We start from the raw sequence: 114,869 nt of genomic DNA on the forward strand, positions 1-114,869 counted from the left end.
CTTTAAGCTGTGTGCCTCCAAGAAAATCCTCGAGCGTGCCGTCCCCTGTCACGAATCGTTCGGCGACAAAAAATATGCAGCCTTGGTAATCTACCAGTTCGCGTTCACCTTGCAGCGTCACCCGTGCATTGGCGCCTTCGTGGCAGAGCACTTCTACCTTCTCGATACATGGTGTTAGTGAGGCGCACTCAACGCAGGCGCCACCCATAACGGGGTCCTGCCGACTATCGCCATTTCCTTCAGCATGATGGGGAGCAGATCCCGCAGCGTACGCTTCGGGTATATCGGCAGGATCCATCATCATCCGATAAACATCATCTTCTGCCAGCACGGTTCCTGGAGGAAGAGGGCTTTCAGTGAGCGGTTCAGCACCCGCGTCGAGATACGCCTGATACACGCGCTCAGTGACGTCCGATTCATCTACCGGTTCACCGTTATGCCGTTTTCGCGCAATGGAGACGATTTCATCGAAGGCATAATCTCTATCAAAGACTCTCCACTCGTTTTTCATCAAGTACATGGCGTCTTCATAGGTTGGCTGATAGCTCATGACTGCCCCTCGTTCACGATGGGTCGAAAATTGTCCTGCTGCATCGCTTCCTCGTCTGATGAATAGGGCGGTCTTAGCGCATGATAAACACGCCCACGTGGCAGCCAGGCCTCCAGACGGTCGCGCTTACGCCAGGCGGCCAGCTTCGGATTTTCGAGTATTTGCCGCGCTTCATCCTGTTGGGCGGGGAAATGGTTACCGAACTCGAGCACGCACGTTGTCAGGGTGCGGGTCTGTTTTTTAGAGGCGAGGCTATAACGCTGTCCCAATTGAACCGCAGTGTGAACGGCGGATAGCAACTGCTGGGCCGTTTTCTGGGGATACTGTGGGGTCATCGAGAGCGCCAGGGCCGCCTGTGCCCGCTGCTGCATCAACGCTCCAAAGCGAGCGAACTCGTCCTGGCCAACCGCAAATTGCCGCCTATGACGGCAAGCCTCACGGGCCTGCTCGCTCAAGCTGACCTGAGTCAGGCGCCCCTGTATCTCGCTTGCCGGGGTATCGAGTTCAACGGGTGGGGCCAGCGTAAGGTCTGATGGAAACACCATCAGCGGGGAAGCAGGCACGATGATGGATCTCAACGGCGCCATAAAGGCCGCCAGTTTCCAGGGTTCGAGCGCTTGGCTCATGTCGAGCGCCACGCGTGGGTCGTAGAAGCGGAAGTAGACCGGGGCCTGCGCGTTGGCGGGTGTCCAGAGCATGGTGAACTTGCGTAGATGTAGACGTAGCTGTTTCAGGGTCGCGGTGGACTGCAGCAAGATGCCCCAGTGCTGATCATGGGGCAGGTTTTCTAGCCATGCGCGAATGTCGCTGTCGGCTTCGATGCGCACGAGCCAAGGGGCGTTGGTCTGCGTGGCGGCGTCGGTGGCGGCATAGAGGCAGGCGTGTTGGGCATCGCTGGCGAGCAACCTCTGCCGGGCCTCACGGCAGTTGATGCCGTCCACTACCGCCCAAAGGGGCGGCTGGTGAGGGCCGAAGAGGGCGTCCCAGGTGGTTTCTGCATAGCTTACGGGCGGAATGATGGGCTCGACGATCTCGGGTTCGGGATCTGGCAGCAGAGGAACGAGTTCCCCATAGACGACCGGTTCGCGCTCGGTCGTGGCGTGGGCCATCTCCACCAGGGTTTGGGCCATGCCCTGGTGGCGAAAGCGTTGCAGCAGGGTCTCGACGGCGTCCAGGCGTAACAGGGCCAGGCCATCGTCGTGGAGTCGGCGTTGCAAGTGCTGGCGAACGTCTTCTTCATCGTGAGCCAGCACGGCCACCGACATGACCGCCTCATCGGCGGTCTCTTCCCAGCGGCGTGCCTGGGGCGAGAGGGCGGCAACGTGGCAGCGGGCGACCCAGTAATCGGGAGGCGACATGTGTTATGCATCCTCCAGCGGGCAGTGGGAAACGAAGGGGCTGCCTTCACCCGCTGCCGTTTCGAGCACGGCGGGAATGGGGGGCAGGGCAGCCGCACCCGGTGAAGCCGAGCCAACGTTGAGCTGTGGAGTGACATCCACGCTGCCGCCCGATACCACTAACGCAGCGCCGCCAGCGACGAGAGTGATCTTACTGGCATCCAGAACGATTTCACCGTCAGCCTTCAACGTAATATCGCCGCCTGCCTGAGTTTGGTAGCTGCCACCAACGCGCAGGCCCCGCTCGCCATCGATCTTTTCTGAATGGTTGGTGAGGACGCTGACGTCTCGACTGCCCTCAATGGTTTCAACGCGATCTTTGGCAACGGCCAAGTAGGAGTTATTGCCTATCGTGGCCGTGTCATCGAATTCGACGCGTTTCTGACGTGAGTTTTCGACGTGCAGCTCTAGATTTTTCTGCGCATGCAGGTAAATGAATTCCTCGCCTGCCTTGTCTTCGAAGCAGAGTTCGTTGAACCCTTCGCCTTGATGTGTCTGTGTTTTGATGCCGGTACGCGTTTTGTGTTCTGGGAGTAGATAAGGCGCAGTATTGGCGGCGTGGTAGGTGCGCCCAGTAATCAGGGGTTGGTCGGGATCGCCTTCGAGAAACGAGACGATGACCTCATGACCAATACGCGGTAGGGCAATGCTGCCATAGCCAGGCCCTGCCCAACCTTGTGAAACGCGAATCCAGCAGCTTGCCGACTCATCTGGCTGGGCATCGCGGTCCCAGGGAAATTGCACTTTGACACGACCGTGTTCGTCGCAGTGAATCTCTTCGCCCTGAGGGCCGACAACGAATGCCACCTGTGGGCCATCGACGCGTGGCTTGGGGTTGGGCGTCGCGCGCCAGGGAACATCGCCGGGCGTTAAGATGACGCGGTTGTGGTAGCGGGTCATGCCGCCTCGATCATCTTGGTCGGACGATGACTGAACCGTACCATCCTCTTCCAGCGCTTGCGGCTGTTCGCCATGATGAACGACATCGACGAGTTGCCAGTTACGGTTGAGCGTATCGCTGTCGTGATCGGTGAGAGTGAAGCGAAACCCGGGCGCGAGTTCGGGAAGATCGCTTTCCGCTTGGGCGCTTACGGCTTCACGGCGCAACTGTTCCAACCGAATGCGGGTAAAAGGTTTCCCTGAGGCATCGCGTTTGTAGCGGCCTGGGTAGTCATAGTGTTCGTAGTCGAGCTGCTGTCCATGCTGCTCTATATCGCGCCCAAGGTGTTCGTGGCGCTGGCCGTAGGCGGGATTCTTGAAGCTGTAATCCTTCAGCATGCTCGACGCGGGAGCCACGCGAGCGGTTTGGCGAAGCTTACGTACATGGCGAGTTGGCGCTGTACCACCCGCGCGACTGTGATAAGTACGCTCGCCAAGGTTGCCAAGCGCCATAGGGTCATCGGAAAACACCAAACGATGGGTGCTCTCTTCGAAGACGTGGTGATAGATGAGCCCCTCTTCGGCAGCCAAGCGCTCGATGAAGGCTAAGTCCGTTTCACGATACTGCACACAGTACTCGCGCTCGGCGAGCGTTCTTGCCACATCGAAGGTAACCTCATTGATACCCCGTTCATTACACAGCGTGGTAATGATGCTGACGGGATCGGCCTTCTGAAAGATGCGGGAATTATGCCGAAGAGAAAGGCGCCAAAGCGCTGGGCGTAAAACGAGATAATAAAACGTACGCCGGTGGCCGCGATCTCCCTGCGAGAACTCGCTAATCACACCGTGTATATGCCGAAGTGCCTCTCCATTGTGCCATATCGTCAAGCTCGCCTCACGATCGAGAAGCTCTGCGGCATCTATGCTTGCATTACGGCTGGCTAGCTGCACCTCTAACGCAAAGGGCGAGGAGTAGGCTTCACGGTGCGTGAATTCGATGACAGCCGTGTCATCGATATTAGGAAGAGAGAGGGTGAAGTGCCAACCGTTGCGCGCTGCCATGCTCGTTCCTTGAATCGTTACCCATCGAAAGCAATAGGATAATCAGCAAGATCACAAGAGCAACCCATTTATGCCAGAAATGAGCGACGTTTTAAGCGGTGTAAGATATTTCTTACAAAGCGGTGAGGTAAACGCTTACAAGTGTAACAAAATGAAATCATAAGTGAGCTTTATGGTAAGCAAGCTTGTGATTAAGTTACGGCGTAATGCCAAAATGATTACGTCTGTCTTAAACATAAAGGGCGTTTTAAATGACAACGTCCTTATACCCTTCAATGCTGGCGTTTCAAAACACTTCTTCGTTACGCAACCCTTCCGCTGCACCTAATAGCCCCGTCCAGGGGTGAGTCATCAGCCATAGCGGGGTGTTGGCGTTGTAGCTGCTCAAGCGGCCCTTGGCGCTGAAGGCTTGGGCGAGCTCGCTTTGGGGGAGCCAGTCGCGTAGGCGGGGGAGGATGCCGCCGCAGAAGTAGACGCCGCCGCGGGCGCCGAGGGTGAGGGCGGCGTCGCCGCTGACGTCGCCGAGAATCTTGAGAAAACGCAGCAGCGTGCGTTGCGCCGTCGCGTCGTCTGCGCTGGCGGCGGTAGTGACGTCGGCGGGCGTGGTGCAGCGCGAAGGGACACCTTCGATGCCGCAGTGCGCGTGGTAGAGATCGAGCAGGCCCTGGCCGCAAAGGATGCGCTCGACGCTGACACGGGCATGGTGCTTGTGTAGCTCGGCGAGCAGGGCGCGTTCGGTGTCATCGGTGGGGGCGAAAGTCACGTGGCCGCCTTCGGTGGGCAGCGGAATCCAGGCGTGACGACCGGGGAAGACGCCCGCCACCCCAAGCCCCGTGCCGGGGCCGATGACGAGGTAAGCGGCGTGCGGGTCGCCCGTTCCTGGCTTGATCGTGTGGCGGTGTTCGCCATCTACGTGCAGCGCGCCAAGGGCTTGGGCGGTGAAGTCGTTCAGCGTTTTGAACTGGCTGAGCCCCAAGGCAGCGCGAACGTCCTCTTTGAGAAATTCCCAGTGGTTGTTGGTGAGCTTGACGCGCTCTTCATGCACCGGGCAGGCGAAGGCAAGGCAGGCATCAGTAGGGGCTTCTTGGCCCACCGCGCCGACGCGCTGAAGGTAGTCTTTGGCGGCCTCGATAAGGCCGGGATAGTCGGCGCAGGCGAGGTTTTCGATGGCGTAGGGCTCGACGCTGCCCGGCGACACCAGCGCAAAGCGCGCGTTGGTGCCGCCGATATCACCGATCAACGCTGGGCGCATCAGGCGTCCTCTTGAGCGATCTGATTGACCTGAAGGGCCAGGTCGTCGGCCTCGAAGCCGCCGAACACGCCGGCGCCTTCTTCACCGCCTGCAGCCAGGTGACGAAAGCCGCCGAAGAGCTCGCGGCCCATGCCTACGTGGTAGTGATCGAGATCGGCATTGGCGAGGGGGCGCCGCTCCCAGGTAGCGGGGTCGACCTTGGCTTCCAGCGTGCCTGCGTTGGCATCCAGGCGCACGATGTCGCCGTCTTGCAACTTGGCCAACGGGCCGCCATCGAGCGCTTCCGGTGCCATGTGAATGGATGCAGGTACCTTGCCCGAGGCCCCCGACATGCGCCCGTCGGTCACCAGCGCGACCTTGAAGCCGCGATCCTGCAGCACGCCGAGGAAGGGGGTGAGCTTGTGAAGCTCCGGCATACCGTTGGCCTTGGGGCCCTGAAAGCGCACCACCACGATCACGTCGCGGTCGAGCTCGCCGGATTCAAATGCTCCTTTCATCTGGTTCTGGTCGTCGAAGATGCGCACCGGCGCTTCGACCACGCGGTGCTCCTCGGCTACTGCCGAGACCTTGATCACCCCGCGCCCGAGGTTACCTTTCATCACGGTCAGGCCGCCGGTCGGGGCGAAGGGGGTGGCGACCGGGCGCAGCACCTCTTTATCGAGGCTTTCCTCGGGGCCTTCGCGCCAGACGAGCTTGCCGTCTTCCAGAAATGGCTCTTGGGTGTAGGCGGTGAGGTCGGTGCCGAACACGGTGGGAATGTCGCCGTGCAAAAGCCCCGCGCCCAAAAGTTCGCGGAACAGGTAGCTCATGCCGCCTGCCGCCTGGAAGTGGTTGATGTCCGCTTGGCCGTTGGGATAGACCTTCATCAGGCTCGGCGTAACGGCCGAAAGCGCGGTGAAGTCGTCCCAAGTGAGCGTAATACCCGCCGCCGCCGCCATGGCGATCAAATGCATGGTGTGGTTGGTCGAACCACCAGAAGCCAATAGGCCCACCACCGCATTGACGATGGCGCGCTCATCGATCTGCTTATAGAAGGGCCGGTATTCACCGCCCGCATCGGTATTGCGAATCGCCTGCTCGGTGGCAAAGCGCGTTAGCGCCTCGCGCATCTCGGTACCTGGGTTGACGAAAGAGGTGCCGGGCAGGTGCAGCCCCATCACCTCCATCATCAGCTGGTTAGAGTTGGCGGTGCCGTAGAAGGTGCAGGTGCCGGGGCTGTGATACGACTCGGACTCGGCTTCCAGAAGCTCTTTACGGCCCACCTTGCCTTCGGCATAAAGCTGGCGAATGCGCGCCTTCTCTTTATTGGGCAGCCCCGAGGGCATGGGCCCGGCGGGCACGAACATGGCGGGCAGGTGGCCAAAGCGGGCCGCGCCAATGAAGAGCCCCGGTACGATCTTGTCACACACGCCCAGGTAAAGCGCAGCGTCGAACATATTGTGAGAAAGCCCCACGGCGGTGGCCATGGCGATCACATCGCGAGAGAAGAGCGAAAGCTCCATGCCTGGCTGGCCCTGGGTCACACCATCGCACATGGCGGGAACGCCCCCGGCGAACTGCGCGGTGGAGCCCATGGCGCTTGCGGCTGCCTTGATCGTTGCGGGGAACGTCTCGAAGGGCTGGTGCGCCGAAAGCATGTCGTTGTAGGAGGAGATGATGCCCAGGTTGGCACTGTTCATCAGTTTGAGCGTGTCTTTCTCCTGCGGGCTGCAGGCAGCAAAGCCATGAGCGAGGTTCCCGCAGGCGAGCTCGGCACGGTGTACGCCGCGGCGGTGCTGGTCGGCCATACGCTTTTCATACAGCGCCCGGCGCTCTTTGGAGCGTTCGGCGATGCGCTGTGTCACCTCGGCCACGGTAGCGTTCATCTGTGTGGAAGCATTCGACATGGGAACCTCGGCTAGCTGGTCGGTACAAATATGTGGTTATTTTACATTCTTTTTGCCATTTTATGCGGCTATTGACCCGCTTGAAAGCGTACTGCGTAGTTTGTTTAGCAATTAGTGTAGGCCTCGAAAGGTTCGAGGCCTGGTGGTTCGCTTGAAAAGTATGGCGTACCTGCTAGGCGCTTGCTCGTTTCTCATCGACCTCATCGCATTTGATGCCAAAGAAGAGCGAGTAGAGTACCGGCACGGCAATCAGCGTGAGAATCGAAGCAAACGCCAGTCCGCCCATGATGGTAATCGCCATGCTGTTGAAGAAGGCGTCCCAAAGAAGCGGGATCATTCCGAGAATCGTCGTGCCCGCAGCGAGAAATACCGGGCGCAGGCGGCTGATACTGGCATCAACCAGCGCGGTGAAGCGCGGGGTGCCTTCGCCGATTTGCGCATCGATTTCATCGACCAGGACGATGGCGTTTTTCATCAGCATGCCGGAAAGACTCAGCATGCCCAAGAGCGCAGTGAACGAGAAGGGCAGGCCGGTAATCAGTAGCCCCATGACTACCCCGCACACCGACATGGGCACTACCAGCCAGACGATCAAGGGCTGTCTGAGCTTGCCGAAGAGCAGAATCGAGGTGAGTACCATGATCAGAAAGCTCACCGGCAACTGCTGGTTGAGGGATTCCTGCGCATCACCAGAATCCTCGTGCTCGCCGCCCCACTCGAGCCGGTAGCCGGGTGGTAGCTCGATCGCCTCGATTTCGGCGCGCACGGCGTCGAAAGCTTGAGCCGCCGTATGGCCCTCACGCGGTTCGGCGCCCACGGTGAGGGTGCGTACCCGGTTGCGCCGCTGGATCAACGCCTCTTCGCTGCGGGTCTCGAAACCATCTACGACTTGGCTCAGGGGGATGAACTGCTGCTGTGATTGGCTGTAGACCTGTCGGTCGTTCAATAGCGCTACATCATTGCGCTCTTCGCTAGGCGCCCGAGCGGTAATGGGGATCAAGTGCTCGCCCTCGCGGTAGGTGCCTGCTTGCACGCCGGAGGAGGCAAACTGCAGCGCTTGGGCGATATCCTCTCGGGTGACGCCAGCGATACGCGCACGCTGTTCGTTGATCACTGGAGCGACGATCAGTTCGCGCTGGCGCCAATCGATGCGTGCGTCGATGACCAGCGGGTTCGCGGCCATGCGTCGTTGCGCCTCGGCGCCGAGTTCGCGCAGCACGGAAGGCGAGGGCCCTTGAAAGCGAGCCTCTATATCGGCGCCATCACCGGGGCCGAACTGTAGCCGCTGGGTGCGTACCTGGGCATTGGGGTAGCGCTCGCTGAGCTCTTTATAGAAGGTGCGGTCAAGTTCAGGAATGGCGTCTAGCTCGTTGGTACGCACGATGAACTGCGCGTAAGCGCTGTTGGGCTGCTCCGGCGAGTAGGTGAGCATGAAGCGCGTCGCCCCCTGGCCGATGAAGCTTGCCACGGATACCACGCCGTCATGCTCGCGAATATAGGCGTCGATTTCCTCGGCGTCGCGCACGGTGGCGCGAATATCGGTGCCTTGAGGAAGCTCGTAGTTGATGAAGAAGATAGGCGTACTGGAGTCGGGGAAGAACGATTGCGGCACCAGGGTAAACGCCCACATGCATACGCCGGTAATGACCACGAGCCCCGCCACGGTGATGACGCGCACCCTGAGCGCGGCGAGCAGAATGTTCCGGTAGAGGCGATAGATGACGCTGCCGATGCCGCGCTTCGAGTCCTTTTCTTCTTCTCTCTCTCCCTCTTCGGCCTCGCCTTGCTCCTCTTCGCTCTCGTCTTGTTCACCCTTCTTGCGCAGCAGGTAATAACCGAACAGCGGGGTGACGGTGAGCGCTAGCAGCCAGCTCAGCATTAGCGATACCAGGATCACCACGAACAGCGAGAACATGAACTCGCCGGTCACGTCATTGGAAAGACCAATGCCAGCAAAGGCCATGATGCCGATCAGGGTCGCGCCGAAAAGCGGCATTTGGGCGCGCTTGGCGGCGGCACTGGCTGCTCGCTTGGCCTTCATGCCGTTCTTGATATTGGTGACCATGCCCTCGGCGACCACGATGGCGTTGTCCACCAGCATGCCCATGGCGATGATCAAGGCGCCAAGAGAAATACGCTCCATCTCGATGTTGAAAATACCCATGACGAACAGCGTGCCCAGCACCGTAAGGAGCAGTGTGCTGCCTACGACCGTGCCAATTTTCCAGCCCATCACCAGGCATAGCACGCCAATGACGATGGCCACCGACATCGCCAGATTGAGCAGGAAGTCGTTGATGGCGTCATTGACCACGTTGTGTTGCTCATAAAGCGGATGCAGCTCCACACCCAAGGGAATACGGCTTTGCAGCTCTTCCATCCGCGCTTCCACCGCCTCGCCGATCTCGATGATGTTCTCGGTGGCAGTGCCCGAAATAGCCAAAGTGAAGGCGGGCTCGCCGTTGTAGCGAATTACCTGATTGGGCAGCGAGGTGGGCTGTCTATAGATGGTGGCGATATCCGCCAGGGCTACCTGTTCGGTAGAGCCTGCCCGGCCGATGCGGATCGACTCCAGCAGCGTCGTGCTGTCGATGTGCGAACGCGCGACCAAGCGCACTTGGCGGTCGCCTACCCGTAGCGTGCCAGCATCCGTGACGGCGTTTTCCGTCTGGATGGTATCGATCACTTGGTCGATAGGAATACCGAGCGTGGTCAGGCGCTCGTTGGAGATGTCGATGTAGATGGTCTCTTCGCGCTCGCCCGCGGAGGTGACTCTGGCCACGCCCGGCACGGCAAGAAGTTCGCGCTGAAGGAAGGTCGAGATGTCACGGATCTCACGGGTGGTGAAGCCTTCGGCGGTTACCGCGTAGAACAGCCCATACACCTCGCCGAAGTCGTCGTTCACTTGGGAGCCAACCACTCCCTGAGGAAGATCTCCCTGGGCATCGTTGACCTTGCGGCGCAGTTCGTCCCAGATTTGCGGCAGCTCATTGCTGCCGTAGGTATCTTGAATCTCCACCTGGATTTCGGAGCGCCCGGGCAAGGATTTTGAGTCGAGCACATCGATTTGGGGCATCTCCTGAATTGCCCGCTCCAGACGCTCGGTGACCTCCTCCTCGACCTCTTCGGCGGTGGCGCCGGGGTAGGGAGTATTGATGATGGCGTAAGGAATGGTGAAGGACGGGTCTTCGAGTTTCCCAACGGCGTTGAATCCCCATATTCCGCCGAGCAGGCAGATCACCACGATCAGCCAGGTAATGATCGGCTTTTCGATCGAGCGTTTTGCGATATCCATATGGCCCCCTACAGCGCGGCGTCGAGTGGTTTGACCCGCATGCCGTCGCGCAGCCGATGCGCGCCAGCGGCCACCACCGAGACATCGGCCTCAAGGCCACTGGTGATCAGCACGCTATCGTCCAGGGTCTCGCCTACGGTGACCTTATGCGGCGATACCACCCCTTCATCGGGGTCATACACCCAAACGCGAAAATCGCCGTTCTCGTCGCTGTCCAGAGCGCTTGCTGGAAGTGTGATCAAGGGGTTATCGATGCGCTGCTCGAGCGCTAAATAGACCGTTGCCGTGGTGCCGGGCAGGGCGATCAGCGGCGTGCCGCTTTGCGGCGCGAACTCCACCTCGAAGGTCTGAGCAACTTCGTCGGGCTCGGTGGCGTGTTCTCGATACTCGAGCGGAATGCGCTCTCCTGGAAGCGTGGCGATCTCGGCCTCGGCGGTGAAGCGCTCGCCGCTATTTAAGTGCTGCATCAGCGCTTGGGGTACGTTGAAGCGAACGCGCAGCTCCGAAATGTCCTGAATGCGCACTACTTCCGTATTGGGCGGTACGGTGGTGTAGTTCTCGACCAGGCGCCGGGCAACGAGCGCATCGAAGGGGGCGAGAAGGGTCGTGTATTCGAGCTCCTGGCGGGCGCTATCGAGTTGGGTATCGGCACGGTTGAACTCCGCCACGGCGCTGTCGAGGTTGGCTTGGGAGGCGGCACCTTGCGCGCGCAGCGTGCGTTGGCGCTCCAGGTTGCGTCGGGCCTGCTCGAAATCCGCCTCGGCGGCACGTACCTGAAGCGCAAAATCGGTCTGATCGAGGCGAGCGATCAGTTCGCCCTGTGGGATGGTTTGGCCCTGTATGGCGGGAAACTCGACAATCCGCCCGCCGACCTGAAAGGCGTAGTCAACGGTACTTCGAGCCTCTACACGGCCAACGAAGCGCCGTTCAGGAAAAACGTCGGGCTGGCGTGCTTCTACCAGTTTGACCACCTGAGCGGGTGGGTCCTGAGGTTCTTCGTCATCTCCACAGCCGGTAATGGCCAAGGGCATCAACAAACAAAGTATCCATGGTAAAACCGGCCTCATCAAAGCCTCCCTGCTCATGAGTCGAAGATAACGAGAAAAGGTGTCGTCTCGAAAGCTAACCACTATAGTAGGTAGCCGGTGCCGTGACGAACAGTCGTTTAAAAATGATGGAGAAAGCCGCACGCCAGCGGCGCAAGAAGGAGTGTCGATGTATCAGGGACGTAATGTCCGCCGTCTAGTGGCGGCGTTGGCCGTAGCCGTACTTAGCGGCTGTACCGTGGGCCCGGACTACCAGCGCCCGGCGCTGGAGCTGCCTGACGAGTTGCCCGCCCAGGTGACCCTGAGCCAGACCGATCGCCAAGCGTGGCGTCACTGGTGGCACCAGTTCGAGGACCCCAACCTCAACGCACTGGTGGAGCGTGCCACCGACGATAGCCTGGAGCTCGCCGTGCAGCTTGCACGCATCCAACAGGCCCGCGCTGAGCTTGGTCTGGCCGACGCCGAGTTCTTCCCGACCGTGGGCTATCAGCTGGAGGCCAACCGCGAGCGTACACCCGGCGCTTCGATTCCCATCGACATCGAGCCCGTGCAAGATCTGCTCACGTCCACCAATGACCAGTTCTCGATAGCCGGTAGCCTCGAATACGAGCTGGATCTCTGGGGGCGGCTTGCCCGCCAGCGAGAGGCCGCCTTGGCGACCTTCAGCGAGAGCATTTTTGCCCGCGATGCCGCAGAAATCGGCGTCATCGCCGATGTAGTCACTACCTATTTCGATCTCAAGAACGCCCAGGCCCAGCAGCGGATTCTGGAGGAGACCGAAGCGACATACGCCGAAACCTTCCGGCTACAAAAACTGCGTTTCGATGTGGGCGACATCAGCGAGCTCGAGTTCCGCCAAGCCGAAGCCGAGTGGCGCGGCGTGCGCAGCGAACTGCCCCAGGTCACCCAGCAGGTGGAAACCCTAAAAGGGGCGCTGGCCATTCTGGTTGGGCTCACCCCACGGGAATTAATGAATGAGCTCGACTACGGCGACACCACGCTTGAGGCCATCGTCGAACCCCAGCGCTTACCCCAGCTTCTTCCCTCGGAGCTTTTACAGCGCCGCCCGGATATTCGCTCTGCCGAAGCCACGCTCATGGCGGCCAATGCGCAAGTCGGCGTAGCCGAAGCCGCTCGGCTGCCTTCGATCAACCTCAACGCGTCACTGGCAAGTGTGGCCGCGAATTCGAGCGACTTGTTCACCGACAACGCCCGCTCTTGGGGGCTAGGGGCGTCAATCGTCGGCCCGTTGCTGGATTTTGGCCGTACCCGCGCCAACGTCGAAAGTGCCGAGGCCCAGGTGGAGCAAGCAGAGGCCCAGTATCGCCTTACCGTGCTGACCGCCTTCAACGAGGTGCGCGACGCGCTCAACAACTATGCGCTAACGGGCGAACGTGTCGACGCCGTAGAACAGCAGCTCGCCGCTATCGAGCGCGCTCGCGATCTCGCGGTGCTCACCTATGATCAGGGCCAAACCAGCATGCTCGAACGCCTCGACGCCGAACGCTCGCTGCTCTCCGCCAAGCTCGACCGCGCCGACGTACAAAGCGAACGCCTAGCCGCCTTGGCTACCTTGTTCAAGGCATTGGGTGGCGGCTGGGAAAGTGGTTCGTCCGTGCCTTCTTCATAACCTTTACATAAGGGTAGTCTCGCCCCGATTCAGCTCATGACGCTTTCGTAATCACGCTCGACCTTGGCGATACGGGTCTTGAAGTGGCGATACCATTGAACGTGACCTAGGCGCTGGGCTTGCTGATGTTCAGCGTGAGCTTTCCACGCCTTAATGGAGGCCAAGTCCGCCCAGTAGGAGACTGTAACGCCTGTCTCATTGCGGGCGGACTCTACGCCGAGAAATCCCGGCTGTTCGGCAGCGAGAGTGGCCATGCGCTCGGCGGTTTCGTCGTAGCCATTTTCAATGTCGGTACGTAGCGAGGTAAAGATGACGGCGTAATAAGGCGGCTCGGGAGTCTTGGCAATCATGCAGGTTCGCTCATTGAAGAAGAGTGGGTAAGCCGCCATACGCTGGGCGGTACTTTTTCGTCTCGAGCCCAATGGCGGCGCAGCTGGCGTTCATCGCCGAAGCCGGTGGCTTCGGCGATGTGGGCTAGCGTCCAGGTCGTTTCCGTCATTAGCGACTTGGCGCGCTGGAGCCGCAGGCCTTTGATGTAGTGGCCGACCGCCATGCCCGTTAGCGCGGTAAAGCGCCGACGAAAGTGACGTTCGCTCATCGCGGCGTGTTCGGCAAGTTGGTCTATTCGCCAGGGATTTGCTGGGGCAGCGCACATCGCGTCCTGTACGCGGTGAATACGTTCGTCCACATGGTTGCGCCCCGCAAGCCAGGCGCCCAACTGCGGCTCTTGCCCACTGCGACGCAGGTAGAGCACCATCTCGCGGGCGACGGCGAGCGCCAATGAGTGCCCGCAGGTGTGGGTGAGCCAGTGAAGCATAGTATCGATCCCCGTCGAGATACCGGCGCTGGTCAGAAAGCGCCCATCCTCGGCGAAGATACAATCTTTTTGCACTTTGGCGCGGGGAGCCTGCTGACGAAGCTGGTCGAGTAGCGTGTGGTGGGTCGTACAGCGGCGCTGATCGAGCAAGCCCGCCTGGGCTAGCAACAGTGTTCCCGAACACACCGTCATCAAAGTGCGAGCGGCGTGGGCATTGGCCATAAGCCAAGCAATACACTCGTGTTGAATAAGAGGGTCGATGGCGCTTCGGTATTGTCCAGGAATCAAAAGAAGATCCTGGGGCGTCAGGGATTCTGGCAGTGGGTCGATACCGCTCAGCGTCAAAGGCCCCAGCCAGGGCATTACCGCGCTGGGGCCGATGTAGCTAAGCGCTATATCGAGCGATAGACGCCGAGCGCATTCGAGCACCTGCAAGGGGCCAATCAGATCCAATGGAACTTGGCCTGGCATCATTAAGACGGCGACCCGCAGGGTGGTAGTTTTGCTCGGGTGCTTTGGCGTTTCACTTAGGGGCATTACGCCACTCATCGATCAGGGTGTGGGTATCGATGATACGGGCAAATCGCGTCTCCAGCACCAGCTCCGTACGTGCCTTGATATCTTCCGCGGACCAAGTCACTCCGTTTCGAGTCATTGCAAAAGTGAGCGTAGCATCACTAACGAAATCGACGCTGAAGCCTAGATCGGATGCCACTCGCGCGGTAGTTTCACAGCACTGCTCGGTACGAATACCGCTAATGACGAGGTGCGTAATATCGCGTTCGCGCAACCACCGTTCGAGCGTCGTGCCGGTGAAGGCGTTGTGCACACGCTTATGAAACGTCGCTGTCGCCGCATCCGCAAAGCCTTCGAGCGGACGAATCAGGCCATGAGCAGGATCAAAAGGGCCGTTACTATCGGTCTCTTCGTGCAGAATACGGAGTATTGGCACCGCGTGCGTTTGGGCAGCGTCTAGCAGCGCGCGCTGCTTTGGGCGCCACGCTTCTGCCGGTATATCGTCCCAATACTCTTTTGCGGGAAATGAGGCTTGCACATCGATGAGCAGTAGGGCGCTTTGATGTTCTAACATGTTGATTCGTCCTCTAGCATTGAAGTGAACATCAAGCGTAAAAGGATATGAGCCGCTCAGCGATGCGGCTAACGGCCAGGAAGCGGACAATTTCGGCCATGATGTCGTGCGACGGCTATGTTGTGCAGCCGCTTCCTTCGATCTAAAGGAGACACTCATGCAACTCAACGCTATCCAGGCCGATATCACCACCTTGGAGGTCGACGTGATCGTCAATGCGGCGAATCAGTCTCTTCTGGGCGGTGGCGGGGTCGATGGGGCCATTCACCGCGCCGCCGGGCGCGAGCTGTTAGCGGCGTGCCGTCAGCTGGGCGGCTGTGCTACGGGAGAGGCCAAACTTACCCAAGGCTTTGCGCTTCCCGCCCGCTATGTGGTTCACGCGGTAGGGCCGGTTTGGCACGGCGGTAATCGCGGCGAGGCGGAAAACCTGGCCAACTGCTACCGGCGCGCCATTGCGCTCGCTGAGTCAGTCGAGGCACACTCCATTGCCTTTCCCAGCATAAGCACTGGCGTTTATCGTTTTCCCATCGAGCAGGCCGCCGAGATCGCGGTCAGTACCGTCAAAGCGTCGCTTGAAGCGGGCTCATCCATTAAGGAAGTCACGTTCTGCTGCTTTTCTGCCGATGACCTTGCGGTCTATCAGGCGCTGTTGTGACGACCTGGGCGGGTGATCAAGTGAGTAAACTAACACTGCGCAAGATTCGGGTCGGCAGAGGTGGCGTATTCGCTTAACCTTGGCGAAGCCAACCAAGGAGCGAGCGATGGACGACTACGGGCGTATCGAAAAGGCGATGGCCTATATGGTGGATAACGCCGTGCACCAGCCGGATTTAGCCAGCATCGCGGCGCAGGTTCATCTGAGCATGTTCCATTTTCAGCGCCTCTTTCGCGACTATGTTGGCGTCTCGCCAAAGCGTTTTTTGCAGGCGCTGACGCTCGAACGGGCCAAGCGCTTGATTGCCTCCAACGTATCGCTGCAAGAAGCATCTGATGCGGTGGGGCTGAGCGGTGGCTCGCGGCTTTACGACCACTTCGTCACGCTCGAGGCGGTCTCGCCCGGAGAGTACAAGAAAAAGGGTGAGGGCATCGAGATTGCCTACGGCATTCACCCAACGCCTTTCGGTGCTATGCTGGTGGCCACTACGCATCGCGGTATTTGCCGTATGGGTTTCATAGATGCTGCCGGAGTCGATGAGCAGCTCGCGCTGCTTTCGAGCCAGTGGCCGAAAAGCCAGCTGGTGCTCGACCCCGCCGCTACGCGAGCGCCCATTGAGGCGCTGTTTGGCGTTAACTCAGGCTGTTCCGGTGCGCTCTCCCTCTACGTGACCGGCACCAATTTTCAAATCGCGGTATGGCGGGCGCTGCTGAGTGTTCCCGATGGGCAGTTGGCAAGCTATGGGCAAATCGCCCAGGTGGTGGGTAAGCCTCGGGCTTCCCGTGCGGTAGGTAGTGCCATCGGCGCCAACCCGGTGGCGCTATGGATACCCTGCCACAGGGTCATTCAACAAAGCGGCGCGCTGGGCGGCTACCGCTGGGGCTTGGCTCGCAAGCAGATGGTGCAAGCCTGGGAAGAGAGCCGCGAGCCCTGCTGAGAGCCTACTGAAAAGCGTTTCGCGCCTAGTGACCAAACACCGACCACTGCGTGCGCTGAGCGAACATCTCCAACGCCTTCACGCCCAGTAGGCTATTGCCTTGCTCATCGAGCCCCGGCGACCAAACGGCGATGGCACCGTGCCCTGGCGCGATGGCGAGAATACCGCCGCCCACGCCACTCTTGCCCGGCAGACCCACGCGAAAGGCGAACTCACCCGAAGCGTCGTAGTGACCGCACATCATCATCAAAGAGTTGATCCGCCGTGCCCGTTGGGGCGAAACCACGCGCAGCCCGCTGGGCTTGTTGACGCCATCGGAGGCCAAAAAGAGCCCCGCGTGGGCCAGCTGTTCGCAGCTCATGGCGATGGCGCACTGGTGAAAGTACGTGCCCAGCACCTTATCGACATCGTGGCGCAGGCGGCCGAATGCCTTCATGAAATGGGCAAGCGAAGCGTTACGATCGCGGTGGGCCATCTCCGAGGCGGCGACTTTGGCATCGAAGCAGATGCGCTCGTCATCGGCGATGTAGCGCACGAAGCTCAAGATTTCGGCCAGCGTCTCCTTCGGCGCGTGGCCCATCATGATGGCGTCTACCACGGCAATGGCCCCCGCGTTGATGAAGGGATTACGCGGCTTGCCGCCTTCGTGCTCCAACTGCACGATGGAGTTGAAAGGGTCACCGGATGGCTCGCGGCCCACGTTGGCCCAAAGCCCATCGCCAAGCTTGCCCAGCGCAATGGTGAGGGTGAACACCTTGGAGATACTTTGAATCGAGAACGGCGTAGTGGCACTGCCCGCTGAGTAGTGTTGGCCGTCTACGGTCGCGAGCGCGATACCGAACTGCTGAGGGTCGACGTGGGCAAGTTCGGGAATGTAATCCGCCACCTTGCCACGCTCGGTTTCCTTGGCCATGGCCGCCGTAATGTCGTCGAGTAGCGTCTGCATGGGCACCTTGCGCGCGTTGAAAAACCGCCACCTTAGCGAAAAAGCGCGGCCTTGTCTGCGAAGGGGAGGGAGGAGGACAGCCGGGGCACCTTAAAGAGGCCGACATTCATCGCCTCATATCTGCCATCGGTGTCACTATGGAAGGTTTTTCCATAGAATATCTCCATGTTCTTTTGCCACGCCCATACACGCAATCGCTTGGCAGCCCATCGTTCACCGTTCATCCAAGGAGAGCTTAATGAGCTTTTACGTCTACCTATCCGGCGAGATCCACACCGACTGGCGCGAAGAGATCCAACGCGGCGCCGAGGCAGCAGGCCTGGATATCGTCTTCACCGCCCCGGTCACCGACCACGACGCCAGTGACGCCGCCGGCGACCACCTTGGCAAACAAGAAAACGCCTTCTGGCGCGACCATCAGTCATCGAAAGTCAACGCCATCCGCACCCGCACGCTAATTGAGCAGGCGGACTTGGTCGTCGTACGCTTTGGCGACAAGTACAAGCAGTGGAACGCCGCCTTTGACGCTGGCTACTGCTCGGCGCTGGCCAAGCCGTATATCACGCTGCACAGCGAGGATATCGTTCACCCGCTCAAGGAAGTCGACGCTGGTGCGCAGGCCTGGTGTACCACCACTGGGCAGGTAGTGGAAACGCTGAAGTACGTGCTGAAAGATTAATCCCTTCCCGCAGGCCCCAGCGGCCTGCACTTCAATTCTTGTTAAAACTACTTCCTTCACACTTCACACCCCATACGTAGCGTGGCGTAACGCTTGACGAGGAACGAGTCAAAAGGCACCCGCGAAGGCAGCGCTAGCTGCCCTGATACTGGCACAGCGCTTATGCAACTCATCTGTTGCAACAATCTCTTCGGAAGTAAGTCTCCTGCCTAACATTTCACTCAGGCCTACGACCTATTGCTGACCGCTGCCACTGAATTACCACGTGACCGAAGGTAAATTCGTGGATAGAGTATGATTGGAATGAGCAAAACGAGCGGGCACGCGAATAATGGATATGCTGCGTGATAATTGATGAGTTGTATTAGAATCAGTACGTTATGGTTTTTGCCCAGGCTATATAACACCAATAAACGCGCCGACGCTCTTATTGATGTTATGCAGCTGGGTATATAATCACTGTTAGGCGAGAAAAACTATTATGGAAATTTCAGGCTCTACAGCAGCAGGAGTAATTAGGGTTGGCTTGCAGGTGGTTTCAAGCCATAAGAAACCCATGCTGGAATTTTATTACGAGGTTCGGAATAGATTTGGTCCTGAGCACGAATATGAAATGCCAGTGGGAGTGAGTGGGAAAGAAACTAAAACGCAAAAAACTCGGTTTCAAGATATTTTCATTCAGTTCTACGTGGTAAACATTGGGGGAAACAGGGCAGAAAATATAGAATTTGAGGTGTCGGGGAAATTGCAGAGAAACAGACCAAGGGAATCACTGGGTGAGATAATGGAAACCGAAATTCCTCAGATGGCACCGGGTCAGATAGTTCATTTATTTAGATTTGATGATCACGACCTAAATATTTATCCAGGGGGCGGAGGAAAACCGCTTGGAATAAAAGCGGAAGAATTGAGAATAGTCGCAAAATATAGCGCATCTCCATCGCTTCTGAATTGGATCTTTTCTATACACCGAAAAATACTTAGAAAGAAGCAGTATAAGTCGGTTTTTGTTTTCAAGCCGCAAATGGTATGCGGTGACTTACCTCCAGCTGAGTATGCGTAATTCGCCTAACAAAGCAAGGCAGTCGGACGGATTTTCCGTTCCTTGTTTTGCGGTTTGGCGCTACGCTACTGCAAACAATCCACTACAAAGCCGCAGCTGCTTGCGGCGTTATGCAAGATTAAAACAGGCAATGGAGTAAGAATGTCTATCTCAACAATTTCAAGTTTGATTGCTAGGTTGCAAAAAGAAATATCAGATCTCCATCACAAAATGAGTTTGGAGACAAAAAAGGAGTCTGACTGTGGGAGCCGGATCGGGCAAATTGAAAGGAGTATCACCAAAAGCACTAGTATTAGCACTCTGAAAAGCAAAAGCGCTGAAGTCCAAAGAAAGCAGTCTGAAATAGCTAAGATACAAGTAAACAAATCGGGTCTTTATAAAAAGCTATCCGACAAAGAAGGGCAGTTGCTAAAGGCTAAGCAAGATCTTCTTAAGGAAGAGGAAAAGGAACGTAAAAAGCAAGCTGTTGCCGACGAGAGAGAAAGGAAAAAACTAGCAGATATAGAAAAGAGGCATCAGAGAGAGCAGCTTGAATATCAGCGACGGTTGCGAGCAGAGATCAATCAAACTGCGAATATGGCTGCTTCTGTGAAAGAGTTGGCGAGCACCCAAAACGTTTCGCATACAAATATTGTGAAATATGACTTGTTTATATCCCATGCCTCAGAAGATAAGGAAGAATTTGTTCGTCCGCTCGCTGAAACGCTAGAGAATATTGGGGTCAAAGTATGGTATGACGAATTCACTTTGAAAGTTGGTGACAGCTTGCGAAAAAGCATAGATCAAGGGTTGGTAAACTCGAGATTTGGAACAGTGATTCTATCATCTGCTTTTTGTTCGAAGAATTGGACACAGTACGAGCTTGACTCTATGGTTGCGCGGGAAATGAATGGACATAAAATGATATTGCCGATATGGCACAAAATAACAAAGAATGAAGTTATTAATTTTAGTCCAGCACTTGCGGATAAAGTGGCGCTAAACACTTCTTTGCAGAGCATTGAGGAAATCGCCGGAGAGCTTGCAGAGGTAATTTTGGGAGCAAAGGCATAACAATGCGCTGCTACGGAAAATTTACTCGCTGGCGCTCCTAAACTTCCGCAGAGCGCGGCGTTATACAGCAACGAGGCTCCAATTGAGTAAAAGTGATGGCAACCGAAGCTGATTCGCCAGACAAGGCATCCGCCCAGTCGATGCTTGACGAGCTAAGCATAGTTATCGATCAGTTGACTCGCGCTACGATCAATGACAAGGGAATATTTGGTTGTGCCCTGCGCGCATGCGTTGCAAAGAGCTTCGAGTTCACCTCGCTAGCACATCAGAAACCGCCTCCTCCGCACGGATTCTTTATTACGGCAACGCTGCGAGGAATCTGCGAAGATCTAATTACTTTCTCGTTCTTAAATGATCTCTCAGAGGTTGATCGCGTAGAGGCCCTGCACCTTCTCATGAGCACCAACATTGCTGAGGGAATAAATGCCCAGAGCGCATTCTTCAAGGCGATGCGCCCATGGCAGCCGGTAGTTCAGCCTCCAAAAATTGAGAAAGACACGGAGCAAAGGCTACGCGTCTTGTCGGCAAAGTTAGGTTGGTCAGGTCGTCAGGCTTGGCCAACTGTTTGGTATATGGCAAAAGCCACAAATCTTCACGATCTCTACAGCTACTTGTACTCCACAACATCGAAATGGGTGCACTTTAGTCCGCAGATATTGCTGAGAATGGGTTGGGGGGGCACCCTAGAGGACGTCGGGGATCATACTGAATGGGTGTTCTCAACGAAGAATTTCACTCAGTACTACGTAGAATTCAATCGCACCTACTCTCTTTTTCTACTTTTAAGGCTTTTTCGTGGACCTGCGGCTTCTCTTTTGCCAGATGGCGCTGCGAAGATAATTGACGCTCTTGAAAGCTTCCTTAACGAACCTCTGCGCTGGCCTGAGGCTGTTACCTACGAAGAGTTGAACATTGATGGGCCAAAGTCATTCATGAGGATTCTTCTACGAGCAGCTCATGAATCCCCAAAGGAGAATGGTAATGATCCTGAGCCAGCTGCATAACAATTCATTCAAGCCGACCCCGCTTCGCGGATCGGCTTAACTCAGGAGTTAGGGCTCAAGGATATATATGAAAATTCCCACGGATCTAGAAATATTAAATACGATATACCGCATGTATTATTCTGACTTTTCTGCTTTTGAAAGAGGCGATGGGTCTCGGGCTTCGAAAATCTATGTTCCGATTGACTGCAAGGAAATTGCTGGCAGACTTAAAGTTGATCCTGATATTGTTTTTGGCCGCTTGTACTACCACTTGGAGAAGCGGTACGGTTACAAAAAAGATGATGGGAGTAATGTACATTTCTTTGCTTTCAAAGTTGGAAGTGACTCGAAGTGTGTAAATTTTCCACTTATGACCTCCGTTTTGGCTGGCTTGCGTCAAGAGAAAAGGAAATTTTGGATCGGAACAGCAATAGCTGTTCTTGCGCTAATTGTTTCAACAGTCTCATTGACCGTTTCAGTTACGCAGTCGGCAGGCTCTAACAAGCCAATGCATCCGACCGCTGAAGCGGCGGCTGATTAAGGCGTTATACACTTCCATGAGTCGGAGAAATCAGTGACCCCAACCTACGACACTAATAATATTTTCGCAAAAATCATCGCCGGAAAGGCCCCCTGTATAAAGGTCTATGAAAATGATTTAACGCTCGCATTCATGGATGCAATGCCGCAGAAGGATGGTCACGTATTAGTAGTACCCAAGGAGCAAGCGGTCACCATTTACGATCTATCTCCAGAAGCTGCTCAAGCATGCATGCTAACCGTTCAGAAAGTTGGTAAAGCTATCGAGCGGGCTATGGGGGTGACTGGGTCAACCATATTTCAGCATAATGGCTCATCTGCCGGTCAGACTGTGGGGCATTTTCATTTTCATATTTTTCCAGGTCCTTTGTCGGTGATAAAAGACCATGGCGTACAGTTTGAAGAGGTTGATAAGCTTAACGAGATAGCTGCATTGATCATTGCACAATTAGAAAGCCCACATGCATAACAAGTGCAGGCATGGCGCCAATCGCTACATTACGTCTCCTGCTCTATTTTGTTCGTGGGCGTGCGTGCTGCAAGCGTAATACATAGCGAGTTAAAAAAATGGCCCTATCAGGCAGCTGCCTCTGCGGCGGCGTTCAATACGAAATAACCGGCCCTCTTACTGACATCTACCACTGCCACTGTTCAATGTGCCGCAAGCTTCACGCGGCCGTGTTTCGAACCTGTGCCAAGGTGCAGGCCAGTGACTGGCAAACCGTCAGTGGGGAAGGGCTGCCCAAGAGTTACGAGTCGTCGCCGAGAGAGTTCAAGGTGTCGTAGGCAATAAGGCGCCGTGGATCGATATTACCGACGCCTTACCCCAATTCACCGAGAATGGCTAAGATAGAACTGCTTGCGCTCGATACCATTTTTGAAGCCCAGCTCAAACCTCAACGCTTGCCTTTTTTGACGTGGTTCAATTTCGACACGGGAACTTCCTTACGCACCGGAAAGCCTTCGATCTCCCGCCGTTCGATGACGCTGTTCAAGCGCTTTTCGATGGCGCACAGGTTCTTGAAGTCGCTGATGTCCACCAGCGAGATGGCCTCGCCCGAGGCACTCGCGCGGCCGGTTCGGCCGATGCGATGGATGTACTCTTCCGGCGGGAAGGGGAGATCGTAGTTCACCACGCGACTGAGTTCGTCGATATCCAGGCCCCGGGCGGCGACGCCGGTGGCGACCAGGTACTTGAGCTCGCCGGATTTGAATTGACCCAGCACGGTTTCGCGCATGGCCTGGCTTCGGCCGCCGTGAATGGAGTCCGCTTTTATGCCACGTTTTTCCAGCTGCGCCACCAGCTTCGCCGCGCTGTGCTTCTTCTCGACGAAAATCAGCGCCTGATCCCACTGCCGTTCGTTGATCAGGTGGCTCAGAAGGGCGGATTTCGTGTCCTTATCTACGGTGATCAGCCACTGCTCGATAGTGGCGGCAGCGCGAACGCTGGGCGTAATGGAGATCTCCACCGCCGTCTCGCTCTTCTTGCTGGCAGAAAAGCCGTGAGCCAGCGCGCGAACCTCATGGCTCATGGTGGCGGAGAACAGCAGGTTTTGGCGGTTTCCCGGCAGGCGCACCATGATCTTATGAATGTCGTCGACGAAGCCCATGTCGACCATTCGGTCCGCTTCGTCCAACACCAGCGCTTTCAGCTCGTCGAAGTGCAGCGCCCGCTGATGCGCCAAATCCAGCAGCCGCCCCGGTGTGGCGACCAGGATATCGACGCCTTCGATCAGCCGCTCTTTCTGGGGCTGAGTATCCACGCCGCCGTACACGGCCAGAGAGGTCAGGGGCAGGTGCTTGGCGTACTCGGCCACACTAGCCTCGACCTGAATCGCGAGCTCCCGGGTCGGCACCAGAATCAGCGCGCGGATGCGTTTGGCGCGAAGTGTTTCCGCTTGGCTGAACCGCTCCAGCAGCGGCAGCACGAAAGCGGCAGTTTTGCCGGTGCCGGTTTGCGCGGTGGCGATCACGTCCTTACCCGCGAGAACGGCGGGAATCGCCTGTTCCTGGATGGGCGTCGGCGCCTTGTAATCCGACTCGGCCAGGGCTTGAACGAGAGGCGTGGATAAACCGAGTTGTGCAAATGGCATAGGGCGCTCTGACGGATCGTCTTGGATGGGGTCGAAAATCAACAGGGCGGGCAGTATAGCGCAAATGCCGCCGTTCGAGGCTCGGCGTGTTGGGTGTCTGAGATATGACGATGCATGAAAACGTGGCGTGAAGCTAGAGTCGGCACTCGTTTGGCACTGAGAGATCCAGCGCGTTGGCGAAAATTGCCTTCACCGCTTCAGTCACCGACTACTGCGACAGTGACGCCGACTACGCTTCAATTCCTCTATTAAGCTTCCAATTCACACGTAGCGTGGCGTAACGCTTGACGAGGAACGAGTCAAAAGGCACCCGCGAAGGCAGCGCTAGCTGCCTAGGCCCTGTCCTTTTCAGCGTGACCTAATCTGGATTTAGGAATAAAGTGGGGTGATCATTGGTTAAGTAAGCGAGCAAGCGAGATTTTGTAATGCTGCCAGGTTTTTTTTAAGGGCTATAAGTCAGTGTTTTTTAATTTTGCTCGATAACATCAGTAAACGTGCTGACTTGTTTATCAATATTATGTGGCGCCTATATAACCACTGTTATAACCCTACGAGGAGATTGACATGCAAGGTTCTTTTACAAAGCGAATAGCTTCCTATGTCAAGTCAGAGCTGGAGAGCTCGACGAGGGCAAGATCAGCCGCTAATACTCAGAAAGAATTTTACCATCTGGAACGGGCACATGTGCTTGGGCAAGAATCAACGTACTGGCACGTTAAGGTCCATTTTTTAATGCTGATGTGGGCTGCTCGTAACTATTCAGTTAGAGAAATGTTAGGTCAGATTTTTCGTATTGTTGGTGCTGCAACTAAAACCGCATTCGGGTTGGTCCCTCAAGGCAATACGGGTGGCGCAAACGTCAGTCCGTTCAAGAAAATGCCAATAGCACCAGATTTGGCCGCGTTGGTTCATAAGGCTAAGTCTGGTGTATGACCATACGCGTCACGCGGACGGTTTTTTTATTTGCTTCACTCTGAAAAGTCAGCTAGTGAACTCTGCGTTAAATATCTATGATCGATTACGGTAAATTCCGAGGGTAGAGCGAGTTCAAAACTCTGCGCCAATCAGTCTTCAATCTACTGACATGGCTATCTAGCGTTTACCCCTTTCGCGGGTGCCTCGCTGGCGCTCGTTACGCCACGCTACAATTTTTTTCTATTTTGCGGTTCTGTGGAACATTTACGAATGTGCTTTTGCGGGATGAAGGTTCATTAATTGTCGAGAAAAGTCAGTAAACACTTCGAAAGAAAACTTATTGGAAAGCACCATGCCGATTCCCATCTACATTCTCGATGACCGCTACGAAGTGACTACCCACCCTCATGAAATGCGCATGTCGCTGTGGGTCTATGCGCCGGTCATTGTCGAGCGCGCAACGCAACGCGTCATACTGGATCTCTCGGGTAGCCTTTGGGATCTGCGCCGGGTCGCGGAAGGCGAGGGGCGCATCATTCTGACCCTTGCGCGCTATCCCGAAGGCGTCCGGGAGTACGTTATCGAGGTAGACCCGATCAAATCTACTGTTATTGTTCAAGGTAGCACTTATGCGCTTGCCCATATCGACACTGCACTAAGCGCTATTGGTTAGCACTTGGGTTGCCTTCTACCAGCTGCATTTCCCAAAAGCCCAAGGTGTGACCATTGTCGATCGCTTACATCGAATAGGTTTTGGGCGCGCCCTCATCCAACTGTGCCGTAACGGAGTCGTACTCGTAGGTGCCGGTTTCGTCTTGGCCTATGAGCGTTCGCTAACGTTTATCCATGGCGCGTAACGCGTTAATGAAGGAGGCTGCTATGAGCAAGGTCGTGATTATTACCGGGGGAGGCCGGGGCATTGGGGCGGCAACCGCGCAGCTGTTGGCCGGGCAAGGCTACGCCGTTGGCGTCAACTATTTGAAAAACCAAGAGGCGGCGCAGAGCGTGGTCAGCGCCATTCGTGCAGCGGGTGGCCGCGCCGTGGCCGTGCAGGCGGATGTCTCTAACGAGGCGGAAGTTGACGCACTGTTTGAAAAAACGCAGCAGGCGTTGGGCCAAGTGACGCATCTGGTCAACAATGCGGGCATTCTTTTCACCCAGTCCACCCTTGCCGAGATCAGCACCGAGCGGTTTCAGAAGGTGCTCACTACCAATGTGATGAGTGCCTTTTTGTGCGCCAAGGCGTTCATCCATCAGTGCCAGGGGCCGGGGGCGATCGTCAACGTTTCGTCCGGGGCGGCAAAAAGCGGCTCACCCTTTGAGTATGTCGACTATGCCGCCTCCAAAGGGGCGATGGATACCATGACCAAGGGGCTTTCACTAGAGCTCGCCGGGCAAGGGATTCGTGTTAACGGGGTGCGCCCAGGCTTCATTCATACCGATATGCACGCCGATGGCGGCGAGCCGGGGCGGGTCGAGCGGTTGGCGCCGCAGATTCCGCTCAAGCGCGGCGGCACCCCTAAAGAGGTGGCTCAGGCCATTGTCTGGCTTCTTTCCGATGAAGCGTCTTATGTCACGGGCTCTTTCATCGATCTGGCAGGTGGGCGCTAGCAGGTTAGCAGCTACTATCTGCACTAACTTGCACTACGTACTTGCACTGCGCACTTGGGTCATGCCAACACCCACTTGGCCAACTGCTGCATTCCCAACACTACCGCCACGATGGCGATGCCACCAACGATACTGGTAGCCAGTGCGTGGCGTTTCCACAGCTGCTCGACGCGGTGGCCCAAGGAGTAAACCAGCAGCGCGATGCCGAAGTAGCGTATGCCACGAGCAATGAGCGTGGCGAGCACGAAGAGTAGCAAGGGGTAACCCGAGAGCCCCGCCGTGATCATGGCGATCTGAAAAGGAATGGGCAGAGTGCCGAGCGCTAGGATGGCGGCAAAGCCGTAGGTGTCAAAAAAGCTTTGGAAAGAAGCGAAACTCGATTCGATCCCCATGAAGCCAATGAACCAACGCCCAATCGATTCGAACAGCAGCATTCCCACCCCGTAGCCCACGATCGAGGCCAAGAGGCAGCCGACCGTGGTCACCGTTGCCAGCATCCAGAGTCGCGAGCGGTTGGCGGCCATCAACGGAATCAAAATCAGCTCCAAGGGAATGGGGAGGATGATGGTTTCCAAAAACGAGAGCGTACCCAATAGCCAATACATGTGGTTCGAGCCATTGAGGCGCTCGAACCACGCACGCGTGCGCTTTGCGATGATCGACATGGCGCGTTACTCCGCCATGGGAAAGCAGTGGGGAGCGGTGCGAAAAGAGCCTGTGGCCACGGTGTCCTCCTGACGATTGATTAGCGGGCTCGCGTTTCCTTGCGAGCGCATACTCATACTGGGTCGCGCTGAGGGCTTTGTCTAGCCGAACGCGTCAACATGCGTGCTGAAAAAGCGCGCAATATTTATTTTAATAATAGAATTTCAAAAATTTTTATATTTAAACTTAAAATAGTTAATAAATGTAGTCTCGATAGTGGTTTATGGAAGTTTAGCATGATTGATAAACAACATAATGCGCTATTTTTTTTGTTACGTATTAAATTATTATCCATTCAGACGTAAATAAATCATATTGCGCGATTGATATATTAAGTCGGCTATAGTCTAATGCGCTCGCATTTTCCCCGTGCATCCCCCCTGCCAAATTAGCGAGCGTTAATAAAAGTGAACCAAGATATAAAGCCCGGCTTTAATAGCGTTGGGCAGCGCCGTCCCTTGTGCCTAGCCATAGCCGTGGCGATTGGCTCCCTCACCTTAACCGCCTGTAGTTCCGGTGGTGGCGGCGTCTCCAATAACGACGCCCTCAACGAGTACACACCCTCTTCTGCCACGCCGTCGCTCGCTGCCCCTAGCGTTTCGGTGTCAGTATTGAACCCCAATGAAGTGCGAGTAGCGGTGGTCGATAGCGCCTTCAATCAGGCGGAGCTGATCAACAGTGAGCGTGTCATCGACAGCTTGAACATTCATACTGGTGGCCGTGACGTTAGCGGCGGTAACGAATGGCACGGCAATGTCGTAGCCTCGACGATTACCGGCGGCACGCTGGGTAATGCGCGCCTTGATTTGATCAAGGTGGAGAGCGACGGCGTCAATCGCAGCAGCGCCATCGATTACGCCATTGGTGAGGCGGCCTCGCGTGGCGCACGTGTTATCAACGCCAGTTTTTCCCAGCGCTATTCGGCAAGCGACCCACGCCTTTCGTTCAATGGTGTCAGCTCGCCTGCGTCCTACGCGCGCGTGGTCAATGCCAACGACGGCAAGGGTGCGGTGTACGTGGTGAGTGCGGGTAACGACGGTAAAGCCATCGATACCCAAGGGCGGCCGATCTACGCAAGCCACCCCGATCTTTACGACATGATGCTGATTGCCGTCGGTACCACCAAAGAGGGCGATATTCACCCATCGAGCGCGTACCCAGGCGACGACGAACGCCTCCAGGCGCGCGCCATTGCCACCGATTACGTCAACCGCCAGGTAGGCGCCCAGGGCACCTCGATTTCGGCAGCGCGGATCTCTGAGTACGCGGCCGGTATTTTGGCGCGCTGGCCGCACATGAGCGCGCAGCAAGCGAGCCAGCGACTGCTCGATACCGCAAGCCACGATAGCGCTCTGTTTGCCCGTAACGACTGCGGTAGCGCAGGTAACATGAACTGTGGTGCCTTCTATCTGGGGCAGGGGATCGCCGATATCGACGCGGCATTGGCGCCGGAAGGCGAGCTGGTCGTCGCTCAGAGCGAGCGCCTTTCAGAAGGCGGCGCGGCGGCTGAAAGCGCCTACCTTCAGCTCTCTGGCGCCTTTGGCGATTCGCTGGCCGCCTCCGGTGCGCTGAATGACGTAGCGGTGTTCGATAGCTTGGGCCGTGACTATCAGGCCGACTTTGCGGCCAATCTTCAGCCGCGTACCTCGCGGGCCACGAGCATGCGTCGGCAGATGGAAAAGCTCTCGCGCATCACGCCTGCGGCGCTTTCACGGGAAACGGTAGCTACCAATGGCTTCCGCGTCGACTCACAGTTTAGCGGCGCGGGTGAACTCGTGAGCAGTCGCTTCGATGGCACCTTTGGTAATGCCGAACTCAGCGCCTTCAGCTTTGCCGGTGACCAAGCAAGCCCGATGAGTGCCTACGCCGAATCCAACATGATGCCCATGCTCTCCTTCCAAGAGGGCACGGCCATGACGCAAGGGCTCGATAGCGTCAACGGCGTGCAGAGCCGCTATGCCCTGGGCGAGACGTTGAGCCTGGTGGCATCGCACTGGGTGGGCAGCGAGCTTACCTCGGGAAGCGATAGCGATTACCGCGCCCAGCGCTCGGATATCGGCGTCGAGTGGGAGATTTCGCCAGCGCTGAACCTCACCACCCAACTGGGGCGTTCGGAAGAGCGCAATGGGCTACTGGGCACCACCGGTGGTAGCGCCCTTGGCGTAGGCGAGCGCAACGAGCTCTACTTTGCCAGCCTCAACCTGCAGGCCACGCTGAGCGAAGGCGTCAGCGCGTTCGCCGAGTTCGAGCAGGGCCGGGGAAGCGTACAGGGTAAGGGGCTTTTGACCCACCTCGACGATATTCATGCCCGCGCCATGTCGCTCGGGCTGCAGTGGCAAAAAGAGAACGAGCAGTGGGCCTTGGCCCTGCGTCAGCCGCTGCGTATCGATAGTGGCGTTGCCTCCTTCGACGTGCCGGTTGGCCGTACGCTGGCGGGTGACGTGATTCGCGAGCAGCGCTCGGCCGATCTTGCAGCCTCTGGCCGCCAGGTCGATCTCGAACTCGGCTATACGCTCTTCCCCAGCGAGCGCAGCCAGTGGCAGTTCAACCTGCTGCACACCCGCGAGCCCGGCCACGACGCCGACGCACCATCAGACACCGCCGCCATGGTGAGCTACGCGGTTGCCTGGTAACGTCACTCGGCAGCGCCGCGTTTGGCAACGCTAATCTGCGATAAACCAAGAAAAAGAGCCACGCACGGATAGCCGCGCGTGGCTCTGCTGTTTTAAATGAGTGTCATTGACGCTTTGGCGATACGTGTTTGCCTCATCCTTCAGGATAAAGTTGGCCACACCTTCCTCGAAAGAATTCTGAGGGACGCCACCTTCGGACACTTGCTATGGCGTTGGCGTGATGATGGGTTGTATGGGGTGCCCTACGGAAGCGCCCTATTTACTGGTATTCGTCGGTTGATTGCCCCAATGCTCAAGCAGTAGCGCGATGAATAGCTGGGCTGTACTCGACAAGCTGTGAGTGTTACTGCGTATTAATCCAATCGACCTTTGAATGTGAGGCGGGGGTAACTCTCGCGAGCATAGCGTATCGTGATCGGGGCCCGGCATGGTCATTTGCGGGAGGATGGCGACGCCAAGTCCTGACTCTACCAATCCTAGTGATGTCGAAAGGTGCTGTACTTCGTAAAAACTGTTGAGATGTATACCTTCCGCAGAAAGAGCATTGTCGAGAATTGTACGGTTGCCACTATCTCGACTGACGGTAATCAGTCGTACATCTTCCAGATCGGACCATTCGATTGCTTTCTTACTTGCCAAGGGGTGATCGGCCCGAAGCGCAAGTACGAAAGGGTCGCGAAGTAATGGTGTGAAGGATACGTCAGGGCTTTGCGCGCTGATCATATTGATGCCGAAATCCGCCTCTCCATTGATGACTTTCTCCAATCCTTCGTTGGCGCTTACATCCAGTATACGGATGCGGATACCGGGCCATGCTTCGCTAAATACACGTATGACACTAGGCAAAAAATAAAACGCTGCGGTGGGTAGGCAAGCAATCGTCACGGTTCCCTTCTGATGCGTTACCAACTCCCGAATACCTAGAATAGACGATTCGAATTCCTCGAGCATTCTTCTAGCCCTAGGCATGAAGTCCAGCCCTATGGGGGACAAACGAGTGCGTCGCGTCGTACGCTCCAAAAGCTCGACTTCGAGCAGTTCCTCGAGTTTTTGGATACGTCGCGTCAGGGCTGGTTGAGATAGGTGCAGGCGTTGTGCAGCTTCATGGAAGGAGCCCAGTTCCGCTACGAAAATAAATGCTTGCAGGTCTAAAAATTCCAGTCGATGAAGCATGGATTGTTCCATAAATGTGTCAATCCAATAAGGAAAGCACATTAATGTGAATCATGCATTTATACTTATTTATATTTGCATTTGAAGCATTAAATGATGACTGACATGCTCCCACTACCTTGAAAGACAATAATGCGGAGTTGTCATGAAAAGTATTCCTTGCATGATCATGCGCGGTGGAACATCGCGTGGCCCCTTCATCCGCATGAGTGATTTGCCTCCGCAGCAAGATGAGCAGAGCAAAATACTCTTGAGCCTGATGGGATCGGGACATGCGTTGCAAGTCGATGGGGTCGGAGGTGGCGATCCACTGACGAGCAAGGTAGCTATCGTTGAGCGTTCTTCCCATCCGGATGCAGACGTTGACTATTTGTTTGCTCAGGTCGATGTGCTGAACAAGCGTGTCGACTTTACGCCCAATTGCGGCAATATGTTGTCGGCAGTAGGGCCTTACGCGCTTGAGACCGGTTTGGTCGACCCGCAGGAAGGAACTACGGTCGTTCGAGTGCGTAACCTCAATACCCAGCGTTTGATCGAGTGCTTGGTACCTACACCAGGTCGTCATGTTCAGTACGAGGGGGATACGCGTATTAGTGGTGTTCCTGGAACTGCTGCCGGAATTCAATTGAGCTTTCTCGATATTATGGGTAGCAAAACGGGGAAGTTGTTACCCACCGGGCAGGTCAGTGAAGTTATCGATGATATAGCTGTGAGTTGCCTGGATGCTGCAACTCCTATCGTACTTCTACGCGCCTCGTCTATGGGTGTGAGCGGAAATGAAACGCCTGCCGAGCTTGATGCCCATCCCACACTGCTTACTCGATTAGAGTCGCTTAGGGTCGAGGCAGGCAAGCGTATGGGGCTGGGTGACGTTCGGGGGAAAGTGCTGCCCAAGGTGGTGCTGATTTCAGACTCGAAAACGCCTGAGAGTGCATTGAACGTCCGTTATTTCGTACCCAACCGATGCCACAAAGCGATAGCAGTCACTGGAGCAATTGCGGTGACGGCTGCTATCAACGTGCCAGGAACCATTGCCAATGAGCTTTTTGTTGAAGCAAAACAAATAACTACAACTGAGCTCCTTTCAAGCGTTACCCTTGAGCACCCTTCGGGCACGATAAATCTCACGGCAGAATACCGCCAGCAAAATCCTTTGGATCTAGCGCGGGTTTCTTTGCTGAGAACTGCTCGAAAAATAATGAGTGGTGACGTTTTCTATCAACTTTCTGCTTCTACGGAAATGACTGTTGCTAGCCCGTAAAACGTGATGACTCACGGTAACAACCACAATGCCACAATAAATGAAGACAGGAGTAGCGCCATGACATGCCCAAACACGCCCTCTGCGTATCCTTTTTCCTTCCACTGCAAGCGTGCTCTACTAACTATCGCTTGCTCAACGCTAGGATTTGTAAGCATTTGCGCATCTGCGGATGAAGTAACAGTGCCTAATACAATCCATTGGACGATACCTTTCGGGGTCGGCGGCGGAACGGATGTATGGGCACGTTTTTTCGCGCCGTGGATGAGCGAGAACATCGCCGGTAATCCCACTCTAGTGATCGATAACGTGCCAGGAGGCGGGTCAATAAATGGTAGCAACCTATTTGCCATGCGAGCTCAGCACGATGGCAGCCAATGGATAGGAACTTCTGCCTCTACTCAATACCCCGCCATGCTTGAAGACCGCCGTGTACGCTATGATTACACTGACTGGGCGCCTATTCTGGCAACGCCAACCGGGGGCGTAGTCTATGCTCAACCGAACTTGGGGAGTGACGCTGACGCTATTCTGAAGGCCATGTCCGAGGGGAGGGTGAAATTCGCAGTACAAAGTCATACGGGATTGGAGCTCCCCGTACTTATCGCGCTAGATCTACTTGGCGCTGATGTTCAGGCTGTCTCGGGGATGCGCAGTCGTGGAGAAGGGCGGCTGGCCTTCGAGCGAGGTGAAGCCGATATCGATTTCCAAACCACCTCTGCTTACTTCAGTAGTGTGGAGCCGCTGGTAGAAAGTGGGCGTGCTATTCCTCTTTTCTCTCTAGGTGTTTTAAACGACGAAGGCGAGATTGTACGTGACCCAGCCTTTGCGGAACTGCCCACCTTTCTTGAAGTTTATGAGCGTCTGAACGGGGATGCGCCTGAAGGTCCTGCCTATGACGCTTTTCGAAAGTTCTTCGCGTCTGGCTTCACACTTCAAAAGATGATTTTGGTTCCGAGTGATACACCGACAGCGTTGATCGAAGAGTATCGCGAGGCCGCGAGGCGTTTTGTCGATACCGAAGCATTCGAGTCTGCAGCGGAAGCACAGCTCGGTCCATATACACCGGTAGTCGGTGATGTCGTAGAGCAGCACTTACAAGAGGCCATGTCGCTGAGTGATGAAACGCGTCAATGGCTGACGGAGTGGCTACGCGAACAGCATGGCGCACGTATCTAACTAGGAGTCGAGCGACAGAGAGATGAGCACCGCAGTCGCGGTGCTTATGTGTTTTTACACCTACGATACGAGAGTCAAACCATGTTAGAGGTTATTTTTTCGAGTCTGGGCCAGCTATTCACCGCCTCACACCTATTTTATATGATGGTCGGGGTACTAATCGGTCTAGTGGTCGGTATCATTCCTGGATTGGGTGGTATTGCGGGCATGTCGTTACTACTGCCGTTTTTATACGGCATGGAGCCTTCTGTTGCTCTAGGCATGCTGATGGGGCTTGTTGCTGTAATTCCCACAGGTGATACTTTTGCTTCTGTATTGCTGGGCATACCCGGCTCCAGCGCTTCGCAGGCAACGGTGGTAGACGGTTTTTCGCTAGCTAAGAAAGGGCAGGCTGCTAGGGCTTTGTCGAGCGCATTCTTGTCGTCGTTGATTGGCGGATTGATGGGCGCTTTAGTACTAACGGCGTTCATTCTTGTGGCCCGCCCTATTGTGCTGTCGTTTTCCTCATCCGAACTTTTTATGCTCACACTACTTGGCCTTTCTATGGTGGCTGTGCTTTCTGGAAAGGATCTGTTCAAGGGTTTAGTCGCTTGTGGATTTGGGCTCCTAGTGGGGACTATAGGCATGGCACCAGCCACAGGGGAGTTTAGGCTGCCGTTCGAGGTTGACTATTTGTATGACGGCCTGCCTCTAGTGGTAGTTGGCTTGGGCATCTTTGCGTTACCAGAAATCATTGATTTGCTGGTGAAGCGGGGTAGCATTGCTGAACAATCCTGTGAACTTGGCAAGGGGTGGCAGCAGGGTATGAAGGATGTTGTTCGCCAGCCGGGCCTTGTAGCGAGATGTGCAGGTATTGGGAGCTTGATGGGCACGATTCCTGGTTTAGCGGGTTCGGTTGTCGATTGGCTCACTTATGGACATGCCGTTCAGAGTGCGAAGGATAAGTCCCAGTTTGGTAAAGGAGATATCCGGGGCGTGATTGCCCCCGAGTCGGCAAACAATGCCTGTGCATGCGGCGCCATGGTTCCTACGCTTTTGTTCGGTATTCCGGGTTCAGGAACAGCGGCAGTATTTTTAGGAGGCCTATTGCTGTTAGGTTTGCAACCGGGCGTCAGCATGCTAGAAACCAATCTCGATCTCACTTACACCATCATATGGTCACTTGCGCTCGCGAATATTTTGGGTGCAGCGCTCTGCTTGGGTTTGGCAAAGCCCGTTGCAAGCCTTACCCGTGTTCCCTTCGTTATTTTGGCGCCGATAATAACAATCCTTATCTTGTTTGCCGCCTATCAGGCAACTCGCTCTCTAGGCGATCTTTTTGCTTTAGGTGCGATCGGAGTACTTGGAGTGCTATTCAAACAAGCGAACTGGTCTCGACCAGCTTTTTTGATTGGCTTCGTTCTAGCACCTGGTGCCGAAGCATATTTCTATCAAGCTGCACAATTTCAAGGAACGGAAGCTTTTATACGGCCTGGGGTCATCATTATTGGTTTAATGATTGCTGCCACCTTAATTATCCCTGCACTACGGCGCTATCTATCATCACGCCGGTATGGAAATAGTGCTCATACATCAAACGCAGATTTACTATCACTGGGTACGATCGATGTCATACTCATGTCGGGCATGCTTGCAGTCGCTTTCTATACGTGGGTGGCATTTAGTGAGCTGTCTCTATTAGGAGGCATTATGCCGAGACTGGCAATCGCTATTATTGTGATCGCTTGTATTATCGAAATTTGTAGGACGGTATCAAGGCCCACACGTTGGCTGGCTCAACCATGTCGTCAGGCAGCAATGTGGGTTACAGGCTTCTTCCTGCTCATAGGAAGTATTATGCTATTGGGCTTCGTCATTACGGCGGCGATATTCTGTTTGATCTTTTTACTGTTAATCGCACGTGCTAAGCCCCTTGTGGCTGTCGGTATCACAGCGAGCATCACGCTTTTCCTTATTGGTATGGCTAATTTATTAACGCTGACGTACCCCACAGGAATACTCGCTTCACTTTGAAGGTAAGCTACGCAGTAGCCAGTTAACGCACCTCTTGGTAATACTGAAAAGAGCCACGCACGGATAGCCGCGCGTGGCTCTGCTGTTTTAAACGAGCGTCATTGGCGCTTTATTGATCCCACTTCGGGGCGAAGTCGGGGCTGGCTACTCGCTCACCGCGGTCGAGTTTGGCGATGGCGTCCATGTCTTCCTGGGAGAGCTCGAGCTTGAGCGCGTCCAGGTTGCTCTTGAGGTTTTTCTCCTTGGTGGAGGAGGGGAAGGTTGGGATGCCGCGCTGGTTAAGCCAAGCGATGGCGACTTGCGCGGGGTTGACCGCATACTTCTCGGCAATGGCCTTGAGCGTGTCATCTTCGAGCACCTTGCCTACGGCTAGCGGCATGAAGGCGGTCGGGATGATGCCGTGATGCTCGCAGTGGGCGACCAGCTCGCGGTTTTGCAGGAAGGGATGCACCTCGATCTGGTTGGTCAGAATCTCTTCGGCGCCCAGAATCTTCACCGCTTGGTCGATCTGTGCCTTGGTGAAGTTGGAAACGCCGATATGACGTGCTTTGCCTGCCTCTTTGACCTCTTTCAGCGCGGTCAAGTAGTCACGCATCGGTACTTCGTCATTGGGCGAAGGCCAGTGGATCAGTAGCAGATCGACGTAGTCGGTGCCGAGTTTTTTGAGGCTCTCATCCACGCTTGCCTTGAGCGCTGCGGGCTCCAACTGCTCCCACCACACCTTGGTGGTCAAGAAAATATCGCTACGCGGCACCGTGCTTGCCTTGATGGCGGCACCTACCTCGGCTTCGTTGTCATAAAACTGGGCGGTGTCGATATGCCGGTAGCCGAGCGTCAGTGCCGTGGTCACTGCGTGATGCAAGGTGTCGCCGGTCAGGCGAAAGGTTCCGAGGCCGGGGTTGGGAATATGCTTGGACATCTTTACTCCTCATCGGTGTTGAATCGATCAGTGATCAAGGTTCACCCCTAGACATGCGGGGATGGGCTCCTTAGTTCAAGGGTGGGTTAAAAATTAGCAGACGAAGCGGTTGGTTGGCTAAGCGCTAGCGAGAGGTGTCGCGTTACGCTGGTCGAGTCGGCCGGAGAGGCGCGTCAGCACCAGCGCAATGAGCACGATCAAGGCGCCGACCCAGGCAGTATCGGTTAGCGCCAAGTGGGTCACGACCTGGCCGCCGACCACTGAGCCAAGAGCAATGCCAATGTTGAATGCGGCAATATTGAGCCCCGAGGCCACGTCGACTGCTTCGGGCACGTAGCGTTCGGCTAGCTTGACCACATACACCTGGAGGCCAGGAACGTTGCCAAAGGCGAAGGCACCCCATACCAAAATCGTCAGCACGGCGGCAACGGGATGAACGACGGTCACGTTGAGCGCCAGCAGCACGACGGCCAAGCCGGTGAAGATCGACGTCAGGGCGCGAATTGGGCCCATGCGATCGGCAAGCTTGCCGCCGTAGAGATTGCCGAAAGCAACCGAGACGCCGTACACCAGCATGATCAAACTGACCATCGAGGGGGCGAAGCCGGTGGCCTGCTCAAGAATCGGAGCTAAAAAAGTGAACGCTGTGAAGGTGCCGCCATAGCCCAGAATGGTAATGGCATAAACCAGCATCAAGCGCGGATGCGTGAGCACTTTGAGCTGTTGGCGCAGCGTCGCAGGGGCGGCACGTTTGAGGTTGTTGGGAATCAGCAGGGCGCTACCGATCAGCGCGATCAGGCCAAGCGCCGAGACGACCAAGAAGGTGTCGCGCCAGCCGAACGTTTGACCAATCCAAGTGCCGAGCGGTACGCCGGTGACCAGCGCCACGGTAAGCCCGGTGAACATGATGGCAATGGCGCTGGCTTCTTTGTCTCTGGCGACAAGACTGGTTGCAATGGTAGAGCCGATCGAGAAGAACACGCCATGCGCAAGGCCGGTCAGAATCCGCGCAGTGATGAGCGCGCCGTAGCTAGGCGCTTGCCAGGCCAGCAGGTTGCCAGCGATGAACAGCGCCATTAATCCTAGCAGTACCCACTTGCGGTTGAGGCGCCCGGTCAGGGCCGTGAGTACCGGCGCCCCTACGGCAACGCCTGCGGCGTAAAGGCTGACCAGCAGACCCGCCGAAGGCAGGCTAACGCTAAGGTCCTGGGCAATGGTAGGCACCAAACCGACGATCACGAATTCGGTGGTGCCGATGGCGAAGGCGCTGAGGGTAAGCGCCAATAGCGCAATAGGCATCGAGTTACTCCTGTGAGAGGGCGCCGCACAATGCGACTTGACGGCGTGCAGTCTGGCGGAAGAGACTTTTTCGATAAACGTGACTATTTGAGAAACACCTTTGTGATTATCGAGAAAATTGAGGTTGCCGAGAAAATCAGCAACGTGGCTATACAGAAGCGGATTGATTCGGTGGTTTGCACAGCATCGATGGCCAGCGGAGAGCGACGGTGAAAACACGTTCGGATGATCTCGAATTGCTGCTAGCGGTCGTGGATAGCGGTGGTTTTAGCGCGGCAGCCGTACGCCTGGACGTTCCGGTAGCGCGTATCTCGCGCGCGATCCAGCGCTTGGAGCAGCGCCTCGACGTCCCTTTGTTGAATCGCACGACGCGCAGCGTGGCACTCACCGATGAGGGCAGCCGTTTCGTAGCCGACGTGCGTGAGGGGCTCGAACGACTGAATGCGGCAGAGGAGTCGCTCGCGCTAACACGTGGAGAGCCTGCCGGACGGCTTCGCGTGGACGCCGCGAGCCCCTTTGCTCTGCATCAGTTAGTGCCGCTGGTGGGAGAGTTTCGGCAACGTTATCCCGGAATCGAGTTGGAGCTTTCCGCCAGCGACGACATCATCAACCTGCTGGAACAGCGCACCGATGTCGCCATTCGAATCGGCGCCTTGACCGATTCGACCTTGCACGCGCGGGCCTTGGGCCGCTCTCGCCTCTACCTCGTGGCAAGCCCTGGTTATCTTGCACGCGCGGGAATGCCAGCGTCAGTGGCAGCACTAGAGCAGCATCAGCTCATTGGCTTTCTAGCCCCAAGTAGTCTCAATCGGTGGCCGGTAGAAGGGCTGGATGAGGAAGTCATCCCAACGCTATCCGCTTCCAGCGGTGAGGTGATACGTCAGCTCTGTCTCGCGGGAGAAGGAATCGCCTGTTTGTCCAACTTCATGGTGGGCAACGATATCGCTAACGGAGATCTCCACCTCGTGCTGCCCGAGGCTATGCGCCATGGCGGTCCACGAGAACTGGTGCAAGCCGTCTACTATCGCAACACGGCGATGTCAGCGCGTATTCAGGCATTTTTAGACGTGATCGCGCCGATGTTGAAGCTATGAGGTATTAGTTCTCCAAGCGCTACGCCGGTGACGCCGTGCTGGCATCGACAGGCGCTTTGCTCTACGCTGGCGGGCTTTGTAAGCCCGCTACTGATGGGGCGCACCGAGCGAGAGAGCTTAAGCGAAATGAAGGTCGTACATATCAAAGAAGGGCCCCAGCGCGATGCTTGCTTGGCCAAGCTGTGTGCCGAAATCTATGGCCGCTCTGCCGGGCTTTCGCCGCTGGTGCTGTTCACCGGCGTCAACGAAGTGTGGTTTCAGGTCGACTCGGCGCGGCTTTGGGCGTTGGTGGGGCGTGGCGGCGAGATACAGGCGCTGGCGCTACTGGTACTCGACGAGCACGGTGAGGGCGTGACCCTACTGCATGCCTGCAGTTTGACCAGTGCAAGCGATGGTAGCGATCCCAAACAGCGACTCATCACCGAACTCGCTACCAAGGCACCGCTGCGCGTGGATGCCAATACCGTCGAAGGCGAGGCGTACTACCGCCAGGCGGGAATTCGCGACTGGCGCGATGGTGAAGGCGGCGCGCGTATTGGCCTAGGCCCGCGTCATCCGGCGCAGAAAAACCAAGCCCTGGCGGCAACGCTCACTCTCGATGAAACCGCCATTCTGCGCCGCTTCAAGCACGATGTGCTGGCCTTCGATGCGCAAAAGCAGCGCTTCATTCAGAGCCTGGATGCCTTTCCCGTGACGCTGTAGGCGCTTTCGATCCACCTTCTTGTCTTCTTAAGCGCGGGCAGCCAGGGCGCGCATGGCGCGCTCGATGCCGTCGAGGGTCATCGGGTACATGCGCGCTTCGAGTAGCTCTGCGATCATCGTCGTCGAATGGGTGTAGCGCCAGGAGTGCTCTGGGGTCGGGTTGAGCCATGCCAGGCGGGGGAAGGCGTCACTGAGGCGTTTGAGCCAAACGCCGCCGGGCTCGGCGTTGAAGTGCTCGACGCTGCCGCCGGGGTGGCTGATCTCGTAGGGCGACATGGCGGCATCGCCCACGATGATGACCTGATAGTCGGCACCATAGGTGTTGAGCACGTCATGGGTGGCGATGCGTTCGTCAAACCGGCGATGATTGTGGCGCCAAACGTGCTCGTAGAGGCAGTTGTGAAAGTAGAAGTGCTCTAGGTGCTTGAACTCGGCGCGGGCAGCGCTGAACAACTCCTCGCAAATGCGCACGTGATCGTCCATCGAGCCACCCACATCGAGAAACAGCAACAGCTTCACGGCGTTGTGTCGCTCCGGGCGCATGCGCACGTTCAAAAGCCCCGCATCGCGCGCCGTGGCACGGATGGTAGCGTCGATGTCGAACTCTTCAACGGCCCCTTCGCGGGCGAACTTACGCAGCCGCCGTAGCGCCATTTTGAGATTACGGGTGCCCAGCATCAGGCTGTCATCGTAGTCGCGAAAGCGCCGCTCGTCCCACACCTTCACCGCGCGCCGCTGGCGCGAGCCTTCCTGGCCGATACGAATGCCTTCGGGGTTGTAGCCGTAAGCGCCGAAGGGGCTGGTGCCGCCCGTGCCAATCCACTTGTTGCCGCCCGCGTGGCGCTCCTGTTGCTCCTTAAGCCGCGCCTTGACGGTCTCTATCAGCGCCTCTAGCCCGCCTAGCGCGGCGATGTTGGCTTTCTCTTCATCGCTTAGCCACTTCTCGAATTCACGGCGCAGCCACTCGTCGGGAATCAGGGCATCGAGGTCGCTGCCAAGCTCGCCCACGCCCTTGAGCCAGTGGCCAAAAGCGCGGTCGAAACGATCAAAGTGGCGCTCGTCCTTGACCATGATGGTGCGCGCTAGCTGATAGAACGCCTCGGTATCGGCGAAGGCCAGACCGTGGTCGAGCGCGGCGTGTAAATCCAGCAGCTCACGAAGCGATACCGGCACCCCAGCGCGCCGCAGCGTATCGAAAAAGCCGAGCAGCATGGTTAGCGCCCTTGGCGGCGAAGCATGAACGCTAGGCGTTCGAGCAGGTGGGTGTCTTGCTCGTTTTTGATCAACGCACCTGCTAATGGCGGCAGCGCCTCGTTGGGCTCTGGCGAATGCAGCGTCTCTTGAGCGAGTTCGTCGGCAAGCAAAAGTTTCAACCAGTCGATTAGCTCTGAGGTCGAAGGCTTTTTCTTGAGCCCGGGCGCCTCGCGCAGGTCGAAAAAGATCTCCAACGCGGCATTGACCAAACGCGGCGCGAGGCCTGGGTAGTGAACGTCAATGATCGCTTGCAGGGTATCGCGGTCGGGAAAGGCGATGTAGTGAAAAAAGCAGCGGCGCAGAAAGGCATCGGGCAGCTCTTTTTCGTTGTTGGAGGTGATGATGATGATGGGGCGATGGCGAGCGCGTACCGTTTGATCGGTCTCGTAGACGTAGAACTCCATCCGATCCAGCTCTTGGAGCAGGTCGTTAGGAAACTCGATATCGGCCTTGTCGATCTCGTCGATCAGAAGTACGACGCGTTTCTCGGCGCTGAACGCCTCCCACAGCTTGCCGGGCTTGATGTAGTTGGCCACGTTCTCCACCCCGTCGATGCCAAGCTGCGAATCACGCAGGCGGCTCACGGCGTCGTACTCGTAAAGCCCCTGAGCCGCTTTGGTGGTGGATTTGACGTGCCAGGTGACGAGCTGCGTATCCAACGAGGTGGCGAGCTCTTCGGCCAGCAACGTTTTACCAGTGCCGGGCTCGCCTTTGATCAGCAGCGGGCGTTCGAGAAGAATGGCGGCGTTCACCGCCTGTTTGAGCGCATCGGTGGCCACGTAGTGGGCCGTGGAATCGAATGCCATGTAAAAGCCTCGGCTGGCGATGACGGAAACGAAGAGTGAATACGGCGATAACGGCTGAATTCAAACGAGTGTACGTCAGGGCTGTGGCGAGGCCAAACGCACGCGCTCAGCTTTGCCGATGGGGTGGAACGATGTTTTGGCGCTTCATTTGACGGTAAATGGTGGGGCGCGAGACGCCGAGAAGCCTTGCTACAGCGCTGACGTTCCAGCGCTGCTGATGGAGCAGCACGGCCAGTGCGTGTGATTCGGTAGATACCTCATCGGGTTCGAGGCGGGGCTTAGTGATGCGCTGACTCAAGCAGCGCTCGGGCAGGTCGTTGACGGTGATCTCGTTGCCGTCGGCGATCATCAGCGCAAAGGCCAAGGCATTTTTCAACTCGCGGATATTACCGGGCCAAGAGTAGGCCAGTAGGGCGCTCATGGCATCGGCGCGAAGCGAGGGCGCGGGTCTATCGTCTGCGCGTTCGGCCACGAGATCGTCGAACACACGGCGAATGAGCTGGTGCTGGTCGGCGCGCTCGCGTAGGGCGGGTAGGCTTAGCTGCGCACCGTTCAAACGGTAATAGAGATCCTCCCGAAATGCTCCTTGCGCGACCAGCGTATCGATATGCCGGTGGGTGGCGGTAATGATGCGAATATCGACTTTGCACGGCGCCTGAGCGCCGAGGGGCACCACTTCGCGCTCGGCAATCACGCGCAAAAGACGCGTTTGCAGTGCCAGTGGCATATCCCCGATCTCATCGAGAAACAGCGTGCCCCCATCGGCCTTGGCGATCAGCCCGCGCATGCCTTTTGGATGCCCGCCAGTGAAGGCACCGGGCGCGTAACCGAACAGTTCGCTTTCGATCAACGCCTCGGGAATTGCGGCGCAGTTGACCGCGACGAAGGGCGCATGACGGCGCTGGCTGCTGTCGTGCAGCGCTCGAGCCACCACCTCTTTTCCGGTCCCCGTTTCTCCGCTGATGAGCACGTTCACAGTGGTTTCATCGCACAGACGCAGGGCCAGGCGCTGGACGTTGCGAATGGCTGGGTCGTCGGCACCCAGGCGCGCGAGCGGGGCGGGCAGCGAGGCAGCGCTGACTTTGGCGGCTTCGCGCGGTGCCCGCTTGAGTTCCAGCAGACTGACGAAGTAAGTGGTGTCGTTTGCGCGGGCGCGAAAGGCGCAGAGCTTATCGAAATGGGCGCGGTTGATGGCGAGGATGTCGGCAATCTCGCCATCGAAGAGGGCGTCCAGCGAGAGCTGCAGCGTGTTCGACCAAGAGGGCCAGCGCTGTTGGTGGGCGCTAATGAGCCTGCGTCCTACGCTATTGGCGGCGATGATGCGGCCGCTCTCCTCGAGGGCGATCAGGCCGCGGCCGTTGACGTGGACGAACTCGCGTGCGGTATCAAAGCGAATGACCAGCGTGTCGCGGTAGCGCTGGAGAAAGTAGGCATCCTCGATCATGCGCGCATAGAGCGTCACCAGCGAAAGCCCGAAGTTCTGGCTTTCGCTGGCTTTGGGCGAGTTCAGCGCCGAGATGTCCAGCACCGCCATCATGTTGCCGTGTGGGTCGCAAATGGGCGCGGCCGTGCAGGTCAGGGCAATGTGCGAGGCGTCGAAGTGCTCTTGGCGATGGCAGATGATAGCCTCCCCATCGTGCAGGCAGGTACCGACTGCACAGGTACCGGCAAAGCGCTCGTTCCAGTCGGCGCCAAGGTACAGCCCCGCGCGGCGCAGCGCCGCATCTTGACCTGGGTCGCCGCGAAACTCGACGGTAATACCGCGGCAATCGGCTAGCAGCAGCACATAGTTCAGCCGCGCGATTTGGCTATAGAGCTGCTCGACGCCGGCGCGGGCGACGTTGAGCAACTCATCCACGGCATCGCGATGTTCGATGAGCGTGTGATGCGGCACTACGCGCGCCGGGCGCGGCTGGGTGGGGTCGAGCTTGTACTCATTGAGGCAGCGCAGCCAAGAGCGTTGGATGGTCGGATTGACGTCTTGCGCCGCTACCTGAGCGTTCGTGTCGAGCCGAGCCAAACGTTCGATGTGCTGGCGCTGGTCGCGGTGCAAATGATGCGGGGCGGCGATGGACATGGCGTTACTCACGGCTGGGTGTCGTTTGACGACGTGTTGTTGTTGCTTTCAGCCTATGCGCTGGGGCAGGGGTGTCAACGCGTAGCGTTACACCCTTAGTCGAGCGTTACAGCTGTAACGCGGGTGTGTGACAGCTGTTGCATCATCGCCCTATAAACCCAGTCTGATCGCGCTCTGGGCGGTGCAGTCAGCCACGCGTGTTTCTCTTTTGGAATAGCGGTTTAGCTCTTTTTTGTCCGTTTTTGGCACGCTGGCTGCTTAGGGCTTGTGGCACGTCGACAACAATAACCGTGAACGGAGTACGCGACATGACACGAGAAAATGCCACGACCCCTACCGCCATCGTCGAGCACTGGCTAAAACAGCTCGATACCGCGCTGCAGGCCCAGGACATTCCCGCCGCACTCGCGCTGTTTGGCGAGGAGTGCTACTGGCGCGACTTTCTTGCCTTTACTTGGAACCTCAAGACTTGCGAAGGCAAGTCCGAGATCGAGGCAATGCTAGCCGCCACGCTCGCGCGCACCCAGCCTGCGCGCTGGCGTATCGAGGGCGAGGCCAACGGCGATGCGGATAGTTGCGAAGCCTGGTTTACCTTTGCCACTAACATCGCCAGCGGCAAAGGCTACCTACGTTTGAAGCAGGGTAAGTGCTGGACACTTCTGACCACCATGCAAGAGCTGGATGCGTTTCCCGAACCGAGCAACGGCCTTCGCCCGCGAGGGGCCGAGCACGGTGCCAACAAGGCGCGCGAAACCTGGCTTGAAGCGCGCGAGCGCGAGGCCGCCGAGCTAGGATACAGTCGCCAGCCCTATTGTCTCGTCGTGGGCGGCGGCCAGGGCGGCATCGGTTTGGGTGCTCGGCTCAAGCAGATGGGCGTGTCGACGCTGATTATCGACCGCCATGCGCGCCCAGGCGATGCCTGGCGCAAACGCTACAAATCGCTCTGCCTGCATGATCCGGTCTGGTACGACCATCTACCGTACATTCCCTTTCCCGATAACTGGCCGGTGTTTGCGCCCAAGGACAAGGTGGGCGATTGGCTTGAGATGTATACCAGGGTGATGGAGCTCGATTACTGGGGCTCGACCGAATGCCGCAGCGCCCGTTTCGATGAGCAGGCCAAGGAGTGGGTCGTCGAGGTAATGCGCGACGGCGAAGCGCTGACGCTGCGCCCCAAACAGTTGATCATGGCGACCGGTATGTCAGGCATTCCCAACGTACCGCATTTCCCCGGTGCAGAGCGCTTTGAAGGCGAGCAGCAACATTCGAGCCAGCACTCGGGCCCTGACGCCTATGCGGGTAAGAAGTGCGTTATCGTGGGGTCTAACAATTCAGCGCACGATATCGCCGCTGCACTATGGGAGCATGACGCCGATGTGACCATGCTGCAACGCTCATCGACGCATATCGTCAAATCGGATTCCCTTATGCAGGAGGCGCTCGGGCCGCTCTACTCGGAGGAGGCCGTGGCTAAGGGGATTACGCACGATAAAGCCGATTTGCTATTTGCCTCGATTCCCTATCGGCTACTGCCCGATTTTCAGCGCCCAGCCTTCGATACCATTCGTAAGCGAGATGCCGCGTTCTATCGCAAGCTCGAAGCGGCGGGCTTTCTGCTCGACTTCGGCGACGATGATTCGGGACTGTTTCTCAAGTACCTGCGCCGTGGCTCGGGCTACTACATCGATGTAGGCGCCTGCGAGTTGATCGCCAATGGCGATATCAAACTGCGCAGTAACGTAGGTATCGAGTGCATCAACGCACGCTCGGTTACCTTGACCGACGGCACTGAGCTTCCAGCCGACTTGATCGTCTATGCCACCGGATACGGCTCGATGAATGGCTGGGCGGCGCAGCTGATCTCGCAAGAGGTAGCCGACAAAGTGGGCAAGTGTTGGGGTATGGGCTCGAATACCACCAAGGATCCCGGCCCTTGGGAAGGTGAACTTCGCAATATGTGGAAACCTACCCAGCAAGAAGGGCTTTGGTTCCATGGCGGCAACCTGCATCAGTCGCGCCACTATTCCCACTATCTCGCCCTGCAGATGAAGGCTCGTATGGAGGGGATCGATACGCCTGTCTACGGCCTTCAAAAGGTGCACCACTTAGCCTAAACGTGTGAAGTCTCCCTAGCATCCGCGCCTCTTACGCTTCCTTCCAGCGTAAGAGGCGCAGTGTGTCATCTTCGCGTTATCAGCCTGTTTCATCCTCATCTTGAACATTTTACTGGTAGTTTTCTCGCTACACTGTCAGTGATGTCTTCGCACACGTCTTCACACTAACGGCGTGCTTTACTGCCTTGCTAGGCCGCATTTACAGGGTCTTATGGGCTCGCGTCCTCTATACCGATCAGGCGTCTTGAACCATGAAGCTACTCGTTAACATCGCGCGGCCACGGCTCCTACTTTTCAGCGTTCTTGCTGGGCTAGGTATCCTCGGCAACATGGTGCAGGTGTCGATCCTGTTCAACGTCTATTTCGTGTTCGGCTCCGTAGCGGTGCTGTTGGCAGTCGTGTGGCTCGGGTTTTGGCCTGCGCTTGGCGTGGGTGCTATCACGAGCCTCTACACCTATCTCATTTGGGACAATGAGGTCACCGTTTTGGTCTACCTCCTTGAAGCGAGCGTAGTGGCGTGGCTGTTTCACTACCGGGTCAAGAACCTGATCATTGCCAGCTTGCTTTACTGGCTATTCATTGCCCCACCGCTGGACTTCCTATTGCTTCCCAGTATTAAAGCGTGGAGCTGGGAGCTTACCCAACTGGTGTACCTCAAGCAGGCGATCAACGGCATTCTCTGTGCCGTAATCGCAACCGGCGTGCTCATCGTGGTGGGATTGATGAAGCCTAAATTCCTGCCCGCCGTCGATTCGTTGCTTTCGCTTCGCCATCTACTTTTTTGCGCGCTCTTGTCGGTCACCTTGCTGGCCGGTATCCCGCCGGTACTCTACGACAGCCATTCGATGAGTCGGGGCCAGCAAGAGTTAATCCAGGAGCGGCTGACGCTCTATAGCCGCCAAATGGCCGATTATATCGAGGGTGGGCAGCCTTTGGAGGCGCTTTCGAGTGTATCTAGAGACGATGTGAGTTATGCCGTACTCGATGCCCAGGGTAACGTCGTAGCGCAACTGGGTGAGCTTGAAAGCCTTTCATCGAGTGGTGATACGCAGCGGCATGTACTTAACGAGCGAACGGCGCTGCTCGTGCCCAATCATATCGACAGTGCTAGCGAGCGCTGGCTGGCGAGTCGCTATCTTATGGAGACCGCGCTTGGCAGCGGTGCGGCAGGCGGGCAATTGCGAGTCGAAATGTCGGCCGCTTCTTCAGTGCAGGAGATGGAAGCACACCGGACGACACTACTTTTGATGCTCGCTGGGGTGTTGGTACTGGGTATTTTGACGGCGATTGGGTTGAGCCGCCTGATGACGCGGCCGCTGCGTGAGCTGGGCCGCGTGGGTGAGCGCATCAATCAGCAGATCGCCAGTGGCGAACCGCTCGTGCTACCAACGAGTCGTGTGGTGGAGTTTCAGCAGCTAGCGAGCTTACTCGAGCGGATGAGCCTAGATTTGAGCGGCACTTTCAATGCGCTGCGTCGTACGCAGGCAAGCCTGGAAGATCAGGTGCGCCAACGCACCCAGGCATTGGCGAGTAGCAATAACCTACTCACCTCGGTGCTGGATGGCGCCACCGACTTCGCCATTATCGCCTCTGATCTCGAAGGGCGTATTACGCTATTCAATCGCGGTGCTGAAAACATGCTGGGATATACGGCGGAGCAGGCGATAGGGCAACAGGTAGCCGAACTACTTCACGATCCCGTTGAGCTAAATCGTCGCCAAGCCGAGCTCGAAGCCCAACTGCGCCGTCCGGTCGAGATCATCGAGATGTTCACCAATGAGAGCGTGGTAACGCGACCCGAGGCACGTGAGTGGCACTACGTTAGGTGCAATGGTGAACAGGTGCCGGTGAAGGTGATGGTATCGAGTATTCATGCACCCACAGGCGAGGTTAGTGGCTACGTTGGCATCGCCGAGGACATTCGCGAATCCAAACGGATCGACACGATGAAGCGGGAGTTCATTTCAACGGTGAGCCATGAGTTGCGCACGCCGCTTACGTCGATCAGCGGGGCGCTTGGCATGATTTCGGGCGGGGTGCTGGGTAAGGTGCCTGAGACCGTGCAGCACATGGTGGGTATCGCGCACAAGAACAGCCTGCGGTTGACGCACTTGATCAACGATCTATTGGATATCGAAAAGATCGCCGTGGGACGTCTGGTATTCGATATGCAGCGGCAGCGCTTAGCGCCGCTGCTCGAAGCCTCGATCAGCGAGAACCAGCTCTACCGCGCCGAGCGCAACGTCAATTTAGTGCTGACTAATCCGCATCCCGAGTTCGAGGTCGTGCTCGATGCCCAACGTTTTCAGCAGGTGATGGCGAACCTGCTCTCCAATGCGGTTAAGTTCTCACCCGAGGAGAGCGAGGTTGCCATCGAAGTGACGCAGGAGAACGATCACGTGGTCATCGCCGTACGCGATTGTGGCAGCGGCATTCCCGAGGCGTTCAAGGCGCGCATCTTCGACCGTTTTTCCCAAGTAGATGGCTCTGATTCGCGCGCCAAAGGTGGCACAGGGCTGGGGCTTGCCATCACCCGCGAGCTGGTGCGCCACATGAACGGGGAGATTGGGTTTGAGAGCGAGGAGGGCAAAGGAAGTCGGTTCTGGGTGAGCTTTCCTATCGTGCCCATGCCCGGCCAAGTGCCGCCCAGCGTACGCCCAAACGATGCCCGCGATCACGTGCTCGTGGTCGATGACGATGCCGATGTGTGTGGCGTACTCGGCGCGATGATGACCCAGGCGGGCTATATCGTCGATGTGGCAAGCGATGGCGCCACGGCGCTTGAGTGCATCGAGCGCCAACGCTACGGCGCCGTTACCGTGGATATTGGCTTGCCCGACATGAGTGGCTTCGAGCTGATTCGATGCCTGCGCGAAAAGCTCGATGAGCGCGAGGTGGCACTCGTCGTGATCAGCGGTCGCGTGGTCGATGGCGAAGTGCGTTTGCAGGAGTGCGTGGACGATGTCATCTGGCTGATGAAACCAGTGGCCGAGCAGCCACTTTTGAGCGCAATTACCCAGGCGCTCGAAGAGCGTCAGGTCTCGACACAGACACGCCCACGGGTACTCCATGTGGAGGACGATGGTGACTTGCACCAGGTGATTCGGACGATGCTTTCCGCCTACGCCGATGTCGATCATGCGGGCAGTTTAACCCAAGCCAAAGCCTGCCTACGCCAAGCGCGGTATACTACGGTGTTACTCGACATCCGCCTGCCCGATGGTTTGGGCTGGAGCCTGCTCGACGAAATTCGCACGCGCGAACCCCAGGCACAAGTCGTGATTCTTTCAGGCTATCCGGTGGGGGGCGAGGAGCAAACGAAAGTCGAGTCGGTGCTGATGAAATCGCGTATTACCCCTGAGCAGTTGTTACTCACGCTCGAGCAGCGCGCCTCATTCACTTCTTGATTCGCTCACGACACGATGGAAACGCAATGAGCCTACAGCGCATTCTCTATGTAGAAGATGACTCGGATATTCAAGCCGTTGCCAAGTTAGCGCTGGAGGTCGTCGGCGGCTTTAGCGTCAAAGTCTGCGCCTCGGGCGAGCAGGCGCTAGCTGAAGCGGTGGCGTTTGATCCTCAGCTGATTTTGCTAGACGTCATGATGCCGGGAATGGACGGGCCCAGTACGCTAAAAGGATTGCGCGAACTACCTGAGCTTGCCCACGTGCCGGTGGCGTTCATGACCGCCAAGGCACAGCCGCAAGAGATCGAGCAGCTAGTCGCACTGGGGGCCAGCTGCGTGATTCCCAAGCCCTTCGATCCCATGACGCTGTCCAGTCAAGTCACTCGGATATGGGAAAGCACGCAATGAGTAACCCGCAGGACGTTTTCGAGCAGCGCTTGGCGGCCATGCGTCATGATTACGCTCGCCAGCTCGCCGCCGAACTCGGTGGTATCCAGTCGCTTCTTTTAACGCCGCCAGCCTTCGATGACCGCAAGCGCCTGCTCCAGGCGCATCAGCGTCTTCACCGCGTAGCCGGTGCGGCGGGCACTTTTGGTTTGCCAAACGTAAGCCAACTGGCGAAAGCGCTCGAAACACTGCTTCAGGACAGCTTGGAGAAGAGAGCAGCGCTTACGTCTGCTGATACGGCACGGCTGAGCGATGCGCTGGAAGCGTTGATGTGCGAGGGCGGTGGGCAGAGCGAACACGCTTTGCTCGAACAGGCACCTAGTGTTCGTGACGAGCCTAAAGCCGGCTGGTCTCACGCCTCCGGAGACGAGGGCACGAGGGCGACCAGTATATGGCTAATCGAACCCGACCAAGCCTTGGGCGAGAAGATCGCCGCTCAGCTGGCCAACTTCAGCTATAGCGTGCGGCGTTTTGTCAATATCGCCGACGCGGAGGCCGCCGAGCGTCAGCCCGACGTTTTGCTGGTCGATGCCATGGCAGAAAACGACGCTGATGGCGCTATAGGGGCGACCGCGCTGGCCCAAGGGGGCTCTCCGCTGATCTTTATTAGCGATCAGGATAGTTTCGAGGCGCGCGTGCGCGCGGCCCAGCTCAACGCGCAGGGGTACTTCCTCAAGCCGCTGAACATTCCGCACCTGGTAAGCCGCTTGGAGCAGCTACTGCGCGAACGTACGGCGGCCCCGGCGCGGGTGCTGGTCATCGATGACGACACCGAGCTGGCCGAATACTGCCAAATCATTCTCGAATCGGAAGGCATGGAAGTGCAGGTGTTGGCCTCGCCGGAAACCATCATCGAAGAGGTACGCAGCTTTCGCCCCGAGCTCTTACTGATGGACGTGCACATGCCCCATTACGATGGGCCGGACCTGGCCGCTGTCATCCGCCAATTCGATGAATGGAGCAGCTTGCCCATCGTCTTTCTCTCCGCCGAAACCGATCTCGACAAGCAGGTGGATGCCTTGAGCCGCGGCGCCGACGATTTTCTCACCAAGCCCATCACCGCCGCCAAGCTCATTGCGGCAGTCAAAGCGCGTGTTTCCCGCGCTCGGGCGCTGTCGGATCTGCTCAACAAAGATAGCCTCACGGGGCTGCTCAAGCACGCGAGCATCAAAAGTGCGGCCACGAGCGAGATCAACCGCGCCCGGCGAGCGGGCTACCCGGTGAGTATTGCCATGGTCGATATCGATCATTTCAAGGGTGTCAACGATAGCTACGGCCACGCGACGGGGGATGTGGTCATCGCATCAATGGCCACGCTGCTGCGCCAACGCCTGCGCCAAACCGACGTCATGGGGCGCTACGGCGGCGAGGAGTTTCTGGTGGTCATGCCGCACTGTCCAGCAGAGGCTGCTTACCAGCGCCTGGAAACGCTGCGCCAGCACTTTGCCCAGCTGCGCTTTCGCCACGATACGACCGAGTTTGGCGTCACCCTATCGGCAGGCATGGTGTGTAGTGAAGAAGCTCCAGATGCCAACGGCGATACTCTGGTCGTGCTCGCCGACGAAGCGCTTTATCGCGCTAAGCGGGGAGGGCGCAACCAAGTTTGCTGTGGTGGCGCCCTTGCAGACTAGGCACGTGACGTGGCCATGGCATCGTCACCCTAATCCTTTGGATGGCGGGCAAAAATGGCGCAATTCGTCAAATTTTGATCACTGGTGGTGCAGGAGCGCCTAGCGCTTTCGTGAAGGCAAACGTGTTGTTCATACTTATGTATTTTAATTTTTTGTTTTTAATGGTTTTTTAATTATTTGGCACGCAGATCGCTTATATATTGGCAAGCGGGTAGATGAACATTCACAACGGCTTGAATCCCTTCACTACCTACATCGCACCGCACATCGCTATCGCGGGCGATACACAAAGTGAGCTGGCGTGCTCCACCTGGGTCCCCTTCGGGGGACTTTTTTTTATGCCTGAAATTCATCATCGATACATCGCATGATGAAAAATAGTTGATGATAACTTTCACAAATAATTTGGAAACACTGTTCGATTAGCCTATATTGTATAGGTAATTGGGTGCCTAGCATAAGTTGCCAAGCGAAAACGTACGATAAAAACGTGCACCCAACGCCGTAAGGCGCGTTTGGCAGAACGATCAAAACGACTGATCAATGCACAAGAGGATGACCCTAATGACTAAGCTAAAACTCATTTCTGCCGCCGTGATGACTGCCAGTGTTGCCCTCGCAAGCCAGGCTGCCATGGCATACCAAGCTGGTGACTACTTCGTGCGCGGTGGCTTCGCCCAAACCGATACCGGCTCTGGCAACGGCAATGCTCAGGGCGATTCCCTGAACGTGCAAAGCGAGAACGGCTTCACCTTTGGTCTGGGCTACCTGTTCACCGACAAGATGGGCGTCGAGTTGAACAGCTCCGAGAAGTTCGAGCACCAGCTCAACACGGCAGGTGCCGGTGACATCGGCAGCGTCGATCGTTTGCCGATCAACCTGCTGGTCAACTACTACCCGCTGGGTGGCCTCGAGTCGCGCGTTCAGCCCTACGTTGGCCTGGGTCTGAACTATACGCGTTTCTCAGGTGAGGACACTACCGTTCCGACCGAGATTGAAAACAGCTACGGTGTGATCGGGCAGGCGGGTGTCGACTTGGCGGTGACCGAGAACGTCATGCTTAACGGTTACGTGAGCTACGCTGACGTCAAAGCCGATATCAACTCCAACGGGCAGCCCTACGGCCAGGTAGATATGGAGCCGGTCACCGTTGGTGCCGGTGTTACCTACCGCTTCTAAGCGCGGGCTATAGGGGGCCCCTAGCGCCTGAACCCAAAAGAGCAGCTTCGGCTGCTCTTTTTTGTTTTTAAAACTAATTACTTCTTGGGCAAATGTTCTTCGAAAGCGCTAAGAAGTCCACGAAGAAGCGAGAGCTCTTTACGGCTCGGTTGAGCGCGCGCGAAAAGCGCCTGTAGCTGTTCTTCGGTGCGGGCATGGGGCTGGGTGAGAAAGCCGCTGTCGTGCATTAGGCGGCTTAGGTGCGCCTGAAAGTGCAGAAACTGTTCGCGCGTGGGCGGTAGCGCCTCGCTAGGGGTTTGATAGACAAAGCCGCTCTGCTCGCCCTGGCGCCAAGCGCGGTGCACCTCGTAAGCGAGTATCTGTACCGCTTGGGAGAGATTGAGAATACCGTAGTCCGGGTTGGCGGGAATGCTGACCTGATGGGTGCAGCAGCGAATCTCTTCGTTGGTCAGCCCCGAGCGCTCACGCCCGAAAACCAAGGCCACGGGGGAACTGGCAGCAAGGCTTATCACTTGCTTGGCCATCTCATCGGGCTCATCGAAGTGCGGCAGCGGCATACTGCGCAGACGAGCGCTAGCACCCACTACCTGCACGCAGTCGCGTACGGCTTCATCGAGGCTCGCCACCACGCGTGCGCCCTCGATCACATCGGTCGCACCGGCCGCGAGGCGTGTTGCCTCTTCATCGGGAAAGGCGCGGGGATTGACCAGTACCAGCTCATCCAGCCCCATGGTCTTCATTGCCCGCGCTGCTGCGCCAATGTTGCCAGGATGGAAGGTTTGCACGAGAACGATACGAATATTGGAGAGCACGACAGTCACGACCCGATTGAAGATAATGAACGGTAAGGCGAAAACCAGGGGCGATGTTAGCATGTGCCGCGTCGGATGAGGCGTGAAGGGCAGGTAGGAGTGAGTCGTTGGCGACAAAAAAGAACCCCGCTTAGCGCGGGGTTCCAGGATCGACTGTCGAGCAGTCTAGGCGTTGGTGCCTGGGCTTACATCATGCCGCCCATGCCACCCATTCCGCCCATGCCACCCATATCCGGAGCAGCGTCTTTCTCTTCAGGATCGTCGGCAATCATGCACTCGGTGGTGATCATGAGGCCAGCGACGGAGCCTGCAGACTGAAGCGCAGTACGCGTAACTTTGGCCGGGTCAAGAACGCCCATTTCGAACAGATCGCCGAACTCACCGGTTTGCGCGTTGTAGCCGAAGTTGCCTTCGCCGTCTTTGACGCGGTTGATGACGACGGCAGCTTCTTCACCGGCGTTGGTCACGATCTGACGCAGCGGTGACTGCATGGCACGCAGCGCCATGTTGATACCGTGGTTCTGGTCTTCGTTGTCGCCGGTCAGGCCGCTGACTTTGGCCATGACGCGAACCAGAGCGGTACCGCCGCCAGGTACCACGCCCTCTTCGACGGCAGCGCGAGTAGAGTGCAGCGCATCTTCGACGCGTGCCTTCTTCTCTTTCATTTCCACTTCGGTCGCAGCGCCGACGCGGATAACGGCAACACCGCCTGCCAGTTTGGCAACGCGCTCTTGCAGTTTTTCCTTGTCGTAGTCGGACGAGGTCTCTTCGATCTGCGTGCGGATCTGGTTAACGCGCGCTTCGATGTCGTTTTCAGCACCGGCACCATCGATGATGGTGGTGTTCTCTTTAGACATGGTGATGCGCTTGGCAGTACCCAGGTGATCCAGGTTAGTCTGCTCGAGCGTCAGGCCCACTTCTTCAGAGATGACGGTGCCGTTGGTCAGGATCGCGATGTCCTGCAGCATGGCTTTACGGCGGTCGCCGAAGCCCGGTGCCTTGGCAGCGGCTACCTTGACGATGCCGCGCATGTTGTTTACGACCAGCGTGGCCAGCGCTTCGCCTTCGATGTCTTCGGCGATGATGGCAAGCGGCTTGCCTTGCTTGGCAACGGCTTCCAGTACCGGCAGCAGTTCGCGGATGTTGGAGATCTTCTTGTCTACCAGCAGTAGGTAAGGATCTTCCAGTTCAACCGCCATGGTGTCTTGGTTGGTGACGAAATAGGGCGAGAGGTAGCCGCGATCGAACTGCATGCCTTCGACCACTTCCAGTTCGTCTTCGAAACCACGGCCTTCGTCGACGGTGATGACGCCTTCTTTACCGACTTTTTCCATTGCTTCGGCGATGATTTCACCGATGCGCTTGTCGCCGTTGGCAGAAATGGTACCTACCTGAGCGATGGACTTGGTGTCGGTGCAGGGCACGGACATTGCTTGGATCTCTTTAACGGCAGCGGCAACGGCTTGGTCGATACCACGCTTCAGATCCATCGGGTTCATGCCGGCGGTGACGCCTTTCAGGCCTTCGGCAACGATGGCTTGGGCCAGAACGGTGGCGGTGGTAGTACCGTCGCCAGCAGCGTCAGACGTCTTGGAAGCTACTTCCTTGACCATCTGGGCGCCCATGTTTTCGAACTTGTCTTTCAGCTCGATCTCTTTGGCTACGGAAACACCGTCTTTGGTGACGGTCGGTGCGCCAAAGGATTTGTCGAGAACGACGTTACGGCCTTTCGGGCCAAGGGTCGCTTTTACGGCGTTGGCGAGAATGTCGACGCCACGCGCCATACGTTTGCGAGCATCATCGGAGAACTTAACTTGCTTAGCTGCCATGTTCGTTACTTCCTAAACGATTAATGGAGGGAAACTAGTACGCCGAGGCGAATTAGCCTTCGACGACGGCCAGGATGTCGGCTTCGCTCATGATCAGGACTTCCTGACCATCGATCTTCTGTTTCTCGACGCCGAAGCCGTCTTTGAAGATCACAGTGTCACCCACTTTCACGTCCAGCGGACGAACGTCGCCGCTTTCGAGAATGCGACCGTTGCCCACGGCCAGGATCTCACCGCGAGTGGGTTTTTCCTGGGCATTACCCGGAAGCACGATGCCGCCAGCCGTTTTCTGTTCTTCTTCTACGCGACGTACGACGACGCGATCGTGCAAAGGACGGATATTCATGCTTACTTTCTCCTGAGTATCGTCAAAGCCCCGAGGGGGCAGTTAGCCAAAGTGATTTCCCGAGGGGGACCCGCGGGAAGCGAAGGCATTATGCCTTCTCTGTTTATGGCCGCGTAGCCAACGCCGCGCGACCGAACCTGTATGCTGCGAGAAAAGTGGGGGCTGGCAATCACCTTTCAAGGGGTAGGGATGAAAAAAATGCACTTTCCAATCTGCCGATTCGCCTGCGTCATCGACGCTGCTTGGAGGTGTCTTCACGGCTAATGAAGTCGCCTTCGATGGGTTCACCAGGCTGGGCTTTGGCGGTGTGTTCTTCTCGCCTGCGTCTTTGCTCGCTAAAGGCATCTGCTTGGGCCCAGTCATCGCCTGGGTTGGCACCAGCTCCTACCGTAGAGGAGTAGGCGCCTACGCGAGCGCGAAGGCCCAGCGCCGTTGCCGCTTTGAGAAGCAATTGACGGGCGCTAGGGAGCAGGCAGGCAAGCCCCAGGGCATCAGAGAGAAAACCTGGCGCGAGTAGTAGTGCGCCGCCAAAGATGAGGGTAGCTCCGGTGAAGAGCTCGCTTGAAGGAAGCTCGCCTGCCGCCAAACGGCGCCGCGCTTGAGCCAGGGTAGAGGCGCCTTCACGACGAATGAGGTGAAGCCCCACCATACCGGTTCCGATGACGAGCAGCAGAGTGTTGAGCAGACCGATGCGGCCGCCAATGGAAAAGAGCACAACGAAATCGAGCAGAGTAAAAAGTGAAATGATGACCAAAAGGGGCATGTTCTAGCTCCGATAGCGACGTATTGACGATAGATGGAGGCAGGCTCGCCAATTTGCAAGGAGCTGACGGTAGCAGCTAAAGCGCTATCTTGCCATCGCCTAGCTGCAGCACCTTCATTTCTTCTTTTTGCCATTCATGAACGGCAATACCTTGCGCATAGCCTTATTGAGAGTTTCGTCCAACGGTTCGTGTTCAAGGCTCACGGCAGCGCGCGCAGCGGTGTAAGTGCCTTTATACTCCTTGGCGATCTCGCTATCGCTCATGCTTTTTGGTAGTTGCTCCTTACGGCGAATGGCATCGATGACGGCCTTTTCCATGTAGCGCTCCTTTATATGAGGGGGTAGGTAAAGTGTAGGCCGAGATAGAACGAGTGAGATGAAAGAGCGAATGAAACAGGGTCGATAAAATAGCCCCGATGAGCGGCGAACCCTAGACTGCCCCCATGGTCTAGGCCCTGCCTGAAGTGAGATGAGCTTAATGTAGGAGAGCCCCATGAACCTAAGTCACCTCGAACACGTCGTCATCGCATTGCTCGTTCAGTTCGCATTACTGCTCTTTACTCGCCCGTGGTCGGCAGGGGCCATCGCCGTGGCGATTTTCCTTGGGCGTGAAATTGCCCAGCATGAGTACAAGCTGGGCATTCAGCGCGGTTGGGAGTGGGGCGAGACGCTGCCGGTAGGATTGTTCGAAGGTGTGTGGCGGGCCTGGACGCTCGACTCGGTTCTCGATGTGCTCATGCCGGCGCTTGCCTGTGCATTGGCCGCCATGCTGTACAACTTTTGGCGGCCTAGGAAAAGTAAGTGTTGTCATGAGCAGGGCAGCAGTAGGTTTAAGGTGCGGGGTGCAGGTGAAGAGTACAGTAAGCCCGAAAAATCACGTCGCTAAAGGTCAGGCTTGGCGTTTTTCGCGCCCGGTGGTGGGTCTGGTTCAGTATTACTTCCGCTCTGCGCTGGCTGATGCCAAGCGCCTTTGCCGCTTGATAGTAGTCATCGAGCGCCAAGGTATCGCAGTCGCGGGCGATTGCTTGGACATGAGTAGCCCGCTTCGGCCAGAGTAAAGAGACCACCGCGCTCATACACGGCGTCTTCCATGACGTCATATGCATACGTTCGATCCTTGAAGAATGCGTTGCCAGCAAGTTGCTGTAAAAAGTAGCCCTAAAATAGCGCAACGGTGCGATTTTACCAGTACAACTTTTTGCCTCCCAATACTTGTGCAGGTGTTATACCTGAGGTAGTATGAAGTTGTCGGCGGCAGGAAGCTGCAGAGAAAAGGAATTCTCGTTCAGGATGAACGATGGCAAGCCAAGGTGGCCTCAGTAAGTATAAAAAGCGCTCTTCGGAGCGCTTTTTTTGCGCGTCAAGAAATAGATGGACGCTGAACGTTGGGGGAGTGATCGCTGACGCGAAAGCAAGAGGAGGGCTTAGGGAAGTGGCGTCTGATGCGTTTTTAAGATACAAAAAAAGCACCTCTTGGGTGCCGGTAGATACTGATTAGAAAACTTTAGAAACTGACCATCCTATGCGTGATTTTACTATTTTACTATTTCTAACTAACTGAAAAACAACGCTTAATTGGTGCGGATGGGGAGACTCGAACTCCCACACCTTACGGCACTAGAACCTAAATCTAGCGTGTCTACCAATTCCACCACATCCGCAGGACAGGTGCGTATGATACGGAGTTTGTTGGATAAGTCAATTAGGTGTGGCCATATTGCGTAGCGGATATCTTACGCGGCTGTCTGCCTGGGTGCGCGAGGCCATGCCGGGCTACTGCGCTTTTTGCCACTTGCCTGCCGCGCCAGGGCTGCCCTGGTGTAACGCATGCTTTACCGATTTACCGTGGAACTTCCAAGGGTGTCACGGCTGCGCCGAGCCCCTCACGCTAACCACGTACTGTAGCCACTGTCAGTTGGCGCCACCTGCTTTCGAGCGTGTCTATGCCGGATTGGTTTATGCACCGCCGGTCTCTTTGCTGATCCACGATTTCAAGTTTCACGCCTCTGCGCGGGCGGGTCATTTGTTAGCGGAGCTGATGGGGTATACGCCCCCTGAAGTGCTGCCCGATGCCTTGGTGCCCGTGCCCGCGAGCCCTGTGCGAGCCAAGGAGCGCGGCTTCAATCAGGCCGAGTGGTTGGCGCGTAAACTGGGGAGTAAATGGCAAGTGCCGGTGATGCGGAGTAAGCGTTTGCGCCAGGGGAAGCTGCAACACTCGCTGTCGCGCAAGGAACGCTTGACCAATCTCAAAGGCGCTTTCGCCTTCGATACGCCCCTGCCTGCGCACGTTGCCATCGTCGATGACGTGCTGACCACAGGGGCGACGGCCCATGCTCTAGCCGAGGCAGCGCTCGCGGCGGGAGCAAAGCAGGTCGACGTATGGGCGGCAGCGCGTACACCGGGTAAAGACATCGACCGTTGACTTGGTAGAATGGCGGCTACTGTTCGTCGGGAGTCCACCATGTCGCACCCTTTTCAAGACCTTTCGCCCGACCGTCTCATGTCGGCCTTGGAGTCCAAGGATATCTGGCCGACCGGTGAGCCCTTTGCCCTCAATAGCTACGAGAATCGCGTCTTCATGCTACGCGACGAGCAGGGGCAGCGCTGGGTCGCCAAGTTCTACCGGCCCGACCGCTGGTCGGATGCGCTCATTCAAGAAGAGCACGATTTTCTTCAGGAGCTGGCCGCAGAGGACATTCCCGTGGCCGCGCCCTGGCGCGACGATGCGGCGCAGTCGTTGCATCGGTATCAGGAATTTCGTTTCGCGCTCTTTCCCTTCATTCCAGGTCAGGCGCCCGAGCTCGACCAGCCCGACCACTTGTTTGCCTTGGGGCAGTTACTTGGACGGCTGCACGCGGTATCCGCGCGCGAGCATTTTCAGCATCGCCCCACACTTGCGTTAGAAGCAGGCGTGCGCGAGGCAGGCGAGCGGGTATTGGCAAGCGGGCGTATGAGCGCGCAGCAGGCACGAGCCTATCGCAGTGTGGTGCACCGTATTGCCGATACGCTGGCGCGATATAAGCCTACGTTGATTCGCTGTCATGGCGACTGCCACTTGGGTAACGTGCTGGGTCGGGAAGACGCCTTCACACTGGTGGATTTTGACGACTGCCTCATGGCCCCGGCCATTCAAGACGTATGGATGCTGCTACCCACTAGCGATCAGCAGAGCTGGCAGGCGCAGCTTAGCGAAGTCTCGGAAGGCTACGAAGAGAGCCGCGCTTTTCCTTTTGAGGAGCTGGCGCTGATTGAGCCGTTGCGCGCCTATCGCCTGGTGCGTCATAGCGCCTGGCTGATCTCGCGCTGGGACGACCCAGCTTTCCCTCAGGCCTTTCCCTGGGTCGCTGACCAGCACTATTGGGACGCCCACATCCGCCAGCTAGAAAGTCAGGTATTGCAGCTCGAGGAGCCGCGCTGGTTGGCGGGGCCCTAAGGCCTGGCCCATCTGCCCCCGGCGGGTGAATTACGGTAAGATAGCGGGCCTTGAAAACCTGGGGCTATGTACCCCACGCATAAGCAGTTCGTTATGAGGCTCGACCATGACCGATGACATCGCCCAGTACTACCGCCAGATTATCACTGCCCTCGGTGAGGATGCGGAGCGCGAAGGGCTCGTCGATACGCCCAAACGCGCGGCCAAGGCCATGCAGTTCCTTACCGCAGGCTACCAGCAGTCGCTGGAAGACCTGGTCAATGGCGCGGTGTTCGAGTCCGACGCCGATGAGATGGTGCTGGTCAAGAACATCGAGCTCTACTCTATGTGCGAGCACCATCTTTTACCCTTCATCGGCAAGTGCCATATTGCCTATATGCCCAGCGGCAAGGTGCTCGGGCTTTCCAAATTTGCCCGCATCGTCGATATGTACGCGAGGCGCATGCAGATCCAGGAGAACCTTACGCGCGAGATCGCCGATGCGGTGCTCGAAGTGACCGGAGCACGTGGCGTTGCGGTCGTGATCGAGGCGCGCCATCTGTGCATGATGATGCGCGGCGTTGAGAAACAGAACTCGAGCATGACGTCCTCGGTGATGCTGGGTGATTTCCGCTCCAAGCCGACCACGCGTCAGGAGTTTTTGACCCTGGTCACGCAATAACACGCCCGCGCGCTTCCGGCAAACTTGGTCAATTCGGCATTTTCGTCTTAGCATGAAGACGATTTTACCTGCCTTGGACGACCACCGCGTCAGGAGTTTGTCATGGAAGCGCTCAACGAAATTCTTAGCGAAACACAGCTTTACTGCCCCTTTGCCTACATCGATGGCAGCTGGGTCGCCGCCGATAGTGGTGCTCAGATCGACGTCGTCAACCCGGCCACCGGCGAGAAAATCGGCGATGTGCCGCGTTTGGGCAAGGCGGAGACGCTTAGAGCCATCGATGCGGCCGATGCGGCGCTGCCTGCCTGGCGCGCCCAAACGGCGCAGGAGCGCGCCGATCTCTTGCTCAAGTGGTACGACCTTATGCTCGAGCACCAAGAGGATTTGGCGCAGCTGATGACGCTTGAGCAGGGCAAGCCGCTCAAAGAGGCGCAGGGGGAGATTACCTACGCCGCCAGTTTCCTGCGCTGGTTCGCCGAAGAGGGGCGGCGCATCTACGGCGAAACCATTCCGGCTGCCAAATCCAATCAGCGCATCGTCGTCACCAAGCAGCCTGTTGGCGTAGTGGGCGCCATTACGCCGTGGAACTTTCCCGCAGCGATGATCACCCGCAAGGTAGGCGCTGCGCTGGCGGCGGGCTGCACCATCGTGGTCAAGCCCGCAAGCCAAACGCCGCTTTCGGCCACCGCACTTGCCTATCTTGCCGAGCGCGCCGGTATACCCCGGGGCGTGTTCAACGTGGTACCCGGCAGCGCCAGCGAGATTGCCAAGGCGCTGACTACCTCGCCCAAGGTGCGCAAGATCACCTTCACCGGCTCCACTGAAGTGGGCCGTCAGCTGATGGCGCAAGCGGCCGAGCACGTGCAAAAAATCTCGCTCGAACTGGGTGGCAACGCCCCCTTCATCGTATTTGAAGACGCCGATCTCGACGCGGCCGTCGAAGGCGCCATGGCGGCCAAGTTCCGCAACGCCGGGCAAACCTGTATTTGCACCAACCGCTTCTTGGTTCAGACCAGTATCATCAACGCCTTCTGTGAGAAGCTGGCGGCGGCGATGAATAGCGAGCTGAACGTGGGTAACGGCGTTGAAGACAACGTCAACATCGGTCCGCTGATCGATGAAGATGGCGTCAAGAAGGTCAGCGAGCACGTTCAGGACGCCGTCGATAAAGGCGCCGAGCTTCTGCTTGGGGGGCATCCGCACCCGCTGGGTGGTAACTTCTTTACCCCAACGCTGATTGGCTTTGCCAGCGCCGAGATGAAAGTGGCCCACGAGGAGACCTTCGGGCCGTTGGCGGCCGTTTTCCCCTTCGACGACGAAGAAACGGCCATCGAAATGGCCAACGACACCCAGTATGGACTTGCCTCGTACTTTTACTCGCGTGATATGGCGCGCGTATGGCGGGTGTCGGAAGCGCTGGAGTACGGCATGGTGGGAATCAATACCGGCCTAATCTCCAACGCCGCAGCGCCCTTTGGCGGGGTCAAGGCATCCGGTCTTGGCCGCGAGGGTGGCCACCAGGGGCTCGATGAGTTCCTCGAAACCAAATACCTGTGTATCGATTTGGGCTAGGGCATCAACCAGGCTATCAACGAAGAAGGTCGGCATCTGTCGACCTTCTTGTTAGTGCGCTGACGCTGCGATCAAAACCTCGATCAGTGACGGAAGTGGCGCATGCCGGTGAAGACCATGGCAATGCCCGCTTCATTGGCCGCGTCGATCACCTCTTGGTCGCGCATCGAGCCGCCCGGCTGGATCACTGCGGTGATACCCGCTGCGGCCGCTGCATCGATACCGTCGCGGAAGGGGAAGAAGGCATCCGAGGCCATGACCGAGCCTGGCACCGAGAGACCCTCGTCGGCGGCCTTGATGCCCGCGATCTTGGCCGAGTAGACCCGGCTCATTTGTCCGGCGCCCACGCCAACGGTCTGACCCGCTTTGGCGTAAACGATGGCATTGGACTTGACGAACTTGGCCACGCGCCAGGCAAAGCCCAGATCGCGTAGCTCCTGCTCGGTGGGCGCTCGCTCGCTGACCACGGTCAGATCGTTCGGGCCCACCATGCCGTCATCGCGTTCTTGCACCAAAAGCCCGCCGTTGACGCGTTTGTAGTCCAGCGCCGTTTCGGGCGTGCCGGGCCAATAAGCGCTGACGTCGAGCAGGCGAACGTTCTGCTTTTCGGCCACGATGGCGCGCGCTTCGTCATCGACTCCAGGGGCAATGATGACCTCGACGAATTGACGATCGATGATCGCGCGAGCGGTCTCGGCGTCGAGCATCACGTTGAAGGCGATGATGCCGCCAAAGGCGCTGGTGGGGTCGGTGGCGAAGGCTTTGTCGTAAGCTTCGAGCGCGCTGGCGCCCACTGCCACGCCGCAGGGGTTGGCGTGTTTGACGATCACGCAGGCGGTTTCATCGAAGGCTTTGACGCATTCGAAGGCGGCGTCGGTGTCGGCGACGTTGTTGTAGGAGAGCGGCTTACCCTGCAGCATCTCGGCGGTCGCGACACTCGGGGAGGTTGCTTCCGGGTCGACGTAGAACGCTGCCTGCTGGTGCGGGTTTTCGCCGTAGCGCATGTCCTGACGCTTGCTCAACTGTAGGTTGAAGGTGCGCGGGAAGCGGGCATCTTCGTCGCGCACTTTGCGGCCCAGGTAGTCGGCGATGGCGCCATCGTACTTGGCGGTGTGCTCGAAGGCCTTGACCGCCAGATCGAAGCGCGTGGCGTGGCTTACGATACCGCGGTAGGTCTTCATCTCGTCGATGACGCGAGAGTAGTCACCGGCATCGACAACGATGGTGGTGTGCGCGTGGTTCTTGGCGCAGGCGCGGACCATGGTCGGGCCGCCGATGTCGATGTTCTCGATGGCATCGATGAGCGTACAGCCTGGCTTGGCAACGGTCGCGGCGAAGGGGTAGAGGTTGACCACGACCATATCGATGGGGTCGATGTCATTTTCGGCCATGACCGCATCGTCCTGACCGCGACGCGCGAGAATGCCGCCGTGGATCTTGGGATGCAGGGTCTTGACCCGGCCATCCATGATCTCGGGGAAACCGGTGTGCGCGGAGACCTCCGTGACCGGGATGTCGCTTTCCTGAAGCAGGCGGAAAGTGCCGCCGGTGGAGAGAAGCTCTACGCCTAGGTCGGCGAGTTCACTGGCGAACTCGGTGATGCCGGTTTTATCGGAAACGCTCAGAAGGGCGCGGCGAACGGGGGTGACGGGGCTATCGGCCATTGTAGTGCTCATGTGCATCGATGAGAAAAAACAACGCCCCATGTCATGGGGCGTCACCTTCGAGAAGTCCGTACTGCTTGAGTTTTTTGCGCAACGTGCCACGGTTGAGACCCAGCACGTCGGCAGCGCGCGTCTGGTTGCCGTCGGTGTGTTCCATGACACAGGCAAGCAGGGGCGCTTCCACTTCGGCCATCACCATGGCGTACAGGTCGGAGGCCTGCCCACCATCGAGATGCTCGAAGTAGCGGCGCATGGCCGCCTCGACCGCTTCACGCAGCGGCTGTGGTGGCGGCGTCGACGCGACCGATTCGGCCGCAGAGGGCATTTGCATCCACACATCTTGAGTCAGCAGATCGCGTTCGGTCATGCAGCATTGCTTCCTTTAGCGAACAAGGGCGCTTGAGCGTCGGGGGAGATGGCGCGATCAATCCATTCGAACTGTTCCGCGGGTGACGTCAGCGCATTGAATTGTTGTTTTAGCGCACGCTGCTGCTCGGCAGTAAAGCGTGCGTCACTCTCTATATGCCAGCCTACGTGCTTGCGGGCAATACGTACGCCCATGGTCTGGCCATAAAATGCGTGCAGCGCAGCCAAATGCTCGCCGAGAACCGCGCGGCGCTCAGCGAAGCTCGGTGGCGCCAGCGTCTGGCCTTCGGCAAGGTAGTGGCGAATCTGTTGGAAAATCCATGGATTGCCCTGGGCGCCGCGCCCGACCATGACCGCATCGGCACCCGTATAGCCTAGCACCCAGGCGGCCTTTTCGGGCGAATCGATATCGCCATTGGCAAACACCGGAATGCCGATGCGCGACTTGATCTCGGCAATGGTGTCGTACTCGGCGTTGCCGGTATAGCGCTGCTGGCGGTGGCGACCGTGAACCGCTAGCGCCTGAATGCCGGCCGCTTCGGCCATCTTCGCCACGCGCAGGCCGTTGTTGCTATCGGCGCACCAGCCGGTGCGGATTTTGAGCGTCACGGGAACGTCGACGGCGGCAACCACGGTGGTAAGAATCTCGTTGACCAAGGGTTCGTCGCGCAGCAGTGCCGAGCCCGCCGCTTTGTTACACACCTTCTTCGCCGGGCAGCCCATGTTGATATCGATGACTTCGGCACCGAGCTCGACGTTCAACCGCGCCGCCTGGGCCAGCATCTCGGCGTCGCCACCGGCGATTTGCACCACGCGCGGGCCTGGCTCCCCGGTATGGTCCATACGCAGCTGGGACTTGCGCGTGTGCCATAGGCTCGGGTCGGCGGTGACCATCTCGCCCACCACCCAGCCCGCGCCGAGCCGTCGGCATAGCTGGCGAAACGGACGGTCGGTCACGCCCGCCATCGGCGCCAGAATGACGGGATTGCTCAGACGATAAGGGCCCACGGCGGGGGCGGGAAGTACGGCATGGGTCATAGCAGTATCGGTCGTACGATCGGTGTGAAACGGCGAGTAGGGCGTTCGAGGGAGCGTATGATACGCCTACTCGCCAAAGGGGTGAAGGTTGACAGCGCGCTAATTCGCTTTTTAACGGCGTTTTACGTCTACGGTCGTTCCGCTGACCTCTTCTCGCTATTGGCTTAGGGGCGCTTGCCGGTCAGGCGTACCCAGCCTTCGCGTATCACGGGTTCATCCATGCTAAGACCCTCGGCGCGGTAGGCGTCGAGGACCTCATCGGCCTGGTTGGCGAGAATGCCCGAAAGCGCCAAGCGCCCTTGCGATGCCACGTGCCCGGCAATCGTCGGGGCAAGCTCGGTCAGCGGCCCGGCCAGAATGTTGGCGATGACCACCGGGTAGGTGTTAGGCGCGAGCTGCTCGGGATAGTAGAGATCGAAGGCCTCGGCGGCAATGGCGTTGCGCTCGGCGTTGTCACGGCTTGCTTGAAGCGCCTGGGGGTCGATATCGGTGCCGTCGGCGTGCGTGGCACCAAGCTTGAGCGCGGCAATGGCGAGAATGCCGGAGCCGCAGCCTACGTCCAGTACCTGCTTGCCTTCGAGTTCACCGGCCACCGCCAAGCCATCGAGCCATTCGAGGCAGAGCGCTGTGGTGGGGTGAGTGCCGGTACCAAAGGCAAGGCCGGGGTCGAGGATCAGGTTGACCGCTTCGGCGTGGGGCGGCGTATGCCAGCTAGGCACGATCCAGAGCCGCTCGCCCATCTGCAAGGGGTGGAAATCGTCCATCCACTCGCGCTCCCAGTCGCGATCGGCCAGCAGCTCGTATTCGATGGTGGGGCACGCTTCGCCGGGCACGCGTTCGGCCCAGGCGGCCTCGATACGCGCGAGCATGGCATCGATGCCTTCGAGATCGTCATAGAGCCCGGTGAGAATGGTGTCCTGCCACAGTGGCGTCGTGCCGCGTTCGGGCTCGAACACCGGGTCGTCCTGAGCGTCTTGCAGGCCGATGGCGGTCGCACCCTCGTCCACGAGCAGCTCTTCGAGTAGCTCGGCCTGGTCGGGGGCGACGTGTGCTTTGAGTTGAAGCCACGGCATGACGGCGTGCTCCTTGTAATAGTGAAACGTAAAAAAGAAAGCGTAGAAGTATGAACGCGTAAGTACGAAAGCGTAGAAGAAGGCAGTGATTGAGCAGGCCTTATTGGCCGAAACGCAAAACGACGTGGGGCGGCCAAGCCATCCCACGTCGCATCATCTCACCGCTGAAGCTTACCGCTGAGCTCCATTACTGGGCGCTAAGCTTCTTCTCCAGATAGTGGATGTTGACCCCACCCTGGCGGAAGGCGGTATCGCGTACCAAGTCTTTCTGCAGATCGATGTTGGTCTTGATGCCTTCGACCAGCAACTCGTCCAGGGCATTGCGCATGCGCGTCAGCGCGATCTCGCGGTCGGCGCCCCAGGTGATCAACTTGCCGATCAGCGAGTCGTAGTGCGGCGGCACGCTGTAGCCGGTGTAGAGGTGCGAATCCATGCGAACGCCAAGCCCGCCCGGTGCGTGGAACAGCGTCACCTTGCCGGGTGAGGGCATGAAGGTGCGCGCGTCTTCGGCATTGATCCGGCACTCGAAGGCGTGGCCGTTGAGCTTGACGTCTTCCTGGCGAATCGACAGCGGCTGACCAGAGGCGATACGCAACTGCTCTTTGACGATATCAACGCCGGTGACCATTTCGGTCACGGGGTGCTCGACCTGTACGCGGGTGTTCATCTCGATGAAGAAGAACTGGCCATCTTCATAAAGGAACTCGAAGGTGCCCGCGCCGCGGTAGTTGATCTCGATACAGGCCTGACGACAGGCTTCGAGGACGTTCGCGCGCGCTTCGGGATCGATACCGGGGGCCGGTGCTTCTTCCAGCACCTTCTGGTGACGACGCTGCAGCGAGCAGTCGCGATCATAGAGGTGAATGGCGTTGCCCTGGCCGTCGGCAAGCACTTGGACTTCGACGTGGCGCGGCTTTTCGAGAAACTTCTCCATGTAAACCGTGCCGTCGCCGAACGCCGCCTGGGCTTCGGTTTGGGTCACGGTGATGGAGGAAAGAAGCTGCGCTTCGCTGTGCACGACACGCATGCCGCGACCGCCGCCGCCCGCGGCCGCCTTGATGATGACCGGATAACCGATGCGCTTGGCCGTGGCCAGATTGGCGGCTTCGTCTTCGCCCAGCGGGCCGTTAGAGCCCGGTACGGTGGGAACGCCCGCTTTCTTCATCGCCTCGATGGCGCTGACCTTATCGCCCATCAGGCGGATGGTGTCGGCGCGCGGGCCGATGAAGGTGAAGCCCGAACGTTCGACCTGCTCGGCGAAGTTGGCGTTCTCGGAAAGAAAGCCGTAGCCCGGATGGATCGCGCTAGAGTCGGTGACCTCAGCGGCGCTGATCAACGCGGGGATGTTCAAGTAGGACTGGGCCGAGGAGGCCGGGCCGATGCAAACCGCTTCGTCGGCAAGGCGAACGTGCATCAGTTCGCGGTCGGCTTTGGAGTGCACGGCGACGGTCTTGATGCCCAGCTCTTTACAGGCGCGCAGAATGCGAAGGGCAATCTCGCCGCGGTTTGCAATGAGTACCTTGTCCAGCATGGGAGAGTCCACCCGAATTGAATGTGAAAGATTAGGCGATAACGATCATCGGCTGGTCGAACTCGACCGGCTCGCCGTCTTCCACCAGGATGGCCTCGACTACGCCGTCACGGTCGGCTTCGATCTGGTTCATCATTTTCATCGCTTCGACGATGCACACGGTATCGCCTTTCTTGATGGTGTCGCCCACTTCGACGAACGACTTAGCGCCCGGCGCCGGGCTGCGGTAGAAAGTACCGACCATCGGCGAGTTGACCGCGTCGCCACGGAAGCTCGCGCTTTCGGTTGCGGGTTCGCTGGCAGCCACGGGCGCTGCGGTCGGTACGGGGGCAGGCTGGGCGTACTGCGGCATCGGCTGGGGCTGCCAAGCGGTACCGTTGGGGTGACGACTGATACGGACGGACTCTTCGCCTTCCTGAATTTCGATCTCGCTGATGTTGGACTCTTCCAGCAGTTCGATGAGCTTCTTGACCTTGCGAATATCCATGAGACGTAACCCTGTACTTTAGATGAATGAAAATGGTCCATGCCGTGCGGCGAATCTGGCGGCGCCAAAGCGCAGTAAACCAGAATATGAAATCAAGAGAACGCTGCACGTTGACGAACGTTAACCCGTGGACAGCCCTAAAAGGAGAACGTTTCGCTAATGTGGAGGCGAAGTTTGCCCAAAAACGGGTTTATTGTCCAGCGACGGCCCTGGCATTGTGAAAACGCTGTTTTCTTAAGCCGAGGCGCTACGTCATTCGTCTTGTGCGACCCACGCGCTGACGGCTTGGAGATGGTCGGCAAGCTCAGCGGCCGAAAGTTCGCCCTGAACCCTTGCCGGGCGCAGTTCTTCACCGTTATCGAAGAACAGAAGGCTTGGCGGGCCGAAGAGGCCGAAGTGATCGAGCAGCTCGCGGCTTTCGGCGTTGGTGCGAGTAACGTCGACGGCGATGGTGACGTAGTCCTCAAGCGCTACCGCCACGCGCGGATCAGGGTAAACGTCGCGCTCCATTAGCTTGCAGGCGATGCACCATTCGGCGGTGAAGTGCACAAAGACCGGTCGCTCTTCATCGTTCAGGACGCGCTCAAGCGCATCGAGCGAGGAGACCATGATGAAGTCGGGCGCTTGTGTGGCGGAGCTTACGCCACTGCCCGAATGACCGCCGCCCAGCGCCGCCAGAGGGCGCAGCGGGTCATTGCCGCCTTGGGCAGCGCCGAGCGTCATAGCGATGCCCCAGGTCAGCAGCAAGATGCCCAGCGTCTGGCGCGCGCGCGTCCAGCCCGAAGGGGCGTTCAGCGTTAGCGCGCCCAAGGCGAGCGCTGCGCCTATGGCGAGTGCTGCCCACAGCAGGAGCGCCACGGGACCGACGACCAGACGTTCGATCATCCAGATGGCGACGCCCAGTAGCAAGAAGCCGAAAGCGAGTTTGACGCCGTTCATCCACGCTCCCGTCCGCGGCAGCAGGGTGGTGCCCAGCGTGCCTACCAACAGCAGCGGCGCGCCCATGCCTAGCCCCAGGGCAAAGAGTACGGCAGCACCCAAGGCGGCGTCGCCAGTGCTGGAAATGAACACCAAAGCACCTGCCAGGGGTGCTGTCACGCAGGGTGAGACCACCAGTACCGATAGCGCCCCCGCCACGGCCAAGCCCAGCGGGCCGCTCTGCTGGGCGCGCGCCTGTAAGGCTTCGATGCGTCCGGCCAGGCGGGGCGCCATGCGTAGATCGAAGCCGCCGAGCATGGCCGTTGCCAGTAGTATGAAGAGTGCGGCAAAGCTTCCTAGCACCAGCGGCGACTGCAGGTGCGCCTGTAGATTGAGCCCGGCACCGAACAGGCCCATGAGTACGCCGACGCCCGCGTAGGTTAGCGCCATACCCAAGACGTAGCTCATAGAGAGTGCGAACGCGCGTGTTTTAGTCGGGTTTTGGCCCACGATGATCGACGAAAGAATCGGCATCATGGGCAGCACACAGGGGGTGAAGGTGAGTCCTAGGCCGGCGAGAAAGAATAGACCCAGCGCCAATGGAAGGCTTGCATCCTGCAGCAGACGAGTAAAGCGGCCATCGGCACTTTGCGGGGCGCTAAGCGGGGCTTCTTGGCGGGGAGTGTCAACGGCGCTGGCACTGGTGTCTGTACGATGCGGCGCGTTGGCAAAGGCGGCGGGCGCGTCGCTCTCTTGGGCTACGAGCGTTACCCGTTCGGGCGGATAGCAAAGCCCAGCATCGGCGCAGCCCTGAAAGGTGAGGGCGACATCCAGCGGGCCCGAATAGGTCTCGTTCAAGGGGGCCGAGAACACCACTTGATCACGATAAACGTCGACGTCACCCATGAACTCGTCGTGGGTGCTAATACCGGGGGGCAACGCAAGCGCCTCAAGCGTTACGCCGTCATCGAGGCTTTCGAGGGCGAAGCGGTGGCGATAAAGATAATACCCTTCGGTGGCCTCTACGCCGATGTAGACGTTATCGCCATCGTGCCAGGCGCTCGGCACAAAGGCCTCAGAAACCGGCAGAAACTCATCCTGAGACGAGGAGAACCACTGCGCCTGAGCGCTTAGCGGAAGTAAAAAAGCGAGCGTGAAGAGTAAAAAGCGCAGCTGACGAAACAAGCGGGAATCCTTACATCGACGAACGAGCAGATAGCAGAAGGCCACCCGAAGGTGGCCTTTAGAGTACCAGGAGCGGACAAGGTTTCGCCGTTACTGGTCTTTTTGGTAGGCCGCTGCCGATTTCTCGATTGCCTTGCGCGCCGCGTCGGCGCCGTCCCAGGACTCTACCTTCACCCATTTGCCTTTTTCGAGGTCTTTGTAGTTCTCGAAGAAGTGGGCGATTTGCTGGCGCAGAAGCTCGGGCAGGTCGGTGACTTCCTTGACGTCATCGTACAGCGTGGTCAGCTTGCCGTGGGGCACACAGACGAGCTTGGCGTCTTCGCCGGCTTCGTCGGTCATGTTGAGGATGCCTACGGGGCGCGCGCGGATGATGCTGCCCGGCGCGACCGGATAGGGCGTGACGACCAGCGCGTCCAGCGGATCCCCGTCATCGGCCAGCGTGTGCGGAATGAAACCGTAGTTGGCCGGGTAGAACATCGGCGTGGCCATGAAGCGGTCGACCATCAGCGCTTGCATGTCCTTGTCGATTTCGTACTTGATCGGCGCATGGTTGGCAGGAATTTCGATTGCCACATATACGTCGTTCGGCAGGTCCTTTCCGGCGGGGATATTGTCGAAGTTCATCGTTGAGTCCTTGGTAGAGCAGTGGCTGTGCCATCGATGTAAACACGTATATCCCGCTGATTATACGAACACCACTGCGTGATTACCAATAGCGATCGGTGTTCGCCTGGGCATCGCTTGGGCCGCAAGACGTGTATCATGGGCGGATCGATATCCATTTTCGGTTCGCCATCTGTTTGGTTCGCACAAGCCTTGCCTGGCTGTATACCGGCGCTTTAGGAGGATGACGTGGCGCACGCCCAGTTGCTTATCAGTTACGGACAAGCTTTCGTCGCCCCCGAAAGGCGCAAGCATCGAAGCTCGATGTCGGTGCTGCTACCCGAGCAGCCGGTGCTCAAGGTAAAGGGCGGCTGCGCGGTCATCAGCGATTCGCTATCGCGCAATACCATGGCCAAGCAGGCGGGCGATTTGAGCGTGCGCGGTTTTCTCGCCGACTACTACTCCACCCCCGAGCATTGGGAGGTCAAGACCTCGGCTACCCGGGTCTTACGTGCGCTCAATAGCTGGTGCTATAGCCAAAGCCAGCACGTCAAGGAGGGCAGTTTCGTCTCCTCGATGTCGATCATGGTCTTTCGCGGGCGCGATTCGCACCTGTTCCACATGGGCGACACCTTGGTCTTTCGCCTACGCGGCGCCGAGTTCGAGCAGCTCACGCGCGATCATGTGACCGATCTTGGCGGCTATCGCTACCCGTCGCGTGCGTTGGGGATGGATGGCAGCGTCGATATCGACTACACCCAGTTGCCCCTCAAGCAGGGCGATCTCTTCCTTTTTACTACCCAAGCCGTGCGCGGCACACTCCTACCGTCGGACTATGTGCGCCTGATCCGCCAGGACGCAAGCGACCTGGACGCTGCCTGCGAGCGGCTGGCAAACGAAGCCAAGCAGCGTGCCCAGGAGCGTGGCTACGGCGGTGAGCAGTTCTGTTTTCAGCTGTTACGCATCGACGAGCTTCCCGAAGAGGATCTCGAACGCCCCGGCCAGCTGTATGGCGATTTGCCGATACCGCCCGAACTTGCGCCGGGGGACCGGCTCGACGGCCTCGAAGTGCAGGCGGTGCTGTCGCGTACCGCGCAGTCGCGGGTCTACCGCGTGCGCGACGTACGCAACGAACGTGAAATGGTGCTGAAGGCGCCGAGCCCGGAACTTTCGCTACGCAACGCCTATCTCGAACACTTTCTGCTTCAGCAATGGGTCGTCGAGCGGATCAAGTCGCCCTTCGTGGTCAAGGTGATGGAGCCTTCACGCCCACGGCGCTATCTCTATTACCTGATGCAGCACGTCGAGGGTGAAACGCTGCGTGAGTGGGCCAAGCGCCACCCTCAGGCAAGCCTGGTGCAGCGCTTGGATATCGCCAACCAGCTTGGTAAGGCCGTACAGGCGCTGCATCGGCGCGACGTTTTGCATCAGCAGATCACGCCCGATAACGTGCTCATCGACCCCCACGGCCAGGTGCTTTTGACCGATTTCAGTGCCTGTCACCTGCGCGAGATGGATGGCTACCGTCAATCCAGCGAGCTGCTGCGTCAGATCGGTTTCAACGAGCATACGGCGCCCGAGTATGCGCTGGGCAACGCCGTCGGGCGGCGCAGCGATCAGTATGCGTTGGCCTCCACGGTCTATTGGCTACTCACCGATGCGCTGCCCTACGCCTTGACGCCCAATCACCTGCGCAGCCATACCGATCTCGAGTCGCTGAGCTACCGCAGTGCGCGCACTACGAATCCTGAGATAACGCCTGCGCTCGATGATGCGCTTCGCCGTGCGCTGGATCCACAGCGGGCGCTGCGTTTTCGTCGCCTGTCGGAGTTTCAGCATGCGCTGCGCGTGCCGCTTGGGCGCACACCGGCGGCCGCCGAGCCGCGTGGGGAATCGCGGCGTTTTTGGCAGGGTGTGGCCGGTATCCTACTTCTGCTGTTGGTGCTCTCCTGGCTGCTGCGCTGAGCGCTCTTGTCACTCGTAGGCGTGAACAGTCATGCAAAACCAATCACGCAAAAAGAGCAGCCGGGGCTAATGCTAGTCAGTTAAGGCTGAGGCATTGACCTTTAGTCCTCAAGCCGCAAAATTCGATGTTTGGAAACGAGCATCGGATTTTTTATGCGCCTGCCAGGAGTGTTGTCCCTTACCCACGAATGGCTGCACACTTTCATGCTCATAAATGGCTCGGCAAGCTGCTTGATCTCGGAATCGTCAGGCAGGCCTGTGAAAGGGCGGGTGTCTCGACCATTCGCAAACGGCGTCTCCCGCTCGAAAGCCTGGTCTGGTGCATCATCGGTATGGCGCTGTTTCGCAAGATAGCCGTGGCGGCTTACATCGTGGCGGTCAAATGTGGCTACAAAGGCGAGGCGTTTCCCGGCTGGTAGGCACTCTTCGTTAGTTTGGCGGCTTCGCTGCCTGGGCTGATGATGGCAGTGATCCTCGTGACCGGGCTGATCTATCGCGAGCTCAAATGGGCCTCTTTCAAGGCAGCGGTGGGTCAAACTACCTCGCTGGTCATGATCCTAGTGGGCTGTGCCTCGGCATTTTCCTACCTGCTCGCGTTTTATAGCGTGCCGGAAATGCTCACCACTGGTTTGATCGCCATCTCCGACAAGCCCGTGGTCATTTCCCTACTGCTGAATCTGATTCTGCTGGTGCTGGGCATGATCATGGACATGGCGGCCTTGATTCTGATCTGTACGCCCATCTTCCTGCCCGTTGCGACGCAGTTCGGTATGGACCCCATTCAGTTCGGCATCATCATGATTGGGCAAGCTTGATCTTTTGAGTCACCGTGTCTGCCTGCCGCGCAACGCGGTCTGCATACTGGCGCCGAGTCCGTTCAAGCACGCCGAGGCCGGTTTGCTACGCGTGCCCAACTACGGTGCTGATCCGCGCGACAGTGCCGATCACACTGAGGCGATCATTGAACACCTGCGGAACACACTGGCTGATGAGCGTGGCAGTCTGGTGCTGTATTACTCCCGTCGACAGATGCTCGATGTTTATGTCGGGCTGTCGGTGGATTTCCGTCAGCGCGTGCTGGTACAGGGCGATCTATCCAAGCAAGAGCTAATTCGCCAGCACCGCAAGTAAGTCGATGATGATCAGCCGAGCATGGCGAGTTTTGCCCAAGGCGTTGATTTGCTCGGTAAGCATTGAGAACACGTGGTGATTGCGAAGATTTCCTTTGCCGTACCGCACGACCGATCAAAGCTGCGCTGGCAGAATGGATCGAAAAGAATGGCGGCAACCCGTTCATGGAAATCGCGGTGCCGGATGCCAGTTTGCGGCTGATTCAGGCCTGCGGTCGTTTTCTGCGAACCGAGAGCGATAGCGGCGCGGTGACGGTGCGGGGCCACCGGTTAGTGACCCAGCGCTACGGCAAGGCGATTCTCAATGCACTGCCTCCGTTCCGCCGCTAGATCGACTGAGCCATCAGTCTGGGCGATGAATAGCCGAGCGGTACCTGTACCAGCGCACAAACGACAGTAAACAGACCGATAGTAAAGCTCAGCTCGACAAAGCCGACTTGCATGGTGTCAGGTAGCAGCGGCAGCAGGGCGGGGAGTATCATGATGTGCAGATGGCTGACCAGATGGGCGGTGGATACTTGCTTCAAAAACAGATTGGGTGACGACGTCATTTCAGTCCCCCGTATTCCCCTGCCAGGGATCAGCCGCAGAGCGTATCCAGTACGGTTGCAAGTTTTTTGACTGCCGCTTCCAGTTCATGGGGTGCATGAGCGGCAAACCCCATCAGGAACCCCGCCTGGTGCCTACTTGATGCATGCAGGTCTGTTAGCCCCAACAGGTCGATGCCGACCCGGCGTGCAGATTCCACTGCCTCATGTTCGCGGAGGTCACGGGTGAACAAGCAGGGCATCTGCATACCACCTGCGGGCACGTATGGTTCCAGATAGTCAGCCAGGTGTTCTGTTATCAACTGGGCTAGTACATCGCGTCGCTTGGCATAGATGGATCGCATGGTTCGCACATGTGCGCCGAAGTGACCGTCGTCGATAAAGCGTGCCAGCGTGAGTTGTGGAATCGGTGCGCTGTGTCCGTCAAGCAAGGTGCGGGCCACGGTCATGGGGGCGACCAATGCGGAAGGCAGCACCATGTAGCCGATACGCAGCCCGGGAAATAGTGATTTGGTGAAGGTGCCGATGTAAATAGTGCGATCGTGCGGATCAAGCCCCTGTACGCAGGCGGTAGGCTTGCCTGCGTAGTGAAACTCGCTGTCGTAATCGTCCTCGATGATCCATCCTTGCTGCTGGCTGGCCCAGTCGATGACTGCCAGCCGCCGATCCAGTGCCAGTGTCGCACCGGTAGGGAACTGGTGCGATGGCGTAAGGAACACCGCCTTCGCCGCCCCATTGGGTGCCTGTGTTGACTCGAGCAGTTGGTCCACGCGCAGTCCGTCCGAGTCCACAGGGATGGGCACGCACTCCAGACCGGCAGCATCGAATGCCTTGCGCGCCCCGTGATACGCCGGATCTTCGATAAAAATCCGGTCACCAGCGTCGAGCAACACTTGGGCGCACAGGGTCAAGGCTTGCTGGGAGCTGGTCAGCACCAGTACTCGCTCAGGCGTGGCGCGTGCCCCACGTTCAAGATTGACGTAGTTGGCGATGGCGCGCCGCAGTGACTCCATGCCCTGTGGCGGGCTATGCAGCAATGCCTGCGTGCCGTAATCCTTCAACACCTGTCGCTCCAGCCGCTCCCAGGTCTGCAGTGGAAAACTGCGTGTCTCGGGGACACCTGGCGCAAAGGCACGTGGCAGCAGAAAGTCACGTACTCCACCGCCCTGAAATAGGGCGCTCCCACGCTGGCTGAGACGTGCTGTCTCGTGCTGTGTTCTGGGGCGTGCTGTATTGTCGAGGCCTTGCAGGCGTTGCGCGCGCTCTGACACAAAGCTGCCGCTACCCACCCGCCGTTCGATGAAGCCCTCCGCGTGCAGCTGGCTGTAGGCTGACTCAACCGTGTCGCGGGACACCCCCAAAGACTTTGCCAGCGCGCGTGTCGCAGGCAGCGGTCTGCCCACATCGAGCACGCCATCAAGGATCAACTGACGAATGGCCCGCTGCACACGTGCATGCAGCGGCAAGGCGGCATGCGCCGGATCACTGATCCAGGCTTTGACTGATTCAAGTTGGGTATGTCTGAACAATTGGTCTGATTCACTATGCTAAATTGGCTGGTATCGCCAGGCCATTTTAAGGGTATAAATATATTTCACAACCTGCTCAGTCATTTTTCGGGAGCCAACATCAGGCCATGTCAGCTGTCTCTTCACCTCCATTGGTTCGTGGGAGCGATTTGCTCCATCCTGTTCTGGCTGATCTGATTTCGGTCATCGTCAACTACGGTGGCACCTTCATCCTGGTGTTCCAGGCCGCCAAGGTGGCGAGGCTTGTTCCTGAGTTGACCGCCTTCTGGATGTGGTCGATTTACATAGGTGTGGGCGTGGCTGTCGGCTTGCTGATCGACATCCTGCTCCAGTTCGGTATTGGGACGTCCGGTGGAATGAGCATCGACTCGCTGCTGGCAGGGGGGCTGATCGTTACTTATCTGGTGTTTGGGCGGTTATCTACACGCTATGCGGTGGTCGGCATTCTGCTGTTGGGGCTTGGCTTTCTGCTGATTCAGGATCGTGTCGATCTGTCGGAGTTGAGGTTGGAATTGGCGACACCGGTTTTCACCATGCCGGTCTTCTCCCTCAATGCACTATTAAGCATAGCCTTGCCGCTGTTCCTGATCACCCTGACCGGACAGTACATGCCAGGCATGCTGGTATTGCGTAACGACGGTTTTAAAGCCAGTGCCAACCCGATTGTGACAGGCACCGGGCTTGGCTCGTTGCTGATGGCGCCATTCGGTTCACACGTCTTTAACATCGCCGCAATCACGGCCGCCATCTGTACTGGACAAGAGTCACACGCAGAGCCATCCAAACGTTGGATCTCCGGTATCGCTGCGACCCTGGTCGGTGTGTTCGGGATCACATTGGCTGCGGTTTTCACGGCCTTTCCGGCGACCTTTATCACCACACTGGCAGGCTTGGCGTTGCTCGGCACCATCGGTGGCAGTCTTGCCAGCGCGATGGCTGATATCAAGACCCGCGAAGCCTCGCTGATCACCCTCCTGGCCACGGCCGTCAGCATCAACCTGCTAGGTATTGGTGGTGCTTTCTGGGAGCTGGTGATCGGGCTGACAGCGTATGCGCTGCTGTATGGTCGGCTATCCCAGCGAGCATCGGAATCGACTGTCGCGTCGGCATCGACTGAAGGGAGCACACACTGATGAGTATGGTATCCGAGACCCCAACCAGCCACGACCAACACGGTCGCTACCCCGAAGCCACAACGGTTGAGGATGTTCGCCGCAATTTGGCTGCGGTACAGGCGCGGATCGTTGCCGCTTGCCAGCGCGTTGGCCGAGATCCGGCAACGGTGCGCCTGTTACCGGTCAGCAAGACCAAGCCCGAAACACGTTTACGGTTAGCCCATGCTGCAGGCTGCAGGATGCTGGGTGAAAACAAGCCGCAGGAGGCGTACCGCAAATGGACATCGATGCAGGATCTGACTGATCTGCGCTGGTCGGTCATCGGCCATCTGCAGACCAACAAGGCCAAACTTGTCGCACGTTTCGCCACTGAGTTTCATGCGCTGGACAGTGTGCGTGTCGCTGCGGCGCTGGATCATCGCCTGCAGCTGGGAGGCCGCACGCTGGACGTGTTTGTGCAGGTCAATACCTCGGGGGAGGCCAGCAAGTACGGACTCAGTCCCGACGCAGTTCCGGCCTTCCTGCAGCTGCTACCGGCATTCACGACCTTGCGGGTCCGTGGACTGATGACGCTGGCGCTGTTCTCCAGCGATGCCGAACGGGTGCGTCAGTGTTTTGTGCGGCTGCGAGAACTGCGTGATCGCCTGCGTCAGGACGCGCCGCCAGGGGTGGTGCTGGATGAGCTTTCAATGGGCATGTCTGGTGACTTCGAAATTGCTATTGAGGAAGGCGCCACCGTGGTGCGCGTCGGCCAAGCCATCTTTGGTGCCCGTCCAATGCCGGACAGCTATTACTGGCCCGGTGAACCCAGCACACAGGAACCGAAAACATGAAAACCGCCATTGCTATTCGACACCTGGCTTTTGAAGACCTCGGAACGCTGGGGCCGCTGCTGCAGGCTCGTGGCTATACCGTGCGTTATCTGGATGCCACCGTTGATAGTCTGTATGCGACCGATACGCTATCGGCCGACTTGCTGGTGCTGCTGGGTGGCCCCATCGGCGCCTTTGATGATCCCGCCTATCCTTTCATTGCTGATGAGTTGGCGGTGATCAGGCATCGCCTGGAGAGTAAGCGCCCACTGCTGGGCATTTGTCTGGGTGCTCAGTTGATTGCACGCGCTCTGGGCGCCAGTGTCAGCGGCATGGGGGCCAAGGAAATCGGCTTCGCGCCATTGACGCTCACCGCAGAGGGGAACGCTTCGCCGCTGGCAGCGCTGGGCGATGTGCCGGTGCTGCACTGGCACGGTGATCGCTTCGACATGCCCGCCGGCGCTACGCGGTTGGCGGGAACAGCCATCTGTGCCAACCAGGCTTTCAGGGTGGGTAACCACGTACTGGCCCTGCAATGCCACCTGGAGGCGGCCCCCCGGCATATTGAGCGCTGGCTGGTCGGCCATGCATGCGAACTGGCACTCGCTGGCATCGATCCGTGTGCCCTGCGTGCCGAGGCGCAGGCGTTGCAGTCCGATCTGCCGCAGGCCGCATGGGCGGCGTTTGCAGCTTGGCTGGATGAGGTTGAAGCAGCCCTATCAGGGGGGATGTCACCATGACCGCCTGCCTGTCTTTGCCCTGCTCAGTTCAAGCTTTGCCTGTCGATGTGGTGTCGGTGCAGTCACAGGTTGTGTATGGCCGGGTTGGTAACAATGTTGCCGTGCCGACGCTCGAAGCGCTGGCATTGTCGGTGGCTGCTGTTCCTACCGTTATGTTCAGCAATACGCCGCATTACCCGACAATGCACGGCGGCGCGCTGCCCCTTGAGTGGTTTGGTGGCTACCTGAATGACCTGTCGGCTCGCGGTGCGCTGCACGCCTTGCGCGGTATTCTGGTTGGCTATCTTGGTAACGCCCGGCAGGTTGATGCGCTGGCGCCCTGGATTCGGGCGCGGCAGCGGCAGCAGACCGATTTGCGTGTCGTGATTGATCCGGTGCTGGGAGATACCGATCACGGCATCTATGTCGACCCGGGTCTTGTTGATGCTTATCGCCGGGATCTGCTACCGCTGGCCGAGGGTTTGACGCCCAACGGATTCGAGCTGGGGCGCCTGACCGGGCGGGTGGTGAATGATGTTGAAAGTGTGGTTGCCGCCGCCCGCACTTTGTTGACCGGACGCACGCAATGGGTTGCCGTCACCAGTGCGGCACCTACTACCTGGGCCGCTGACGAAATGCAGGTCGTGCTCGTCACCCGCACCCAGGCCGAAGTTATCGCGCATCCACGCCTCACCACGACTCCCAAGGGCACTGGCGACCTGTTCTGTGCCAGCTTGGTCGGGCATTGGATCAATGGTGTCGATCTGTCGGAGGCGGCCACCCGCGCGTGCCGACACGTCGTTAGCGCGTTGCAGCGTACCCAGCAGGCGCAATGCGCTGAATTGCTGCTGCCCCTGACTGGCCGATGCAATGTCGGCAGGGCGGTGGCTCATGCGTCAGTCAGCAAATTTACCTATAGGATTTTTCCATGCAAGCAGTCACTTCCCATCTGATGCGCGCCTATGCTCGTCAACCGGTCTCCTTTGTGCGTGGTAACGGCGCGCAGCTCTGGGATGAACAGGGTGTTGAGTACCTGGATGCGATTGCCGGTGTCGCGGTCACCAGCCTTGGTCACGCTCATCCGGAGATTGCTGCTGTCATCGCCGATCAGGCAAAGACACTGCTTCACACTTCCAACGTGTTTGGTATCGATTGGCAGGAGCGGCTGGGAGAACGACTGTGCGCGTTGACCGGGATGCAAAGCGCCTTTTTCTGTAACTCGGGCGCCGAAGCCAACGAGACGGCTATCAAACTGGCCCGGCTGTACGCCCATCGTAAACAGGTCCTGCAGCCGCAGATACTGGTCATGGGAAATGCCTTCCATGGGCGCACCCTGGCGACACTGGCCGCCACCGACAATCCGGCTAACCGGCAGGGGTTCGGGCCGCTACCCGAGGGTTTTCTGCGTGTCCCCTACAACGACATTCGCACAGCACGCGAGGTGGCCGAACACTGCCCGGACATTGTCGCGGTGTTGATTGAGCCGGTGCAGGGTGAAGGCGGTATTCGGGTGGCCAGTGCCGACTACTTACGCGAGCTGCGCTCACTCTGTGACCAGCATGGCTGGCTGTTGATGCTGGATGAGATTCAAACCGGCCTGGGCCGCACGGGCGCTTGGTTCGGCTATCAGATAGCGGACATTGAGCCGGACGTCATAACGCTGGCAAAGGCCCTGGGTAACGGATTCCCTATCGGCGCCTGTCTGGCGCGTGGTACGGCGGCTGATATGCTTTCTCCCGGTCTGCACGGTTCTACTTTTGGCGGTAATCCGCTGGCCTGCAGAGTGGCCTTTACCGTGCTCGACATCATGGCGCGAGAGCGGTTGGCGGAACGTGCTGCGGTGCAGGGTGCTCGTCTGCTCGAGGGGTTGCAGCAGGCGCTTGGCGCTCATCCGCATGTCACTGCCATCCGTGGTCAGGGACTGATGGTAGGAATCGAGCAGGATCGGCCCTGCAAGGAGCTGGTGGGACGCGCGCTGTCCGAGCAGCAGCTGCTTATTACTGTGACCCGAGATACCGTCATTCGGCTATTGCCGCCGCTTACCTGCACTGACGAGCAAATCGACAACATTGTGCTGCGTCTTACCCGCCTGCTGTCGACGGGCACGGAGGTGGGGGCGATGACAGTTCAACCTAGCGCAGAGCTGGAGCCCGCGACCTGATGTGCGAAGTGAACCAGCAAGTGGCGGTGGGCGTAGTTGAGCTGAATGACGCCTGCCGGCCTGAATAGGCCAATCCCGAATTCCAGAGAAAGGAATAATCCCATGTACGACACCTCCCTAGCGCTCAACGACTTTGATGCAGAGCTGGCCGATGCGGTTAAGCAGGAAGAACGTCGGCAGCAAGATCACATCGAGCTGATTGCTTCCGAGAACTACGCTAGCCCGCTCGTGATGGCCATGCAGAACTCTGTATTCACCAACAAGTACGCTGAGGGCTACCCCGGTAAGCGCTATTACAGCGGCTGCGAGCATGTGGACGTTGCTGAGCGCCTTGCTATCGAACGGCTCAAGAGGCTGTTCGACTGCGATTATGCCAACGTCCAGCCCCATGCCGGTGCTCAGGCCAACGCGGCCGTATTTCTGGCGCTAACCAAACCAGGCGATACGGTGATGGGCATGAATCTGGCACAGGGTGGCCATCTTACCCACGGCAATCCGTCCAACTTCTCGGGTCGCCTTTACAAGATCGTGCCTTACGGGCTTAACCCGGAGACCGGGCTGATCGACTATGACGAGATGGAACGCATCGCTCTGGAAGCCCGGCCCAAGATGCTGATCGGAGGCTTTTCCGCCTATTCGCGTTACAAGGACTGGGCGCGCATGCGCTCGATCGCCGATAAGGTGGGCGCCATCTTTTGGGTGGACATGGCTCACGTGGCTGGACTGGTCGCGGCGGGGGAGTACCCCAATCCGCTGCCCTATGCCCATGTCGTCACTAGCACCACCCACAAGACGCTGCGCGGCCCACGCGGCGGCATCATTCTGGCCAAAGGTCAGGGTGATGACTTTTACAATAAGCTCGACTCCGCTGTATTCCCGGGCACCCAGGGCGGCCCGCTGATGCATGTCATCGCCGCCAAAGCCATCGCCTTCAAGGAGGCGCTGCGGCCGGAGTTCAAGATCTACCAACGCCAAGTGGTTGCCAACGCCCGGGCGATGGCGGCCGTGCTTCAGCAGCGTGGCTACAAGATCGTCTCGGGCGGCACCGACAACCACCTGATGCTCATCGATCTTTCCGCCAGGCCTTACACAGGCAAGGAGGCCGATGCGGCCCTGGCGGATGCCTACATCACGACGAACAAAAACTCGGTGCCCAATGACCCGCGCCCACCTTTTGTCACCTCAGGCATACGCATTGGTACGCCAGCCTTAACCACGCGCGGCTTTGGGATCGCCGAGTGCGAACAGGTGGCGGGTTGGTTGTGCGACGTGCTGGATGCAATGGCAACCGGTGTCGACGAACTGACCGTAGTGCGTGACCGGATGCGGGAGGAGGCGGTGGCGTTGTGTCGCCGTTATCCGGTATATGGCCCATGCACGTGTGATTGATTGCGGGAGTCGGGTTGCCGAGCACTGCTGTGCTAGGAAAATTCAGTGCTCCAGGTATTGCAGCTTTTCCGGTACTCCATCTCACTTTTCTGCGTCGGGCAGGGAGTCTTCTTCCCGGTGATGTTCGCCAAACTTCGGCCAGGTCATCGTTCAGCTCAATGTACTCGTCCATGCCTTCGGGAATCTCGTCCTCGGAGAAGATCGTACTGGCTGGGCACTATGATTCACACAGGGCGCAGTCGATTCACTCATCCGGGCGGATAACCAGGAAGTTCGAAGCTTCGTAGAACTAATCGCCCGGGCAGGCATGAACCCAATCGGCGGACTTGCACTTGATGCAGTTGCCGGTAACAACAAAGGTTATGGTCATGTCTCCATTGTATCAGGCGAGAAAAAGCTGGCGCGTCGTCTATTAGTTTTTGGAGGGTATAGGGTAATGCCAGTCAATTAAGCTGACTGGCATTTTTATCTTCGACAAGAATACTTTGTCTTCCGCCGTTTCAGGCTTTCGGGAACCACCGATCAGGCCTGCGATGAGGCAGGACATATTGTGCCTGTAGTCTTGCCAGAAACTGACAATTCGGGGATCAAGCAGCTTGCCGAGCCATTCATGTGCATGAAAGTGTGCAGCCATTCGTGGGTAAGGGACAACACTCCTGGCAGGCGCATAAAAAAATCCGATGCTCGTTTCCAAACATCGAATTTTGCGGCTTCAGGACTAAAGGTCAATGCCTCAGTGTGCTATGAAGCGGCATTCACGACATGGCGCTAGCGCTTACAGCGTATTGGCATTTATAGCGTAAAGGTGGGCAGCTTCTGCTCGACCTTGGCGAGTTTCAGCGTGGCCACTTTGGGCAGGCCGTTTTCGAAGGGCGGGAAGTCTTCACCCTGGATCAGCGGCGAGAGGTAGTCACGGCAGGCGTCGGTGATGGCCAGGCCGTTGTCGCTGATGAAATCGCGCGGCATGAATTTCTCTTGGTTGGCGATCTGGGCAAGCGGCGCCGAGATCACGTCCCACTGGTAGGGGGCGGAGCTGATACGGCGAATTGCAGGCATCATCGAGTTCTTGCCCGCGAGCGCCAGAGCAACGGCTTCGCGACCCACGGCGTAAGCCTGCTCGACGTCGGTTTTGGAGGCCAGATGGCGCGCGGCACGCTGCAGGTAGTCCGCCACTGCCCAGTGGTACTTGTAGCCCAAATCCTGTTTGATCATACCGGCAAGGGTGGGAGCAACGCCGCCCAGTTGGCGGTGGCCGAAGGCATCGGTGTTACCTGCATCCGCCAGGAAGGTGCCATCTTCGTAGCGTGCGCCTTCGGAAACCACGATGACGCAGTAGCCGTTTTGCTGCACGCTCTCCTCGACTCGCGCCATGACCTTTTTACGATCGAAAGGCACCTCGGGGAAGATGATCAAGTGCGGCGGCTGGTTGGCGCCTTCTCCGGCAAGCCCGCCAGCGGCGGCGATCCAGCCCGCATGACGACCCATCACTTCGAGGACGAATACCTTGGTAGAGGTAGCGCACATCGAGGCGATATCCAGCGACGCTTCCCGCGTAGAGGTGGCTATGTACTTGGCCACGCTGCCAAAGCCCGGGCTGTTGTCGGTGATCGGCAGGTCGTTGTCGACGGTCTTGGGAACGTGGATCGCGGTGAGTGGGTAGCCCAGCTTTTCGGAAAGCTGCGAGACCTTGAGGCAGGTGTCGGCGCTATCGCCGCCGCCGTTGTAGAAGAAGTAACGAATGTCGTGGGCCTTGAAGACCTCGATCAGGCGCTCGTACTGAGCCCGGTGAGTATCGATGTCCTTGAGCTTATAGCGACAAGAGCCAAAGGCCCCACCGGGGGTGTGGCGCAGCGCGGCGATGGTTTCGTCGCTCTCCTGGGTCACGTCGATGAGATCCTCGGTCAGCGCGCCGATGATACCGTTATGACCGGCGTATACCTTGCCAATGCGATCGGGCGCCTGGCGGCAGGCTTCGATGACGCCGCAGGCGCTGGCGTTGATCACGGCGGTTACGCCGCCGGATTGAGCGTAGAAGGCATTATGCTGAGCCATGAAAACTCTCATCATTTGAAGGTGAAGGTTCAAGAAATTCTGCTGGGCGGCGCGCCAAACGCCTGCCGCAACCGGCGCAGTTTAGCCTAAACGCCTAGCGGCTGCACCTTGGCGGCGGAAAGGCTCGGCGTTGGCAAAGCGCGTTAGGGGTTAGCCTTCGTCGCTGACGTCCAGCGCCTGTTCGCGCAGGGCCAGATCCCAACCGCCGAGGTCCTTGTAGCGGTTGACCATGGCGCAAAAGAGCTCTGCCGTGCGCTCGGTGTCGTAGCGCGCCGAGTGGGCGGCTTTGTTATCGAACTCGATACCCGCGGCGCGACAGGCGCGAGCGAGTACCGTCTGGCCGTAGACCAAACCGGCGAGGGTGGCGGTATCGAAGCTCGAAAATGGATGGAAGGGGTTACGCTTGCTCCCGCAGCGCATTGCTGCCGCGTTGAGAAAGCCGTGATCGAAGGCGGCGTTATGGCCGACCAAGATTGCCCGAGTGCAGCCGTGTGACTTTAGCGACTTACGGATGGGGCGAAAGATTTCGCCCAGGGCTTCGCTTTCGGAAAGCGCTACCTGTTGGCGCAGCGGGTCATCGAGATTGATGCCGGTGAAGTCTAGCGCCGACTGCTCGATGTTGGCGCCCTCGAAAGGGTGAACGTGGTAGGCATAGGTAGCGTCAGGCAGGAGGTTGCCGTCGGCGTCCATGGTTAGAGTAACCGCTGCGATTTCGAGAAGTGCATCACGTTGGGCATTGAAGCCGCCCGTCTCGAGGTCGACGACGACCGGCAGGTAGCTGCGAAAGCGCTGGGCCATCAATTCGCGAGCCAGGGTTTCGCTCATGCAGTTCTCCTTAAGTGCAGCGAGTAGTAGGTGCAGCGAGTATGTTAAGTGCGGTGAGTAGCGTCGGTGCTACAACGCATACAACGCACGGGCGCCGCGCTGGGGAAGATTCTAGCAGCTTTGCCGCCCGGGCGTCCGTTGACGGTATTCGTTGCCTGCAGAGAACGCTATACTCGACGCGTATGTTCTAACGGTGGCGTCGCGCTCGGCTGCGGCGCCTTTATAGTGAAGCGAGGAGCAAAGAATGTCCGATGTCAAAAAGGTTGTGCTGGCGTACTCCGGCGGCCTGGACACGTCCGTAATCGTCAAGTGGTTGCAAGAGACCTACAACTGCGAGGTGGTGACCTTTACCGCCGACATCGGCCAGGGTGAAGAAGTCGAACCGGCACGCGCCAAAGCGCAGGCGCTGGGTGTGAAAGAGATCTACATCGAAGATCTGCGCGAAGAGTTCGTGCGCGATTACGTCTTCCCCATGTTCCGTGCTAACACCATCTACGAAGGCGAGTACCTGCTGGGTACCTCCATCGCTCGCCCCTTGATCGCTAAGCGTTTGATCGAGATCGCCAATGAGACCGGCGCCGACGCCATCTCCCACGGTGCTACCGGTAAAGGCAACGACCAAGTGCGCTTCGAGCTCGGCGGCTATGCGCTCAAGCCCGGCGTCAAGGTCATCGCGCCGTGGCGCGAGTGGGATCTCACCTCACGTGAGAAGCTCATGGCCTACTGCGAAGAGCACAGCATCCCGGTCGATTTCTCCAATAAGAAAAAGAAATCGCCGTACTCCATGGATGCCAACCTGCTGCACATCTCCTACGAGGGCGGCATTCTGGAAGATCCCTGGGCCGAAGCCGAAGAGGACATGTGGCGCTGGAGCGTTTCTCCCGAAGCGGCCCCGGACACTCCGACGTACGTCGAGCTCACCTTCGAGCAGGGTGATATCGTCGCCATCGACGGCGAAGCCCTAAAGCCTCACGAAGTACTGGAAAAACTCAACAAGCTCGGCGGCGACAACGGCATTGGCCGTCTCGACATCGTCGAGAACCGCTACGTGGGCATGAAGTCGCGCGGCTGCTACGAAACTCCCGGGGGTAGCATCATGCTGCGCGCCCATCGCGCCATCGAGTCATTGACGCTCGACCGCGAAGAAGCGCACCTAAAAGACCAACTGATGCCCAAGTACGCCGAAGTGATCTACAACGGCTACTGGTGGAGCCCGGAGCGCCGCATGCTGCAGGCGGCCATCGACGAAACCCAGAAAAACGTCTCTGGCGTCGTGCGCATGAAGCTCTACAAGGGCAGCGCCTCCGTGGTAGGGCGTAAGTCAGAGCAGTCGCTGTTCGACGAGTCCATCGCGACCTTCGAAGACGATGCTGGCGCCTACAACCAGAAAGACGCCGAAGGCTTCATCAAGCTGAACGCACTGCGTCTGCGCATCGCCGCAGGCAAGGGCCGTCAGCAGAGCTGAGCCCATGCGGGCGAGCAGCCATGCCGCTCGCCCGCGACACGTCTGCCAGGGAGCCTCTCATGTTCAAGAAACTCTTCAGCGCATTTACCCAGCGCCCGCGAGACGCCAAGCCTGCAAGCGCCCCCGCGGAACCCGTTAGCTACAAGCAGTATGAAATCATCGCCCAGCCAGTCGCGCAGGGTGGTCAATACCGCGTCAGCGGCCTCATTCGCCTTGGCGGCTACGATGGCGCCCCTGTCCAGGAGCACCGCTTCGAGCGCTCGGACGTTCTTCCTTCCCGCGACGCCAGCGAGGCGATGACCATCACCAAAGCCCAGCGCTTCATCGACGAAGTGGGCGAGCAAATGTTCGACGCCGATCCACGCCAAACCCGCTAATACCTGCTTTTGGTGAGCGCCTTTTCATTCGGGCGCCTCGCTATTGTTTACGCATCCCCCTCATTTTTTCGATTATCTCTGTCGTTCACCCTGTGTACTCAGTGCGCACTCGCATCTTCTCGATCCAAGGCGCTGGCTTGTAGTGCCAGAGCGCCTTCCAGGGTGGCGATGCCGCGTGCTTCCAAGCGGGGAAGTAGCGCGAGCCAGAGCGTGGCGGTAGTTTGGGCGTCGCCCAGTGCGGTATGCCGAGAGCCGGGAGCAGAGGGTAGGTCATAGCGCTGCGCTAGGCTGTCGAGGTCGTGCCCGTCGAGGGCGCTATCGAGCGCACGGGAGAGCAGCAGCGTATCGAGCACTGGCGTATCGAAAGTGGTTTTGGCATGACTGAGCGCCAGCATATCGAAGGCGGCGTTGTGAGCCAGCAGTACGGCATTACCTACGTAGGCGTGGAACTCCTCGACAACCCTATCGAGCGGCGGGGCATCCGCCACGTCGGCATCGGTAATACCATGAATGGCGGTGCTAGTAGGCGGAATCGAGCGCCCAGGATGAACGTAGCGATCGAAGGTATCGCGTGCCAGTAAGCGTTGGTTGACGATCCGACAGGCGCCGATGCTTACGATACGGTCGTTGCGGCGTAGTTCGAGCCCAGTGGTTTCGGTATCGAAGGCGACGATTTCCAAGCTTGCCAGCGGGCAGCGGGCGAGCTGCTCGCTGGGTGGCGGTAGATCGGCGATGCCGAAGTCGTGAAATTCGGGACGGGGGGGCTTATTGCGCCGAGGCGGTGGCGCGCCCTCGAGCGGGGGGAGGGCTAGTCGTAGGCGCGCATGGCAGCCGTCGTCGTCATCAAGGCTCCAGGCGTCGCTGGCGTGCTGGCGCAGGATATCGGCAACGGTCGGCGCCAGCGGTAGAGCGGCTAGGCGCTCGCTTTTCCACGTCTGAAGCGTCGATTCAGTTAGCGGTGCGCCTGGCCAGCGCAAATCGAGCAATATACACCCGTGGGCAGGCTGAACTTCGGCCTCGAAGAGGCAATGGGGCATGCGTTCGTTGAGGGTGGCGACGATGGCCGAGAGTAGAACGATGAGCGAGGGCGCATCGCCCAAAAACCAGCCGGGCTCGCCGATAGGGGTGATCAGCCGGTGCGCTGGGTCGATATACTCGTCCAGCGTCTGCCAGAAATCGTTCGACCACTGCGGCGAGAAGCGCTCGCTCTGACGCTGTAGGGTTTCGAGCAGCGCCCCAGCGGCATGCAGCTCTTTGCCTAAGCGCTCGCTTTGGTCGATCAGCGTGCGCTGAAAGCGCGCGCGCAGCGCGGTGGCGCTTGCTGACGCATCCAGAGTATCGAGCGCTTCGGCCGTAAGCCCAAGGCGAAAAGCATGGTGACGCAGGCGGGGAAGCAGGGCGGTGAGCTCGGCGCGGGTGCCCATCTCACTCGACCATGCGGTGGTGGCATCGGCAAAGGTGAAGAGCATCTCGCCACGGCTATCGGGCAGGCGCCTGGCGATCAACCGAACCCAGCGCTTGGGGCCGGGGATGAGAAACTCCCGCGGCGCGCCCGAGGTGGGCAACTGATCGAGCGCGCGTAGGGTGCTGCCTAAGGGCACCAACACTTCCAGGCACTTGCCTAGCCCAAGCCCGCTCTCGCCGTGGAAGAAGCGTTCGGCCGATTGGTTGAAGAGCATCTGGCGGCGATGGCGGTCGCATAGAAGCAGCGGCGTTTCGAGCGTTTGCAGCAGCGCTTCGAGCTCGCGGCGTATCTTGGCGGCGTTACGTGCGCCTTCGGCGCGGGCTCGGGTGATGCGGGCTTGGTCGTGCTGCCAGGCGCCGTGTATGCGCTCAAGGTCTGGGGCAAGAGCGTTAAGCCAACCTTGCGGCGCCTCCAGCGTAGACGTAGCGGGGTTGGCTACCCAGCGGGCCAGTTGGCCCTGCAGATGGCGAAGCGGGGTAAAAAGGCGTCGTTCGAGCCAAAGCCCTAGCAGCAGCAGAGTGACGCCGCCGCTGAGCGAGGCCAGCCAGAGGGCAAGGCGCTGCCAACCGTTAAGGTTCAGGTGGCTATCGAGCCAAGCAGCAAAAAGCGTGCCGCCAAGTAGGCTCACGCCGCTGATGAGCAGCCAAGCCCCGACGAGGCGCTGACGGCGAGGAAGCCCGTTATTTGTCATCGTGCGCCTCTTCTACGGGCGCGAGCAGGCGCTGGATCGCTTGGTTAAGCGTTGCAAAGGTGAAGGGCTTGACGAGGCACATGTTAGCGCCTAACGCGTGGGCCTTGAGCCACTCTGCTTGACGGCCATGAGTGCTTAGCAGAATCACCGGCAGTAACGCTGTGGCAGGCTCTTCGCGCAGCGCCTGTAGGAGGGCGAAGCCGCTAATGTGTTTGAGGTCGGTATCGAGCAGAAGCAGATCGGGAGGTGTCGCGCTCAGCGTCTCAGCGGCTGTATCTGAGGCAACCGGTTTCACCGTATAGCCCTCGCGGGTGAGTAAGTGTGCAAGCGCCGTGACGCTATCCGTATCGTCGTCGATCACCCCAAGCGTATGCATCTGCCCTCCTAGCCGGTTGCCCACGGGCCATCTCTGCGCCGCTCAATCAGTCTAGGGAGCGCTATGCGGCACGCCAAGGCGACCTTGGGCTGATGCGCAGCGCCTTCTGTGCTACAAAGCCCGCTGACACTGGGTTAGAGGCAACGCATGCGGGTATTGTTATTGTCGGCGTACGCCGCCGTGAGCCATCGCTATTGGGCCGAGAGCCTGATGGATCAACTGCCCGACAACGAGTGGACGCTACTCGAACTGCCGCCGCGCTACTTCTCCTGGCGCATTCGGGGCAACCCTCTCACCTGGATGCTAAGCGAGCATGCCACGCTAAGCCGTACGTACGACGTCGTCTTGGCAACCTCGATGGTGGATCTGGCGACCTTGACCGGGCTCTATCCCCAGTTGGGGCAGGCGCGGCGTATCGTCTACTTTCATGAAAACCAGTTCGCCTACCCCGAATCGCTTCAGCAGCAGCCTCAGGTCGAGGCTAAGATGGTCAATCTCTACAGCGCGTTGGCCGCCGATGAGGTCGTTTTCAATACGGCGTACAACCGCGATGCGTTCGTTGCGGGCGTTCGCGCCTTTCTAAAGCGCCTGCCAGAAAAGTTACCTATCGCTGAGCGCCTCGATGCCCTTAAGGCGCGCGCTCGTGTGCTGCCCGTGCCGCTACTGCCGCTCTCTACGCTTTCCGGTTCGCTGCCGAATACTTCCACGCGGGTAGCAGGGCGGATCATCTGGAATCATCGTTGGGAGTACGACAAGAATCCTGAGGATTTCTTCGCTGCGCTCATGGCGCTGAGCGAGGCGGGAGTGGGCTTCGAGCTTGCGGTGATGGGGCAGCGCTTTCGTCAGTTGCCGCCGATCTTTGCGACGGCGCGTGAACGCTTGGCCGCGCACATCGTCGCCTGGGGGCCGCAGCCACAGGCTAAGTATCAGGCGCTACTCGACAGTGGCGATATCGTCGTCTCGACGACGTGGCACGAATTTCAGGGGCTGGCGATCATGGAGGCGGCTCAGCGCGGCGCTTTGCCCCTGGTTCCCGATCGCCTCTGTTTTCCCGAACTTTATGGCCCCGCTTACCGCTACGACGGCACGCGCGCAGGGCTCGAAAAAACGCTGTGCACATGGCTCGAAGCGCCTGCTTCGCGGCCTGGCATCATGCCCACGATGGCGTGGGAGTGGCCCGAATGGCGTAGCGCCTATCGTGCGCTGCTGACGGGCACGGGCGATGCTTCACGGACTTTGTCGCAGGGGTGATTTACAGCTCGATCTTATCGGGGAATTCGCAAAGATCTTCGATCAGGCAACTGCCGCAGCGCGGCTTGCGCGCGATACAGGTATAGCGTCCGTGTAGGATCAACCAGTGATGGGCGTCTTGCTTGAACACCTTGGGTACGTGGCGCAGTAGCTTCTGCTCGACCTCAACGACGTCTTTGCCTTTAGCGATGCCGGTGCGGTTGGAGACGCGAAAGATGTGCGTATCCACGGCGATGGTGGGCTGGCCGAAGGCGGTGTTGAGGATGACGTTGGCGGTCTTACGCCCAACGCCTGGGAGCGCTTCGAGCGCTTTGCGGGTCTTGGGCACCTCGCCCTGATGTTGATCGACGAGCAAATGGCAGGTCTTCATCAAGTTGACGGCCTTGGTGTTGTAAAGGCCGATGGTCTTGAGGTACTCCTTGAGTGACTCGATGCCTAAATCGATGATGGCTTGGGGCGTGTTGGCCACGGGAAAGAGCCGTGCGGTGGCCTTGTTGACGCCAACGTCGGTAGCCTGGGCCGAGAGTAGCACCGCAGCCAGCAGCTCGAAGGGCGTGCTCCAGTTGAGCTCGGTGGTAGGGTGCGGGTTGGCCGCCTGTAGGCGGCGAAAGATCTCGAAGCGCTTCTGGGCGTTCATTCGGGCTTATACATCCGATACCAGGGCCCGGCGGGCCGTATTGACCACCTGCTGGGCTTCATGGAGTTGACGTTCGCAGTGAGCAATGGCAGCGCTGTCTTGCTGACGCTGGGCATGGCGCATCTGCTGTCTAACGTGGGCAAGCGACTGCTCGGCGGCTTTGAGCGCTAGGCGTTTTTGCTGTGAAGCGCCGCTTGCTTGGCGGGACGCTTGAGCGTTTGGCTCGATTCGGGCAAGTGCTACGTCCATGGCGTCCAGTGCTTGCCGCTGCACGGCGAGACGCTCGGCAAGGGTAGGCCGTTCGGCATCGCTTGCTTCGGCGTGCTGGCGCTCCAGGCGCTTGATGGCGGCCACCAGACGCATGCGCTTTGCCCGCGAAGGCGCAGGAGGCGTTGTGGCTTCTTGCCTTGGGCTTGGCGCGTTAGGCGGCGTTACGGCAGCCGGTGTGGCCTGGGCGCGCCGCGCTCTACGCGCCTGGCGCGTGCGGACTTCGGCGTTAAGGCGCTGGTTGCGCGCCTCGAAACGCTGGCGACCCAAGCGTGCGCGGCGGGCAAGGTAGGCCTGACGTTCGCTATCGTCGTTGGCGGCCTGCCACTGCGGGTGCGGCAGCAGGTCGATACAGTCTACCGGGCAGGGCGCCACGCATAGTTCGCAGCCGGTGCATTCGGTCTCGATCACCGTGTGCATCTGCTTGGCGGCGCCGAGAATGGCGTCCACCGGGCAGGCCTGAATGCACTTTGTGCAGCCAATACACTCCGCTTCGCGGATAGACGCCAGCATGGGTAGTTGCGCAGGCTGCTCAAGCGGCAGTGGTGCTTGCCCGGTAAGCTTGGCCAATTGGTAGAGCGTGGCTACGCCGCCCGGGGGGCAGCGGTTGATGGGTTCGCCTTTTGCGATGGCTTCGGCGTAGGGGCGGCAGCCGTTGAAGCCGCACTTGCCGCACTGCGTTTGTGGCAGTGCGGCATCGACGGCGTCGATTAGCATAGAGGACGGCATGGAAGACGAGGGGCTCACGAACGACCTCAGACGACGCGCTGACCCGGTTCGGCGCCGGCATCCGGCGACAGCAGGTAGATACCATCGTCGTTACCCGCCGCCAGCACCATGCCTTCGGACATGCCAAAGCGCATCTTGCGCGGAGCAAGGTTGGCGACCATCACCGTCAGGCGCCCTTCGAGGGCCTCAGGCGCGTAGGCCGAACGAATGCCCGAGAAGACGTTGCGCGTTTCACCGCCAAGATCCAGCGTCAGTTGCAGGAGCTTGTCGGCACCCTCGACGTACTGCGCCTTGGCAATGCGTGCGACGCGTAAGTCGACTTTGATGAAGTCGTCGAAGCTGATTTCGTCGGCGATGGGCGTTTCCATGAGCGGTCCCTTAGGCGTGGATTTGAGTTTCTGCTCTTCGACGAGATCCTCCTTGGAGGCCTCGATCATGGCATCGATGCGCTCGCGCTCCACCCGCGTCATTAGTGGCTTGAATTTTTCGATGGCGTGATCGAGCAGCACGGCGTGGCGGCTTTCCCAGTCGAGGCTTTCGACGTTGAGGAACGCGCGCGCTTGGCTGGCCATTTCCGGCACCACCGGCGCTAAGTAGACCATTAGCTGGCGGAAGAGGTTGATACCCACCGAACAGATTTCTACCACCTCTTCATCAAAGCCTTCTTGCTTGGCCAGCGCCCAGGGCGCTTTATCGGCGATATAGGTGTTGGCGTCGTCGGCGAGCTCCATGATCTTGCGCATTGCGCGGCTGAATTCGCGCGCTTCGAAGTCCTCGGCGATGTCGTCACCGGCGGTGATGAAACGGGCCACGAGCTCGGGCTCGGCGCAGTGCGCGGCGAGCTTGCTGCCGCCGAGCTTCTTGATGAACCCGGCGCAGCGGCTGGCGATGTTGACCACCTTGCCCACCAGGTCCGCATTGACCCGAGCGGCGAAGTCGTCGAGGTTCAAGTCGAGATCATCGACCTTTGAGGTCAGCTTGGCGGCGAAGTAGTAGCGCAGATACTCGGGGTTGAGGAACTGGGCGTAGGTGCCGGCTTTGATGAAGGTGCCGCGCGACTTCGACATCTTGGCGCCATCGACGGTCAGAAAGCCGTGGCAGTTGACTGCTGTTGGCGTGCGCATGTCGGCACCGTGGAGCATGGCTGGCCAGAACAGGGCGTGGAAGTAGACGATGTCCTTGCCGATGAAGTGGTAGACCTCGGCGCTCGAGTCCTTCTGCCAGAAGGCGTCGAAGTCGATGCCTTCGCGCTCGCACAGGTTTTTGAAGCTCGCCAGATAGCCAATCGGCGCATCGAGCCAGACATAGAAGTACTTGCCGGGCGCATCGGGAATCTCGAAGCCGAAGTAGGGCGCATCGCGGGAGATGTCCCACTCGTTGAAGCCCGATTCGAACCACTCCATGAGCTTGTTACGGATCTGCGGCTGGACGTGGCCGTCGTTGATCCAGGCGTTGAGGAAGTCGGCGAAGTCCGGCAGCTTGAAGAAGTAGTGAGTGGAGCTGCGCACTTCGGGCGTGGCGCCTGAGATCGCCGATACCGGATCGATCAGCTCGGCCGGGGTGTAGGTCGCGCCACACTTCTCGCAGTTGTCGCCGTACTGGTCGTCGGCGTGGCACTTGGGACAGGTGCCCTTGATGAAGCGGTCGGCAAGAAACAGTCCCTTGACCGGATCAAACATCTGCTCGATGTCGCGCGTGGCGATGTGGCCCTTGTCGCGCAGGCGGGTATAGATCAGCGCGCTGAGCTCGCGGTTTTCTTCGGAGTGGGTGGAGTGGTAATTGTCGAAGTTGACCCCAAAGCGAGCGAAGTCGGCCTGATGATCGCGTGAGACGCGCTCGATCAGCGCTTCCGGGGTGATTCCTTCCTGCTCTGCGCGCAGCATGATGGCGGTGCCATGGGCGTCATCGGCGCAGACGTAGTAGCAGCGCTCGCCGCGGCTTTTCTGAAAGCGTACCCAGATATCGGTCTGGATGTACTCGAGCAGGTGGCCAAGGTGGATGTCGCCGTTGGCGTAGGGCAGGGCGCTGGTCACCAGTATGTTGCGAGTCGACATGGCGTTTCTGAATTCCGATCAAATAAACAAAAGGGCGAAACGCCGTTAGCTAACCGGGTTTCGCCAGGGCGTATCACCGAGCGTAGGGGGAAGCGCGATCAGTAGAGCGCCTGCTCCTCCTGCACCACTTCGCGCAAGAGCTCGAGAAAGAGCTTGTCGGCATCGGAGTGGTCGGCAGGGTCTTCGGGAATGTGCACGCTGGTGGTGTCTGAGATTTCGTTGGCGATGCGCGCCATGGCCGCTGGGCTAGAGCCCTCGCCAAGCTCGGCGCGGGCGATGGCGAGCGAGCGTTCGAGAATCTGGGGGTCTTGCAGCAGCTTACGAATGAAGCCGCGTAGCTCGTTGATGATACGCGTTTTCTGAATTTCTGAGGCGGACATGGAAGCTCTCCCTTCACGGCGCGCCGGGCGCTGCCCGGCGGTACGGTTTATGCGTTGACCATAGCACTTTTTTGCCTAACGGTATCGCAGCGCAACGATAATCTCAGCGCCGCGTCAGCCTGCCTGCCTTGTGCTTGACCGGGTTGGCGTACTGGGCGAGCCAGTAGGGGCGAAGGTGTTCGGGTACGCCGTCAAGACGCGCCTGGAAGCGCTCACGATCCTGGCGAGTGATGGCCTTGCGGGCGACCAGCTCGGGAGCTTCGCCTAGTGCCTCCAAGGCCAAATAGTGGCTTGGATAGAGCTTGTAGCCACCGATCACCTGGCGATCGATCTCGGCCCCGACTTCGTCGGGTGTTGCCATGTCGGCGCTGATCGGCGTGCCAAAGCGCAGTTTGACGCGTCCTTTGGGGCCGGTAATGCCCGATACGATCGAGCGAATGTCCTCGAATTCGGTCTTGGCGTAGCTCCCTTTGGTATCGACGTCGTAGAGCTCTTGGGCTTTTTGGCTGTCGCAGGGGTCGTACTCGTAGCTGATCGATACGGGCACGAGGTTGAGCTCGGCGATGGCGTCGCCAAATACCATGTCGCGCTCGGCCAGGCGCTTGGCCATGACCAGCATCTTGACGATGGCAGGGTCGGTGCGGTCGATGCCGTTTTTGGCCCGGCCTTCACGCTGGGCAAGCCAAATGGAGTGGCGGTCTTCGGTAATCGAGTGGCGAATATAGGCCGAAAGCTGCTGATAGGCTGCCAGCATGGCGCGCTTGCCACGCGCGCTGCGCGGCACGATGAAGCTCTTGTTCAAGCGCATCAGGTCGGTAACGTAGGGCTTTTTCAGCAGGTTGTCGCCGATGGCGATGCGCACGGTGTCGCGGCCCGCCTGGTAGAGCGCGTAGTTGACGAAGGCCGGGTCGAGCGAGATGTCGCGGTGATTACCGATGAACAGGTACGCCTTTTCAGGGTCGAGCTTTTCCAGCCCGCTGACCTCGAAGGTATCGGTAGTGGTGCGGATCATGCGCTCCATGTACCCGGCAATGCGTACCTGGAAGTCGCGCACCGTGGTGACGTCTTTTATTTCGCGCTGGATCGCGTGGCTTGCTAGCTTGCGCGCTACCGGCGGCAGCCAGCGCGCGAGGCGAGGCAGGCGAAAGCGGGTCAGAGCGTCGAGCAGTTCGCTATCCCGCGCGAGGCGGCCGAGCACGTCGGCCACCTCGGTGTCGTTATAGGGGCGAATCTCGGCCCAGGGGTCATTGTCGTGCGCAGTCGGTGCCGCGTGGTTGAGGTCAGTCATGCGATCCGTTGATAGATGTCAGCGTGTCGAGCTTCACACGAATGAAGTTAGGCGGCGGGAGTGTGCTGGGTTTCACCGCCCAGCCACTCCAGCAAACGTAGAATATCGTCCGATAGCGCCTGGGCCATCAGAATGAAGTCCGTTTCCAGACGCACCAAGGCGTCATCGCCGTCATCGGCTTGATCCGCTTCTTCGATCAGGGCATCGCCAAAGCGTACGCCCTTGAGCGCTAGGTCATCGTGGAGCACGAAGCTCACCCGGCCTTCGAGACCCAGCGCAAGCTTGCTGGCCTGGCGTCCCGAGGCGAGCAGTTGCTGAATTTCATCGCTATCGAGATCGACCTGGCGGGCGCGCAAAACGCCGTCATCGCCTTTAGCCTTGAGCTCGACCTGGTCCCCCAGCTGCATGTCCGAGGGGCGGCTGGCGGGATCGCCGAGCCACTGCGTCATCGCCCGCATAGGCAGCGTTTGAGCGCTCAACGGCGTAGCCTTGAGGCTACCCAGCGACTCGCGCAGCAAATCGAGCAGCTCTTCGGCGCGACTGCGTGAGCTCGTGTTGATGCCGATCAGTTGGCGACGGGTGTCCCACCATAGATCGACTTTCTGGCTGCGCACGAAGGCGCGCGGTAGCAGCGCTTCGGTGACCTGCTCCTTCAAGGCGAGCTTTTCCTTGCGGGTGACCTTACGTCCTTCGCGGGCTTCGATGTCAGCGACTTGCTCGTCCACTTCCTCTTTAATGACCGAGGCGGGAAGGATGCGTTCCTGACGCAGGGCACTGAGCAGGCGCTGGCCTTGCACTTCGTGAACCAAGGCGCCGCTGCCTAAACGTCCTGCAGGGGCCGTCCAGCCGAGGCGTCGCGCATCGGCGCCGCCAAGCGGGCGCGCGGACTGAGCGCCGAGCGCTTCTTCTAAGGCGCTTGCCGCCAGTTCAGGGCCGCCGTGAAGCCGATAAAGGTGCAGGTTCTTGAACCACATGTCGCCAGTCCTGTATCAAAGGGGGCACATTATGGCGAAAGCGTGGCGTGACTGCCACCGTCGTGACTCGAGCAAACCTTAGGAGGTCTCATGAGCAAGCTAACTACCACCACGCTGCGCGTTCGCGGCTATCACCTCGATGGCTATGGCCACGTCAACAATGCGCGCTATTTGGAGTTTATGGAGGAGGGGCGCTGGGCCTTCTTCGACGAGCACCCCGAATTCATCGAGCGGCTGCATCGTGCGGGGTTCGCTTTCGTCGTCGTTAATATGAACATCGACTACCGCGCCGCTGCCGTGAATGGCGACGATCTCACCGTGCAGACGGGTATCGTCAAGGTGGGCGGTAAAAGCGCGGTGTGCCATCACCGCATTTTGCACCGCGATGGGCGTGAGGCGGCCACGGCCGATCTTACCTTCGTGCTGCTCGATACCCAGGCCAATCGCGCCGCCGCCATCGACGGGGAAGTGCGTGACGTGCTCGAAGGGTTGATCGTGAGCCGTAACGCCTTTGTCGGCTAGGGCGATTCCCTCCCTTTGGCGACTGCCCTTGCCGCCGGTGCGGTGGTATGATGGCGAAGTATCTGCGCGCCGTTATTCGGTATTTTGAGATGGTGCGGCTGGTTCGCGCCGCCTTTCTCTGCGCTCTCAACTCTCGCAATGCCAATGCAGTGCAAAGGATCTGACTTACATGGGTGACATCGCCAGAGAAATTCTGCCCGTCAATATCGAAGACGAGCTCAAGCAGTCGTACCTCGACTATGCGATGAGTGTCATCATCGGGCGCGCGCTGCCCGACGTGCGCGATGGCCTCAAGCCGGTGCACCGGCGCGTACTATTCGCCATGCATGAGTTGGGCAACGACTGGAACAAACCGTACAAGAAGTCGGCGCGTGTGGTCGGCGATGTCATCGGTAAGTACCACCCTCATGGCGACAGCGCCGTTTACGACACCATCGTACGGATGGCGCAGCACTTCTCCATGCGCCACGTGTTGGTGGACGGTCAGGGCAACTTCGGCTCCATCGACGGCGATAACGCCGCCGCCATGCGTTACACCGAGGTGCGCATGGCGCGCCTGGCCCACGAGCTTTTGGCGGACCTGGAAAAGGACACCGTCGATTGGGTCGATAACTACGACGGCACCGAGCGTATTCCCGAGGTGCTGCCAACCAAAGTGCCTAACCTGCTGATCAATGGCTCCTCGGGTATCGCCGTGGGCATGGCGACGAACATCCCGCCGCACAACATGCGCGAAGTGATCGACGGCTGTCTGGCGCTGATCGATGACTACACCCTGAGCATCGATGATCTGATGCAGTACATTCCTGGTCCTGATTTTCCCACGGGCGGCATCATCAACGGCCGCGCCGGGATTCTCGATGCTTATCGCACCGGGCGTGGGCGCATCTACGTGCGCGCTTGTCACACCATCGAGCACGATGACAAGAGTGGGCGTGATCACATCATCGTCACCGAGTTGCCCTACCAGGTGAACAAGGCGCGCTTGATCGAGAAGATCGCCGAGCTGGTCAAGGACAAGAAGATCGAGGGAATTGCCGAGCTGCGCGACGAGTCCGATAAGGAAGGCCTGCGCGTGGTGATCGAGGTCAAGCGCGGCGAGTCGGGCGAGGTCGTGGTCAATAACCTCTTTGCCCAAACCCAACTGCAAAACGTTTTCGGCATCAATATGGTGGCGCTCGAGAACGGCCAGCCGCGCACGCTCAACTTAAAAGAGATGCTCGAGGCGTTCATTCGCCACCGCCGCGAAGTGGTGACGCGCCGGACGCTGTTCGAGCTGCGCAAAGCGCGCGAGCGGGGGCATATCCTCGAAGGGTTGGCCGTCGCCATCTCCAATATCGATGACGTCATCGAGCTGATCAAAGCTTCACCCAACGCCGCCGAAGCCAAAGAGAAGCTGCTCGATAAAGTCTGGCAACCAGGCCAGGTGACCGGCATGCTCGAGCGCGCCGGTGCTACTTCGTGCAAGCCTGACGAACTCGATGAAAACTTTGGTCTCAACCCTTCGGCCACCCAGTATCGTCTTTCACCGGCCCAGGCCCAGGCGATTCTCGAGCTGCGCTTGCACCGCCTGACCGGGCTTGAAACCGAAAAGCTGCTCGACGAGTACCTCGCCATTCTCGAAAAGATCGCCGAGTTGACCGAAATTCTGGCCTCGCCCGAGCGCCTGATGGAGGTGATTCGCGAAGAGCTGCACGCCGTTCGCGATCAGTTTGGCGACGACCGTCGCAGCGAAATTCAGGCCAGCCGTCTCGATCTCTCCATCGAAGATTTGATTGCCGAAGAGGACATGGTGGTTACGGTGTCGCGCTCCGGCTACGCCAAGACCCAGCCGCTTTCCGACTATCAGGCCCAACGCCGAGGCGGGCGTGGTAAGTCCGCGACCGCGATGAAGGACGAAGACGTCATCGAGCATCTGCTCGTTGCCTCTACCCACGATACCGTGCTGCTGTTCTCTAACCGCGGCAAGGTCTACTGGCTCAAGGTCTACGAAATGCCGGCCGCCAGCCGCGGCTCGCGCGGCAAACCGCTGGTCAACCTGCTGCCGCTGGAAGAGGGTGAGGCGGTCAACGCCATTCTGCCGGTGCGCGACTACGATCCTGATCACTACATCTTCTTCGCCACGGCGAAAGGGACGGTCAAGCGGACGAGCCTCGAACAGTTCTCACGTCCGCGCAGCGTGGGCTTGATCGCCATCGATCTGGAGGAGGGCGACCGCCTAGTGGGTGCCGCCATCACTTCGGGTGACGATCACGCCATGCTGCTCTCTTCCAACGGCAAGGCGATTCGTTTCGAAGAGGCGAATGTCCGCGCCATGGGGCGGACCGCTCGCGGCGTGCGCGGTATGCGTCTGCTCGACGACGCCGAGGTGATCAGCCTGATCATTCCGCAGTCGCAGCTGATCGACGCTGAGGCCGAAGGCGATGACGCCGTCGAGCCGCAGGAAGCCACGGGCGCCGAAGGTCAAATCTACATTCTCACCGCCAGTGAGAATGGCTATGGCAAGCGCACCCGCCTCGAGGAGTTCCCGCTGCGCGGACGCGGCGGCCAGGGTGTCATCGCCATGCAAACCAGCGAGCGCAACGGTGCGCTGGTGGCGGCCATGCAGGTTTACGACGCCGACGAGATGATGTTGATCACCGACCGCGGCACGCTGGTGCGTACCCGCGTCGAAGAGGTCTCGATCACCTCGCGTAACACTCAAGGCGTAACACTGATCCGTCTGGGCAAAGAAGAGAAGCTAGTCAAGACCGTACGGGTCGATGAGCCCGCCGATGACGGTATCATCGATAGCGAGATCGACGCCGAGGCGGCCGAGACTCAAGACGAGGGACGGGGAAACGAAGCGGATGACACGTCACTATAACTTCTGTGCAGGGCCTGCGGCCCTGCCCACTGCGGTGCTGGAACGCGCCAGCCGCGAAATACTGGACTACCAGGGGCGTGGTCTCTCGGTCATGGAGATGAGCCATCGCAGCAGCGAGTTCATTGCCATCGCCGAACGCGCCGAAGCCGATCTACGCGCCTTGCTGGCGATTCCTGCCAACTACCGCGTGCTGTTCCTCCAAGGCGGCGCTAGCCTGCAGTTCGCCATGCTGCCGCTCAATCTGCTGGGCAAAGGCGGCAGCGCCAACTTCATCCAAACCGGTATTTGGGGCAAGAAGGCGCTGACCGAGGCGCGCCACCTTGGCTTTGAGTGCGTAGTGGCCGCGAGCAGCGAGGCTAACGGCCACATCGAGGTGCCGCCGCAGAGTACGCTTACCCCCAGCGCCGATGCCGCCTATCTGCACTACACCTCCAACGAGACCATCGGCGGCCTTGCCTTCGACTACGTACCCAAGGTCGATGCGCCGCTGGTGTGCGACATGTCTTCCGACATCCTGTCCAAGCCCATCGATGTCAGCGACTACGGGGTGATCTATGCCGGTGCGCAGAAGAACATTGGGCCTGCGGGATTGACGCTGGTCATCGTGCGCGAGGATCTGCTCGATCAGGCGGTGACGCCGTCCCCCACGCTGTTCAACTATCGCCAGCTTGCCGAAGCGGGCTCGATGGTCAACACGCCGCCCACGTACGCCTGGTATCTGGCGGGCTTGGTGTTTCAGTGGCTGCAAGAAGAGGTCGGTGGGCTCGAGGCGATGCGCGAGATCAATCAGCGCAAAGCGCAAAAGCTCTACGCCGCCATCGATAGCAGCGACTTCTACTCCAACCCCATCGCCGTACGCAGCCGTTCACTGATGAACGTGCCCTTCGTGCTGGCCGATGAGGCGCTGGATGCTGCCTTCCTGCGCGAGGCGGATGCGGCTGGCCTGCTTAACCTCAAGGGGCATCGCAGCGTCGGCGGCATGCGGGCGAGTCTATACAATGCCGTGCCCGAGGCGGCCGTGGACGCCTTGATCGATTTCATGGCGGACTTTGAACAACGCAAGGGTTAATGTCGATGAGCGATACGCCGATCAATCTCGATGAACTGCGCCAGCGCATCGACCAGCTGGACGGTGACATTCTGCGCCTGATCAGTGAACGCGCCAGCTGCGCGCAGCAGGTGGCCCACGTCAAGCTGGCTGAGAACGAAAACGCGGTCTTCTACCGCCCAGAGCGCGAAGCCAAGGTGCTGCGCCGTATCATGGCGCTAAACCAGGGGCCGCTGGATTCGGAAGAAATGGCGCGCCTGTTCCGCGAGATCATGTCGGCGTGTCTGGCGCTGGAGCAGCCGATCAAGGTCGCCTACTTGGGGCCGGAGGGTACCTTTACCCAGCAGGCCGCGCTCAAGCACTTTGGCGATAGCGCCATCAGCCTACCCATGGCGGCCATCGACGAGGTGTTCCGGGAGGTGGAAGCCGGGGCGGTCAACTACGGCGTGGTGCCTGTCGAGAACTCCACCGAAGGCGTGGTCAACCACACCTTGGATAGCTTCATCGACTCCTCGATCAAGATCTGTGGCGAGGTCGTACTGCGCATTCACCACCACCTACTGGTGAGCGAAACTACCCGCCGCGACAAGGTTTCGCGCATTTACTCGCACCCTCAGTCCATCGCCCAGTGCCGTAAGTGGCTGGATGCACACTATCCTCACGCCGAGCGCGTACCCGTCTCTTCCAACGCCGAGGCGGCACGGCTGGTCAAGACCGAGTGGCACAGCGCCGCTATTGCGGGGGATATGGCTGCCAAGCTCTATGGCCTCGAAAAGATCGCTGAGAAGATCGAGGATCGCCCGGACAACTCTACGCGCTTTTTGATCATCGGCAGCGAAGACGTACCGATCTGCGGTGAGGACAAAACCTCGATTGTGGTGGCCATGCGCAACCAGCCGGGTGCGCTGCACGAGCTGCTCGAACCCTTCCATCGCCACCAGATCGACCTTACCCGGCTCGAGACGCGCCCTTCACGCACCGGCGTGTGGAACTACGTTTTCTTCATCGACTTCAAGGGCCATCGCGACGAGCCGCGCGTTGCGGCCATGCTCGATGAGGTGCGCCTGCGTGCCGCCGAGCTCAAGGTGCTTGGCTCCTACCCCCAGGGTGTGCTCTAGGCGTGCAGGTCAACGAAGCTAAAATCGTCATCGTGGGGCTTGGGTTGATTGGTGGCTCCTTGACGGCCGCACTGCGCGCCAAAGGCTATCGTGGCGAGATCGCTGCTTGTGATCGTAACCCCGACGAGGTTGCACGCGGCCGCGCCATGGGGCTAATCGACGGTGGCGGTATCGATCTTGCGGCCCAGCTCGAAGGCGCCAGCATGATCGTATTGGCCGTGCCCGTGCTGGCCATGGAAGCGGTCACCGAAAAGGTCGCGGCTTACCTTCCGCGCGCGCGGCCCGATGTCGTGGTGACCGACGTGGGCAGCACCAAGGCGGCCATGCGCGACTGCGTGGTGCGAGTCTTTGGCCGGGTGCCGCCCAACGTGGTGCTGGGCCACCCAATTGCTGGGTCGGAAAAGAGCGGCGTAGGCGCTGCCGATGCCACGCTCTTTCGTGACCGTAAGGTGATTTTGACCCCCGAGGCCGATGCCGACCCTGTGGCGCTATCGCGCGTACGCAGCCTATGGGCGTGCTGCGAGGCCGAGGTGATCGAGATGGACGTCACCCGCCACGACCAGGTGCTGGCGCGGACGAGTCACCTACCGCATCTGTTGGCCTTTTCGTTGGTCGATACCCTGGCGCGCCAAGACGAGCGTCTGGATATCTTTCGCTACGCCGCCGGTGGCTTTCGCGACTTCACTCGGATCGCCGGAAGCGACCCGGTGATGTGGCGCGATATTTTCACTGCCAACCGGGATGCCGTGCTCGCCTCGTTGGACGACTTCGAGGCCGGGCTCAAGCGCCTGCGCCGCGCCGTCAGCGAGGGCGACAGCGACGCCATGCTCGCCACGTTTGATCGCGCCAGCCACGCGCGCCACTATTTCGATACCCTATTGAACAAAACCAGTTACCAGGCGGAATACTCTATGCAACCACAAGGCAACGTCATCTACCGCATGAGCCCGGGCGGCAGCGCCGAGGGGCGTATCCGCGTGCCCGGCGACAAGTCGGTGTCGCATCGCTCGATCATGCTCGGCGCTCTGGCCGAGGGCGTCACCAAGGTAACGGGGTTCCTCGAGGGCGAAGACAGCTTGGCGACGCTTCAGGCGTTTCGCGAAATGGGCGTGGCCATCGAAGGCCCGCACCAAGGGCGGGTCACCATCCACGGCGTGGGTATGCGCGGGTTGAAGCAGCCAGCGGGCCCGCTTTACGTGGGGAACTCGGGGACTGCTATGCGTCTTTTCGCTGGGCTTTTGGCGGGCCAGGTGTTTGATACTGAACTCACCGGTGATGACTCTCTGACCAAGCGCCCGATGGGGCGGGTCGCCGATCCGCTGCGCTTGATGGGCGCGCAGATCGACACCGCCGAGGGTGGGCGCCCACCGCTCAAGATCCAGGGTGGGGCGTCACTCAAGGGTATCGACTACGACATGCCGATGGCCAGCGCGCAGGTGAAATCGTGCCTGCTGTTGGCAGGGCTTTACGCCGAAGGTGAGACGCGCGTGCGCGAGCCTGCTCCTACGCGCGATCATACCGAGCGCATGCTCAACGGCTTTGGCTATCCCGTCGAACGTCAAGGCGATACCTGCTGGCTAAAAGGGGGAGGGGCGCTTACGGCGGGGCCCATCGACGTGCCGTCGGATATCTCCTCGGCGACGTTCTTTTTGGTCGCAGCGGCGATTACGCCGGGATCAAACGTGGTGCTCGAGCACGTTGGCATCAACCCCACGCGTATCGGCGTGATCAATATTCTCAAGGCCATGGGCGCGGATCTCACCCTTGCCAACGAGGCCGTCGTTGGTGGCGAGCCAGTGGCGGACATTCATATTCGCTACGCACCGCTTAAGGGCATCGATATTCCTACCGATCAGGTGCCGCTGGCGATCGACGAGTTCCCGGCACTGTTCATCGCGGCGGCCAACGCCGAGGGCACCACGCGCCTGCGCGGCGCCGAAGAGCTGCGGGTCAAGGAGTCTGATCGTATTCAGGCGATGGCCGACGGTTTGGCGATTCTGGGCGTGCCGCATACCGTGGTCGAAGATGGCATCGATATCCAAGGTAACGGGAACGCTGATGTTGCAAGCTACCGAGGCGGGCGCGTCGATAGCCTTGGTGATCACCGTATCGCCATGGCTTTTGCCGTCGCTTCACTGCGTGCGGCCGAGCCCATCGTTATCGATGACTGCGCCAACGTGGCCACCTCCTTCCCCAACTTCGTCGAGCTTGCCAAGCGCATCGGTATGCATATCGAAGTGGAGGGCGCTCATGGCTGAGCGGACGCCGGTACTGACCATCGATGGCCCCGGCGGCGCGGGCAAGGGAACGATCAGTAGCTTGATCGCCGAACGCTTGGGCTGGCATTTGCTCGATAGCGGCGCGCTCTATCGCTTGACTGCGCAAGCGGCGGTCAAGCATGGCGTAGCGCTCGATGACGAAACCAGGGTGGCGGCGCTGGCGAAGTCGCTCGACGTGGCGTTTCCCGTCGAACGCGGCGTGCCGCAAACGCTGCTCGAAGGCGAGGAGGTGACGCGCCTGATTCGCACTGAAGCCGCGGGTGAGCGCGCCTCGCAAGTGGCGGCTTTGACCCTGGTGCGCGACGCGCTGCTTTCTCGCCAGCGCGATTTCTGCCGCGCCCCTGGGCTTGTGGCTGATGGACGTGATATGGGCACAGTGGTGTTTCCCGAAGCGCCGCTCAAGATATTTCTTACCGCGAGTGCTGAGGAGCGCGCGCGTCGGCGCTACCAGCAGTTGCGCGAAAACGGCGTGGATGCTAGTCTGTCGAGTCTTTTGCAGGAGATACAGGCACGCGATGCGCGTGATACGCAACGCAGCGTGGCACCGCTCAAGCCGGCAGATGATGCCATTACGCTTGATACCACGCGCCTGAGTATACCGGAAGTGGTCGATCGGCTGACCGAATTGCTTGTCCAGCGTGGCATGGCGCACGGCACCTGATTCTCCCTTGCGGCGCTTTCGAAGTGGCGTGAAGACGTGGCAGGGCAGTTGACTCACAACGGGAAGCCCGGTCAGGTCAAACCAGCGTTAACGTCCTCGAAGGCAGAGTGTTATTAGGCCCGCGCTCGCTGGTGGTGCGGAGAAGGCAGCAATGCCTCAACAACGTTGATTACGTAGGAACATCATGAGCGAAAGCTTTGCTGAACTGTTTGAACAGTCTTTGAACGACATCAACATGGAGCCGGGCGCGATCGTTGCGGCTCAGGTCGTCGACATCGATGGTGACTGGGTTACCGTCAACGCCGGTTTGAAGTCCGAAGGTCAGATTCCGGCCGCGCAATTCCGTGATGAAAACGGCGAACTGACCATTGCCATCGGCGATGACGTTCACGTTGCTCTGGAAGCCGTCGAAGACGGTTTCGGTGAAACTCGTCTGTCACGCGAGAAGGCCAAGCGTGCCGAAGCGTGGAAGATTCTGGAAGCCGCCTTCGAGAAAGACGAAATCATCAAGGGTGTCATCAACGGCAAGGTCAAGGGTGGTTTCACGGTCGACGTCGACTCCATTCGCGCCTTCCTGCCGGGTTCCCTGGTCGATGTACGTCCGGTTCGCGATACTGCGCACCTGGAAAACAAAGAGCTGGACTTCAAGGTCATCAAGCTCGATCCGAAACGCAACAACGTTGTTGTCTCTCGTCGCGCCGTGCTCGAAGCTGAAAACAGCGCCGAGCGTGAAGCTCTGCTGGCTACGCTGCAGGAAGGCCAGCAGATCAAGGGTATCGTCAAGAACCTGACCGACTACGGCGCTTTCGTCGATCTCGGCGGCGTCGACGGCCTGCTGCACATCACCGACATGGCCTGGAAGCGCATCAAGCATCCTTCCGAAATCGTGGCCGTTGGTGACGAAATCAACGTCAAAGTGCTTAAATTCGATCGTGAGCGCAACCGCGTTTCACTGGGTCTGAAGCAGCTGGGCGAAGATCCGTGGGTCAACATCAAGGCGCGTTACCCGGAAGGCACCAAGGTGCAGGCCGTGGTCACCAACCTGACCGACTACGGCTGCTTTGCCGAGTTGGAAGAGGGCGTCGAAGGTCTGGTTCACGTATCCGAAATGGATTGGACCAACAAGAACATTCATCCGTCCAAAGTGGTTCAGGTCGGTGAAGACGTCGAAGTCATGGTTCTCGACATCGACGAAGAGCGTCGTCGTATCTCCTTGGGTATCAAGCAGTGCACTGCTAACCCGTGGGAAACCTTCAACGGCCAGTACAACAAGGGCGACCGTGTCTCTGGTACCATCAAGTCGATCACCGATTTCGGTATCTTCATTGGTCTGGAGGGCGGTATCGACGGTCTGGTTCACCTGTCCGACATCTCTTGGACAGAGACCGGCGAAGAAGCCGTTCGCAACTTCAAAAAGGGCGACGAAGCCGAAGCCGTCATCCTTTCTATCGACCCGGAACGCGAGCGCATCTCGCTGGGTATCAAGCAAATGGATTCCGATCCGGTTGCTGAGTACCTCTCGGTCAACGACAAAGGCAGCATCGTGACTGGCCGCGTCGTTGAAGTCGATGCCAAAGAAGCGCATGTCGAGCTGGCAACTGATGTCATCGCCGTGCTCAAGGCATCCGAGATCAGCGCTGACCGTGTCGAAGACGCGCGCAACGTGCTCAACGAAGGCGACAGCGTCGAAGCGCGTATCGTCAACGTTGATCGTAAGAGCCGTCAGATCAACCTGTCCATCAAGGCCAAAGAGCAAGACGATACTCGCCAAAGCATGAAGAAACTGCGCGAGCAAGAGCCTGAGACAGGCGGCCCGACCACCATCGGCGACCTGATCAAGCAACAAATGGGTCAAGATTGATTCTAAAATCGATCTAGATCATAAAACGCCACTCTTCGGAGTGGCGTTTTTTCTGTGTGCAATATTGTAAACCCTGCCCATGATGCTCGCGACGACATGTTGTTACTGTGCTAGGTGAGTTATATAACGTCTTAATTGGCGGACATTTTCTATCAGGTTTTGCTTTTTTTGCGAAACGTTATGCGAGTAACCTCATGCAAGGTTATCTTAAGTTGGCTATCTGTTTTGTTAGTTTTCGGGGAGGAGTAGCAGGGCTTGGTGAGTGCTCAACTACCGATAGTGATAAAGCGGCCGCCTTTTGAAGCGCTAACTGAGCTTTTGATTATTTGATATTTTCTATTCGAAAAATTAAAAAGACTATAGCATTCGAAGTTATTTCAACTAGACTATTGTCAATAAGCAAATTAACAGGAATAATGGTACCGCATCCTGAACTACCGAGTATCGAAACTGTCCATTTCGTACTCATGTTTCACCTCTCATGTTAAGGGAACTCGCCATGTCATTGCTTAACGAATACTTTCAGAAAGAGCAGCAGTTGAAGCAACTCCAGGAAGACCTGGAGCGCCTGCAGAAAGACCAGCGTTTGAAAAGCGAGCTGGATCTGAAAGACAAGCTCGAAGCGCTGATGAAAGAATTCAACAAACGCCCGGCCGATATCATCGCACTGCTTGATCCTAAAGCAGAGCAGCGTGCCGCTAAGGCGCCGGCTACCAGTGCCACTGGCCGTCGTAAGCGTCGTTTGAAGATTTACAAGCACCCCAAGACGGGTGAGGTTATCGAAACGCGCGGCGGTAATCACAAAGGTCTGCGTAGCTGGAAAGACGAGTTTGGCGAAGAGACCGTGGAGTCCTGGCTCGTTCGTACTGAAGACTAAGTCATCGCTTAGCCGGCATCCCTAGGGGTGTCGGCTTTGTTTTACCCCTGTATTTTTCGCATTAGACAACAGATTCTCCTACCCTGAATGACGCGATATAATGGCTTTGGTCATCCATCGCAGGCGAGTCGCAACGGTCGCCAAATCGCGTGACAATAACGAGAATGAAAACTAACATCTAGCGGCTGGTTAGCCTAGAGGTGGCTGTAAAAGCGATCATTCTTGAGCTCGACTGTCTAATTGCCCATATTGCTGTACATGAATTAATCTTTCTTCGAATGAGTGGCGCCCTTTGTGCTGGTCTTTAAGCATCGCGGATAGCAGTGCATTGCCCTTAATAGGTCATACCACACGCTTTTCTAGCGGCTATTCGTATATGCCGATGGTGTGTCGCCTGGATAGTACGAAGACGCGCCACAATGAATACCGCTCGGCGTTGATCATGGATGTCGAAAGCAGTATCGGCGAGCGTGGGCGTGACGATGCTGTTCGAAGGTATTGATAAAGGTGAAGATGAAACGGTAATGAAACATCAAAAGGCTAATAAGCCGCTCGATGAGCGGGAAAAGCTGCGTAAGTTCCGTGAACTGGACGATGCGTTTGCACAAGCATTGAAGATGCTCGATGACCCGGCTAAAAGCCAGGACATTCCCACTGGACCTCCCGTACGTTCGATCGCCATGCTCGAACAAGAGGAGCAGGAAGCCCAGGCACAGCGCGACCAAGAGCGCTTCAAAGAGCGCCTCGATGCGTTGATTAAGGAAAGTGGCTTCTCTTCTAAGGCCCTGGCTGCCATCGTGAACGCGCTGACCACCCACGGTGTATGGCAAGCCGACGAGCTGCCTTCGCCGCAGTAAAGCGCATGGACACCCCTAGCGCATTGGAGCGGCAATACCCTCGCGTGCGCTAGGTGTCTACATTGGGCTTAACGGTAGCGGTGTATGCGTAGGCTGGGTAGAAAAGGTTCGGCTTCGATCTTTTCATCGCGCCGCCGCGCCCGGGTTCTTTCGCTCGGCGGCTGCGTCGGCGGGTATGTTAGATGGGGTAGGCCCCGTTGGGTCGCGGGGACGATCAATGGCAGCGCAACGTTGAGTGCGCGACGCGTATGACCATCCTCTAGTGGCTCGGTGAAGAACAGATTGGCCCGCATTAGCGGCGCTTGAGGTTGAACCTGGGCGAGCATTTCACCACTAGGTAGGCTTGCAAGCTTGCGTAGCTGGATTTGCACGTGGGCCGCTTGAGTATCCAGTTTGAGCAACTTTTGCTCGGCCTCGGCAACGCTAAGACGTTTGATCGAACGTCCGCTGCTGTACCAGGCAAAGCGTACACGGGCCACACTTGCCTCGGCGATGGGAATATGTCGCCAACACTGCTTGAGATGAAGTCTGGCTAGGCCATTGCGTTGAAGCAGCGTATCGATATCGGGATGGCGTTCGGCCAAACGCTGCCGTGCCTCGCTTAGATGGGAGGGGTAGAGCGATTTGAGATGCTGTAGAAGCATCGAAAAGCGCGATTTCGCTGTGTTCGCCTGTTCTAACGTATAAAGAAGTTCGGGCTCTGCCGCGACGATACCAATATAGTTCCGTGTCTCACGCCCGTCCTGCCCATTTACGTACCAAAGATCCATTAGGGCCTGCTCAAACCACGCCGCTGGTGTCAGCTCACTATCGAACATCCAGGTAGGTGGTAAGGTTTGCGCGTAGCACGCCGCGGCAGCGTTTAAACGCTGCATGAGGTGATCGAAGGCGTTATCCAAGGCATGAAGTGCCTCATAGATGCCGGCGGGCGATTGGGTGCTCATAGGTAGGAAGATAGATTCCCCGGGTTAGTTGAGCGGCGCATCGCGGTCAGCCTGTGCCAGTAGTGTATCGAGGTCGGCCTCATCCATAGCCGACTCACCGGCAATGCGGTGAGACTCATCGGCCCAAGCGCCCAAATCGATTAGCTGGCAGCGTTTGCTGCAAAAGGGGCGATAGGCATTGGCAGCCTTCCAGATCACTTTTTTGCCACATTGAGGGCAGTTGACCGAAAGCGTGGTAGTGCTAGCGTGAGGCATAGAATCCTTTAACAACATTCTTAAGAAAGAGTGCGATGAGCCGCTAACTGGCGATAGCGCTCGTCAAGTGCGGCAACGCGAGCGTCGAGCGCATTTTCATCGCCGCTATTGTCGATGATGTCATCCGCGCGCTGGTTTCGCGCATCGCGCGGCAGCTGTGCGGCGATGATAGCACTTGCCTGCTCATGGCTTACGCCGTCACGCGCTTGAGTACGTGCAAGCTGTAGCTCTTGAGGGACATCGACGACGAGCGCCCGTTCGACCAGCGTATGCTGCCCTGACTCGAAGAGCAAAGGCGACACTAGCAGCACATAGGGGGAGCCTTGATGAAGTAGTTCATCAAGGCGCTCGATCAGTCGCTGACGAATGCGCGGGTGCGTTTGGGCTTCGAGCCAAGCACGCTCTGTTGGCTCGGCGAAGACGATGGTACGCAAGGCGGCGCGATCGAGCTCGCCGTTGGGTTGCAAAATGCTAGGACCATAGCGTTCGCTGATGGCGTGAAGCGCAGGCTCGCCGGGCTTGACTACCTCGCGGGCGATATCGTCGGCGTCGACCCAGCCAATTCCGCGCGTACCAAAGGCGCGTGCGACCGTCGATTTTCCCGAGCCAATGCCGCCGGTGAGCCCAATGATCATGCTAATGCCTCCGCCTGGCGAGTCGTGCTAACCACCCATCATCCAATAGCGGCTCATTATACCATCGTCGGTCAAAAGGCTCAGCCACCCACCGAAGGCCAGAAAAGGACCAAACGGCATGACCGCGCCGCGTTGTTTGCCGCTGACTGCGAGTAACAGCAAGCCAACCACAGCTCCGGTTCCCGCGGATGCCAAGAGTATCAAGGGTAGTTGCTGCCAACCCACCCAGGCGCCCAGGGCCGCTAGCAGTTTGAAATCGCCATAACCCATGCCCTCTTTACCGGTCATTAGCTTGAATAGCCAATAGACGCACCAGAGTAGGCCATACCCCAGCATGGCCCCGATGACGGCATCATCGAGACTTTGTGGGCGAAAGCAGAGCGTGAACAGCAATCCGCTCCACAGTAGCGGTAGTGTGATCGCGTCCGGCAATAGCTGGGTATGCCAATCGATCAGCGCCAGCGCCAGCAGCGCAAAGCAAGCGAGTAAGACGCACAGCCCCATGAGTGAAGTGCCTAGCTGGCTCCACACGGCCAGGGCCAGCAGGGCGCTGAAGGCCTCTACCAAAGGATACTGATAGCTAATCGCTGTATTGCACTGGGCGCATTTGCCGCGTCGTTTCAGCCAGCCAAGCAGGGGAATGTTATCGTGCCAGGCAATGGGGGCTTGACAGTGGAGGCAGTGTGAACGCGGCGCTGCCAGCGTAAGCGTCGGTGGTTCGGCAGCAGGAGCGAGCGTAAGAATTGCCCGTGCTTCGCGCTCCCACTGCGCTACCAGCATGCGCGGTAGCCGGTAGACCACGACATTGACGAAGCTGCCCAGACAGAGGCCGAGGATTATAACGAAGGTAATTTCTAGTGAAATGCTCATAACCTAGCGTCCGTTCATCCCATCAGGTTTGGTGTTTGCTAATGGCGCTGGTACTAAAGCGCCATGCCCATATGAAAGATGGGAAGGTACATCGCCAAGACCACCGCGCCGACTAAGATACCGAGTACGACGATGACCAATGGCTCCATCAATGAGGTCAGGGTGTCGACATGAGTATCGACTTCTTTGTCGTAGTAGTCAGCAACACGCCCGAGGAGCGCCTCCAGCGCTCCCGAGGCCTCGCCTATATGAATCATTTGAATTGCCATAACAGGAAAACGATTGGTTAGGCGCATGGCGGTATAGAGCGGCTGGCCGCTGGCAATGTCTTCTTCCACATGCGTCATGGCGCGAACATAGACGCGGTTGCGGGTAGCGCCTCGGGCCGTTCTTAACCCTTCAGTGAGCGGAATACCTGCGGCGGCAGTCGTGGCTAAGGTGCTGGCAAAGCGTGCCACAGCGGCTTTTTGTGCCAATCCTCCCACACAAGGGAGGCGTAGTATCCATGCATCCAGCGCATAGGCAACCCGTGGTGAGCGAAGGCCTAACTTGATGGCAAACGCGGCGAGCGCAATGGCGACCAGCAACAGCGGCCAGTAGAGCTGTGCCTGGGTGGAGAGCATGACCGTAAACTGGGTAAGCCAAGGCAGCTCGGCATCCAAACCTTGGAACATGCTTTCGAACTCCGGCACCACCTTGATCAACAAAAGCAGCGTAACGCTTAGGCCAACGAATAAGACGGTGAGCGGGTACCAAAGCGCTTTTTTGATGCGCTGCTTGAGCGTGGCCATTTTTTCCTGGTGGTGAGCAATGCGTTCGAGCATATCGGCAAGTCGCCCTGACTGCTCGCCGGCCTCGACCAAATTGAGGAACAGCGTATCGAAATGGCGCGGATGGCGCCCTAGGGCGCGAGCAAACTCGTCACCCGCCGCGACGCTCTCGGCAAGCTGATGAATGAGTGTGGCCATGGCGGGCTTTTTTTGGCTTTCAAGCGTGGCGTGAAGTGCTTGTAAAAGCGGAATGTGGGCGCGAATCATGGTGGCCATTTGGCGCGCGAACACCATGATATCGTGTGCTGCGATGCGCTGCTGCATGCGTAAGCGTTGGCGCCGCTGAATATGGGTCACTTTGATCTGCTGTTCGGCGAGCTGTGCCGTTACCTCGCGCTTGCTAGTCGCAACAAGATAGCCACGCAACGTTTGGTTTCGTGGTCCACGGCCCTCCCAGCGCCAGCTGTGAAGCAGCGGTTGCCGAGACCATACGCGGCCTTTACGCGCGTCTTCACTTTTGGGTAACACGCTGAACCTCTTCAAGCGTCGTCGTGCCGTCAAGTACGCGTGAAAGCGCGTGCTGAAAAAGGCTCACATGGCCTTCGGCACGAAGGGTGCGTTCGATGTCGAGCGTGCTGGCACGCTGATGGATGTGCTCGCGCAGAGCGGTAGAGATCGGCGCCACTTCGTATACTCCGATTCGGCCGCGATACCCTTTTGTACAGTGTTTGCAGCCTACGGCACGATAGAGCGAAGCGCTTTCGATCACATCGGGCGCGACACCTGCATCGAGCAATACCTGGCGTGGGAGCGTCGTTGGGGCTTTGCAAACGCTGCAGAGTCGACGCACCAGCCGCTGCGCGATGATCAGACTAACGGCGCTGGCAATATTGAAAGCGGCCACACCCATATTGGCAAGGCGATCCAAGGTTTCGGAAGCCGAATTGGTATGGACCGTCGAGAGCACGAGATGCCCCGTTTGCGCCGCCTTGATGGCGATATCGGCGGTTTCCAGATCGCGTATCTCGCCGACCATGATGACATCGGGGTCTTGGCGCAAGAAGGCCCTTAGCGCCGCCGAAAAGGTAAAATCGATCTTGGGCTGCACGCTGATTTGGTTGACCCCCGCCAGCTTGATCTCAACCGGATCCTCAGCGGTACAAAGGTTGCGCTCGGTTTGGTTGAGCAGTTGCAGGCCAGTGTAGAGCGTTACCGTCTTACCGCTGCCGGTAGGACCAGTAACCAGCACCATGCCATGCGGTTTAGACAGCGCTCGTTCGTAGTGTTGGCGCTGGACATGACTAAATCCCAGCTCCTCGATACCCAGATGAGTGGCCTCTTGTTCGAGCAGGCGCAGTACGATCTTTTCGCCACTAACGGTAGGCAGGGTACTGACACGAAACTCAACGCTGCGTGACGGCGAGTAGCTTAGGGTAAGGGTGCCGTCTTGAGGAAGGCGACGCTCGGCGATGTCCAGGCGCGCCATGACCTTCAAGCGTGCGGCAATATGCTGACGAAGCTGGTGGGCAAGGCGAACGATCTCGATGAGTACGCCATCGATTCTAAAGCGAACGCGATAGCTTCCTTCGTAAGGCTCGAAATGAATATCCGAAGCGTCGCGATTGATAGCATCGAACAGCACTTTATTGATGAACTTGACGATTGGCGCCTGCTCTTGGCGGTGGGGTAACGAAGTATCGCCGATACCACTGTCAGGGTAGTCGATAGCCACCGTATCGGGACTGTCCAAGCTTTCGAGGTCTTCTAAAAGTGTGCGCTCGTTGTGTAACAGATAGCTATGTAACGCTAGATTCAACTGCGGCGAAGGCGCCAGTACGCCGTGAATAGTGAGGCCTGTGACAACGCGAAGTTCATGTAAATCGATGATGTTTTCAGGATAGGCGATGGCAACAGTGAGCTGCTCTTTATCGCGTTTCAGCGGTAAGGCAGAGAGCTTTTTCAATGTTTTAGTCGGCAATTCTTCTATCGGCGGCAGCGCCGTCATGCGTACACCATCGAGGTCCACGACCGGTATGCCATACTCCCACCCGGCTAGAAGCGTCGCCTGACCTGCATCGATGGCGGCATGCTCGATCAGTTGGCGTAGCAGCGAGCACTTGGCGCTGTTTGCCTGGCGAAGGTGGGAGCTTAGCTGTGATGGTGTAATGAGCCCGTGCTGCAAGAAGCGTTCGCACAAGCCTTTATAGGGTGATAGTGCGAGCGTTAATGGCACATTGTTATCTTTGAAGTTTGTGGTTAAGACGCTCCCCATGCGAATAACGCTCCCTGTTTTATGCATTATGCCTTTATTTTGATGTGGCGTTGCCAAGTAATGATTAGTGGGTTAGGGTGGCAGTGATGTCTCAGGTTAATTAAACAGAAAGACGAAATAAAGACGTTGTCATAAATAAATAACAAGGGTCCTAAAAATAGACTAAAAAATAAGGGGATGCGTAAATGAAGTCGCTCAACAAGAGGGGTTGTGTAACGTTTCGAGGCGCGCGACAAAAAGGCTTTACGCTGATCGAACTGTTGATTGTCGTGGCCAT

Annotated in this window: 103 protein-coding genes, 1 tRNA gene and 1 pseudogene (2 of these 105 only partly in view); 53 read left to right on the top strand and 52 right to left on the bottom strand. The window is 58.5% G+C overall.

Translation table 11 applies throughout. The features are described from left to right. The 7 genes from LLY24_RS08090 to LLY24_RS08120 form a co-directional block, all read right to left on the bottom strand. Positions 1-550, bottom strand: the beginning of a protein-coding gene (locus LLY24_RS08090) for a hypothetical protein (RefSeq protein ID WP_259035776.1). Its footprint begins 1,469 nt before the window's first position; 550 of the gene's 2,019 nt are visible here — the first part of the coding sequence; its start codon is at positions 548-550; its stop codon lies off the left edge, out of view. Then, positions 547-1,908 (bottom strand): DUF4123 domain-containing protein, encoded by a 1,362-nt coding sequence (locus tag LLY24_RS08095; protein WP_259035777.1) that lies wholly within the window; start codon positions 1,906-1,908, stop codon positions 547-549. Before LLY24_RS08095 ends, LLY24_RS08090 begins: the two co-directional genes overlap by 4 nt. 3 nt (positions 1,909-1,911) lie before the next feature. Next, positions 1,912-3,891, bottom strand: a complete 1,980-nt coding sequence (locus LLY24_RS08100) for a type VI secretion system Vgr family protein (RefSeq protein ID WP_259035778.1) — start codon at positions 3,889-3,891, stop codon at positions 1,912-1,914. 286 nt (positions 3,892-4,177) lie between these two features. Then, positions 4,178-5,143 (bottom strand): glucokinase, encoded by a 966-nt coding sequence (gene glk / locus LLY24_RS08105; RefSeq protein WP_259035779.1) that lies wholly within the window; start codon positions 5,141-5,143, stop codon positions 4,178-4,180. Next, on the bottom strand, positions 5,143-7,029 hold the full coding sequence (edd, locus tag LLY24_RS08110; protein ID WP_259035780.1) for a phosphogluconate dehydratase: 1,887 nt from the start codon (positions 7,027-7,029) through the stop codon (positions 5,143-5,145). The genes glk and edd overlap by 1 nt, the downstream gene beginning before the upstream one ends. 172 nt (positions 7,030-7,201) lie before the next feature. Further along, entirely contained in the window at positions 7,202-10,324 is a 3,123-nt protein-coding gene (locus LLY24_RS08115) for an efflux RND transporter permease subunit (RefSeq protein WP_259035781.1), read from the bottom strand. Between the two features lie 8 nt (positions 10,325-10,332). Further along, a complete protein-coding gene (locus LLY24_RS08120; RefSeq protein WP_259035969.1) occupies positions 10,333-11,355 on the bottom strand; it encodes an efflux RND transporter periplasmic adaptor subunit in 1,023 nt (340 codons plus the stop codon). Between the two features lie 184 nt (positions 11,356-11,539). On the opposite strand from LLY24_RS08120, the gene LLY24_RS08125 reads away from it, so the two are divergent. Continuing rightward, a complete protein-coding gene (locus tag LLY24_RS08125) occupies positions 11,540-13,000 on the top strand; it encodes an efflux transporter outer membrane subunit (protein WP_259035782.1) in 1,461 nt (486 codons plus the stop codon). Positions 13,001-13,029: 29 nt separating this feature from the next. On the opposite strand, the gene LLY24_RS08130 is transcribed toward LLY24_RS08125, so the two are convergent. From LLY24_RS08130 to LLY24_RS08140, 3 genes are read right to left on the bottom strand one after another with little or no spacing between them, the layout of a single operon-like run. Then, positions 13,030-13,350, bottom strand: a complete 321-nt coding sequence (locus tag LLY24_RS08130; RefSeq protein WP_259035783.1) for an antibiotic biosynthesis monooxygenase family protein — start codon at positions 13,348-13,350, stop codon at positions 13,030-13,032. Next, the gene (locus LLY24_RS08135) at positions 13,347-14,366 is read right to left on the bottom strand and encodes a GlxA family transcriptional regulator (protein ID WP_345799644.1); all 1,020 of its coding nucleotides are present in this window, start codon (positions 14,364-14,366) and stop codon (positions 13,347-13,349) included. The genes LLY24_RS08130 and LLY24_RS08135 overlap by 4 nt, the downstream gene beginning before the upstream one ends. Beyond that, positions 14,341-14,907, bottom strand: a complete 567-nt coding sequence (locus LLY24_RS08140) for an isochorismatase family protein (protein ID WP_259035785.1) — start codon at positions 14,905-14,907, stop codon at positions 14,341-14,343. Before LLY24_RS08140 ends, LLY24_RS08135 begins: the two co-directional genes overlap by 26 nt. A 157-nt stretch (positions 14,908-15,064) precedes the next feature. Here LLY24_RS08140 and LLY24_RS08145 point away from each other — a divergent pair, with 157 nt between their 5' ends. Both LLY24_RS08145 and LLY24_RS08150 read left to right on the top strand, forming a co-directional pair. Continuing rightward, complete coding sequence (locus LLY24_RS08145; protein ID WP_259035786.1) at positions 15,065-15,562, top strand: O-acetyl-ADP-ribose deacetylase; 498 nt, start codon at positions 15,065-15,067, stop codon at positions 15,560-15,562. A 106-nt stretch (positions 15,563-15,668) separates the two neighbouring features. Next, complete coding sequence (locus LLY24_RS08150) at positions 15,669-16,499, top strand: bifunctional transcriptional activator/DNA repair enzyme AdaA (RefSeq protein ID WP_259035787.1); 831 nt, start codon at positions 15,669-15,671, stop codon at positions 16,497-16,499. Positions 16,500-16,524: 25 nt separating this feature from the next. Here the strand turns inward: LLY24_RS08150 and LLY24_RS08155 are convergent, their stop codons facing one another. After that, the gene (locus LLY24_RS08155) at positions 16,525-17,445 is read right to left on the bottom strand and encodes a glutaminase (protein ID WP_259035788.1); all 921 of its coding nucleotides are present in this window, start codon (positions 17,443-17,445) and stop codon (positions 16,525-16,527) included. Positions 17,446-17,683: 238 nt separating this feature from the next. Between LLY24_RS08155 and LLY24_RS08160 the strand changes: the two genes are divergently transcribed. From LLY24_RS08160 to LLY24_RS18410, 7 genes are all read left to right on the top strand, one after another. After that, the gene (locus tag LLY24_RS08160; protein WP_259035789.1) at positions 17,684-18,124 is read left to right on the top strand and encodes a YtoQ family protein; all 441 of its coding nucleotides are present in this window, start codon (positions 17,684-17,686) and stop codon (positions 18,122-18,124) included. 481 nt (positions 18,125-18,605) lie between these two features. Continuing rightward, positions 18,606-19,187: a hypothetical protein gene (locus LLY24_RS08165; protein ID WP_259035790.1), complete on the top strand. Its 582-nt coding sequence runs from the start codon at positions 18,606-18,608 to the stop codon at positions 19,185-19,187. A 141-nt stretch (positions 19,188-19,328) separates the two neighbouring features. After that, positions 19,329-20,240, top strand: a complete 912-nt coding sequence (locus LLY24_RS08170; protein WP_259035791.1) for a toll/interleukin-1 receptor domain-containing protein — start codon at positions 19,329-19,331, stop codon at positions 20,238-20,240. A gap of 95 nt (positions 20,241-20,335) precedes the next feature. Then, positions 20,336-21,244, top strand: coding sequence for a DUF5677 domain-containing protein (locus LLY24_RS08175; RefSeq protein ID WP_259035792.1), 909 nt, complete (start codon positions 20,336-20,338; stop codon positions 21,242-21,244). A 67-nt stretch (positions 21,245-21,311) separates the two neighbouring features. Continuing rightward, positions 21,312-21,767 (top strand): hypothetical protein, encoded by a 456-nt coding sequence (locus LLY24_RS08180; protein WP_259035793.1) that lies wholly within the window; start codon positions 21,312-21,314, stop codon positions 21,765-21,767. 33 nt (positions 21,768-21,800) lie between these two features. After that, positions 21,801-22,235, top strand: a complete 435-nt coding sequence (locus tag LLY24_RS08185) for an HIT family protein (protein ID WP_259035794.1) — start codon at positions 21,801-21,803, stop codon at positions 22,233-22,235. Positions 22,236-22,333: 98 nt separating this feature from the next. Beyond that, positions 22,334-22,552: a GFA family protein gene (locus LLY24_RS18410; RefSeq protein ID WP_486606399.1), complete on the top strand. Its 219-nt coding sequence runs from the start codon at positions 22,334-22,336 to the stop codon at positions 22,550-22,552. 110 nt (positions 22,553-22,662) lie between these two features. Here the strand turns inward: LLY24_RS18410 and LLY24_RS08190 are convergent, their stop codons facing one another. Then, positions 22,663-23,859, bottom strand: a complete 1,197-nt coding sequence (locus LLY24_RS08190) for a DEAD/DEAH box helicase (RefSeq protein WP_259035795.1) — start codon at positions 23,857-23,859, stop codon at positions 22,663-22,665. 564 nt (positions 23,860-24,423) lie between these two features. Between LLY24_RS08190 and LLY24_RS08195 the strand changes: the two genes are divergently transcribed. The 3 genes from LLY24_RS08195 (at position 24,424) to LLY24_RS08205 (ending at position 26,385) form a co-directional block, all read left to right on the top strand. After that, on the top strand, positions 24,424-24,792 hold the full coding sequence (locus tag LLY24_RS08195; RefSeq protein ID WP_259035796.1) for a DUF3703 domain-containing protein: 369 nt from the start codon (positions 24,424-24,426) through the stop codon (positions 24,790-24,792). A 334-nt stretch (positions 24,793-25,126) separates the two neighbouring features. Then, positions 25,127-25,447, top strand: a complete 321-nt coding sequence (locus LLY24_RS08200) for a hypothetical protein (RefSeq protein WP_259035797.1) — start codon at positions 25,127-25,129, stop codon at positions 25,445-25,447. Between the two features lie 206 nt (positions 25,448-25,653). Further along, positions 25,654-26,385: a glucose 1-dehydrogenase gene (locus tag LLY24_RS08205; protein WP_259035798.1), complete on the top strand. Its 732-nt coding sequence runs from the start codon at positions 25,654-25,656 to the stop codon at positions 26,383-26,385. Positions 26,386-26,444: 59 nt separating this feature from the next. On the opposite strand, the gene LLY24_RS08210 is transcribed toward LLY24_RS08205, so the two are convergent. After that, positions 26,445-27,050 carry a YqaA family protein gene (locus LLY24_RS08210; RefSeq protein ID WP_259035799.1) on the bottom strand — a complete coding sequence of 202 codons (606 nt, stop codon included), beginning with the start codon at positions 27,048-27,050 and terminating at the stop codon, positions 26,445-26,447. A gap of 447 nt (positions 27,051-27,497) precedes the next feature. Here LLY24_RS08210 and LLY24_RS08215 point away from each other — a divergent pair, with 447 nt between their 5' ends. Continuing rightward, positions 27,498-29,723 (top strand): S8 family serine peptidase, encoded by a 2,226-nt coding sequence (locus LLY24_RS08215; RefSeq protein WP_259035800.1) that lies wholly within the window; start codon positions 27,498-27,500, stop codon positions 29,721-29,723. A gap of 255 nt (positions 29,724-29,978) precedes the next feature. Here the strand turns inward: LLY24_RS08215 and LLY24_RS08220 are convergent, their stop codons facing one another. Next, positions 29,979-30,896 carry a LysR family transcriptional regulator gene (locus LLY24_RS08220; RefSeq protein ID WP_259035801.1) on the bottom strand — a complete coding sequence of 306 codons (918 nt, stop codon included), beginning with the start codon at positions 30,894-30,896 and terminating at the stop codon, positions 29,979-29,981. A 145-nt stretch (positions 30,897-31,041) separates the two neighbouring features. On the opposite strand from LLY24_RS08220, the gene LLY24_RS08225 reads away from it, so the two are divergent. The 3 genes from LLY24_RS08225 to LLY24_RS08235 all read left to right on the top strand — a co-directional run bounded on the left by LLY24_RS08225 (position 31,042) and on the right by LLY24_RS08235 (position 35,349). Further along, the gene (locus LLY24_RS08225) at positions 31,042-32,157 is read left to right on the top strand and encodes a 4-oxalomesaconate tautomerase (RefSeq protein ID WP_259035802.1); all 1,116 of its coding nucleotides are present in this window, start codon (positions 31,042-31,044) and stop codon (positions 32,155-32,157) included. Between the two features lie 60 nt (positions 32,158-32,217). Further along, positions 32,218-33,336 carry a type 2 periplasmic-binding domain-containing protein gene (locus LLY24_RS08230; protein WP_259035803.1) on the top strand — a complete coding sequence of 373 codons (1,119 nt, stop codon included), beginning with the start codon at positions 32,218-32,220 and terminating at the stop codon, positions 33,334-33,336. 81 nt (positions 33,337-33,417) lie between these two features. After that, positions 33,418-35,349: a tripartite tricarboxylate transporter permease gene (locus LLY24_RS08235; RefSeq protein WP_259035804.1), complete on the top strand. Its 1,932-nt coding sequence runs from the start codon at positions 33,418-33,420 to the stop codon at positions 35,347-35,349. A gap of 109 nt (positions 35,350-35,458) precedes the next feature. Here LLY24_RS08235 and dkgB read toward each other — a convergent pair whose 3' ends face one another. Both dkgB and LLY24_RS08245 read right to left on the bottom strand, forming a co-directional pair. Next, positions 35,459-36,268, bottom strand: coding sequence for a 2,5-didehydrogluconate reductase DkgB (gene dkgB / locus LLY24_RS08240; protein WP_259035805.1), 810 nt, complete (start codon positions 36,266-36,268; stop codon positions 35,459-35,461). 117 nt (positions 36,269-36,385) lie between these two features. Beyond that, positions 36,386-37,567, bottom strand: a complete 1,182-nt coding sequence (locus LLY24_RS08245) for an MFS transporter (protein WP_259035806.1) — start codon at positions 37,565-37,567, stop codon at positions 36,386-36,388. 209 nt (positions 37,568-37,776) lie between these two features. Between LLY24_RS08245 and LLY24_RS08250 the strand changes: the two genes are divergently transcribed. Together LLY24_RS08250 and LLY24_RS08255 are read left to right on the top strand one after the other, a co-directional pair. Next, positions 37,777-38,661, top strand: a complete 885-nt coding sequence (locus LLY24_RS08250; RefSeq protein ID WP_259035807.1) for a LysR substrate-binding domain-containing protein — start codon at positions 37,777-37,779, stop codon at positions 38,659-38,661. Between the two features lie 126 nt (positions 38,662-38,787). Then, positions 38,788-39,363 (top strand): hypothetical protein, encoded by a 576-nt coding sequence (locus tag LLY24_RS08255; protein ID WP_259035808.1) that lies wholly within the window; start codon positions 38,788-38,790, stop codon positions 39,361-39,363. Between the two features lie 27 nt (positions 39,364-39,390). Here the strand turns inward: LLY24_RS08255 and LLY24_RS08260 are convergent, their stop codons facing one another. The 3 genes from LLY24_RS08260 to LLY24_RS08270 form a co-directional block, all read right to left on the bottom strand. After that, a complete protein-coding gene (locus tag LLY24_RS08260) occupies positions 39,391-40,575 on the bottom strand; it encodes a vWA domain-containing protein (RefSeq protein ID WP_259035809.1) in 1,185 nt (394 codons plus the stop codon). A gap of 2 nt (positions 40,576-40,577) precedes the next feature. Next, a complete protein-coding gene (locus LLY24_RS08265) occupies positions 40,578-41,423 on the bottom strand; it encodes an AAA family ATPase (RefSeq protein WP_259035810.1) in 846 nt (281 codons plus the stop codon). 106 nt (positions 41,424-41,529) lie between these two features. After that, positions 41,530-43,500, bottom strand: a complete 1,971-nt coding sequence (locus LLY24_RS08270; RefSeq protein WP_259035811.1) for a sigma-54-dependent Fis family transcriptional regulator — start codon at positions 43,498-43,500, stop codon at positions 41,530-41,532. A gap of 308 nt (positions 43,501-43,808) precedes the next feature. On the opposite strand from LLY24_RS08270, the gene LLY24_RS08275 reads away from it, so the two are divergent. The 5 genes from LLY24_RS08275 (at position 43,809) to LLY24_RS08295 (ending at position 52,277) form a co-directional block, all read left to right on the top strand. Next, entirely contained in the window at positions 43,809-45,614 is a 1,806-nt protein-coding gene (locus tag LLY24_RS08275) for an NAD(P)/FAD-dependent oxidoreductase (protein WP_259035812.1), read from the top strand. A gap of 251 nt (positions 45,615-45,865) precedes the next feature. Then, on the top strand, positions 45,866-49,021 hold the full coding sequence (locus tag LLY24_RS08280) for an ATP-binding protein (RefSeq protein WP_259035813.1): 3,156 nt from the start codon (positions 45,866-45,868) through the stop codon (positions 49,019-49,021). 26 nt (positions 49,022-49,047) lie between these two features. Further along, entirely contained in the window at positions 49,048-49,428 is a 381-nt protein-coding gene (locus LLY24_RS08285; RefSeq protein WP_259035814.1) for a response regulator, read from the top strand. After that, positions 49,425-51,098 (top strand): diguanylate cyclase, encoded by a 1,674-nt coding sequence (locus LLY24_RS08290; protein ID WP_259035815.1) that lies wholly within the window; start codon positions 49,425-49,427, stop codon positions 51,096-51,098. Before LLY24_RS08285 ends, LLY24_RS08290 begins: the two co-directional genes overlap by 4 nt. A 564-nt stretch (positions 51,099-51,662) precedes the next feature. Continuing rightward, a complete protein-coding gene (locus LLY24_RS08295) occupies positions 51,663-52,277 on the top strand; it encodes an OmpW/AlkL family protein (protein ID WP_259035816.1) in 615 nt (204 codons plus the stop codon). A gap of 77 nt (positions 52,278-52,354) precedes the next feature. Here LLY24_RS08295 and LLY24_RS08300 read toward each other — a convergent pair whose 3' ends face one another. The 5 genes from LLY24_RS08300 to LLY24_RS08320 form a co-directional block, all read right to left on the bottom strand. Then, the gene (locus LLY24_RS08300; RefSeq protein ID WP_259035970.1) at positions 52,355-53,089 is read right to left on the bottom strand and encodes an RNA methyltransferase; all 735 of its coding nucleotides are present in this window, start codon (positions 53,087-53,089) and stop codon (positions 52,355-52,357) included. A 185-nt stretch (positions 53,090-53,274) separates the two neighbouring features. Further along, complete coding sequence (gene groL, locus LLY24_RS08305; protein WP_259035817.1) at positions 53,275-54,918, bottom strand: chaperonin GroEL; 1,644 nt, start codon at positions 54,916-54,918, stop codon at positions 53,275-53,277. A 52-nt stretch (positions 54,919-54,970) separates the two neighbouring features. Continuing rightward, the gene (locus tag LLY24_RS08310) at positions 54,971-55,264 is read right to left on the bottom strand and encodes a co-chaperone GroES (protein ID WP_259035818.1); all 294 of its coding nucleotides are present in this window, start codon (positions 55,262-55,264) and stop codon (positions 54,971-54,973) included. 229 nt (positions 55,265-55,493) lie between these two features. Further along, on the bottom strand, positions 55,494-56,027 hold the full coding sequence (locus LLY24_RS08315; protein ID WP_259035819.1) for an FxsA family protein: 534 nt from the start codon (positions 56,025-56,027) through the stop codon (positions 55,494-55,496). Between the two features lie 114 nt (positions 56,028-56,141). Beyond that, on the bottom strand, positions 56,142-56,345 hold the full coding sequence (locus LLY24_RS08320) for a hypothetical protein (protein ID WP_259035820.1): 204 nt from the start codon (positions 56,343-56,345) through the stop codon (positions 56,142-56,144). A gap of 175 nt (positions 56,346-56,520) precedes the next feature. On the opposite strand from LLY24_RS08320, the gene LLY24_RS08325 reads away from it, so the two are divergent. After that, positions 56,521-56,913: a hypothetical protein gene (locus tag LLY24_RS08325; protein ID WP_259035821.1), complete on the top strand. Its 393-nt coding sequence runs from the start codon at positions 56,521-56,523 to the stop codon at positions 56,911-56,913. A gap of 690 nt (positions 56,914-57,603) precedes the next feature. On the opposite strand, the gene LLY24_RS08330 is transcribed toward LLY24_RS08325, so the two are convergent. Beyond that, positions 57,604-57,688 (bottom strand) — tRNA-Leu (locus LLY24_RS08330). A gap of 56 nt (positions 57,689-57,744) precedes the next feature. On the opposite strand from LLY24_RS08330, the gene LLY24_RS08335 reads away from it, so the two are divergent. The 4 genes from LLY24_RS08335 to LLY24_RS08350 all read left to right on the top strand — a co-directional run bounded on the left by LLY24_RS08335 (position 57,745) and on the right by LLY24_RS08350 (position 61,693). Further along, positions 57,745-58,449 (top strand): ComF family protein, encoded by a 705-nt coding sequence (locus LLY24_RS08335; protein WP_259035822.1) that lies wholly within the window; start codon positions 57,745-57,747, stop codon positions 58,447-58,449. Between the two features lie 39 nt (positions 58,450-58,488). Further along, positions 58,489-59,460 (top strand): serine/threonine protein kinase, encoded by a 972-nt coding sequence (locus LLY24_RS08340; protein WP_259035823.1) that lies wholly within the window; start codon positions 58,489-58,491, stop codon positions 59,458-59,460. Between the two features lie 106 nt (positions 59,461-59,566). After that, complete coding sequence (gene folE / locus LLY24_RS08345; RefSeq protein WP_259035824.1) at positions 59,567-60,121, top strand: GTP cyclohydrolase I FolE; 555 nt, start codon at positions 59,567-59,569, stop codon at positions 60,119-60,121. Positions 60,122-60,223: 102 nt separating this feature from the next. After that, positions 60,224-61,693 carry an NAD-dependent succinate-semialdehyde dehydrogenase gene (locus LLY24_RS08350; protein WP_259035825.1) on the top strand — a complete coding sequence of 490 codons (1,470 nt, stop codon included), beginning with the start codon at positions 60,224-60,226 and terminating at the stop codon, positions 61,691-61,693. An 83-nt stretch (positions 61,694-61,776) separates the two neighbouring features. Here the strand turns inward: LLY24_RS08350 and purH are convergent, their stop codons facing one another. The 8 genes from purH to ppa all read right to left on the bottom strand — a co-directional run bounded on the left by purH (position 61,777) and on the right by ppa (position 70,579). After that, positions 61,777-63,357 carry a bifunctional phosphoribosylaminoimidazolecarboxamide formyltransferase/IMP cyclohydrolase gene (gene purH / locus LLY24_RS08355; RefSeq protein WP_259035826.1) on the bottom strand — a complete coding sequence of 527 codons (1,581 nt, stop codon included), beginning with the start codon at positions 63,355-63,357 and terminating at the stop codon, positions 61,777-61,779. Positions 63,358-63,400: 43 nt separating this feature from the next. Further along, positions 63,401-63,724, bottom strand: a complete 324-nt coding sequence (gene fis, locus LLY24_RS08360) for a DNA-binding transcriptional regulator Fis (protein ID WP_259035827.1) — start codon at positions 63,722-63,724, stop codon at positions 63,401-63,403. Continuing rightward, positions 63,721-64,761 carry a tRNA dihydrouridine synthase DusB gene (gene dusB, locus LLY24_RS08365; RefSeq protein WP_259035828.1) on the bottom strand — a complete coding sequence of 347 codons (1,041 nt, stop codon included), beginning with the start codon at positions 64,759-64,761 and terminating at the stop codon, positions 63,721-63,723. The genes fis and dusB overlap by 4 nt, the downstream gene beginning before the upstream one ends. A 164-nt stretch (positions 64,762-64,925) precedes the next feature. After that, positions 64,926-65,834 carry a 50S ribosomal protein L11 methyltransferase gene (gene prmA / locus LLY24_RS08370; RefSeq protein WP_259035829.1) on the bottom strand — a complete coding sequence of 303 codons (909 nt, stop codon included), beginning with the start codon at positions 65,832-65,834 and terminating at the stop codon, positions 64,926-64,928. A gap of 187 nt (positions 65,835-66,021) precedes the next feature. Next, entirely contained in the window at positions 66,022-67,365 is a 1,344-nt protein-coding gene (gene accC / locus LLY24_RS08375; RefSeq protein ID WP_259035830.1) for an acetyl-CoA carboxylase biotin carboxylase subunit, read from the bottom strand. Positions 67,366-67,396: 31 nt separating this feature from the next. Further along, the gene (accB, locus tag LLY24_RS08380) at positions 67,397-67,852 is read right to left on the bottom strand and encodes an acetyl-CoA carboxylase biotin carboxyl carrier protein (RefSeq protein WP_259035831.1); all 456 of its coding nucleotides are present in this window, start codon (positions 67,850-67,852) and stop codon (positions 67,397-67,399) included. 252 nt (positions 67,853-68,104) lie between these two features. Continuing rightward, positions 68,105-69,955: a protein-disulfide reductase DsbD gene (dsbD, locus tag LLY24_RS08385; RefSeq protein WP_259035832.1), complete on the bottom strand. Its 1,851-nt coding sequence runs from the start codon at positions 69,953-69,955 to the stop codon at positions 68,105-68,107. Positions 69,956-70,045: 90 nt separating this feature from the next. Continuing rightward, entirely contained in the window at positions 70,046-70,579 is a 534-nt protein-coding gene (ppa, locus tag LLY24_RS08390) for an inorganic diphosphatase (RefSeq protein ID WP_259035833.1), read from the bottom strand. Positions 70,580-70,807: 228 nt separating this feature from the next. Between ppa and LLY24_RS08395 the strand changes: the two genes are divergently transcribed. The 5 genes from LLY24_RS08395 to LLY24_RS18380 all read left to right on the top strand — a co-directional run bounded on the left by LLY24_RS08395 (position 70,808) and on the right by LLY24_RS18380 (position 73,983). Further along, positions 70,808-72,523: a bifunctional protein-serine/threonine kinase/phosphatase gene (locus LLY24_RS08395; protein ID WP_259035834.1), complete on the top strand. Its 1,716-nt coding sequence runs from the start codon at positions 70,808-70,810 to the stop codon at positions 72,521-72,523. Between the two features lie 125 nt (positions 72,524-72,648). Continuing rightward, positions 72,649-72,942, top strand: coding sequence for a transposase domain-containing protein (locus LLY24_RS18370; protein WP_427854547.1), 294 nt, complete (start codon positions 72,649-72,651; stop codon positions 72,940-72,942). A 15-nt stretch (positions 72,943-72,957) separates the two neighbouring features. After that, positions 72,958-73,338 carry a TRAP transporter large permease subunit gene (locus LLY24_RS08405; RefSeq protein WP_427854548.1) on the top strand — a complete coding sequence of 127 codons (381 nt, stop codon included), beginning with the start codon at positions 72,958-72,960 and terminating at the stop codon, positions 73,336-73,338. A gap of 4 nt (positions 73,339-73,342) precedes the next feature. Next, positions 73,343-73,654 (top strand): hypothetical protein, encoded by a 312-nt coding sequence (locus LLY24_RS18375; RefSeq protein ID WP_259035835.1) that lies wholly within the window; start codon positions 73,343-73,345, stop codon positions 73,652-73,654. Positions 73,655-73,716: 62 nt separating this feature from the next. Next, on the top strand, positions 73,717-73,983 hold the full coding sequence (locus LLY24_RS18380) for a helicase C-terminal domain-containing protein (RefSeq protein ID WP_259035836.1): 267 nt from the start codon (positions 73,717-73,719) through the stop codon (positions 73,981-73,983). Here LLY24_RS18380 and LLY24_RS08420 read toward each other — a convergent pair. Both LLY24_RS08420 and pdxR read right to left on the bottom strand, forming a co-directional pair. Continuing rightward, complete coding sequence (locus LLY24_RS08420; RefSeq protein ID WP_259035837.1) at positions 73,980-74,204, bottom strand: hypothetical protein; 225 nt, start codon at positions 74,202-74,204, stop codon at positions 73,980-73,982. The two genes, LLY24_RS18380 and LLY24_RS08420, sit on opposite strands and share 4 nt — an antisense overlap. 29 nt (positions 74,205-74,233) lie before the next feature. Beyond that, positions 74,234-75,730 carry a MocR-like pyridoxine biosynthesis transcription factor PdxR gene (gene pdxR / locus LLY24_RS08425; RefSeq protein WP_259035838.1) on the bottom strand — a complete coding sequence of 499 codons (1,497 nt, stop codon included), beginning with the start codon at positions 75,728-75,730 and terminating at the stop codon, positions 74,234-74,236. 107 nt (positions 75,731-75,837) lie between these two features. On the opposite strand from pdxR, the gene LLY24_RS08430 reads away from it, so the two are divergent. The 6 genes from LLY24_RS08430 to glyA all read left to right on the top strand — a co-directional run bounded on the left by LLY24_RS08430 (position 75,838) and on the right by glyA (position 81,926). Continuing rightward, on the top strand, positions 75,838-76,863 hold the full coding sequence (locus LLY24_RS08430) for a benzoate/H(+) symporter BenE family transporter (RefSeq protein WP_259035839.1): 1,026 nt from the start codon (positions 75,838-75,840) through the stop codon (positions 76,861-76,863). Beyond that, positions 76,863-77,678 (top strand): YggS family pyridoxal phosphate-dependent enzyme, encoded by an 816-nt coding sequence (locus LLY24_RS08435; RefSeq protein ID WP_259035840.1) that lies wholly within the window; start codon positions 76,863-76,865, stop codon positions 77,676-77,678. Before LLY24_RS08430 ends, LLY24_RS08435 begins: the two co-directional genes overlap by 1 nt. Continuing rightward, positions 77,675-78,397 carry a glutamine amidotransferase gene (locus LLY24_RS08440; protein WP_259035841.1) on the top strand — a complete coding sequence of 241 codons (723 nt, stop codon included), beginning with the start codon at positions 77,675-77,677 and terminating at the stop codon, positions 78,395-78,397. Before LLY24_RS08435 ends, LLY24_RS08440 begins: the two co-directional genes overlap by 4 nt. Beyond that, a complete protein-coding gene (pdxK, locus tag LLY24_RS08445; RefSeq protein WP_259035842.1) occupies positions 78,394-79,329 on the top strand; it encodes a pyridoxine/pyridoxal/pyridoxamine kinase in 936 nt (311 codons plus the stop codon). Before LLY24_RS08440 ends, pdxK begins: the two co-directional genes overlap by 4 nt. After that, positions 79,305-80,537, top strand: a complete 1,233-nt coding sequence (locus LLY24_RS08450; protein WP_259035843.1) for an aspartate aminotransferase family protein — start codon at positions 79,305-79,307, stop codon at positions 80,535-80,537. Before pdxK ends, LLY24_RS08450 begins: the two co-directional genes overlap by 25 nt. A gap of 102 nt (positions 80,538-80,639) precedes the next feature. Further along, positions 80,640-81,926, top strand: coding sequence for a serine hydroxymethyltransferase (gene glyA, locus LLY24_RS08455; RefSeq protein WP_259035844.1), 1,287 nt, complete (start codon positions 80,640-80,642; stop codon positions 81,924-81,926). Positions 81,927-82,007: 81 nt separating this feature from the next. Here glyA and LLY24_RS08460 read toward each other — a convergent pair. The 3 genes and pseudogenes from LLY24_RS08460 to rnt all read right to left on the bottom strand — a co-directional run bounded on the left by LLY24_RS08460 (position 82,008) and on the right by rnt (position 84,803). Beyond that, positions 82,008-82,290, bottom strand: a pseudogene (locus LLY24_RS08460) (ferredoxin family protein). Between the two features lie 428 nt (positions 82,291-82,718). Further along, on the bottom strand, positions 82,719-83,978 hold the full coding sequence (locus LLY24_RS08465; protein ID WP_259035845.1) for a 6-phosphofructokinase: 1,260 nt from the start codon (positions 83,976-83,978) through the stop codon (positions 82,719-82,721). Positions 83,979-84,128: 150 nt separating this feature from the next. Next, the gene (gene rnt, locus LLY24_RS08470) at positions 84,129-84,803 is read right to left on the bottom strand and encodes a ribonuclease T (RefSeq protein WP_259035846.1); all 675 of its coding nucleotides are present in this window, start codon (positions 84,801-84,803) and stop codon (positions 84,129-84,131) included. A gap of 244 nt (positions 84,804-85,047) precedes the next feature. Between rnt and LLY24_RS08475 the strand changes: the two genes are divergently transcribed. Next, complete coding sequence (locus tag LLY24_RS08475) at positions 85,048-86,268, top strand: argininosuccinate synthase (RefSeq protein WP_259035847.1); 1,221 nt, start codon at positions 85,048-85,050, stop codon at positions 86,266-86,268. Between the two features lie 59 nt (positions 86,269-86,327). Next, entirely contained in the window at positions 86,328-86,645 is a 318-nt protein-coding gene (locus LLY24_RS08480) for an HlyU family transcriptional regulator (protein WP_259035848.1), read from the top strand. Positions 86,646-86,743: 98 nt separating this feature from the next. Here the strand turns inward: LLY24_RS08480 and LLY24_RS08485 are convergent, their stop codons facing one another. Further along, a complete protein-coding gene (locus LLY24_RS08485; protein ID WP_259035849.1) occupies positions 86,744-88,801 on the bottom strand; it encodes an exonuclease domain-containing protein in 2,058 nt (685 codons plus the stop codon). Continuing rightward, on the bottom strand, positions 88,791-89,177 hold the full coding sequence (locus tag LLY24_RS08490; RefSeq protein ID WP_259035850.1) for a response regulator: 387 nt from the start codon (positions 89,175-89,177) through the stop codon (positions 88,791-88,793). The genes LLY24_RS08485 and LLY24_RS08490 overlap by 11 nt, the downstream gene beginning before the upstream one ends. Positions 89,178-89,324: 147 nt before the next feature. On the opposite strand from LLY24_RS08490, the gene LLY24_RS08495 reads away from it, so the two are divergent. Next, positions 89,325-90,428: a tRNA-queuosine alpha-mannosyltransferase domain-containing protein gene (locus LLY24_RS08495; protein ID WP_259035851.1), complete on the top strand. Its 1,104-nt coding sequence runs from the start codon at positions 89,325-89,327 to the stop codon at positions 90,426-90,428. A 1-nt stretch (position 90,429) separates the two neighbouring features. Here the strand turns inward: LLY24_RS08495 and nth are convergent, their stop codons facing one another. The 6 genes from nth to LLY24_RS08525 all read right to left on the bottom strand — a co-directional run bounded on the left by nth (position 90,430) and on the right by LLY24_RS08525 (position 96,757). Continuing rightward, positions 90,430-91,065 (bottom strand): endonuclease III, encoded by a 636-nt coding sequence (gene nth / locus LLY24_RS08500; RefSeq protein ID WP_259035852.1) that lies wholly within the window; start codon positions 91,063-91,065, stop codon positions 90,430-90,432. A gap of 6 nt (positions 91,066-91,071) precedes the next feature. Then, positions 91,072-92,061, bottom strand: a complete 990-nt coding sequence (locus LLY24_RS08505) for an RnfABCDGE type electron transport complex subunit B (protein WP_259035853.1) — start codon at positions 92,059-92,061, stop codon at positions 91,072-91,074. A 26-nt stretch (positions 92,062-92,087) separates the two neighbouring features. Then, a complete protein-coding gene (gene metG / locus LLY24_RS08510) occupies positions 92,088-94,115 on the bottom strand; it encodes a methionine--tRNA ligase (RefSeq protein ID WP_259035854.1) in 2,028 nt (675 codons plus the stop codon). 98 nt (positions 94,116-94,213) lie between these two features. Further along, complete coding sequence (locus LLY24_RS08515) at positions 94,214-94,495, bottom strand: hypothetical protein (protein WP_259035855.1); 282 nt, start codon at positions 94,493-94,495, stop codon at positions 94,214-94,216. A gap of 103 nt (positions 94,496-94,598) precedes the next feature. Beyond that, entirely contained in the window at positions 94,599-95,783 is a 1,185-nt protein-coding gene (locus LLY24_RS08520; protein ID WP_259035856.1) for a 1-acyl-sn-glycerol-3-phosphate acyltransferase, read from the bottom strand. A 47-nt stretch (positions 95,784-95,830) separates the two neighbouring features. Further along, a complete protein-coding gene (locus LLY24_RS08525) occupies positions 95,831-96,757 on the bottom strand; it encodes a recombination-associated protein RdgC (protein ID WP_259035857.1) in 927 nt (308 codons plus the stop codon). Between the two features lie 90 nt (positions 96,758-96,847). Between LLY24_RS08525 and LLY24_RS08530 the strand changes: the two genes are divergently transcribed. From LLY24_RS08530 to LLY24_RS08570, 9 genes are all read left to right on the top strand, one after another. Beyond that, positions 96,848-97,279 (top strand): acyl-CoA thioesterase, encoded by a 432-nt coding sequence (locus tag LLY24_RS08530; RefSeq protein ID WP_259035858.1) that lies wholly within the window; start codon positions 96,848-96,850, stop codon positions 97,277-97,279. 169 nt (positions 97,280-97,448) lie between these two features. Next, positions 97,449-100,145, top strand: a complete 2,697-nt coding sequence (gyrA, locus tag LLY24_RS08535; protein ID WP_259035859.1) for a DNA gyrase subunit A — start codon at positions 97,449-97,451, stop codon at positions 100,143-100,145. Beyond that, positions 100,129-101,214, top strand: a complete 1,086-nt coding sequence (gene serC / locus LLY24_RS08540) for a 3-phosphoserine/phosphohydroxythreonine transaminase (protein WP_259035860.1) — start codon at positions 100,129-100,131, stop codon at positions 101,212-101,214. Before gyrA ends, serC begins: the two co-directional genes overlap by 17 nt. A 5-nt stretch (positions 101,215-101,219) precedes the next feature. Continuing rightward, positions 101,220-102,311 (top strand): prephenate dehydratase, encoded by a 1,092-nt coding sequence (gene pheA, locus LLY24_RS08545; RefSeq protein WP_259035861.1) that lies wholly within the window; start codon positions 101,220-101,222, stop codon positions 102,309-102,311. A 2-nt stretch (positions 102,312-102,313) separates the two neighbouring features. Next, complete coding sequence (locus tag LLY24_RS08550; RefSeq protein WP_259035862.1) at positions 102,314-104,569, top strand: bifunctional prephenate dehydrogenase/3-phosphoshikimate 1-carboxyvinyltransferase; 2,256 nt, start codon at positions 102,314-102,316, stop codon at positions 104,567-104,569. Then, positions 104,562-105,251 carry a (d)CMP kinase gene (gene cmk / locus LLY24_RS08555; RefSeq protein WP_259035863.1) on the top strand — a complete coding sequence of 230 codons (690 nt, stop codon included), beginning with the start codon at positions 104,562-104,564 and terminating at the stop codon, positions 105,249-105,251. The genes LLY24_RS08550 and cmk overlap by 8 nt, the downstream gene beginning before the upstream one ends. A 184-nt stretch (positions 105,252-105,435) precedes the next feature. Next, positions 105,436-107,112: a 30S ribosomal protein S1 gene (gene rpsA, locus LLY24_RS08560; RefSeq protein WP_259035864.1), complete on the top strand. Its 1,677-nt coding sequence runs from the start codon at positions 105,436-105,438 to the stop codon at positions 107,110-107,112. A gap of 499 nt (positions 107,113-107,611) precedes the next feature. Then, positions 107,612-107,989, top strand: a complete 378-nt coding sequence (locus LLY24_RS08565) for a histone-like nucleoid-structuring protein, MvaT/MvaU family (protein ID WP_259035865.1) — start codon at positions 107,612-107,614, stop codon at positions 107,987-107,989. 482 nt (positions 107,990-108,471) lie between these two features. Further along, positions 108,472-108,846 carry a hypothetical protein gene (locus LLY24_RS08570; RefSeq protein ID WP_345799648.1) on the top strand — a complete coding sequence of 125 codons (375 nt, stop codon included), beginning with the start codon at positions 108,472-108,474 and terminating at the stop codon, positions 108,844-108,846. 68 nt (positions 108,847-108,914) lie between these two features. Here the strand turns inward: LLY24_RS08570 and LLY24_RS08575 are convergent, their stop codons facing one another. The 6 genes from LLY24_RS08575 to pilB form a co-directional block, all read right to left on the bottom strand. Further along, complete coding sequence (locus LLY24_RS08575; protein ID WP_345799645.1) at positions 108,915-109,490, bottom strand: hypothetical protein; 576 nt, start codon at positions 109,488-109,490, stop codon at positions 108,915-108,917. A gap of 324 nt (positions 109,491-109,814) precedes the next feature. Beyond that, positions 109,815-110,045: a DNA gyrase inhibitor YacG gene (gene yacG, locus LLY24_RS08580; RefSeq protein WP_259035867.1), complete on the bottom strand. Its 231-nt coding sequence runs from the start codon at positions 110,043-110,045 to the stop codon at positions 109,815-109,817. A 20-nt stretch (positions 110,046-110,065) separates the two neighbouring features. After that, positions 110,066-110,680: a dephospho-CoA kinase gene (gene coaE, locus LLY24_RS08585; RefSeq protein WP_259035868.1), complete on the bottom strand. Its 615-nt coding sequence runs from the start codon at positions 110,678-110,680 to the stop codon at positions 110,066-110,068. Positions 110,681-110,707: 27 nt separating this feature from the next. After that, on the bottom strand, positions 110,708-111,550 hold the full coding sequence (locus tag LLY24_RS08590) for a prepilin peptidase (RefSeq protein ID WP_259035869.1): 843 nt from the start codon (positions 111,548-111,550) through the stop codon (positions 110,708-110,710). Between the two features lie 53 nt (positions 111,551-111,603). Beyond that, positions 111,604-112,746 carry a type II secretion system F family protein gene (locus tag LLY24_RS08595; RefSeq protein ID WP_259035870.1) on the bottom strand — a complete coding sequence of 381 codons (1,143 nt, stop codon included), beginning with the start codon at positions 112,744-112,746 and terminating at the stop codon, positions 111,604-111,606. Positions 112,747-112,831: 85 nt separating this feature from the next. Beyond that, the gene (gene pilB / locus LLY24_RS08600) at positions 112,832-114,553 is read right to left on the bottom strand and encodes a type IV-A pilus assembly ATPase PilB (RefSeq protein ID WP_259035871.1); all 1,722 of its coding nucleotides are present in this window, start codon (positions 114,551-114,553) and stop codon (positions 112,832-112,834) included. Between the two features lie 224 nt (positions 114,554-114,777). Between pilB and LLY24_RS18295 the strand changes: the two genes are divergently transcribed. Next, positions 114,778-114,869, top strand: partial view of a pilin gene (locus LLY24_RS18295; protein ID WP_282563386.1) — the 5' portion only. 316 nt of this gene lie beyond the right edge of the window; the window shows 92 of its 408 coding nt (coding positions 1-92); the start codon lies at positions 114,778-114,780; the stop codon falls past the right edge of the window.

It is taken from the genome of Halomonas dongshanensis, assembly GCF_024790395.1.
GTDB classification, from domain to species: Bacteria; Pseudomonadota; Gammaproteobacteria; order Pseudomonadales; family Halomonadaceae; genus Vreelandella; species Vreelandella dongshanensis.

Bases quoted from the DNA above. Each gene is read 5' to 3' on its own strand.
- prmA (WP_259035829.1), bottom strand. From the start codon at position 65,834: ATGCCGTGGCTTCAACTCAAAGCACACGTCGCCCCCGACCAGGCCGAG.
- LLY24_RS08465 (WP_259035845.1), bottom strand. From the start codon at position 83,978: ATGGCTCAGCATAATGCCTTCTACGCTCAATCCGGCGGCGTAACCGCC.
- LLY24_RS08260 (WP_259035809.1), bottom strand. From the start codon at position 40,575: ATGCTGCTCGGCTTTTTCGATACGCTGCGGCGCGCTGGGGTGCCGGTA.
- LLY24_RS08255 (WP_259035808.1), top strand. From the start codon at position 38,788: ATGAAGGTCGTACATATCAAAGAAGGGCCCCAGCGCGATGCTTGCTTG.
- LLY24_RS08430 (WP_259035839.1), top strand. From the start codon at position 75,838: ATGTCAGCTGTCTCTTCACCTCCATTGGTTCGTGGGAGCGATTTGCTC.
- LLY24_RS08200 (WP_259035797.1), top strand. From the start codon at position 25,127: ATGCCGATTCCCATCTACATTCTCGATGACCGCTACGAAGTGACTACC.
- LLY24_RS08420 (WP_259035837.1), bottom strand. From the start codon at position 74,204: ATGACGTCGTCACCCAATCTGTTTTTGAAGCAAGTATCCACCGCCCAT.
- LLY24_RS08170 (WP_259035791.1), top strand. From the start codon at position 19,329: ATGTCTATCTCAACAATTTCAAGTTTGATTGCTAGGTTGCAAAAAGAA.
- LLY24_RS08190 (WP_259035795.1), bottom strand. From the start codon at position 23,859: ATGCCATTTGCACAACTCGGTTTATCCACGCCTCTCGTTCAAGCCCTG.
- LLY24_RS08350 (WP_259035825.1), top strand. From the start codon at position 60,224: ATGGAAGCGCTCAACGAAATTCTTAGCGAAACACAGCTTTACTGCCCC.
- glyA (WP_259035844.1), top strand. From the start codon at position 80,640: ATGTACGACACCTCCCTAGCGCTCAACGACTTTGATGCAGAGCTGGCC.
- LLY24_RS08220 (WP_259035801.1), bottom strand. From the start codon at position 30,896: ATGCTTCATCGACTGGAATTTTTAGACCTGCAAGCATTTATTTTCGTA.
- LLY24_RS08180 (WP_259035793.1), top strand. From the start codon at position 21,312: ATGAAAATTCCCACGGATCTAGAAATATTAAATACGATATACCGCATG.
- LLY24_RS08440 (WP_259035841.1), top strand. From the start codon at position 77,675: ATGAAAACCGCCATTGCTATTCGACACCTGGCTTTTGAAGACCTCGGA.
- glk (WP_259035779.1), bottom strand. From the start codon at position 5,143: ATGCGCCCAGCGTTGATCGGTGATATCGGCGGCACCAACGCGCGCTTT.
- LLY24_RS08475 (WP_259035847.1), top strand. From the start codon at position 85,048: ATGTCCGATGTCAAAAAGGTTGTGCTGGCGTACTCCGGCGGCCTGGAC.
- LLY24_RS08130 (WP_259035783.1), bottom strand. From the start codon at position 13,350: ATGATTGCCAAGACTCCCGAGCCGCCTTATTACGCCGTCATCTTTACC.
- LLY24_RS08145 (WP_259035786.1), top strand. From the start codon at position 15,065: ATGCAACTCAACGCTATCCAGGCCGATATCACCACCTTGGAGGTCGAC.
- rpsA (WP_259035864.1), top strand. From the start codon at position 105,436: ATGAGCGAAAGCTTTGCTGAACTGTTTGAACAGTCTTTGAACGACATC.
- LLY24_RS08120 (WP_259035969.1), bottom strand. From the start codon at position 11,355: ATGCCCTTGGCCATTACCGGCTGTGGAGATGACGAAGAACCTCAGGAC.
- LLY24_RS08515 (WP_259035855.1), bottom strand. From the start codon at position 94,495: ATGTCCGCCTCAGAAATTCAGAAAACGCGTATCATCAACGAGCTACGC.
- nth (WP_259035852.1), bottom strand. From the start codon at position 91,065: ATGAACGCCCAGAAGCGCTTCGAGATCTTTCGCCGCCTACAGGCGGCC.
- LLY24_RS08100 (WP_259035778.1), bottom strand. From the start codon at position 3,891: ATGGCAGCGCGCAACGGTTGGCACTTCACCCTCTCTCTTCCTAATATC.
- serC (WP_259035860.1), top strand. From the start codon at position 100,129: ATGACACGTCACTATAACTTCTGTGCAGGGCCTGCGGCCCTGCCCACT.
- LLY24_RS08230 (WP_259035803.1), top strand. From the start codon at position 32,218: ATGACATGCCCAAACACGCCCTCTGCGTATCCTTTTTCCTTCCACTGC.
- LLY24_RS08285 (WP_259035814.1), top strand. From the start codon at position 49,048: ATGAGCCTACAGCGCATTCTCTATGTAGAAGATGACTCGGATATTCAA.
- LLY24_RS08590 (WP_259035869.1), bottom strand. From the start codon at position 111,550: ATGAGCATTTCACTAGAAATTACCTTCGTTATAATCCTCGGCCTCTGT.
- purH (WP_259035826.1), bottom strand. From the start codon at position 63,357: ATGGCCGATAGCCCCGTCACCCCCGTTCGCCGCGCCCTTCTGAGCGTT.
- LLY24_RS08115 (WP_259035781.1), bottom strand. From the start codon at position 10,324: ATGGATATCGCAAAACGCTCGATCGAAAAGCCGATCATTACCTGGCTG.
- LLY24_RS08125 (WP_259035782.1), top strand. From the start codon at position 11,540: ATGTATCAGGGACGTAATGTCCGCCGTCTAGTGGCGGCGTTGGCCGTA.
- LLY24_RS18410 (WP_486606399.1), top strand. From the start codon at position 22,334: ATGGCCCTATCAGGCAGCTGCCTCTGCGGCGGCGTTCAATACGAAATA.
- LLY24_RS08570 (WP_345799648.1), top strand. From the start codon at position 108,472: ATGCTGTTCGAAGGTATTGATAAAGGTGAAGATGAAACGGTAATGAAA.
- LLY24_RS08225 (WP_259035802.1), top strand. From the start codon at position 31,042: ATGAAAAGTATTCCTTGCATGATCATGCGCGGTGGAACATCGCGTGGC.
- dkgB (WP_259035805.1), bottom strand. From the start codon at position 36,268: ATGTCCAAGCATATTCCCAACCCCGGCCTCGGAACCTTTCGCCTGACC.
- LLY24_RS08435 (WP_259035840.1), top strand. From the start codon at position 76,863: ATGAGTATGGTATCCGAGACCCCAACCAGCCACGACCAACACGGTCGC.
- LLY24_RS08320 (WP_259035820.1), bottom strand. From the start codon at position 56,345: ATGGAAAAGGCCGTCATCGATGCCATTCGCCGTAAGGAGCAACTACCA.
- LLY24_RS08135 (WP_345799644.1), bottom strand. From the start codon at position 14,366: ATGAGTGGCGTAATGCCCCTAAGTGAAACGCCAAAGCACCCGAGCAAA.
- yacG (WP_259035867.1), bottom strand. From the start codon at position 110,045: ATGCCTCACGCTAGCACTACCACGCTTTCGGTCAACTGCCCTCAATGT.
- LLY24_RS08480 (WP_259035848.1), top strand. From the start codon at position 86,328: ATGTTCAAGAAACTCTTCAGCGCATTTACCCAGCGCCCGCGAGACGCC.
- LLY24_RS08295 (WP_259035816.1), top strand. From the start codon at position 51,663: ATGACTAAGCTAAAACTCATTTCTGCCGCCGTGATGACTGCCAGTGTT.
- groL (WP_259035817.1), bottom strand. From the start codon at position 54,918: ATGGCAGCTAAGCAAGTTAAGTTCTCCGATGATGCTCGCAAACGTATG.
- LLY24_RS08575 (WP_345799645.1), bottom strand. From the start codon at position 109,490: ATGCTTCTACAGCATCTCAAATCGCTCTACCCCTCCCATCTAAGCGAG.
- accC (WP_259035830.1), bottom strand. From the start codon at position 67,365: ATGCTGGACAAGGTACTCATTGCAAACCGCGGCGAGATTGCCCTTCGC.
- coaE (WP_259035868.1), bottom strand. From the start codon at position 110,680: ATGATCATTGGGCTCACCGGCGGCATTGGCTCGGGAAAATCGACGGTC.
- LLY24_RS08270 (WP_259035811.1), bottom strand. From the start codon at position 43,500: ATGTCCATCGCCGCCCCGCATCATTTGCACCGCGACCAGCGCCAGCAC.
- ppa (WP_259035833.1), bottom strand. From the start codon at position 70,579: ATGAACTTCGACAATATCCCCGCCGGAAAGGACCTGCCGAACGACGTA.
- rnt (WP_259035846.1), bottom strand. From the start codon at position 84,803: ATGAGCGAAACCCTGGCTCGCGAATTGATGGCCCAGCGCTTTCGCAGC.
- LLY24_RS08490 (WP_259035850.1), bottom strand. From the start codon at position 89,177: ATGCATACGCTTGGGGTGATCGACGACGATACGGATAGCGTCACGGCG.
- LLY24_RS08485 (WP_259035849.1), bottom strand. From the start codon at position 88,801: ATGACAAATAACGGGCTTCCTCGCCGTCAGCGCCTCGTCGGGGCTTGG.
- LLY24_RS08165 (WP_259035790.1), top strand. From the start codon at position 18,606: ATGGAAATTTCAGGCTCTACAGCAGCAGGAGTAATTAGGGTTGGCTTG.
- folE (WP_259035824.1), top strand. From the start codon at position 59,567: ATGACCGATGACATCGCCCAGTACTACCGCCAGATTATCACTGCCCTC.
- LLY24_RS08530 (WP_259035858.1), top strand. From the start codon at position 96,848: ATGAGCAAGCTAACTACCACCACGCTGCGCGTTCGCGGCTATCACCTC.
- LLY24_RS08325 (WP_259035821.1), top strand. From the start codon at position 56,521: ATGAACCTAAGTCACCTCGAACACGTCGTCATCGCATTGCTCGTTCAG.
- LLY24_RS08175 (WP_259035792.1), top strand. From the start codon at position 20,336: ATGGCAACCGAAGCTGATTCGCCAGACAAGGCATCCGCCCAGTCGATG.
- LLY24_RS08505 (WP_259035853.1), bottom strand. From the start codon at position 92,061: ATGCCGTCCTCTATGCTAATCGACGCCGTCGATGCCGCACTGCCACAA.
- LLY24_RS08520 (WP_259035856.1), bottom strand. From the start codon at position 95,783: ATGACTGACCTCAACCACGCGGCACCGACTGCGCACGACAATGACCCC.
- LLY24_RS08235 (WP_259035804.1), top strand. From the start codon at position 33,418: ATGTTAGAGGTTATTTTTTCGAGTCTGGGCCAGCTATTCACCGCCTCA.
- LLY24_RS08205 (WP_259035798.1), top strand. From the start codon at position 25,654: ATGAGCAAGGTCGTGATTATTACCGGGGGAGGCCGGGGCATTGGGGCG.
- LLY24_RS08450 (WP_259035843.1), top strand. From the start codon at position 79,305: ATGCAAGCAGTCACTTCCCATCTGATGCGCGCCTATGCTCGTCAACCG.
- LLY24_RS08150 (WP_259035787.1), top strand. From the start codon at position 15,669: ATGGACGACTACGGGCGTATCGAAAAGGCGATGGCCTATATGGTGGAT.
- gyrA (WP_259035859.1), top strand. From the start codon at position 97,449: ATGGGTGACATCGCCAGAGAAATTCTGCCCGTCAATATCGAAGACGAG.
- LLY24_RS08340 (WP_259035823.1), top strand. From the start codon at position 58,489: ATGTCGCACCCTTTTCAAGACCTTTCGCCCGACCGTCTCATGTCGGCC.
- LLY24_RS08280 (WP_259035813.1), top strand. From the start codon at position 45,866: ATGAAGCTACTCGTTAACATCGCGCGGCCACGGCTCCTACTTTTCAGC.
- fis (WP_259035827.1), bottom strand. From the start codon at position 63,724: ATGACCGAACGCGATCTGCTGACTCAAGATGTGTGGATGCAAATGCCC.
- LLY24_RS08525 (WP_259035857.1), bottom strand. From the start codon at position 96,757: ATGTGGTTCAAGAACCTGCACCTTTATCGGCTTCACGGCGGCCCTGAA.
- LLY24_RS08565 (WP_259035865.1), top strand. From the start codon at position 107,612: ATGTCATTGCTTAACGAATACTTTCAGAAAGAGCAGCAGTTGAAGCAA.
- edd (WP_259035780.1), bottom strand. From the start codon at position 7,029: ATGTCGAATGCTTCCACACAGATGAACGCTACCGTGGCCGAGGTGACA.
- LLY24_RS08160 (WP_259035789.1), top strand. From the start codon at position 17,684: ATGAGCTTTTACGTCTACCTATCCGGCGAGATCCACACCGACTGGCGC.
- LLY24_RS08155 (WP_259035788.1), bottom strand. From the start codon at position 17,445: ATGCAGACGCTACTCGACGACATTACGGCGGCCATGGCCAAGGAAACC.
- LLY24_RS08310 (WP_259035818.1), bottom strand. From the start codon at position 55,264: ATGAATATCCGTCCTTTGCACGATCGCGTCGTCGTACGTCGCGTAGAA.
- metG (WP_259035854.1), bottom strand. From the start codon at position 94,115: ATGTCGACTCGCAACATACTGGTGACCAGCGCCCTGCCCTACGCCAAC.
- LLY24_RS08140 (WP_259035785.1), bottom strand. From the start codon at position 14,907: ATGTTAGAACATCAAAGCGCCCTACTGCTCATCGATGTGCAAGCCTCA.
- LLY24_RS08210 (WP_259035799.1), bottom strand. From the start codon at position 27,050: ATGTCGATCATCGCAAAGCGCACGCGTGCGTGGTTCGAGCGCCTCAAT.
- LLY24_RS08245 (WP_259035806.1), bottom strand. From the start codon at position 37,567: ATGCCTATTGCGCTATTGGCGCTTACCCTCAGCGCCTTCGCCATCGGC.
- dusB (WP_259035828.1), bottom strand. From the start codon at position 64,761: ATGACCCATGCCGTACTTCCCGCCCCCGCCGTGGGCCCTTATCGTCTG.
- LLY24_RS08265 (WP_259035810.1), bottom strand. From the start codon at position 41,423: ATGGCATTCGATTCCACGGCCCACTACGTGGCCACCGATGCGCTCAAA.
- LLY24_RS08495 (WP_259035851.1), top strand. From the start codon at position 89,325: ATGCGGGTATTGTTATTGTCGGCGTACGCCGCCGTGAGCCATCGCTAT.
- pdxK (WP_259035842.1), top strand. From the start codon at position 78,394: ATGACCGCCTGCCTGTCTTTGCCCTGCTCAGTTCAAGCTTTGCCTGTC.
- cmk (WP_259035863.1), top strand. From the start codon at position 104,562: ATGGCTGAGCGGACGCCGGTACTGACCATCGATGGCCCCGGCGGCGCG.
- pheA (WP_259035861.1), top strand. From the start codon at position 101,220: ATGAGCGATACGCCGATCAATCTCGATGAACTGCGCCAGCGCATCGAC.
- LLY24_RS18370 (WP_427854547.1), top strand. From the start codon at position 72,649: ATGTTTGGAAACGAGCATCGGATTTTTTATGCGCCTGCCAGGAGTGTT.
- LLY24_RS08095 (WP_259035777.1), bottom strand. From the start codon at position 1,908: ATGTCGCCTCCCGATTACTGGGTCGCCCGCTGCCACGTTGCCGCCCTC.
- LLY24_RS08275 (WP_259035812.1), top strand. From the start codon at position 43,809: ATGACACGAGAAAATGCCACGACCCCTACCGCCATCGTCGAGCACTGG.
- accB (WP_259035831.1), bottom strand. From the start codon at position 67,852: ATGGATATTCGCAAGGTCAAGAAGCTCATCGAACTGCTGGAAGAGTCC.
- LLY24_RS08290 (WP_259035815.1), top strand. From the start codon at position 49,425: ATGAGTAACCCGCAGGACGTTTTCGAGCAGCGCTTGGCGGCCATGCGT.
- LLY24_RS08195 (WP_259035796.1), top strand. From the start codon at position 24,424: ATGCAAGGTTCTTTTACAAAGCGAATAGCTTCCTATGTCAAGTCAGAG.
- LLY24_RS08315 (WP_259035819.1), bottom strand. From the start codon at position 56,027: ATGCCCCTTTTGGTCATCATTTCACTTTTTACTCTGCTCGATTTCGTT.